Genomic DNA, 115343 nt, shown 5'->3' with positions numbered 1-115343 from the left:
GCGGGCTGCGCCGCCAGCAACACCCGTCCCATCGCCGTGGCATAGGCCGGAAACCGGGTGCCGACGTTGATGGACACGGTCATGATCCGCTTGGTGGGCACGCGCGCGACATAGACGACGTCCTCACCGTCCAGCACGGACATCGAGCACGACTCCTGCACGGAGGCGACGAGCTTCTCCATGTGCGGCTGCGCGACCTCGGGCAGGCTCAGCGAGCTGAGGTAGGCGTAGCCGAGCTCCAGTACCCGCGGCCGCAGGGAGAACAGCTTGCCGTCGAAGCGCACGTAGCCGAGCTCGACGAGGGTGTGCAGGAAACGCCGGGCCGCGGCGCGGGTGAGCCCGGTGATACGGGCGACGTCGCTCAACGTGAGTGCCGGGTGTTCCGCGGAGAACGCCTTGATCACCGCCAGGCCGCGGTCGAGGGACTGCACGAACTCCGTCATCACTCCAGCACCTCCCGGGCGATCCGGAACGCCCGGTTCGCAGTCGGCACACCCGCGTAGATCGCCACCTGCAACAGCACTTCCTTGATCTCGTCCCGGGTCAGGCCGATCCGCAACGCCGCCCGCAGGTGCATCTCGAGCTCCTCCTCGTGGTGCAGGGTCGCGAGCATCGCGATGGTGATGCAGCTGCGCACCTTGCGGTCCAGCCCCGGCCGCGACCAGATCTCACCCCACGCGTAGCGGGTGATCAGCTCCTGGAAGTCGCGCGTGAACTCGTCGCCCTGCGCCGCGTCGACGTGGGCGTCGCCCAGCACCTCGCGGCGCACTCTCATCCCGTCACCCGCCATTGCCGCCCCCGAGGTGCTCGTCCAGGATGACCTCGACGGCCGAATGCGCCTCGACGTTCGCGAGATGCGCCGCGTCGCCCACGATGTAGAGCGACGAGTCGCGGATCGCCTCGCTGATGGCCCGCAGGTGCTCCGGAGGCGTGGCGTGGTCCTGCGCCGCCGCGATCACCGCGGTCGGCGCGGTGATGCGGGGCAACGCCGGCCGCAGGTCCATGTCGCGGATCGCCTCGCAACACGCGGCGTACGCAAAAGGATCGGTCGACAGCAACATGTCGTGGAACGACCGCACCCGCATCGCGTCGAAGTGCGGCGTGAACCAGCGGCCCACGACGGCGTCCGCGATGCGTTCCAGGCCGCCCGCCCGCACGTCGAGGATCCGCTTGTCCCACAACGCCTTGTCCTCGAACCACGCCGTCGTGCACACCAGGGCGAGCCGGGAGATCCGGTCGGTGTACGCGGCCAGCCACATGCCGACCATGCCGCCGAGCGACACGCCGCAGTACTCGACGCGGCGCAGCCCCAGGTGGTCCAGCAGCTCCACCACGTCGCCGGCGAGGTCGGCCAGCGTGTACGGCCCCGGCGGAGCCGCGCTGCCGCCGTGCCCGCGGTGGTCGTAGCGCAGGATGCGCAACGGCAGGCCGAACCCGTCCCACAGCCTCGTCGTGGTGCCCAGCGAGTTGCCGAGCACGAGCACCGGCGCGTCCTCGGGGCCGGACAGCTCGAAATGCGGGATCACGACACCTCCCGGTGCTCACACATCGAAGAACACCGTCTCGTCGGGCCCCTGCAGCACGATGTCGAACCGGTACCCGTACGGCGCGGCCGACGCGACCAGCGTCTGCCGCAACGCGGGCTCCACCACTGCGAGCACGGGGTCGTCGTCGAGGTTGTCCTCGGGGAAGTAGATCCGGGTGACCAGCCGCACGAGGATGCCGCGGCAGAACACCGACACGGCGATGTGCGGCGCCTGTCCAGGCAGCGCGCCGGGTTTGAGTGTCACGAACTCGAAGCGCCCGTTGACATCCGTGGGACAGCGCCCGAACCCGCGAAACCCCGACGCGACCGCGCCGCGCGGGTCGTCGGGGTGGTCGAACCGCCCGTCCGGGTCTGCCTGCCACGTCTCGATCAACGCGTCCGGCACGGGATCACCGGCGCCGTCGAGCACGCGCCCGACGATCCGGATCGCGCCGGGGGTGTCCGGCGCGACGACGAACGGCCCGTCCTCCCACGGCAGGCCGATCGCGAAGAACGGCCCGACCGTCTGGGACGAGGTCGTCACCAGGGATTCAGTCATCGTCGTCCTCCTCTTCCACCGGCGTGGGGTTCTTGCCGCGCAGCACGATGTCCCAGCTGTACGCCAGTGCCCACTCGGGCACGGTCGCGGACAGGTCGAACGTCGCGATCATCGACTCGCGGGCGCGCGGGTCGCGGACCGAGTTGAAGATCGGGTCCTGACCGAACAACGGGTCGCCGGGGAAGTACATCTGGGTGATCAGCCGTTGCGTGAAAGCCGTGCCGAACAACGAGAAGTGGATGTGCGCCGGCCGCCACGCGTTGTGGTGGTTGCGCCACGGGTACGCGCCCGGCTGGATCGTGGTGAACGAGTACCGCCCGGCCGCGTCGGTCATGCAGCGGCCGACGCCGGAGAAGTTCGGGTCCAGCGGCGCGGGGTGCCGGTCGCCCGCGTGGTGGTAGCGGCCGGAGGCGTTGGCCTGCCAGACCTCCACGAGGGTGTCCGGGACCGGCCGCCCGTCACCGTCCAGCACGCGCCCGGTGACGATGATCCGCTGCCCGAGCGGTTCGCCGGGATGCTGGATGGTCAGGTCGTTGTCGTGCGGGCCGACCCGTTCCGCGCCCAGCAGCGGGCCGGTGACCTCGGTAAGCCGTTGCGGGATCAGCACGAGCGGCCGTTTCGGGGCGCGGCCGGGGTTCGAGACGTAGTCGGGCCAGTGCACCGGTGGTTGCGACTCCGGGTCGCGCCGGTAGGTCGGTAGCTCCAAGACAGATCTCCTCAGCGAAGGGAACGGAGCACGGCGAGTTCGGCGGCGGACGGCGGCGACGTGACGGACAACGATGGCGAGACGGCGAGCGGCCACCCGGTGGCGGCGCGGGCGTCGTCGGCGGACACCCCGGGATGCAACGAGGTCAGCACCAGTTCCCCGGTGTCATCCGGTTCGAGCACCCCGAGGTCGGTGATCACCATGCGCGGGGCGGCCGCGGAGGTGACGAAGTCCAGACCGTCCACAAAGGTCTTCAGTGACTGGCGCACCACCACGATCACCGACCGGCAACAGGACGCGATCTCCGGTGCTCCCCCGGCTCCGGGCAGGCGCACCTTCGGTGCGGAGTAGGGCCCGATCACGGTCGTGTTGATGTTGCCCCGGCGGTCGAGCTGCGCGGCACCGAGGAACCCTACGTCCACGCGCCCCGGCTGCAGCCAGTAGTTGAAGATCTCCGGCACGGACACCACGGCATCCGCGGTCGAAGCGAGCTCACCGTCCCCAATGGACAGTGGCAGGGTCGACGGCTTCGACCCGATGCACCCGGACTCGTAGATCAGCACCAGGCCGGGCGCGTGGGTGCGGCGCGCGAGGTTGGCCGCGGTGCTGGGAATGCCGATGCCGACGAAGCACACCGCGCCGTCGGCCAGCGTCCGCGCGGCGGCGACGGTCATCATCTCGTCAGCGGTGTAGGTCACGCAGCCACCCCTCGAAGGCCGAGCGGTCCCGGCTGATCGCGTCCCACCGCTGGTAGAAGTCGTTGTCCCGCACCGAATAGCCGTCCGCGTAGGACGGATGCGCCCCGCCCGGCACGTGCGCCACGCGGTCGACGACCCACGACGGCAGCACGACCGCGCCCGGCATCGGCATGAGCTCCTCGACGACCTCCTCGACGGTGACCAGCGACCGTGCCGCGGCCAGCACGGCCTCCTTCTGCACACCCGTGATGCCCCACAGCTGCACGTTCCCCGCGCGATCGGCGCGCTGTGCGTGCACGACCGCAGAGTCGAGCCGCAGCGCGGGCACCGCGGTGAGCACCTCACCGGTGAACGGACACGTGATCGGCCTGATCGACGGCGTCACGGACGGCAGGTCGGTGCCCGGCGCCCCGCGCAGCACGGCGAACGGCAGGCCCGACGCGGCGGCCACGTACCGATTCGCCATCGCGGCGTGCGAGTACTCCTCGATCTCCAGCGTGCCGTCCTGCACCGCGGCGCGGAACCGGTGCAGCGACCCGACGCCGGGGTTGCCGCCCCACGAGAACACCAGCCTGCGCGCGCACCCGGCGCCGATCAGCTGGTCGTAGAGGACGTCAGGTGTCATCCGCACGAGCGTCAGCTCACGGCGGCGCTGCCGGATCACCTCGTGCCCCGCGGCGAACGGGATGAGGTGCGTGAAGCCCTCGAACGCGACGGTGTCCCCGTCGCGCACCACCTCCGCGACCGCCTCGGCCAGCGACGTGATGACGGCCATCCAGCGGCCTCCGTTCGCTATGCGAACACGAATTCGTATTTCGAACGTACGCCGATTCGCATTGACCGGTCAATCAAAACTGGCTGCACATGGTGAATCGATAGAAACCTTACGGTTGACACCCGCGACCCCAAGGTATGTTCTTCAGTACACGTACTAATTCCGGGGAGCTCTCCGTTCCCAGGTGGAGGTAGCCGTGGACATGGACCGGCAGCCCGGACATCTGATCCGGCGCGCGCAACAGGTCCACCACCAGCTGTGGACGAGCATGGTCTCGCCGGACATCACGCCCACGCAGTTCGCGGTGCTGAGCGCGATCGCGGCCAACCCGGCCATCGACCAGAACACCCTCGCCCGCCAGACGTCGCTGGACACGTCCACCGTGGCCGACGTCGTCTACCGCCTCGACGCCCGCGGTTACCTCGCCCGCACCAAGTCCCCCGAAGACCGGCGGCGCTACCTGATCACGCTGACCGACGAGGGACGCCGGATCTTCGCGGAGATCTCGCAGGCCGCGCCGCGGATGACCGAACGGCTCGTCGGTTGCCTCACCGAGGGCGACCGGCGGGACCTCGTGCGCATCCTGCGGCGGGTGGTCGAGGCGGGTGAGTCACCCTCCGCGACAGGCCTGTCAGTTGACCTCAAACGACGGGATCTGATCTCATGAGAGCGCGACCACGGAGGAAGTCCCTTGAGAATCGTGCTCCCGTCGGGGACTGATGCCGTCCTCGAGCGGCCGGCTGAGCCCGTCGCCGGCCTCGTGCTGCTGACGGGCGAGTCCGCGCTGCGACCGCTGTTCGACGAACTATGCGCGCGGATCGCCGCCGAGTGGAACGTGACCGTGTGCGCGCCGGCGGACGAGTCCTTGACGTCGATCGAGCAGGCCGCGGACGCGGTGGGCTGCGCACGTCAGCTCGTAGTCGGGTTCGGCCGGGATCGGACCTACCTAGCCGCGGCGGACGGGCGGTTCGACCGCCTGGTGTCGTTCTACGGCCCGGTGAGCCCCGAGGCGGTGGCGGCGCTGAACGGCAACGGGCATCGCGTGCTCGCGCTCGTCGGCATGCGCGACCCGCTGATCCGGCCGGCGGACATCGTCACGCTCGACCGGCGCGGCGTGACCGTCGTGCGCTACTACGAGGCCGAGCACGGGTTCGTCCACGATCCGGAACGGCCCGCCCACCGCCCGGCCGACGCGGCGAACGCGTGGAAGCGTGCCCGCGACTGGCTTGAGGTGTAGCGCGCCGGACGCGTGGAAACGTGTCCGCACCCCGGATGCCCCGGATCGTGCCCGCGACCGGCCCAACGCACCCTGCGCCGTAAGCGTGATGGTCCGTATCCAAGGGCCAGTGATCGAAACAAGACGTCCGCGGTGCGCTCTGATGCTTCCCGAAGGGGGCGAACACGAAGGGAAGCAAGTGATGCACAGGTTGTTGCTGTCGCTGGCGGTCGCCGTGGCCGGGCTGGCGGTGCCCGTCCCGGCGTCGGCCTCCGACGTCACCCCGGCCTCGGCCGGGCTCTGCAGGTTCGGCAACCAGTGGGTGATCTCGGGTGACTGGGACGGTAACGGCGGCGACGGCATCGGCGTCGTCGACGACACAGCGGACGGGCTGGAGTGGTTCCTGCGCAACGATCCCGGCTCCGGCGCCACCGACTTCCACTTCAAGTTCGGCGCCAAGGGCGACATGCCGCTCGTCGGCGACTGGGACGGCAAGAACGGCGACGGCATCGCCGTGGCGAGGTGGGCCAACAAGAAGCTGCAGTGGCAGCTGCGCAACACGTTGAGCGCGGGCGCGCCGGACGCGTCGTTCAGCTACGGCTCCGACATCGACCTGCCGGTCGTGGGCGACTGGGACGGCAAGAACGGCGACAGCATCGGCGCCTGGCACCTGTCCGGAAACAAGATCGAGTGGTCGCTGCGCAACAGCGCGAACGCTGGTGCCCCGACGACGATCTTCTCCTTCGGCGCCAAGGGCGACCGGGCCGAGGTCGGTGACTGGGACGGCAAGAGCGGCGACGGCATCGGGACGTCGCACCGCGGCACCGGGATGGACTGGATCCTGCGCGACAAGGCCTCCGCTGGTTCTCCCGGCAAGAGCTTCACCTTCGGCGACGGCAAGACCGACTGCACGCTGACCGGCGACTGGGACGGTGACGGCGTCGACAGCGTCGGCATCGTCCGCAACCAGAGCGGCCGCGAATGGCAACTGCGCAACGCGCTGAGCGCGGGCGCCCCCGACTACACCTTCAAGTACTGACGTCCGCAGATCCCATCGGCGTCTGGGGTGTGGGTCACCGGCTCGGGTGGCCCACACCGAAACGCCGTTACGGGGAGCAGAATGACGGGGACCGAGCGTCGCCGGACCGCCCAGGGACCCCATGACGATCCAGACCTCCGACCCCTTCGTGCACGAGGCGCTGCTGTACCGGGACGAGGACGACTTCCTCGCCGGCACCGCGCCGTTCGTATCCGCCGCGGTCGACGCGGGCGAGGCGGTCCTCGTCGCCGTTCCCGAATCCGGCATCGCGCTGTTGCGCGACGAGCTCGGCCGCCGGTCGGACCGCGTCAGCTTCCTCGACATGCACGAGGCGGGCCGCAACCCCGGCCGCATCCTGCCCGGCGTCCTGCTGGCGTTCAGCGCGTCCGCGCCCACGGCGCCGGTGCGCATCATCGGCGAGCCGATCTGGCCCGGCCGCACGGAACTGGAGTACCCGGCGTGCGTGCAGCACGAGGCGATGATCAACTCGGCGTTCGCCGGGCGGCACGGCACGATCCTCTGCCCGTACGACGCGCGCGGGCTGGAGCCGTTCATGCTGCATGACGCCGAGCGCACACACCCGATCGTCGTCGAGGACCGCGTCCGCCGGCCGAGCTGCCGCTACACGAGACCCGAACAGCTGGCCGAGGAGTTCAACCTGCCGCTGCCGCCCGCGCCCGGTGAGGCCGAGCTGCACGGGTTCTCGGTCGGCAACCTCTGGTACACGCGCAAGCTAGTGGAGACGTTCGCGGGCGAGTCCGGGCTGCGCCGGCCACAGGTCGAAGATCTCGTGCTGGCGGTCAACGAGCTCGCGACCAACAGCATCCTGCACGCCACCGGTCACGGCGTGCTGCGGATGTGGCGCGACGACGCGACGGTCGTGTGCGAGGTCACCGACTCGTCGCGGACGCCGATATCGACGACGCTGACCGGGCTCGACGCGTTCGGGATGGTCATGGTGAACCTGTTGTGTGACCTGGTTCGCACTCACATGAGTCACACGGGGACCACCGTTCGGGTGTACTTGTCCCGATAGGGTGTGGCCGTCATTTCATCGCCATGCGGATGTCACACGGCTCTGGTCTCCTGGACCGCCTATGACAGACCACCTGAGCCCCCTCGACGTCGCCTTCCTCGCCATGGAAGGCGACAGCAACCCGCTGCACCTCGGTGCCGTGGCGACGTTCGCACCCCGGCAGCCGGTCCACCCCAGCCGCATCGCCGCCGTGCTCTGCGAACGCGTGCTGGAGATCCCCCGCATGCGCCAGCGCGCCCGCATGTCGTGGCTGCCGCCCGGTGGCGCGCGCTGGGTCGAGGATCCGGCGTTCGCGCCGGAGGATCACGTGTTCACGCACCACGTGCGCGGCCGCGACCGGTTCAACACGCTGGTGTCACACCTGATGGCGCAGCCGCTCGACCTCGACCGGCCGCCGTGGGAGCTGCACGTCGTCACCGGCCTGCCCGGCGGCCGGTACGCCGTCGTCGCGAAGCTGCACCACTCGCTGTGCGACGGCATGAAGGCCGTCGGGCTCGGGCTGCGGCTGTTCGACGAGTCCCGGCTGTCCATTCCGGACGCTCCCCCGCCCGCCCGGTCGTTCCCCAATCTGGAGGACATGGTGCGCGGCGTGAAGGACACGTTCGACATCGCGTCGTCGGTGTTCCTCAACACGCGCCCGCCGGCGCTGAGCTCCCCGGTGCTCACCTCGTCGTCACGCCCGCGCCGCGTCGTGACCGCCCGCATGGATCTCACGGACGTGCACCGGGTCCGCCGCGAGTACGGCGGCACCGTCAACGACGTGCTGCTCGCCCTGGTGACCGGCGCGCTGCGGCACTGGCTGCTGGCCCACGACAGCGCGCGTCCCGGTGCCGTGGTCCGCGCGTTGATCCCGGTCAACCAGCGCGGCCGTTCCGGCAACGGCAACGCGGGCAACCAGATCTCCGGCTTCCTGTGCGAGCTGCCGGTCGGTGAGACGGATCCGTTGCAGCGCCTGCGGATCATCCGCGACCAGATGGACCGCAACAAGCAGCAGGGCCCCGACCGCGGCCCCGGCGCGCTGCCACTGCTGGCCGACCGCGTGCCGCCGATCCTGCACCGCCTGGCCGCGCCGGTCGCCGCCCGCTGCGCGCCCCTGCTGTTCGACACGCTCGTGACGTCCGTGCCGCTGCCGTCGGTGCCGCTGACCCTGGACGGGGCCGAGCTGTGCGAGCTCTACCCGGTCGCGCCGGTGGCCCCCGGCCACGCCGTGGGCATCGCGCTGTCGACGTACCGCAGCGCCGTGCACTTCTGCCTGCACACCAACCAGGCGTGGATGTCCGACACGCACTGGCTGGACGGCGTGCTGCGCCGTGAGCTGGCCGCGCTGCAGCCCGCGCCGGTGGCCGCTGTTTACACGTGAGGCCTGCCGGGCACACGAAGTGACATGACGACCACGGTCATCCTCGACGTGGACGGCACGCTGGTGGACACGAACTACCACCACACGGTGGCGTGGACGCGGGCGTTCCGCCGATTCGACCGCACCGTGCCCGCGTGGCGCATCCACCGCGCCATCGGCATGGGCGGCGACAAGCTGGTCGCGGCCGTCGCGGGTGACGTGACCGAGCGGGAGATCGGCGACGACGTGCGCCAGGCGTGGATGGACGAGTTCGACGAGTTCCTCGCCGACATCCAGCCCCTCGAAGGCGCGCACCGGCTGATCACGGCGGCTTTGGAGCAGCACTCCGTGGTGCTCGCCAGCTCGGGCAAGAAGCAGCACGTGGAGCACTACCTGGAGGTCCTCGACGCGCGCGACGTGCTGTGGACGAGCGCCGACGACGTGGAGGACAGCAAGCCCGACCCCGACCTGATCCACGTGGCGCTCCGGAAGGCGTCGGCCACGCGGGCCGTGGTGATCGGTGATTCCGTCTGGGACTGCGAGGCGGCCACACACGCCGGCCTGCCGTCCATCGGGCTGCTCACCGGCGGATTCTCCCGGGCCGAGCTCACCGATCGCGGCGCCTCCGCCGTCTACGAGACGCTCGACGACCTGCGCGCCGACCTGGCGGACCTGCCGTTCGCCGAACCCGCCTGAGGCTTACCGGCGGGGGCGCTATGAGGGGAGCTTTACAAGCGCTGACCGCCATGAAGGGTCCCCTCATAGCATCCCGCGCGAGCTAAGGCTTGCCGGGGTTGGAGGGCTTGCCCGTCGTCCGCTTCGTCGTCGGCTCGGCCGTGGTCGGGTCGCTCGCCGGCGGGTTGCCGTGACTGGTCTCCGTGACGTTCGGCGGGGCGTCCCCCGAACCCGACCCCGAGCTCGGCTGGCTCCCCTGCGCGGGCGCGTCGCCGGACCGCACGACGGTCACCGTCGACGCGGTGCCGTTCACGGTCACCGACACGGTCTCGGTGATCTGCGAAGCCGAGGGCTCCTTCGACGTGGACTCGGAGTTCCCGTTCGCGGGCGGCGCCGAGCCACCGAGGTTCGTCACGATGACGGTGAGCGCCGTGACCGCGGCCGCCGCGGCGGCCACCGCGTAACCGACCTTGCGCACCCGCCGCCGGGGAAGCGGCTCGTCCACAAGGGACTCTTCGGGTTCCGGCAGCAACGCGGGCAGCCCGCGACTGGCCTCCTGCGCCGCGAGCAACGCCGAGGCGCACATCAACGCCGACGGCCGCTTGGCCGGGTCGAGCTCGGTCATCGACTTCAGGAGCGACGACCACTCCTTCGGCAGCCCCGCCGGAATCCGCGGCAACCGGGACAGCCGGGCGAGCGCCGCCTCCGCGTCGCCACCGGGGTACTCGGGCCGCCCGGTGAGGCACTCGAGCAGCACCAGGCCGAGCGCGTACACGTCCGCCTTCGGACCGACCGTCGAGCCCTTCACCTGCTCCGGCGCGAGGTAGCCGGCCGTGCCGACCAGGATCCCGGATTTCGTCACACGGGTGACGTGCGCCTGCAGCGCCAGCCCGAAGTCGGCCAGGTAGGCCTGCTTCTCGGTGTCGTCGATCAGGATGTTCGACGGCTTGATGTCCCGGTGCACGACGCCGACCTCGTGCACGTACCCGAGGATCTGCGCGATCTGCCCGCCCACGCGTGCCACGAAGGCCGGCGGCAGCGGGTCGGCCATCCGCTGGCGCAGCGTGCCGCCGGTGACCTCCTGCATCACGTAGTACGGCCGCCGGTTGTGGGCGCCGAAGTCGTACACGGTGACCACGCCGCGGCAGTGCAGCGTGCTGAGCATGCGGGCCTCGCGCTCGAGCCGCACGACGTCGTCGGGCTGTGCGGACCCGTCGAAGACCTTGATCGCGACGGACCGTGACAACTCCCGGTCATAGGCCCGGTAGACCTCTGCCATGCCGCCCGTGCCGATGACGGTGCCGACCACGTACCGACCGGCGATCACCTGCCCGGTCAGGTCCCCGTCCCACGGCTCGATCATCCCGCTTGGGCCTCCGACTTGTTCCCCGACTTCAGGGGGCAACCTAGCGGTCACCCAGTGCAGTGGGAATACAGATACCCGAACGATCTTCGGATCAAACCGCTCGGCCCAGAGCCCCCGCCCCGGTTCGGCCTAGTCCGCGCTGGTCAGACCGGCTCGACGACCAGTTCGGCCTCGATCCGGCGCACCAGTTCCTCGTCCCGGGCCAACTGGTCGGCGTCGGTGGTGGCCAGCACGACGTACCCGAGACTGGTCCACAGGTCCTCGGTCCGAGGCACCCGCGATCCCTCACGGTACGGGATCACGTCGCGGTTGAACGACGGCATCAGCGTGTCCAGCCGGTCCAGGCGCGCGGCGTTGCGCAGCACCCCGGCGGCGGGCGAGGACAGGTACACGGTCTTGACGAACTGGCGCTGCTCGTACAGGCCGACGGACCGGTCCCCATCCACCCAGTGGCGGACCATCCGGGTGATCTGTGACTCGCCGGCCCCGAGGAACGACAGCTCCTGCTGCTCCGCCCCCGCACACCGCGCGCCGATCTCGATCAGCCGCGGCCCGTCGGCGGTGATCATCACCTCGACGTGGGCGGGGCCGTTGCGCACGCCGGTGGCGTCGAGCACCTGCCGCACGTACTCGAAGAGCACGGGCACGACGGGATCGGTGGGCGACACGAAGGTGTTGGAGAGGTAGATCCCGAGCCGGTCGCCCCGGCGTTCCTTGGCGTAGCGCCACACGGCGGCCAGGCCGTGCGCCCCATCGATGGAGTAGGTGTCCACCTCGTACTCGGTGCCGATGGCGAGCTCCTGCACCAGGACGCGGTCGTTGACGATGTCCAACTTGTTCACGCTGCCGAGGATGCGGTGGAAGAGACTCCGCCAGTCGCCGCTAGCGGACGAGACGAACACGTCGTCCGTGCCGCCGCTCTCCTGTGGCTTGAGGACGATCGAGTCGAGTCCGGTGGCCGTGAGCCACTCCGCGACCTCGTCGGCGGAGTCGGACGAGATCTGGCGCAGATGCGGGACTCCGGCCGCGCGCAGCGCCAGGTACATCTCGTACTTGTCGCGGCGGGCATGCGAACGCTCCAGGACGTTGCTCCGTCCGGGGGCGATCAGCTCGGACAGGGCCTCGGCGGTCTCCACTCCGGTCTCGGTACCGGGGACCACGCACAGCGGCTCGTGGATGGACAGCTTGTCCGCCAACGGCTCCAGCGGTCCTTCGACCACGTGCACCTCGGCGAAGTTCTCGGGGAACCACGACTTCGCCAGACCGGCCGGGGGCTCCGGCGTGGTCAGGACCGCGATCGCACCCACACCTCGTTCGGCGAACGCGGGAGCGATCCCCCGCCCGGCCGAGTAGGGGTCCACTACGACGACCTTGCGATCCGCCACCGATTCCACTCCGATCTTCGCCGACTGCACTGCGCAGTGTGCCGAACTGACGAGCCGGTCAACAATCGGGGATTCGGCTGGAATTCCTGTCTCAACTGGACTCACACGAGATCATCGTCACTCGGGTCGAAACGCAGTAACCGTAACGTTTCCGGAGTTACCAGCAAGGGCGCCCATGCGCGCCAGTGCCGGCGCAGCCGCGAGGTGAAGTCGTGCTGGCCCGTCAGCGCCTGCGAGACCAGTTGCACGCCCAGGAAGTCCGCGACGATCTGCTCGGCGGCGTGCCGCAGGTTCACGTCGTCGCGCAGCTCGCCGCACGCCCGCGCCTGCGACAGCAGGTCGCGCACGACGGAGATCCAGCCGACGAACTGGCCGGCGGCGGCCAGGTCGAAGAACGCGGCCTCGCGCAACAGCCGGCTGCTGACGCGCACCATCAGGTCGGACTCCAGCCGGCGGGCGAACTCGAACGACAGGTCGACCAGCGTCTGCACCGCACCCAGTTCACGCTTCAACAGCTCGTCGACCAGTTCGTGCCACAACAGGGACTGATGCTCGATGATCGCGACGCCGAGCGCCTCCTTGGAGCGGAAGTGGCAGTACAGCGCGCCTTTCGTCACTCGGGCTCGGGCGCACACCGTGCGCAGGTTCGACCCGGCGAAGCCCTCGACGTCGAACACCTCCGCCGCCGCGCGCAGAAGGTTGCGCCGCGTCCGCGCCGCCTGGGGAGTACGACTCATCAAGAGACCTTGGCCCGTCACGCCATCTGAGCGGTGCCGAGCGCCAGCGCCACCGCGAGGGTGTCCTGAAGTTGCCAGTACTGCTCGATCTCACCGCGGTACACCGCGACCGACATCGCGAAGTCCATGTCCAGCAACGCTCCCGTCGCGATGACCCGCCAACGCGTCCAACCGAGCACGACCGCGTCCCCGCCGTCGGTCACGACCTGCCGCACGGTCAGCTGTTCCAGCTCCAGAATGTCGAACAGCGCCAGGAAGTACGACTCGACCTCCCGGCCGTTGCGAGCACCATCACTCCACCGGGTGCCGCCCAGATCGGGCACCCGCCAGTCCACACGCGGCGCGAACAGCCTGGCTATCCCGGCGGCGTCGCGCGCCGCGAGCCGGCTGAGCAGGACCTGGACCACCTCTACCGTCGACAGCACCCGGCTGGTCAACTCAGGCTCACTCCTGTCCTTGCGCGATCAACTACATCTCACCCTAGCCAGTCGCGCAACACTGCAGAACATTCGCTCGGTCACAGTGCGGCGAACGGGGGAATCAACATATAGGTGACATATCAACGACCACCGGTATCACCGTTTTGCGGCGTGCAAGCCCAGTAAAAACCGGGCACTGTGATGATGTCGATCGCGACAGCAACCGAGAAACGGAGCGGTGTGGTGCACGCCACCGAATCCATATCGATGCTCATTCCGCAGGCGAGGAGAGAACGTGGGCTGACCCAGGAGGAACTTGCGCGAAGGTTGTCTGAAATCTCCCGGAACGACAGCATAACCAGGGAAGACATCTCGCGCTGGGAGCGCGGCAAGCGGATCCCCGGCCCGTACTGGCGGAGCTGGATCAGCAAGGCGCTCGAAATGCCCTGTGACGACGTCGAACGGGCCGCGACCGTGGCCAGGACGAACCGCAGGGAACACCGGCAACTCAGGTAATGCGAGCGGTGCCGCGGCCGACCGGCAGGGGGTCGGCCGCCCGCGGGCACGGCGCACGGGGCGCCCCTCGAAGAACTGGCCCCGTGCGCCAGACCCGCCACCTGGACAAGACTGCGAAGGCGTGATGAGCAGCATTCTGCTCGCAAGCCTGGTCTCCGCGCTGATCAGCGCTCCCGCCCCCGGTACGTCCCCGATCAGGGTGAACGAGGTGGCCGCGGGCACTCAGGGCTTCGTCGAGCTAGCAAACACCGGCAACGCCGCCGTCGACATCGGCGGCTGGATCATCAGGTCATGCCAGAACGGCAAGGCCGGCCCACTCGCCACAATTCCGCTCGGCACGGAACTGCCCGCGGGTACGTTCTTCCTGATAGTTGGTCACGACTTCACGGGCACCGCCGAAAGACTCTTGTTCGTAGGGTCCATAGACCCTGGTGAAGTCTCGTTGCGCAATGCTAACGGCGCACGCATTGATGGTCTCGCATTCACCAGTAATTCACCATGCCGCGAGGGCGCCCCGACGGAGCAATGCGCTTACTCCTCCGTTGGCCGTGATTCGTTGTCTCGCGACACCGACGACAACGCGGCCGATTTCACCTGTCAACCGGTAACGCCGGACCAACCGAATGAAATGGCCCCTTTCCAGGAACGTCATCAGGCGGAAACATGAAATGTGCCCGGCAAGGCGGAAGGGAACGGAAATCCGCAGCCGGGAAATCCGTCCACATTTCTGAAAGGTTCCTACCATGCGTCGAATGGTGATCGGTGGCCTTGCGCTGGCGATGTCCGCACTGGCCGCGATGAGCGGCTCCGCCAACGCGGACCAGCCCGACGCCGGCATCGAGGCCATCTCGCCGGTTGTGATCAACGAGGTGTCCGCGATCGGCCCGAACGGTGAGCTCGACGAGGCCATCGAGATCGTGAACATGACCGCCGACGTCGTCGACCTCGAGAACTACGTCGTCAAGGTCTACAGCAGCACCAACCAGGTACTGCAGACGATCCGGCTGGAGGGCATCACGCTGCAGCCGCAGGACAACCAGGGCAGCATCCTCGTGCTGACGGGCGTCAACTTCAGCAGCACCGTGGCGCCTGGTGCGCAGGTGCAGCCGATCGCGTTCACCGGCCAGCTCGGCATCCCGACCAACGGTGGCGTGGCCCTGTTCAGCTCGCTCGAGCCGACCGCCGCGAAGGTCGACGGTGTCGCGATGTCGAACGGCGCCGTGACGCCGCGCGAAGGCACGCCCGCGATCGCCGAGAACCCGCGCACCGCGCAGCTCGAGGCTTCCAACCAGCGCAACATCCTGAGCACTGACACGAACAACAACCGCGTCGACTTCCAGCTGCACACCCGCACCTTCGGTGCGCTCAACTAACCGGTAACCACAGGTGGCGCGTTGTCGCCGTTGGCGACAACGCGCCGCCGTTTTTCATTTCACAGCAAGGCAATCGGCCTCACCCTGATCGCCATGCGCCTGCTGCCGTTGATCCTGCTGCTGCCCCTGCCAGTCGTGGCTCCACACAACGGAGCCGCGTCCCCTCTACCTCCACCATCCAGTGAGACCGCCGTCCACCACGTCACCCTCATCACGGGTGACGTGGTGCGTTATGCGGAGAACCAAGACGGCCGAAAAGCCGTTCAAGTGGAACCCGCGGCGCGACCAGACGGTCCACCGCCCGCGTTCCAGACCATCACCGACGACGACGGCTTCTACGTCTACCCCTCCGACGCCCTGCCGTACGTCGCGACCGGCAAGGTCTCCAGCGCCCTGTTCAATGTCACGAGCCTGGTCCGCCAGGGACTCGCCGACGAGGAGACCAACACCCTGCCGGTGATCGTCACGTCCGACGGTCCGATGGCGATGTCCGCCGCCGAGACGCACACTACCGTCGCGAGTCTCGGCGCCTCCGGTGTCCACGTCGACAAGGCGAACGCCGAGAAGTTCTGGGCATCCGTTCCCAACGCCCGCAAAGTGCTGCTGGACAAGCGGATCCATGTCGACCTCGACCGAAGCACCAAACAGATCGGCGCACCCGCCGCGTGGGCCGCGGGTCTCGACGGCGACGGCATCACCGTCGGTGTCGTCGACACGGGCATCGACGCCGAGCACCCGTGGCTGAAGGAGAAGGTCGTCGAGTCCGAGAACTTCACCGACGATCCGGACGTGGCCGACCAGCACGGCCACGGCACGCACGTCGCGTCGATCGTCACCGGTGTCGCGCCCGCCACGAAACTGGTGGTGGCCAAGGTGTTCGACGCCTCCGGTGAGGGTGAGACGTCCCGCATCATGGCGGGTGTCGAGTGGGCCGCCACGCACGGCGCGAAGATCGTGAACCTGAGCATGGGCGGTGAGGCGACCGACGGCACGGACGAGCTGAGCACGCTCGTCAACGACCTGTCCGAGCGCACCGGAACGCTGTTCGTCGTCGCCGCGGGCAACAACGGTCCCGGCGCCCGCACCATCACGACTCCCGGCGCGGCGACGAAGGCGCTCACCGTCGGCGCCGTCGACCGCGACAACAAGATCACCGACTTCAGCAGCCGCGGGCCACGGCTCGGTGACGCGGCGATCAAGCCGGAGATCACCGCACCCGGCGCCGGCATCGTCGCGGCACGCGCCGCCGGAACGTCAATGGGCGCACCGGTGGACGACCTGCGCACCGCCGCGTCCGGCACGTCGATGGCCACGCCGCACGTCGCCGGTGCCGCCGCGATCCTCGCGCAGCAACACCCGTCGTGGTCCGGCCAGGCGTTGAAGAGCGCGTTGGTCGACAGCGCGCACGATGCCGGGCATCAGGTGTTCCAGCAGGGCTGCGGCGTGCTGGACGTGGCCCGCGCGATCAGCCGGCCCGCCTACGCCACGCTCGACGGCGAGGTGCTCACCTACGTCAACGACGGTGACACGCCGCTCGAGCTCGACCTGAGCACGTCGTTCCAGGGCTGGGACGGTAAGAACACCAAGCTGGACACCGACAAGAAGCACCTCACCGTGCCCGCGCACGGCAAGGCCTCGACCACGTTGTCCGCCGACCTGCCCACGGCCGGCGCGTACGGCGGCGTCGTGGCGACCAAGGGCACCGCGGAGTTCCGCACCCCGGTCAGCATGTACGTCGCCCCGGAGAAGTACTCGGTGAACGTACACGTGAAGGACTCGACCGGTAAGCCGGTCAGCTCCACGGTCGGACTACTGATCGACGACTCCGGCGGCCACGACAACGCCAACGACCCGTTCGACACCGACGTCACGTTCGCCTTCAACGTGGTGGACGGCGAGGGTTCCGTGGCCGTGCCGGGCGGTTCGTACTCGGCCATGACGTGGGCGAAGGAGCCGCGCCTGGACGGCCGTCGCTGGACCGCGCTGTCCGCGCCGGAACTGAAGATCGGCGAGGAACGCGACCTCACCCTCGACGCCCGGCTGGGCGTGCCGATCGGCGTCACCGCGCCGATCCCGGTCGACCAGCGCGACCGCACGATCATGCTGCGCCGCGCCGTCACCGACCACATCGACGAGGCGGGTCTCGTGCTCGGCCAGACCACGTGGCAGCCGTACGTCACGCCGGTTCCCGCGGCCAAGCAGGGCGCGATCTCGTTGCAGGACACCGTGACGCTCCACCGCAAGGCCGTTGAGATGGGCGACCTGCACCCGGAGTACGACGCCGGCACGCTGGCCGTCAAGTACCCCGGCAAGCACACGCTGCCGGTCGTCACGTCCGGCGACGTGACCGGCAAGGCCGTGCTGGTCAAGATCGCGGCGCCGACCGGTCCGGGCGACCCGACGGCCGCCGTGTTCAAGGCCGCCACCCAGGCCGCGACCGCGAACGCCAAGGCGGCACTGGTGATCGCGTACGTCGACGCGCCGAACGCCGTGCCGATCAGCAACCTGTCCAGCGCGACCGTGCCCGTCGTGTCGGTCAGCAAGGCGGAGGCGGCCAAGATCGGCGCCCAGGTGACGATCGACGTGCGGCCGCAGCCGGACGAGGTGTTCAACCTGAGTTTCCTGGACGCCAACGGAATCCCCGCCGACCACGTGAAGAAGGTCAACCGCGACGACCTGATCCGCGTCAACACCGAGTACCACGCCGAGAAGCCCGGCCTGACCGTGCAGAAGACGTGGTACCCGTTCCCGACCGGGCTGTGGCAGACGCAGTTCCTCAGCGGCGTCACGTTCCCGGTGCCCGCGAAGTGGACCGAGTACATCGGACCGGCCAACGCGGGCATGGTGTGGAAGCGCGGTGTCACGCTCAACGGCACCGACGAGAAGGGCGTGCGGGCCGCGTTGTCCATGTACCAGCAGAACATCTACAAGCCCGGCGAACACAGCCGCCCGGACGAGGCATGGTTCTCCGCGCCGATCCACAGTGGAGCCCTGGTGCTGCAGTCCGACCACCCGGCGCGGTACCCGGACGGCGACGCGTGGAACCAGCTGTGCTCGCCGTGCCGCGTGGGCGACGTGCTCGTGCCGGTGCTCAACTGGGGTGACGGCGTGCCCGGCCACTTCACCAACCCGTACGAGAACGGCCGGTACCGCACCGCCACGACGACCCGGTTGTTCAAGGGAGACAAGGAGATCCAGCCGGACAAGAGCAACCCGTACGCGCCGTTCCCGACGTGGGTCCTCGACCCGGCGCCGACGACGTACCGGATGACGCAGGTCGACGCCTTCCCGCCGGGAGCCACCTACGGCGCGCCCAACGGCGCCCTGTTCCGGCTGGCGTCCCGGGTGGACACCACGTGGACGTTCGAGTCGCGGCAGAGCACGCAGAAACCCAGCAGGGGCTACAACTGCTACCACGGCACGACGTGCGCGGTGCAGCCGATGATCCAGCTGCACCACCGCTTCCCGCTCGACCTGTCGAACTCGGCCAAGCCGAACGTCGACTACACCTTCAGCACCGAGGCCCTCTCGACCCGTCCGGTCACGACGCTGACCATGGAGTACTCGGGTGACGGCAAGACGTGGCAGAAGGCGAGCGTCACGCCGAAGGACGGCACGTGGACCGTCACGGTCCACAACCCGGCGAGCGGTTTCGTCTGGATGCGCACCGAGGCCCGCGACGCGGGCGGCAACACGGTGAGCCAAACGATGCAGAACGCCTACGCCATCGCCGGAACGTAAGACACACGGGGCCGGAGCGTAAAACTCGCGCGAGTCTTACGCTCCGGACCCCCATGTCTTACGTTCCGGACCCCTGAGATTTACGTTCAGCTCAACGACACCCAGCCGCGGGCAGCGGCGCGGAGGCCCGCCTGGAAGCGGGTCTCCGCGCCCAGCGTCATCATCAGCCGATGCAGCCGCCGCTGGAACGTCCGATAGCTCAGCCCGAGCTGCTTCGCGATGCTGCGGTCCGGCATACCGGTCGTGAGCAACGCAAGCAGCCGCGCGTCCTGCTCCGACAGCCCGCCGGAGTCCTCCCCGGACGTCAGGCTCAGGGGCACCGCGCGTCCCCACAACGACGAGAACAACGCGCCCAAGGCGTCGAGCAACGCGGACGGATGCACGACCACCGCGCTTTCCAGCGAACTGGGCGTGGTCGACAGCGGCATGATCCCGAGATGGGCGTCGGCGAGCACCATCTTGGTCGGCACGTCGGCGAGCACGCGCGCCTCCTCCCCCAGCGACAGGCCGGCCTCGACGTCCGCGCGCAGGTCGTGCAGGTCCAGCGCCGCGCGTTCGTAGATGCCCCGGAACCGCACACCCTGTTGGAGCAGATCGCGTTCCGCCGGATGGAGTGAGCTGGGCTGGCGCGCGTACGGCGGCTTGTCGACGAACCGCACCTGGGAACGCGCGGTCCGCATCACCTGCTCGACGCGCCGCGAGATCGCGTCCGGGCCGTGTACCACCTCGACCAGTTCGGCGGCATTCCCGCCGACCGCGGCACGAAAGCGTTCCTGCAGCAACGCGGCATGCGCTCGGGCCTGCTTGAGCTCCTCCTCGCGGCGCAGGAAGAACACGCTCAGCGCGACGTCGGGCGCGACCGCGCCGTACTTCGGGCCGGACCGGGTGATGAGTCCCTTGGCGCGCAACGACCGCAGCACCGGCCGCAACTGTTGTCCGGACAGGCCCGACGCGCGTTCGAGCTCGGCCAGTGTCCTGGACGCACTCTCCACGAGGACCTCGTACACCTTCTGCTCTGCGGGACGCAGGCCGATGACGCCGAGCATCCGAACAGTATGCCGACAGCACGCACCCATTGACGCGGGGCCAAAAGCAGGTGTAGACCTGTCACCTGAAAAGGTTTTCAACCTTTTCACGCCGCCGCCGCAGCAGCTGTAACACCCGCATGCCGTTTGTGGCGAAAGGACGGCCCCGATGGCCATCTGGCACTCCCGTCGCGACTTCATCAAGCTCACGGGCGCGGCCGCGGGAGCGGCGCTGCTGTCCAGCACGATCGTCGAAACAGCACACGCGGCACCGGCCTCCCCGTGGGACCAGGTTCCCGACATCCTGGCGAAGATCAAGCCGCCGACGTTCCCGAGCGCCAAGTTCGACATCACGGCCTATGGCGCCAAGGGAGATGGAAAGACCAAGAACACCGAGGCGTTCCGCAAGGCCATCGAGGCGTGCAACAAGGCCGGTGGCGGCCAGGTCGTCGTGCCCGCCGGTAGCTTCCTCACCGGCGCGATCACCTTGCTCAGCAACGTGAACCTGGTGATCGACAAGGGTGCCACGATCAAGTTCAGCACCGACCCCAAGGACTTCCCGCTGGTGTACACGCGCTGGCAGGGAATCGAGTGCATGAACTTCTCGCCGTTCATCTACGCCCGCAAGCAGGAGAACGTCGCGATCACCGGCTCCGGCACGATCGACGGCCAGGGACCGTCCGGCCCGTGGTTCGACTACGACGGCAAGCGCGACCCGGACTGGCAGTCGCTGCAGAAGCAGGCGCTGGACAACAAGCCGGTCACCGAGCGGAAGTTCGGCATGGGGCACTACCTCAAGCCGAACATGGTGCAGCTCTACGAGTGCAAGAACATTCTCATCGAGGGCGTGAACCTCAGGAACTCGGCGATGTGGAATGTCCACCCGGTGCTCTGCACGAACGTGACGGTCCGCAACATCTTCATCTACAGCCGCGGCGGCATGGTCGACGGCTGCGACCCCGAGGCCTCGCAGTACGTCCACATCACCGGCTGCCGGTTCGACACCGGCGACGACGGCATCGCGATCAAGGCGGGCCGCGACATCGACGGCCGGCGGGTCGGCGTGGCCAGCGAGAACATCGTGATCGAGAACTGCTCGTTCGAGGGCCGCTGGGGCGCGCTCACGGCCGGCTCCGAGATGTCCGGCGGCGTGCGCAACGTGTTCTTCCAGGACTGCACGGTGAAGAAGGGCTCGTCCTACAAGCCGTTCCACGTGCTGTACATCAAGACGAACAAGCGGCGCGGCGGCACGGTCGAGAACATCCACGCGCGGCGGATCAAGGCGAGCGACGTCGACCGCGAGGCGATCATGGTGACGCTGAACTACAGCCTCACCGGTCCCGGCTACGGCCCGATCGTGAACCCCAAGGTGCAGAACATCACCGCGGAGAACTTCACCGTCAACGGGGTGAAGAAGACCGCGGTCACGCTGGACGGCCTGTCCGAGTCCCACATCAAGAACGTGACCATCGCGAACAGCGCCTTCACCAACGTCACCACCGCGAAGCCCTCGGTGAAGAACGCCGACGGCACCCAGTTCACGAACGTCACCATCAACGGCAAGCCCGCCTGAGGAGCGTCCCGTGCCCCTGTCTCGAAGAGACTTCGCCCGCGTGTCCGGTCTGGTCGCGGCCGGTGTCCTGCTGACGCCGGGAATCGGCGAGGCCGCACCGGATCCGTGGCGTGAGGTGCCGCGGATCCTGGCGCACATCCGGCCGCCGAAGTTCCGCAAACGCGACTTCGACATCACGGCGTACGGCGCCAAAGGGGACGGGACCACCAAGAACACCGAGGCCATCTACCACGCCATCACGGCGTGTCACCGGGCCGGTGGGGGACGTGTTGTCGTGCCCGCGGGCACGTTCCTCACCGGCGGCATCCGGCTGCTGTCCAATGTGGAGCTCCATGTCGCCGCAGGGGCGACGCTGAAGTTCAGCACCGACCCGAACGACTACCTGCCGCTCGTGCTGACGCGGTGGGAGGGCACGCTCTGCTACAACTACCAGGCGTTCATCTACGCGTTCGAGCAGTGCGACATCGCGGTCACCGGGCCCGGCACGATCGACGGTGACGGGCCCAACGGCCCCTGGCCCGAGTGGCGGGCCGGCGCGACGCCCGAGCTGCGCAAGATGGGCGAGGACGGCGTCCCGGTCGAGCAACGGATCATGGGTCCGGGCAAGAACCTGCGGCCCAACCTCATCCAGTTCTTCCGGTGCCGCAACATCCTCATCGAGAACCTGCTCGTCAAGAACCCGGCCATGTGGTCGTGCCACATGGTGTTCTCGCAGAACATCACCATCCGCAACCTCGAGGTGTACAGCACGAACTCGCAGGGCGACGGCGTCGACCTCGACTCGTGCAGCTACGCCTACGTGGCCGACTCTCGCTTCAACACGAACGACGACTGTGTTGTGGCGAAGTCAGGTCGGGATGCCGACGGACGGCGGGTCGGCATCCCGACCACCCACGTGGTGGTGGAGCGCTGCAGGTTCTCCGGGCGCTGGGGTGGAATCACCGTGGGCAGCGAGATGTCCGGCGGCATCGAGAAGATCTTCGCGCGCGACTGCCTGATCAACTCGCCGGACTTCCCCGGCCGCTACCCGATCAAGCACGCGCTGTACGTCAAGACGAACCAGGACCGCGGCGGCTACGTGCGGGACATCCACCTGAAGAACTTCAAGGGCTGGGGCGTCGAACGGGAGATCCTGTTCGTGTCGATGTTCTACCAGAACGGCGGCACCAAGGGCTTCTTCCCGAAGATCGACGACATCACCGTCGACGGCATGGTCATCGACGGCGGCCGGATCGCCGCGTCCTTCACCGGGTTCGAACAGAGCCACATCCGGGACGTGCAGATCACCAACAGCACGTTCGCGAACATCACCCAGCCCAACGTCATCTCCAACACCGACGGCCTGGTGTTCCGGAACACCACGATCAACGGGCAGCCCGCATGAGGATCGTGCTGGCACTGCTGTTGCTGTGCGCCGGTCTCGCCGCCGCGCCCCCGGTCGCTTCGGCGGGCCGCGGCTGGGACGTCCGGCCCTCGCCGTTCCAGCTGGACCTCGGCAAGACCGGCCAGCGCGAGTCGGGCTTCCGGACGGCCGACGGGACCGAGCACCGGCTGACGGATCTCGTGTCGCAGCACCGGGTTCCGCACGGCTTCAAGTACGTCGTCGCCACCAGCGACCCCGGTCGCGTCGCCGACGTCGTGGTGACGCGCACCCCGCGCGGGCTGCGGGTCGGCACGACGTTCCGGCCGGACACCGGTGTGGCGCAGGTGTTCACCTCGCTCCCGGGCTCGCTCGACGAGCACTACCTCGGCGGCGGCGCGCACACGATGTTCGTCGACCTGCGCGGCAAGGTGCTGCTGAACAAGGCGGTCTTCGTCGGCGCCTCGACCTTCGGCAAGTGCAACAAGAACGGCGCGCCCAGCACGTTCTTCATCAGCAGCGCCGGGTACGGCGTCTACGCCGACACCAAGGCGATCGGCCGCACCGCGTTTCCCGGTGCCGTGGAAGACAACCACTGCAACGACAAGCCGGCTCCGTGTCCGGTGAAGTACGGCGTGCCGGATCGGATCCAGCTGTGCTTCAAGACCGGGAGAATCGACTACGAGGTCTACTCGGGTTCACCGGCGCAGGTGAACTCGGCGTACTTCAAGCGAGTCGGACTACCGACCTTGCCGCCACCGCGCCAGCTGGCGTTGACGAAGTGGCGCGACAAGTACAACCACTCCGACGAGATCGTCGAGGACGTCACGCAGTTCCAGCAGCGGGGCGTGCCGCTGGACACGCTGTGGGTCGACAACCCGTGGGAGCAGGGGCCGGTCGGGGCGCGGCCGACTTACGCGTGCATCGGCGCGTTGAAGTTCGACAAGACGATGTACCCGGACGCGCAGGGCACGATCGACTGGATGAGGTCCCGTGGCGTGAACCTCGGCGTGTGGGTGGCGCCGTTCCTGTCGAAGATGTCGGACGGCAAGGAGTGCCCGCACGACTACCCGGCCGGCTCCTTCGTGCAGTCGGACCGCACCAACGTGTGGGACATCGATCTCACGAACCCGGTGGCGCGGGCGCACTACGAGGCCAAGCTCGAAGCCGTGTTCCGCATGGGCGTGAACATGGTCAAGGGCGACCGCGGCGAGGAGCACAACTTCGAGGAGTCGACGTTCCAGGGCGGGCCCGGGACGTTGATCCACAACCAGTACCCGTTGCTGTACGCGGAATCCGTCGTTCGCATGTTGCGCAAGGTGCACGGCGACAACTACACGACGCTGTTCCGCGCGGGCGGCGACGGGATGCCGACGCAGCTGCGCGGGTTCTGGCAGGCCGACGCGGACATGAGCTTCGACGGGCTGCGTCTCTCGGTGCGGCGCGGGATCAACTCGTGGATCTCCGGGCACCCCGTGCAGGGCTCGGACACCGGCGGGTACCGCAATCTCGGCGGCGGACCGTCGGAGTCGCTCTTCGTGCGGTGGTCGCAGATGTCGGCGGTATCGCCGGTGTTCCAGGTCGGCAGCTCGGGCCGCAACTCGACGCCGTGGGTGTACGACCCGGCGACGTTCGAGCGGTTCCGGCGGGCCGCCGTGCTGCACTACGAGCTGTTCCCCTACCTGTATCGGGCGGCCCGGCAAGCTTCGCGCGACGGCACACCGATCACGCAGCCGATGGCGTTCCAGTACCCGTCGGACGCGGAAGCGTGGAAGGCCGACCAGCAGTTCATGGTCGGTCCCGACCTGCTGGCCGCGCCGGTGACCGCGGACCGCGCGGAGGCCGACGGCGCGGCGGGTCAGCCGACCCCGGTGGACGTTTACTTGCCGCCCGGTAAGTGGGTCGATCTGTTCGCCGGCACGGTCGTCGAGGGCGGACGGCACGTCACCCGGCTGTCCACTCTGGACGAGTTCCCGCTCTACCTACGGGCCGGGTCGGTGGCACCCCTGAACTTCCGCACACCGGACGTGTGGGCGAAGCCGTGGGGTGTCAACGACCTGGACCGCACGGATCGCGCCGGGTGGGTCGTCTCCCCCGACGCGACCGGAACGTTCAGCGCGCTGCGCACCGCGCGGTTCGGCGACCACCTGGTCGTCATGCTGCACGGCGCCCCGGACGAGTCACAGCTCCTCATCCCGGCGAACGTCAAGCGGGTGCTGATCGACGGCAAGCCTCTTCCGTCGTCGTCGATCGAGCAGCTGCGCGGTCAGGACACGGGCTGGACGACGCACAGCGCGCCCGGCTCGTTCGGCGGCACGGTGCTGAAGCTCAAACCCCGACACGGGCACAGCACCGTGCTGCTCACCCTGACCTGACAGCCGCTCCACAGGCGGCTCACAGGAACCGGCCGCACGCTGGTTCCCATGACACCCATCCATAACAGGGGTCTGCAGTTCGACCTGCGCACTCTCCTCGACCGCCGCCGGGCACTCACCCTGCTCGGCGGCGCCGGGCTGACCACCCTGGTCGCCTGCGGCACCCCCGCGACGACCACCTCGACCACGACCGCCGCGGGAACGTGCTCGAACGCAATCCCCCAGGAGACCGCGGGCCCCTACCCCGGCGACGGCTCGAACGGGCCGAACATCCTGACGCGGAGCGGGATCGTGCGCAGCGACATCCGCAGCAGCTTCGGCACCGGCTCCGCCACCGCCGAGGGCGTGCCACTGAAGATCGAGCTGACCGTCCAGAACACGTCCGACGGCTGCAAGCCGTACGCGGGCGCGGCCGTCTACCTGTGGCACTGCGACATCGACGGCCGGTACTCGATGTACTCGCAGGGCATCACGAACGAGAACTACCTGCGCGGCGTCCAGGAGGCCGATTCGTCGGGCAAGGTCACCTTCACCAGCATCTTCCCGGCCGCCTACTCCGGCCGCTGGCCGCATGTCCACTTCGAGGTGTACCCGTCGCTGGCCGAGGCGACCAAGGCGGGCAACAAGATCACCACCTCGCAACTCGCGTTCCCCGAGAACGTCTGCAAGACCGTCTATGGCACCACCGGGTACACGCAGAGCGTGCGCAACCTCGCGCGGACCAGCCTGGACACCGACATGGTGTTCCGCAACGGCCACGACCAGCAGCTCGCCGTGATCACCGGTGACGTCAACTCCGGTTACACCGCAACGCTTTCAGTACCGGTCTAGATAACGTTCGAGCGCGGCCGCCCCGCCGAGCATGGCGAGCCCCCGCGCGGTGAGCCTGCGCTGCCATTCGTCCAGCGCGTTCGACAACGTGTCCGTGCCACCGGCCGTCCGGATCTGCTCGACCACGGTGGCGATGCGGCCCAGCGGATAGCCGCCGCGCCGCAGCAGGTGGGCCAGCTCGGCGTCGCGGACGTCGTCCGCGCGGTAGACGCGATATCCGGTGCGCCGGTCCCGTTCCGGGGTGAGGATGCCGGCCTCCTCCCACTTGCGCAGGGTCGCCGGGGTGACGCGGAGCAGGTGGGCGAGCTCGCCGATGGTCCGCGGGATCGCGGAGTGCTCCGGTGTGTCGCCGGTCAGGTGCCCCACCGCTTTCCGCACCGTGTCAAGGGTTTCGCGGTCGCGGAGCAACTGCAGGTGGCTTCGGTCGATGATCGTCAACGCGGTGTCGGGCTCGTCTTCGTGCAGCGCGATCATGATCTGCCCGGCGGCCGAGTGGCCGTGCGCGGGAATCAGCGCCAGGAACGCGCGCAGCGCCGCCGCGTGCACCTCGGTGTAGACGCGGTAACCGCTGGGCGTGCGCTCGGCGGGCGGGAGGAAGCCGTCGCGCTCGTAGTTGCGGACGGCCTGCGTCGAGAGGCCATGTTCACGGGCCAGGTCGGCTGGTCGCATCGGTTGAGACTTTAACGCAGTTGTACCCGAGCAACGCTGTGAAAGTCTCAACCGAAATTTCAACGATACGGTTGAGACCTATGAGTCAGGACATCACAGCCTTCGCCACAAGTGACCTGCTGGCGTTCGGGGAGCCGGCCCATTGGCAGCCGGCGCACGCCCGCCTGCGCAACGACCTGTTCGCCCAGCTCGTAGACCGGGGCTTCCGGTCGATCGCGCTGGAGACCGATCGCGTGGCCGCCCTCGCGGTGAACGACTTCGTCCAGGAGGGCATCGGCACCCTCGACGCGGTGATGAAGGAAGGCTTCACGCACAACTTCGGCGACTTCGACGCCAACCGGGAACTGGTCGCCTGGATGCGTTCCCACAACGAGAACCGGCCCGCGGACCAGCGGGTGGCCTTCCACGGCTTCGACGGCCCCATGGAGATGATGAACGCCCCGAGCCCGCGGCGTTTCCTCGAACACGCCCGCGACTACCTCGGGCTCGATGTCGATATCGCGGGCCTCGCCGGTGACGACGAACTGTGGTGGCGCACGGAAGCGGTCATGGATCCGGACGTCTCGCTCGGCGACTCCGCGGAGGCGGACCGGCTGCGCGTGATCGCCGACGACATGCTCACCAAGCTGTACGCCCGCGCACCGGAACGGATCGCGGCGACGTCCCGCGCCGAGTGGCAGCGGGCGAAAACACACCTCAGCGCCGGTATCGGCATGCTGCGCTACCACAAGCAGGCCGCTGAGCAGATCGAGGACCGGGTGCGGTGGTCGCTCCTGTCCGCCGTCCGGGACGCGATCATGGCCGAGAACCTCCTCGACATCCGGGACATCGAGGCCGGGCGGGGCACGACGCTGGTGTTCGCGCACAACCGCCATCTGCAGCGCGGCACGAGCACGCTCGAGCTGGGCCCCATGCACATCGACTGGTTCAGCGCGGGCGCCATCGTGTCCGCTCTGGTCGGCGAGCGCTACACGTTCATCGCGGGCAGCCTGGGGAGCAGCGAGACCCTCGGGATCGGCGAGCCCGAGGCGGACACCTACGAAGGCGACCTGCAGAGCCGGATCCCGACGTGGGGCCTGACCACCGAGCTGCCCTCCGGTCGCACGCGCACCGGCATCGACCCGATGACGGGCTACATCCCACTCGACGCGGAGACGCTCGACCGGGCCGACGCGGTCCTGCACATCAGCGGGCGTTAAGCGCCAGCCACAACTCCGCACGCACACCCGGTGAGTCGAGCGAGCGGCCGAGCTGCTCCTCGGCTCGCCGGATGCGGTTCTTCAGCGTGTGCCGGTGCACGCCGAGGCGGGTCGCGGCCGGGTCCCACTGCCCGTGGTGCGCGAGCCACACCCGCAGTGCCTCGCGGGACGTCTCGTCCAGCGGGCGCAGCAACGCCTCCGCGAAACCGTCGGGCACGAAGGACATCACGCTGTCCTCGAACCTGCGGACGCCGGCGTGCTGCGCCCGTTGGGCCTCCAGATACCCCTGCTCGACATCGTGGGTGGGTGACGAGGCGGCCGTGTAGTCGTCAAGGTCGTTTGCCAGCACCACGATCTGTCCGTCCACCTCGGCCCAGAACACGTCGTCCTCGGGCGGTCGCGCGGTGAGGAAGACACGGAACGGTCCGGGTGGCGCGGGGTGAAGTCCGTTGCGCATCAAGCGGAACTGGGCCGCGCGCAGCTCGCGCTGGGCGGCGTCGACGGCGTCGCTCTGCGCGAGCGCCAGCGCCAGCAGCGACGCCGCGGTGTTCACGATGCTGCGGTCCGCGGCGTCCAGCGCGTCCGGCGTGCCGACCGCGAGGAAGCCGCGGGCCTTCGCGCCCAGCAATTGCAGGAACACGTGCTGTCCGTCGATCTCGAACGCCGCGCTGGCCAGCCCTCCCGCCGCCTTGAGCCGGACGATCTCGCGGGAGATGTCCGGTCCGCGTGAAAAACCGTGGACGACCGTGCCGTGGGCGTCGAGCAGCATCACCCAGCCGTCGATCCACTGCCCCAGCCTGCGGACGGTCGCGGCGACGCCGTCCGTGCGCACCGCCGCCCTGGTCAACGCGCGTTGCGCCTCGCTGGTGCGGGTCAGCGCGGCGTACTCGTCCTTCGCGACCGCGCGCGACACGGCCTTGCTGATCGCGATGAACGGCACCTTGCGCGGTACCTCGAGCAACGCGAGGTTCTGTTTCTCCGCGGCCCTGATGAGCTCGGGCGGCACGGTGTCATGGCTCAGCCCGGTGCCGAACCCGAGCCCCACCACGCCCGCGCGCACCAGCCGGTCCACATAGGACTCGAAGTCGGTGAGCGTCAGCCCGGTGGTGAGCAGCAGCTCGCCACCCTCCAGGAACGGCGTCGGGTCGGCCAGCTCGGTGCCGTGCACCCAGCCAACACGACGGTCGGTGTCGCCGGCGAGCACCCGCAGGCGCAGGTCGCGGGCCAGCTCGCCGATGGTCAGAGGCATGTGCCAGTTTGTACATCTTGCACGTACAGATTCGCCACTTCCGATACTGCGCCCGGCTGTGACCAGGAGCATTCTGGGGACATGACCCGCCTGCGCACCGCCATCCCCGGTCCCCGCTCGCTCGAGCTGTCCGCGCGCCGCAAGGCCGCCGTGGCCGCCGGTGTCGGCTCGACGCTGCCCGTGTTCATCGAGTCGGCCGACGACGGCGTGCTGTTCGACGTCGACGGCAACCAGCTCATCGACCTCGGCTCCGGCATCGCCGTGACGAACGTCGGCAACCCGGCGCCCGCGGTCGCCGAGGCCGTGCACACGCAGATCGACAAGTTCAGCCACACCTGCTTCATGATCACGCCGTACGAGGGCTACCTGGAGGTGTGCGAGCAGCTCAACGAGCTGACGCCGGGCGACCACGAGAAGCGGTCGGTGCTGTTCAACTCGGGCGCGGAGGCGGTCGAGAACGCGGTGAAGATCGCGCGGCACGTCACCGGCAGGCAGGCGGTCGTCGTGTTCGACCACGGCTACCACGGCCGCACGAACCTCACGATGGCGCTGACCGCCAAGAACATGCCGTACAAGCACCGCTTCGGCCCGTTCGCGCCCGAGGTGTACCGGGTGCCGCTGTCGTACCCGCTGCACGACGGCCTGTCCGGCGCCGAGGCCGCGGCGAGGGCGATCGGCGCGATCGAGAAGCAGGTCGGCGCGTCCAACGTGGCTGCCGTCGTGATCGAGCCCATCCAGGGCGAGGGCGGCTTCATCGTCCCCGCGCAGGGCTTCCTGGCCGCGCTGGCTTCGTGGTGCCGCGACGCCGGCGCGCTGTTCGTCGCCGACGAGATCCAGACGGGGTTCTGCCGCACCGGCTCGTGGTTCGCGAGCGACCACGAGGGCGTCGTGCCGGACCTCATCACCACGGCGAAGGGCATCGCGGGCGGCCTGCCGCTGGCGGCGGTGACCGGCCGCGCCGACATCCTGGACGCCGTGCACACCGGCGGCCTGGGCGGCACCTACGGCGGCAACCCGGTGGCGTGCGCCGCGGCGCTCGGCGCGATCCGCACCATGCGCGAACGCGACCTCAACGCGGCCGCCCGCCGGATTGAAAACACCGTGTTGCCGCGGCTTCAGGCGGTGGCTTCGCGCAGCTCAGCGATCGCCGAGGTGCGCGGCCGGGGCGCGATGCTCGCGATCGAGTTCACCGAACGGACGCCGGACGTTGCCACGCGCGTAGCCAAGGCTTGCCACGAACAGGGTGTGGTGGTTCTGACCTGCGGAACCTACGGCAACGTGATCCGATTGCTGCCGCCGCTCGTAATCCCGGATGACGTCCTGGCCGAGGGCCTGGACATCCTGGAAGGAGCCCTGTTGTGACCGCTGCCGACATCCCCCACTACATCGACCCGGCCCCGATCGCCGAGCTGCCCCCGATCTGCGGCACCGCCCGCCTCGCCATGGAGCGCCTGCGCGCCGAGGCGGCCGAGCACGCCACCACCCGCCGCCGCGAGGCCGAACAGGCCGAAGGCATCGACTTCTTCCCAGGAGCCCGCGAGTGACCACCCCGTTCCACACCGCCGAAGACGTCGAACGCACCGTGGCCGCCGCACACGCGGTGGCCCCGGACTTCGCGGCCTCCCCCGCCCACGTCCGGGCCACCGCCCTGGACCACGTGTCGCGCCGGCTGGCCGAACGGGCCGAGGAGTTCGCCCAGCTCATCAACGACGAATCCGGCAAACCCCTGAAGTGGGCCCGCCTCGAGGTGAGCCGCGCGGTGTCGACGTTCCGCTGGGCCGCCGAGGAGGCCCGCCGCTTCTCCGGCGAGCTCCAGCGCCTGGACACCGACCCCGCCGCCGAGGGCCGCATCGCCCTCGTCCGGCGGGTCGCGAAGGGCCCGGTCCTGGGCATCGCACCGTTCAACTTCCCGCTGAACCTGGTCGCGCACAAGGTCGCCCCGGCCATCGCCGTCGGCGCCCCGATTGTCCTGAAGCCGGCGCCCGCCACACCACGCATCGCGTTCCTGCTCGCGGAACTGATCGCCGAGACCGACCTCCCCGAGGGCGCGTTCGACGTGCTGCACCTGTCCAATGAGGACACCGCGAAGCTGGTCGAGGACCCGCGCCTGCCCGTCGTGTCGTTCACCGGCAGCGGCCCGGTCGGCTGGGGCATCAAGGACCGCGTGCCGCGCAAGCACGTCACCCTGGAGCTCGGCGGCAACGCGGCCGTCGTCGTCTGCCCGGACTGGACGGACATCGACTGGGCGGCGCAGCGGATCGCGACCTTCGCGATGTACCAGGGCGGCCAGTCGTGCATCTCGGTGCAGCGCGTCTACGCGCACCGCGACGTGTTCGCGCAGCTCAAGGACGCCGTCGTGGCGCACGTCGGCAAGATGGACGCCGCCGCCGAGGTCGGACCGCTGATCAACGAGGCCGCCGCGGAGCGCGTCGAGGCCTGGGTCGACGAGGCCAAGCAGCGCGGCGCCACCGTGCTCACCGGCGGCACGCGCGAGCAACGGGACTACGCCCCGACCGTGCTGACCGACGTGCCCGAGGACGCGAAGGTCAGTGCCGAGGAGGTCTTCGGGCCGGTCGTGGTTCTGTCCGCTGTGGACAGTGTGGAAGAGGCCTACGACAAGGTGAACTCCTCCCGCTACGGCCTGCAGGCCGGCGTGTTCACGACGGACGTGCGCGAGGCGTTCCGCGCCGGACGCCGGCTCGCGGTCGGCGGCGTGATCGTCGGTGACGTGCCGAGCTACCGCGCCGACCAGATGCCGTACGGCGGCGTGAAGGAGTCCGGCGTGGGACGGGAAGGTCTGCGAGCGGCCATGGACGACCTCACCGAGGCTCGGGTGCTGGTGCTGACCGGGCTGGAGCTGTAACGCGAAGCTCCATGCGGAGCCCCAGGGGCCGGCGGACCAGGCAGCCCCAACCCGGTCCGCCGGCGTTACGTTCGCCGTGCGAGGGCAACGGCGAAACGAATCACACCCCGCTCACCTCCCGGATCCAGTCGCGGTGCGCGGGCACGCTGGCGTACTGCTGGTTCGTGTAGTCCCCGGTCGAGCAGACGCCGACCTGAACCCCGTTGTAGAGCTGCGGACCGCCGGAGTCGCCGTACCCGGCCGTGCCACCGTTGGCCGCGTCGGCCCACCGCGACCCGACGGCGCGTCCGCCGTACGCGTCCTTGGCGCGGCCGGTCACCGTGACGGCGCCGCGCTTGAGCGCGGGCGACAACGGTTTGCCCTCACCGACCTCGTAGGTGCCCCACCCGTAGATGTAGTTCCTCGAGTCCCGGGGCGGTTCGGTGTCGGCGAGCCGCACGTAGGTCGTCTGGATCGGGGTGGCCAGGTACAGCAGCGACATGTCGCCGTTGTCCACATTGGTCCCCGAGACGACGTCCGCGCGCTTGCCGCGGCCCCTGTTGACGTTGCCGACGAGCACGTAGTCCGGGATTCCGTCGGCGACGCAATGCTTCGCGGTCAGCACCCACTGCGGCGCGATGATGGAGGCGGAACAGCCGAACCAGTCGTCGCTCCAGTACAGCTGGGTGGCCCACGGCGCGCTGCGCACCGTCTCGCCACCGATGACGTTCACCCCGATCGGATCCGCGCCGGCGGACGGGGTGAACCCCGCACAGAGCAGCACACCGAGAACAAGTGATCTGACCTTCATCAGAACTCCTCCTGGCCTGCCGCGACGGCGGATGAACGTGAGCGTCGCACGCGTCTCGACACGCCCGGCACCGCCAGAAGTCGGTCAATTGACTGATGAATCAATCAGCCACATTCATCGGATGAATCTTTCGATCTTGACCTTGACTGTCATCATTTCGATGTGGCGGTCACGATCCGGGATGTCGCCCGGCAGGCGCGGGTGTCCGTGTCCACGGTGTCGCGCGCCCTCAGCGCGCCGGGCCTGGTCAAGGAAGCGACGCGGCAACGTGTGCTCGACGTGGTGCAGGGGCTGGGTTATCAGCCGAACCGCGCCGCGCGCAGCCTGATCACCGGGCGCACCGGGAACCTCGGCATCGTCGTGCCGGACCTGGAGAACCCCTTCTACCCCGCAGTGCTCCGCGGGGTGCAGGCGCGGGCCCGCGAGGCCGGGTGCGCGGTGTTCTTCTGCGACAGCCGCGAGGCCGACGAGGCGTCACTGGTCCAGGCCATGGCCGCGCAGGTCGACGGCGTGGTGCTGTGCGCGTCGCTGCTCGCCGACGACCTGATCGCCGAGCTCGCGGGCACGACGCCGCTCGTGCTGCTCAACCGCACGGTCACGGGCGTTTCCAGCGTGCTCATGGACAGCGCGGACGGCATGGCGCAGATCGAGCGGCACCTGCAGGAACTCGGGCACACGCAACGCGTCTACCTCGGCGGGCCGGAGCAGTCGTGGTCGCACAACCGCCGCCTCCTCGGTCTCGACGAACGAACCCAACGGCTGGGGTCGTTCGAGCCGAACTTCGAAGGCGGCCGGGAGGCCGCCGAGCGGGCGTTGCGGACCGACGCGACGGCGATCATCGCGTACAACGACCTGATGGCGCTCGGTGTGCTGAGCTACCTGTCGGAACGCGACATCCAGGTGCCGGGCCAGATCAGCGTCACCGGGTTCGACAACATTCTTTATGCAGCGATGTGCCACCCGACGCTCACCACGGTCGCGATGCCGACCGAGGAGGCCGGCCGCGTCGCCGTCGACCTGCTCGTGGAACGGCTCGCCGGCGGCGCGCCCGAGTGCCGCGAACTGCCGACCAAGCTCATCGCGCGGGCCAGCACGGGAAAGCTCCGATGTTCTATTGACTAGACCACTCCGACCGGGAAAGCTTCACCTCGTCTGACGTCCCTCCGCCGCCGTTCGGGCAACTATGGGAGGAACACGTCGTGAGGACAGCACGATTCCTCGGCGTTCTCGTCACCACGCTGGCTCTGCTCGCCCCGACGACGACCGCGAGCGCCGCTCCGCCGGCGGACTGGTCGAAAGCCGTGATCGACTCGACCATGAAGCGGTTCACGCCGGACAAGCTGGGCGGCTGGGGCTACACGCGCGGCCTGTACCTGTACGGCCAGTACCTGGTGTACAAGCGCACCGGCGACAAGAAGTACCTGGACTACATCAAGGCGTGGGTGGACCGCTTCGTCAAGCCGGACGGCAGCACCTCGCAGGGGTACACCAACCTCGACGCGATGCGCTCCGCGACGCTCTTCATCATCCTGCACCAGGAAACGGGACAGGATAAGTACAAGAAGGCCGCGGACAAGGTCCGCGCGAAGTTCAACAGCTACCCGCGCACGTCCGACGGCGGCATGTTCCACGCCACCAGCAAGGTCGGCCAGCTGTGGGCGGACGGCGTCTACATGGCACAGCCGTTCATCGCCATGTACGCCAAGGCCTACAACCAGACCTACGGCTACGACGAGGCCGTGCGCAACATGAAGACGTACTTCGCGCACCTCAAGTCCGACGACGGCCTGCTGTGGCACGCCTACGACGCGGACGGCTCCGAGTCGTGGGCCAAGAACCCCGGCAAGCACTCGGCCGAGCACTGGGCGCGCGCCATCGGCTGGTTCGGCATGACGGCGATCGACCTGCTGGACATCCTGCCGGCCAACCACCCCGGCCGTGCGGACCTCATCGCGATCGTGCAGCACCTGGCGAAGGGCTACACGAAGTACCAGGACGCGGCGACCGGTCGCTGGTGCCAGATCGTCGACAAGTGCTCGAACCCGAAGAACTGGACCGAGACCTCGGCGTCCTCGATGTACACGTTCATGCTGTCGCGCGGGGTCGAGAAGGGCTACATCGGCCAGGAGTACAAGGCCGTCGCGGCCAAGGGCTACCAGGGCGTGCTGGCCAAGGCGTCGGTCAACTCCAGCGGGCTGACCGACATCAAGGACATCTCCGAGGGCACGAACGTCGGTGACGCGAACTACTACTACGCACGTCCGCGCAACACCAACGACTTCCACGGCCTCGGCGCGTTCCTCATCATGAACGAGCAGCTCGCGAAGTGAAGTGAAGTGAAGTGAAGTGCGCTATGGGGGGGAGCTTTCCAAGCGCTGACCGCTGGGAAAGCTCCCCCCATGGCATTTATCCGCGTCGCTCAGGCCAGTGCGACCAGGTGCCGCGCCGCGACCTCGGCACCATCGGCGCGCGTCCATCCGGCGACCGCGCGCGCCTGCTCCGCGACCTCCGGCTCCAGCACGCGCTTCAACGCGTCGAGCAACGACTCGGAGCCGATGGCGCCGACCTCGAGAGCGGTCACCCGCTGCCCCCAGTAGTACTGGTCGTAGCTCTGCGGCAGCACGACCTGCGGCACACCGGCCCGCGTCGTCGTGTGCGTGGTGCCCGCGCCGCCGTGGTGCACGACCGCGGCGACCCGCGGGAACAGCGCCTGCTGGTTGACCTCACCGATGGAGATCAGGTCCGGCGCGTCGTCCACAAGGGACAGATCAGCCCATCCGCGGTGCAGGATCGCGCGGCGGCCCAGCGCGCGGGCGGTCTCGATCATCACCTCGTCGAGGTTCGGCCCGACGCCCTGGCTGCTGCCCAGCCCGAAGTAGATCGGCGGCTCGCCGGCGGAGAGGAACGCCTCCAGTTCGCGGGACAGCGGCCGGTCGTCCGGCCGGATCCACGCGCCGGTCTGCAGCACGTCCTCCTCACCCGGCCACGGCCCGAGCAGCGGATCGGTGGCCAGCCATGGCCGGTCGGTGAAGACGTGGTCGCGCACGTTCTCCACCGGGGCCAGGCCGGCCACCGACCGGTGCTCGTTGAGGTGCGGGCCCCACAGCTGGTTCCAGAATCCCGCGTCCTCGTGCCACCGCGTGAGGTTGTCACCGGTGGCCGTGCGTCCCGGCAACGCGGGCGGCGCGTGGTGCCGGGACGGCAATGTGATGGGGCAGTAGGCCGCGAAAACGTACGGCTTGCCCTGGCTCTCGGCGATCGAGCGCAATGCGATCTGCAGCGCTCCGGCCCCCACGAGAACGTCGCAGTCCGCCGCGACGTCCGTGATGGTGCCGAACTGGGCGGCCACGGTGTCGGCCACCGACTGTCGAAGCTGCTCGGGCGTGGGTTTCGCCTGAGCGGCCGCAGGTCTGCGCACCTCGGGTCCAACGGGCGTGAAAGGGACCCCGAACCCTTCCACCCAGTCCCGGAAATCAGGGGGCGCACACACCCTGACCTCCTGGCCAAGCTTTCGCAGCGCCGTCGCGAGCCCGAGCACAGGCTCGACGTCGCCGCGTGTTCCGATCGTGGACAGCAAGACACGCAAGGGAATTCCCCCATCCCGGATTCGTTGCCGAGCCGGAATTCTGGGGTATCACCGGGGTCTTGCCACAAGTCCCCCATCGAGCTATACGTTGAGGTGGGGGACGAAGCGGTTTAGTCGTAACCGCGAACCCACGAGCCGTCGGCGTCGTCTTCGAGCGTTCCCATCTGACATCACCTCCTCTCTTGGTGACCTGGATCACACCGTAGCGCCGTTTGGGGCCATCGAAACCCAGTTGAGACAAATGGGACGGGTGAATCGACACATCGTTGTGGCCTTAGTCACAGCCAGGCACGAAACGATCACCGTCTGCCAGTTGAGACACCCGAAAGTGTTGCTCCGCTTAGCCCAATCGTGGACAAACGGGTTATGCGCCAACTCCTCCCTGTAATCGCCGCGGTACTTGCCCTCGTCGTTCCGGGCACCGCGCAGGCCGTCACCGCCGATCCCGTAGCCGTCACAGTCGACTTGCTGAACTCCTACCGCGCGAAGCACGGCGCGGCCCCGCTCGCCCTCGACCCCGAGGTGACCCGGACCGCCCAGGAGTGGGCCGACTACCTGCAGGCGACGGACAAGTTCGAGCACCGGCCGAACAACATCTACGGCGAGAACCTCTACGCCGTCGGCAGCAGCACACGGACGCTGGACAGCGTTGCCACCAGGGCGCTTCAGACCTGGTACTCCGAGAGCCGCGGCTACGATTACAGCAGGGAATACACGGCCGAGAACGTCGACTACAGCAAGCTGCACTTCACCGCGATGGTGTGGCAGTCGTCCACTTTGGTCGGTGTAGGGCTCGCCCAGGGCAGGAACGGCACGTTCGTCGTGCTGAACTTCGCCAAGCGCGGCAACACCCTCGGCAAGTTCGTGGAGAACGTCCGCCCGCCCGTCTAACCGAATTTCGCGACGCAGTGCCAGACCTTCTTCAGGTCCTGCGGATCGTGCTTCCCGACGGCCTCGCCGATGATCCGGGCGTCCAGGAAACCGTTGCGCGCCAATGAACACGCCAGCTCGGCGATGTGCGCACCGCGGTACTCCGGGTCGATGTCGCCGACATGCGCACGGAAACCGTGATGCCACTCCACCGGGCACGGCAGCTCGCCTGCGAGCCGTTCGACCGGCGTGCCTTTGTAGCAGGGGTCGAGCACCAGGGCCTCGACGTCGGTTTTCAGGGTGACCGGCCCGTGCACGTGCGCCTCGACGTAGTCGTCCAGCACGTCCTTCTCGTCCGCCTGGGCCTTCTCGATGAGGGACATCCGCTCGGCGGTGCCGAAGTCGGCCGGTTCGAACACGCTGTCCGGGTAGCAGAACGTGGTGCGGCGCAAGGTTTCGCTCGTCAGCCGGAAGTGCGCCGAGCCGAACCGCGGCGCACCGCCCGCAGGCCGGCGCCGGAAGTTGAGCGCGCCGTACTTGGGCCGCGCGCTCGGCGGCGCGTCGTCGTAGACCCCGCCGAACAGCCTGCTCTCCCAGTCCTTCCGGCGACCGCCGAGGCCGCCGTTGCTGGTGCCGGTCTCGAACTGCGAGCGGTAGACGCCTTGGTCGCGCAGTGACTCCAGAATGGCCCCTCGGTCGGGATGGAAATTGAGCGTGACACGCAGATCCTGGTCGACGGGCTCCCCCGCCGACAACTGCGTCACGTGCTCGATCGCCCGTTCCCACACGGATCCTTTCTAGCCGATGCCCGCCGACTCCGTGACGGCCCGCACCGACGCCACGACCGCGCTGAACGGCGGCAGGAACGGGTTCTCGTCGGGCGCGTGCCCCAGCCAGGTGACCTCACCGCGCTCGAGCCGGCTGGGCGGCAACGGAACGAGCGTGCCGCGCCGGTGCGTCAACGCCCCGCGCGCCCGCAGCCGGATGAGGTTGACCTGTGACGCGTCGTCGGCGGACTCGGTGAGGATGAGCCACCGGGCCGGTGCTCCGGGGAGAACGAGCACCGGCCCGGCGAGCATGCGGACCGCGAGGTAGTGCTGCACCTCGCCGCCGATGCCACTGGGGAGTTCGACCGCGCTGACGTGGTGGTCGGTGTTGAGCAGCAGCCGCGAGCCCGAACGCAGCACCAGCCATTCCCAGCTGTGGAAGCGTTCCGCGGCGACCGAGAGATCGTCGAGCCCTCCGTCCGAGACCACTGTCATGACCACCAGCCCCTTGTAACTCAGGTCACATCAGTGGACTCCCGTCCGCCATGGAATTGCTCGCAGCTCACTCGAAAGCCGCGTTCAGCCGCGTAAGAACCCCCGCCGCCGCGAACGCCAGCGCGCCCGGCACCCCGCCGCACCGAGCCACGATCTCCTCCACCCCATAGGGCTCCGCGCCCACCCGGTTGGCGAGCAACTGCCGCGCCTCGGCACCGGTCAGCGGCCCGACCCCGACCGGCCGCGCGCCCGCGGTGACCAGCCCGAGCAACGGGTCCCGGCTGGTGACCAGCACGAGACAACCCGGCGCACCGGGCAGCAGCGGCCGGACCTGCGCGGCGTCGCAGACGTTGTCGAGCACGATGAGCGCGCGCTTGCCCGCCATGGTGCTGCGGAACAACGCGGGCGAGGCGTTCGGCGCCCCGTCGAGGAACCCACGCAACGCCTCCGCCGGGGTGGTCTCCCGCAGGTCGGCGTAGAGCTGCCCGTCCGGAAAGCGGCCGCGGACGCCGTGCGCCCAGTGCACGGCCAGCGCGCTCTTGCCGACACCCTCGGCGCCCGTGATCGTCGCGGTGCCGCCGGTCAGCAGCGCCGCGTCCAGCGCCGCGAGCTGACGACGCCGGCCGACGAACCCCGGCACGTCCGCGGGCAGCTGCGCGGGCACGACCGACACGGTTCCGGCCAGGACGGCCTGGTGCGCGCGGCGCAGGGCGGTGCCCGGATCGACGCCGAACTCGTCGGCGAGCCGGCGCCGGATGCGTTCGTAACACCGCAGCGCCTCGCACGACCGGCCCGACGCCTGCAGGGCCCGCATGAGCTCCGCGGCGAGCGACTCGACGAGCGGGTACGCGCCGACGAGCTCGGTCAGCTTGCCGACCGCGGCCGACGGCGTGCCCGCGGCCCACGCCACCACGGCGTCGAGGTAGTCCTGCTCCCAGGCGGCACGCATCGCGGCCGCCCACGCGCCCGGCATGGTCGCCAACGGCTCACCACGCCACAGCTCGATGGCCTCCTCGTGGTCGCCTCGGTCGCGCAGCCGCCGGAACCGGTGCACGTCAACGACTTCCGGGTCGACGTCGAGCACGTACCCACCGGAGCGCCGCGGGATCGGCAGCACGTGCCGCAATCGGCTGACGTACACGTGCAGCGTGCGCCGCGCCCCGTGCGGCGCGGAGTCCCACACGCGGTCGATGAGCGTCTCCGCCGGCACCACCCGTCCGGCGTGCGTCGCCAGCACGGCGAGCACCAGGCGTTGCTGCGGCGGGCCGAGCCGCACCGGCCGGCCGTCCGCGAACGCCTCCACGGTCCCCAGGAGCCGAATCTCCACCGGCACTCCCCCCACCGGTTAACAATTCGCTAGGAAACCAGCTCACCACCGCGGCGCAGCATGGGGCAAGAATTTTCCAATTCCGAGGGGGAACCGATGCTCATCGCCGCAACGATGGCCGCCCTTGCCCTGGTCGCACCGACCGACAAGGTGGCCGTGCCCGAGGGACCCGTGGTGCAGGACGCCACGGAGACGTACCAGAACCAGGAGACGCTGCGCTGCATCACCGAGCACCTCGGTCTGCACAGCGACAACTGCGACCCGTCCGACGCCTACCAGTACTGGAACGTGCACGTGTGGGCCGACAACACCCGTCAGATCAAGGGCCTGGTGAGCGGGCTGTGCTTCGACGACAGCGGCCCGACGTTCGTGACGCGGCCCTGCTGGGCGCCGTCGGATCCGCGGTCGCGCTACCAGAGTTGGTACGTGACCAGGTGGAATGACGGCACCATCCAGCTGCGCAACCAGGCAACGGGCCGGTGCATCGACGACATGAACTCGTTGCACACAGCCGCCTGCTACCCCGGCTCCGACGCCAGATCCCGTCTCCAGTCCTGGTTCTGACCGTTAAGGCCACCTTGACTGCGCTCAACGCAGTGAAGGTGGCCTTAACGGCAACTCAGCAGGTGAGGGTGGGAACCGCGAAGTCGCCGCGGTCGTACCGGACGCCGTCGCCGCCGTCGGTTTCCACCAGCCGCAGGAACTTCGCGCCCTTCAGCGACCCGGACAGCGCCACGGCGTCGTCCCGCCACGTCCGCAGCCCGGAGTCCGCGACCTTCGTGCCGTCGGCCCACACCTCGAACGTCGCCGAGCCCATCATCACAGCGTCGCGCTCGTCGTCGATGCCGACCTCGGCCGAGAACGCCGAGCACTTCCCGCCGACGTAGAGGATGACCTCGGACGGAGCATGCATGCCGAGCCCGGTGGCGTACTTCTTCCCGTTGATGCTCAACGGTTTCCCGTCGCCGCCCTTGGGCCCGCCGTTGGACATGTTGCGCTCGATCGGCCCGTACCCGCCTCGTTCCTTGGTCGTCTTGACCGTGCTCAGGTCCACGACACCGGACGGCGGCGCCGCGGGCACGAGCAACGCCGACGTGCCGCCGCGCGACAACCGGCCGTGCCCGACCCAGGTCAGGTTGAGCAGCCCGGACATCGAGTAGTCACCCGGAGAGACACCGGCGGGCGGCGTGACCCGCCACGTTCCGGTCACCGCCCGGCCCTGCAACAACACGTGCTCGCGGCCGGCCTGGACCCGTTCGACCTTCCAGCCTGGCGGCGGGGACAGCGACACGGAGGCGTCCAGCACCGGGATCGGCGCCTGGTTGGTGGCCTTCACGTCGACGGTGAACGCCTCCCCCGCGGGCACGATCGTGCTCGGGATGCCCTGGAACGAGGTGCGCACGTCCACGGCCGCGTCGATCGACGGCTCGTGGCGGAACCAGTCACGCGAGGCCTTGATCCGGAACATCGCCGAACCGTGCGGCGGCAGGGAGGCCGAGATGGTGCCCGCGGACTGGAAGTCCTTGTGCTGCCACAGATCCCGCAGGGTGTAGCCGACGCTCTTCGGCAACCCGATGGCCGATGCGGTGGTGGAGATGGTGGCGTTGACCTCGGTCTCGTTGAACAACGTCACGGCCTTGTCGCCGTTGGCCAGCGGCTTCACGAAGATCCAGTGTCCGCCGGCGTTGGACAGCACGGTGCCCTGGGCACCGAGCTTGTCCTGGTTGACCGCGATGACGTCCTTGTTCAGCAGGATGTCGAAGTCGGCCTTGGAGACCTTACGGAGGTCGGAGCCGATCAGCAGCGGCGCCGCCATCACGGCCCACAGGTTGAAGTGGCTGCGGTACTCCACATTGGACATTCCGCCGTTGCCGACCTCCAGCATGTCCGGGTCGTTCCAGTGACCCGGCCCGGCGTACGAGGCGAGCGGCGCGTTCTGCTTCAGGATGTCGATCATCTTGGTGTAGGTGTCGTTGATGTCACCCGTGGTGCGCCACAGCTGGCCGACGCCCTTGCCCCACTCCCAGGGCTTGTTCTGGCCCCACTCGCAGATCGAGAACACGATGGGACGGCCGGTCTTGCGCAGCGCGTCGCGCATCTTCGTGTAGCGCTCGAGGAACGGCCGGTTCTCGTTGTTGCAGTTGTCGTACTTCAGGTAGTCGACGCCCCAGTCCGCGAACGTCTGCGCGTCGATCTCCTCGTGGTCCAGGCCGCCCGGCATCGTCCTGGCGCACGTCATGGTGCCGGCGCTGGTGTAGATGCCGAACTTCAGGCCCTTCGAGTGGATGTAGTCCGCGAGGGCCTTGATGCCGCTGGGGAACTTGGTCGGATGATTGCGCAGCCGGCCGGTCGCCGGGTCACGGGTCGCGTCCGCCCAGCAGTCGTCGACGTTGACGTACTCGTACCCCGCGTCCTTCAGACCCGAGGACACGAAGATGTCCGCCATGTCGCGGATGAGCTTCTCGTCGACCTCGCACCCGGTGGCGTTCCAGTTGTTGAACCCCATCGGCGGCGTCATGGCGAGCTGCGGTTCGTCGGCTGCCAAGACTGAGGCTGCAGCGGCCGGAGCCGGCACGGCCAGGGTTGCCCCGGCCAGTGCCAGCACCGCCACAAGCGATCTCACTCCCACTTGTACCCCTTGTAGTTGCGGATGAGTTGGTAACAGTCGCGCAGTCCCGAACTGCCGAGACTGCGGTAGATGCCCCACTTGGGTCGCAGGTAGTTCTTGTCCCGCCACAGGTCGACGGCGGTGGTCCGACCGTCGACGACGACCTTGCCCGCGTCCTTGATCACCCAGTGCAGGTGGCCACCGCTGTTGGACGCCTTGAAGTCGAGCTCGATGTCGATCCACTTGTTCTGCAGCGCCGAGTAGCTGCCGAGCGTGTGCTCGGTGTTGGCGTCGTTGTCCCGCAGGGTCAGGATGGTCAGGGTCGGCGTGCCGCCCTTCATCCGCGGTGTGATGGTCCACAACGGACCGCCGACGTCCTGGACCTTCATCTGGTGGATGTGGGTGAACTTCGTCGTGGCCGTCAGCGCCGACGGCCAGAACGCCTGCCAGGTGATCTTCCAGGTCTCATCCTTGTTGATCTTGTGAACCGAGCCGCCCGAGCGCATGCCCTTCGACTCGTTGCGCTGGCGGTCCGAACCATCGCGGTCACGGGTGTGCATGTCGAAGCGCCAGTGGTCGCCCTCGACGTAGATGTGCTTGACGCCCTTGTGCGAGCCGGCGCGGTCGTCCTCGAGCCCCTCGAACGCCTGCAGCCCGTCCTTCGCCGGGTCCGGACTCCACTTCAACGCCCAGCCCGCCTGGATCACCGGGTCCGCGTACGCGGGTCGAGCGGTCGAGGCCAGACCCCCCAGAAGCACTGCCCCGGCGCCCATCTTCACGGCGTCGCGGCGTGACAGCACTGACATCTCTTTGCCTCCTTAGGGATTTCTCCTTCGGCGGCGGCTTTGATCATTGAGCCTTGGTTTTCTCCAGCGTTATCCCAAAGATGTGCAGCCTCGGACCGGTCGTCTTCGGGAGCTGCACGGATGCGAGCTCCTTCGTGGAATCGATCCCCACAACCTGGTGGAATACGGCAACTTTCACCTGCTGCGGCCCGGACGGCGTGTGCATCAACGTCGTCGCGACCGGTTCGGTCTCGCCGAACTGCGGCCCGGAACGCCACCCCGTGACGCGGAACCGGACCGCGGTGGTCGAACCATCCACATAGGACACGAGACCGTCCGCGTCGACGTTGCCCGTGTCGGCGGCGGCCAGCAGATGCAGCTTCACGTACCTGCCAGCGGGTACCGGAACGACCTGCCCGGCGGCGATCACGTTGTTCTTGGACGCCTCGTCGCCGTTGGTGAACTCGAACGGGATCCCGTCGTCGGTCAGTCCCCCGGTCTGCGGCACCTGCGCGGCCGGATAGGTGTTGCCCGCGCCGTCGAAGTCGCCGTCCTTGCTGGTGAACTCGTTGCTGAGGCCGTCGTTGTCGAACAGCGCGGTGATGTCGACCGGGGTGGCGACACCGCCGGGCGGCAACGCGGGCAGGCCCCACGCCCGCGCTGGTTCGGTGACGCGCACGGGCGCGATCGTGAAGTCGGGCCGCGTGCCGTCGGCGTGGACGACAGCCTCCTCGCCGCGCCGCAGGAACAGCTCGACCACGTCGCCGTCGACCCGCCAGCGCGCGCAGCCGTGCACGCGGAGCTTCCCGGAGATGCCCGTCCGGACGCGGCACGGCGCCCCGGCCTCGCTGAACACGCGGACGAACTGCGTCACGCCGCCCTTGCGCACGGCGCTGACGAGGAACGCGCCCTCGGTCCGGAAGTCGTGCAGCACCACGTCCTTCCAGGCCGCCGGCACCGCGGGGAAGATCCGGATCTTGTCGCCCCAGCTCTGGCACAGCATGTCCTGCAACGACTTCGCCGCGGAGAGCGGTGTCTCGATCACCGGGCCGGCCTCGAAGTACATGGTGTTCGGCTGCGCGAACCGCGCCACGAACTCACGCAGGTACCGCAGAGCGTCGTCGCCGCGCGTCATCTGCGCCGCGATCGAGGCGGCGCCGGTGAACGTGAAGCCGCGCAGGGACCCCTCGAAGGACAGCCAGTGCCGCAACGACTTCTCGATCAGCTCCCGGCTCCCGGGCTGCTCCCAGTTCACCTGCGCCAGCGGATAGACGGCGAGCATGTGCGAGTAGTGCCGGTGCGACTTGTTGAACGGCACCCCGGCGCCGATCATGAACCCGTTCGCGTCGGCCGGATAGTCGACGAGCGTGTCCAGAACCTCTTGCCACTTCGGTGCGAGCGGGTCGTCGATCTTCAGGATCCTCGCCGAGTCGAGCAGCGTGCGGCAGCTCCACCGCAGCAGGCCGAGGTCGAAGTTGCAGTCCGGCGCGATCCCGTACTCCGGCGAGTAGGTGGGCAGCAGGTGCAGCCGGCCGTCGTTGCCCTTGCGCAGGAAGTGCAGGTAGTAGTTGGTGGACCGGCGCAGCACGGGGAAGACGGTGTCGCGCAGGATCCGCTCGTCCATCGTGTGCCGGTACGACAGCCACGCGTTGTGCAGCAGCCACGGCAGGTTCCCGATCTCCGGGTCCGGCGACGGGAAGCCGGGCGCGCCGACGAACCCCGCGTCGAGGAACCTCGGGTCGGTGCTGCGCCGCAGGCCCATCGAGTCGGCGCGGAAGTCCGGGCGCAGCGCGTCCACGAGGATCTGCTGGTTCTCCGAGATGGTCCGCGGGATCGGATCGAGCTCCAGGTGGTTGGAGCCGTACACCGGCCAGTACTCGAGCTGCGCGTTGAGGTTGAACCAGACCGACGGCCACGGCGTCGGCTCCAGCCACGGCCCGGTGGTCGGCATGATCGGCGCTTCCCGGCGTGCCGCCGACGCGAGCTTGTACAGCTGGATCCAGTAGAAGCTCTGCATCAGCGCGTCCGGCACCGACACGAAGCTCTTGCGGTAGAAGCGGTGCCACCACTTCTGGTGCTGGTGGCGCAACACCTCTGCCGGAGTGTTAGAGGCTCTGACAACCGCGTCACGCACTAACGCTTCCGCGGTCTTGTCGGGGTAAGTGTGTGTCACCGAGAGCAAGAGGTCCGTGCGACCGTGACGCCCTCTAACCCGGTAGGCGGTGGCGGTCTGCCCGCCCGCGACCATCTCCTGCGTGACGAGCGTCAGCCCGTTCTCGGTCCTGGTCACCGGCTTGGGGTTGAGCGGGAACGTCTTGGGCGGTGGTTCGCGGATGGTGCGGGGACTCAACGCGTCCAGGGCCTGGAAGGCCAGCTGGAACTCGCGTTCCCCCGAGGTGGGCCGGACGTCCAGCAGCAGCAACGACTTCTCGGCGTGGATGAACGCGCGGATCGCCAGCTCGCCCTTGTCGGTCACGACGGTGCCGCGAAGCTCGGCGTTCCACAGGTCGAGCCGCAGGTCGACCCCGGTGATCTTGCCGACCGGGGTGAGCAGCAGCCGCCCGACGGGCAGGCGCGCAACGCCCCACTCGTTGCCGAACTCGGGTCTGTGGTCCTGCACGAGCGCGTGGTCGACCGTGAATCTCAGCGCGTTCGCGCCGGGCTCGCGGTAGACCTGGGTGGCCAGGAAACCGTTGCCCAGGTAGGGACCCTCGTACCAGGCGCGTGGCACGCGTTGCCAGACGAGATCCTGCTGGCGGAGGAAGGCGGACCACTCCTCGTCGGTGCGCATCCGGTTGCGGATCAGCGCGCTGTCCGCGTGAGCGGTCACCGGGAGCGCGGTGAGCGCCGCACCAGCCATGACGCCACCGAGCAGCCCTCGCCGCGAGAGGTCCACAGCCCAACCCCTTCGTCATCGCGGCGGCGGTGCACGAAAGATCCGATGTGTACTAGTTGCGAAGCGTATGACCTAGCACACACCAGGGTCAAGCAAGGGTAACGGTCGGATGAATACGTTTTCCCCAGAGCTCGAAAAACCCGTTGCGACGGCTGGAGATCAACGCATAGGTTCGCGGTACACAAGAGAGGAGGTGGTCCGAAGTTGTATAGCTACGGGACTCGTGAGGTGGCTGTCCGCTAGGACCACCAACCGGTGACCCCCTGGTGAATACCAGGCAGCCACCCGGCCCCCGGACTCCGAGCACTTGGTCCCGCTCGGCCCCGCTTCTCCTAGCGCGGGGAAGCGGTCCGGGGGTCGTCCTATTTCATCGCCTCGCGCACGCTGACCAAGTCGTCAACGAACTCGCGATACGCGGCGTCACGATCCGGCGCCCGCAGCACCGCCGACGGATGCACGGTCACGATCAACCGGTAGTCCTCCCGCAGCAGAACCTCACCGCGATGCTCGGTCAACTTGAACGACGAGCCCATCAGCGCCTTCGCCGCCACAGCGCCCAGGCACACGACGAGATCGGGCTTCACCCGAGAGAGCTCCGCCTCCAGCCACGGCAGACACGCGAGCACCTCGGTCCGCTTCGGCGTCTGGTGAATTCGCCGCTTGCCGCGTTCGGTGAACTTGAAGTGCTTCACCGCGTTCGTCACGTACACCTGGCCGCGGTCGATGTTCGCCTCGGCCAGGGCCTTGTCGAGCAGCCGGCCCGCAGGTCCCACGAACGGGTGACCTTTGCGATCCTCCTGGTCACCGGGCTGCTCCCCCACCATCATCACCCGCGCGTCCGGGGAGCCTTCACCGAACACGGTCTGGATGGCGCCCTGGTAGAGGTCGCAGCCGCGGCACCCGCAGGCGGCGGAACGCAGCGCCGCCAAGTCCGCCCCGGCGGGGACGAACTCGGCGGCGCTGCGCGCAGTTGAGGTCACTTGTCGTCGCGGAAGGCGTCCTTGACCTTCTCACCGGCCTGCTTGAGGGCACCCTTGGCCTTCTCGGCCTTGCCCTCGGCCTGCCACTGCTCGTTGTCGGTGGCGTCACCCATGGTCTCCTTGGCGCGCCCCTTGAGTTCCTCTGCCTTGTTCTCGAACTTGTCATCGGTACCCATGGCTAGTGGTTACCCCTGGGTTCAGGTCCAAAACGACGGGCTAAAGTGATCGCCTGCGGTTGAGAACCCAGCCGCAAGCCGGCACCGGCTTGCTCTGGGTTCTCCCGAAGCCTGTCGCGTTGCTGGCGTGCCCTACGACCAGTGACGCGAAAGGAGCCCGGCGGTGACAGAGGCCGAGGTGGCGGGGCTGCGCAAGGCACTGCAAACCCGGACGGTCATCGGGCAGGCGACCGGCTTGATCGCCGCACGTAAACCGTGCACGCCACAGCAGGCGTTCGGCCTGCTCGTGCACGTGTCGCAGCATCAGAACATCAAGCTGTACGTCGCGGCGCGCCGACTGGTCACCGCGTTCGTCGACGAGCTCCTGGGCCGGCCCGTCGCCGAGGCCGACCGGATGCTCTGGGATCACATCGACCTGACGACCGCGAACGCGTCCGACGGCACCGTCACGGTCGACCCCGACACCGACACGGACGGGGACGCCAGCAGGACCTCGATGTCCTCGTGAACGGACGACGAGGCGCCGAGGTTCGCGATCACCCGCAACGCGCCGCGGTGCAGCACGAAGCACGACGCGTGCTCCGAGACCACGAAGGAGTCCAGCCTGGGGTCGGCGAGTTCGGGATGCGTCCGCCGCAACGCGATCAGCGCTTTGTAGGTCTCGAGGTAGCTCGCGTGTGCGGCCGGCTCGGCCCAGTCCAGGCGTGACCGTTCGAAAGTGGCCGGATCCATCGGGTCCGGCACCTCGGACTCGCCCCAGCCGTGCCGGGCGAACTCGCGGCGCCGGCCGGTCCGAACCGCCTCGGCCAGCTCGGGGTCTGGGAACGAGGCGAAGAACTGCCAAGGCGTGGTGGCCGCCCACTCCTCCCCCATGAAGATCATCGGCGTGTACGGACTGGCGAACACGATGGCCGCCGCCACCAGCAGGCGTTCGTGCGACACCGAGGCGGTCAGCCGGTCGCCGGTCGCGCGGTTGCCGATCTGGTCGTGGTTCTGCAGGTAGCCGAGGAACCGATGGCCGGGCAGCCGCCGGTCCACGGGCTTGCCGTGGTGCTTGCCCCGGAACGACGACCACGTGCCCGCGTGGAAGAAGACGTCCTCCAACGTGCCCCGCAACGCGTCCGGAGCGGCGAAGTCCGCGTAGTACCCGAAGGTCTCGCCGGTCAGCGCCACGTGCAGGCAGTGGTGCAGGTCGTCGGACCACTGCGCGTGCAGCCCGAACCCGCCGCCCTCGCGCGCGGTCACGAGCCGGTCGTCGTTGAGGTCGGACTCGGCGATCAGCGTCAACGGCCGCCGCACGTGTGCGGACAGCGCCTCCACCTCGACGGCCAGTTCCTCCAGCAGGTGCACGGCCCGCCGGTCCACGAGCGCGTGCACGGCGTCCAGTCGCAGGCCGTCCACGTGGAAGTCGCGCAACCACTGCAGCGCGTTGTCGATCACGTACCGGCGGACCTCGTCGGAGTCCGGGCCGTCGAGGTTGAGTCCCGGTCCCCAGTCGTTGCGCCCGGCGAAGTACGGGCCGAACCGGTCGAGGTGGGCGCCGGACGGACCGAGGTGGTTGTAGACGACGTCCAGCAGCACGGCGAGGCCGCGGACGTGGCAGGCGTTCACGAACCGCTTGAACCCGTCCGGACCGCCGTAGGGCTCATGCACCGCACCCCACAGCACGCCGTCGTAGCCCCAGCCGTGGGTGCCGTCGAACGAGTTGACCGGCATCACCTCGACGTGCGTGACGCCCAGGTCGACCAGGTGGTCCAGCTTCTCGATCGCCGCGTCGAACGTGCCGCCCGCGGTGAACGTGCCGATGTGCAGCTCGTAGATCACGCCACCGGGCAACGCCCGGCCGGTCCACGCGTGATCGGACCATTCGAAGTCGTGTGAGTACACCCGAGAGGCTTCGTGCACGCCGTTGGGCTGCCACAGCGACCGCGGGTCCGGGTAGGCCTTGCCCTCGATCACGAACGCGTAGTCGGTGCCGGTCACGTCTGAGCGCCACCAGTCGCCGTCACGCGTCATGTCGTGGTCGTGGCCGTCCACGCGGACCTGGACCTTTTCGGGCGCCGGCGCCCACACCGAGAACGTCACACGGCCGAGGTTAGTGCCTCGGCCGTGTGCCCCGCCCCGTCAGTGGGCTCCCCTCACCAGAGGGTGCCGCCGGCAGGGATTTCGGCGCCGACCGCGAAGAAGTCGTGCCACTTCACGGCCGTACCCACGAAGGACGAGCCGTTCGACAATGCCGAATAGACGTCGGCATTGTCGCCACGGGTGAAGGTGACGATGTCGTCGCGACCGTCGCCGTTCCAGTCACCGGTGCCGGGGATCTCGCTGCCGAAGGCGAAGGCGTCGTGCCACTTCACCCCGTTGCCGACGAACGACGAGCCGTTCGACAGTGCGACGTAGGCGTCGCCCGCGCCGCCACGGGTGAACGTGGCGATGTCGTCGCGGCCGTCGGCGTTGAAGTCACCGACCGCCGGGAACTCAGCGCCGAACGCGAACGAGTCGTGCCATTTCACCGAGGTGCCGACGAACGACGACCCGTTCGACAGCGCCACATAGGCGTCGCCGGCGCCACCCCGCGTGAAGGTGACGATGTCGTCGCGGCGGTCGCCGTTGAAGTCGCCGACGAGCGGAACCTCGTTGCCCACGGCGAAGAAGTCGTGCCACTTCACCGCGGTGCCCACAAAGGACGATCCGTTGGACAGCGCCACGTAGACGTCGGCGGCCGGGCCGCGGGTGAAGGTCGCGATGTCGTCGCGGCCGTCGCCGTTGAAGTCACCGACCAGCGGCACCTCCGTGCCGAACGCGAAGGCGTCGTGCCACTTGATGCCGTTGCCGACGAACGAGGAGCCGTTCGACAACGCGACATACACGTCCCCGGCACCGCCACGCGTGAACGTCACGATGTCATCCCGGTTGTCGCCGTTGAAGTCGCCCACCATCGGGACCTCGTTGCCGAACGCGAAGGCGTCGTGCCACTTCACCGCGGTGCCGACGAACGACGAACCGTTCGACAACGCCACGTAGACATCCCCGGCACCGCCGCGCGTGAACGTCACGATGTCGTCGCGGCCGTCACCGTTGAAGTCGCCGCTCGGGCCCGCGAAGCCGTCGGTGACGGAGCCGGGCACGTTCTGGCGGACGAAGTCGTTCAGCACCTGCTCGCCGATCCGGCTGTACACGCCGGGCTTGTTCGGGCGGGCGCAGCCGTCGCCCCACGAGACGATGCCGACCTGCCTCCAGCCCCGCGGCGAGGCGCTGAGCAGCGGGCCACCCGAGTCGCCCTGGCAGCTGTCGCGGCCGCCGGCGAGCGGTCCGGCGCCGACCATGGTGGCCGGCTTGAACCGGGTGCCGTAGACGCCAGCGCCGGTCATGGTCGCGTCGGGCTGGACGGGCACGTCGACCTCGAGGAGGTCGTTGCTGCCCGCGCCGCCTTCCGAGGTGGCGCCCCAGCCCATCGTGCGCACGGTGGTGCTGGGCATCCACAGGTCGCGTTCCGCGGAGGAGGCGAACTGGATGGGCGCCTTGGTCGACGCCGAGCTGAGCCGCATCAGGGCGACGTCGAAACCGTTGGTGACGCTGCCGTTCCACTGCGGGTGGAGGCGGATCTCGGCGACCGCGCGGGTCTCACCGCCAGACCCGCCGGACAGCCGGGTCTGGCCGATCAGCGTGCTGAACTCCGACGCGGTGTGCCCCTGCATGCAGTGCGCCGCCGTCAGGATCCAGTTCGGGTCGATCAGCGTGCCGCCACACCAGTGGCTGAACACACCGGGTCTGGAGATGGAGACCATCCAGGGGTATGCGTTCGTAGGAGCGGGGCTACCGCCGATGATGCGAGGCTCGTCCGCCTGTGCTTGTGCGGTGAGCCCGGTACTCACCGCGGCCATCGCCGCCAGCACCGCCAGCGATCTCTTGAGCAGTCTCACTTGCCGACTCCCCCTTGCGTTGTTGAGCGAATCCTTCGGTTCGGACCGTGCCGTCCGGCGGAATCGGTGTCGCCGATCTCGACCAACTTCGACCAGAACCCGGTGACAGCAAGGGGCCGGTCCCCCTAGCGTTCTGCGCGACAACCGAATGAGGGGGCGGCGCGTGGCCCGAGGGGTTCTCGTCCGGCCGGTCGGTGATCCGCCGAGTCCGCAGGGGGCGCGGACGTTCGAGGATCTCGCCGGGCGGCTGCGGGCGTTGAAGTCGTGGTCGGGGTTGAGCTATCACGAGATCCACCGGCGGGTGGTGGCTTTCCGGCGCGGCCGGGGAATCGCGGAAATTCCCGCCTACAACACGGTTTTCCGCTGTTTCCAGCCTGGGCGCACTCGCCTGGACGTGGAGCTGGTCGTCCAGATCGCGTTGGTGCTACTGGGTGACGACTCCGCCAGTGCCGCCGAGTGGCGGCTGGCGCACCAGGTGATCACCGGAGTCGCGACCGAGGCCGAGATCGTGCGCGTCACCGGCACGCTGCCCGACGACATCCACGTGTTCACCGGGCGGGACAAGGAAATCCGAGCGATCCTCGACGCGCCGGGCGTGGTCGTGATCGAGGGCATGGCGGGGGTCGGAAAAACGAAACTCGCCGTGCACGCGGCACATCGGCATCCCGCCGAGCTGCGGCTCGTGGTCAACCTGCGGGGTTACGACCGCGATCGGCCGCCCGCCGATCCGGCCGCGGTGCTGGACGGGTTCCTGCGCCACCTCGGCGTGCCCGGCGACCGCATCCACGGCCTGGACCTCGCCGGTCGCACCCGCGAGTACCGCAAGCTGCTCGCGGGCCGCAAGGCGTTGGTACTGCTGGACAACGCGGTGACCGAGGACCAGGTCCGGCCGTTGCTGCCGGAGCACCCGTCGAGCCTGGTGCTGGTGACCACGCGGCGCACCCTGCCGGGTCTGCCCGACGCGCGCCGCGTCGCGCTGAGCGTGTTCCCGCCTGCCGAGGCACTGGAGTTGTTGCGCCGCACGGCGGGCGCGGGCCGTGTGGACGCCGACCCGGCGACCGCGGACGTGATCGGCGAGCTGGTCGGTCGCCTGCCGCTGGCGCTGGGCCTGGTGGCCGGCATGATCGCCGAACGCCCCGGCTGGTCGTTGTCCGATCACCTGGACCGGCTGCTGGAACGGCATCAACATCAGCATCTGGACAGCGGTGTCGAGGTCGCGCTGGACCTGTCCTACCGCGCTCTTTCGGCTCCTCATCAGCGAACGTTCCGGCTCGCCGCACTGCACCCCGGCCCCGACCTCGACTGTCACGCCGCGGCGGCGCTGGCGGGCATCTCCTCCGATGTCGCGCGGCGCCACCTCGACGATCTGCTGGCCGACCACCTGTTGCAGCTGAAGGCGCCCGGCCGGTACGAACTGCACGACCTCGTGCGCGTGTATGCGAGCGCCCGCGTGGTCGACGAGGAGCCGACGTCGGCGCAGCGGGAAGCGCTTACCCGCCTGTTCGACCACTACCTGCACACCGCGGCGGCGACCCGTGCCGTGCTGAATCCCGCCGAGCAGCGCCGAAGACCCGCGCTCGCTTCGCGTGCGGAGTTCACCGTCGCCTCGGCCACGGCGTGGCTCGAGGCCGAGCACACCAACCTGGTCGCGGTCACCGACTGCACCGCGCGCCGCGGCTGGCACACCCACACGTTGCAACTGATGGCGGTGCTGGCCAAGTACCTCGACTCCACCGGCAGGCACAGCGACGCGATCACCATCTACCACCACGCCGCGCGGGCCGCTTCGCTTCTGGGCGACCGCATCGGTGAAGGCACGGCGCTGCACAACCTGGGTCGCGTCCACTGGCGGCTCGGCCGGCACCACACCGCGCTCTCCTACTTCGAGCAGGCCCTGGTCATCCACCGAGAGGTCGGCAACCTGACGGGCGAGGCCGACGCGATCAACAACATGGGCAACGTCAACCAGCGGCTCGGCCACTACCCGCTGGCCCTTCGCCTGTACGAGGAGGCCCTCGCTTTGCGGTGCGCCGCGGGCGACCGGGTCGGTGAGGGCGCCACGCGCGGCAACATCGGCATCATCCACCACCGCACGGGCCGTTTCGCTCTCGCGCTGGACCACTACCGGCAGGCGCTCGTGATCCGCCGCGAGGTCGGCGACCGCGAGGGCGAGGGCGCGTTGCTCGCCAACATCGCCGAGACCCACCAGTGCACCGGGCACTTCACGCAGGCCCGTGCGTACTACGAGGAGGCGCTCGAAATCTTCCGCTCGCTGCAGGACCGCTCCAACCAGTCCTACGCCCTGGCCTACCTAGCCCAGGTGGAGCACGAGCTGGGTCTCTCCACTCTGTCTCTGGAGCACCACGAGTCGGCCCTGGCTCTGGCGCGCGAGGTAGGCGAACGCAGCGTAGAAACGGAGGCCCTGAACCGCTACGCCGAAACCCTGACGGCCTTGGGTCGCCCTGCCGAGGCACTCCCCCTGCACACCGCGGCACTGGACCTGGCCGACCAAACAGGCATCCGCTTCGAAAAGGCCCGAGCCCTGGAGGGCCTAGCCAATGCCTTACGCCAAACCGGCCGCCCAGACCAGGCCCGCAGACACCAACAACGAGCCCTAACCCTATACACAGAACTAAACGTCCCCCGCCGCCCGAACTAAGCAGCCCCCAATTCCAGCCTACCGACGCGCTCTGACAATCCCGCTGGTCACGCGGCCGCGCGACCTGAGCAGCCCCCGAATCAAGCCTAGCGGCGACCCCTGACAATCCCGCGAGTCCCACGTTCCCGACCCGCGAGTCCCACCTTCCGGACCCCCGAGTTTGACGCTCCGGCCGTCCACGAACTCCACGTTTCCGCGCGAGTCCTCAACTCAACCCCGGCGAGTCCACAGTTCAGCCCGCGTGTTGCCCAGCCAACCCCGCCGTGTCGCCCACTCAGCCCCAGCGGGTTGACCGGTCAACCCTCCAGCGAGGGCCACGGGTCAGGGCGCCGGCCGTCCACGAACGCTCGGGCGGCCCCGGCCGTCCGGCAGATCTCCATCATGAAGTCGACCAGCGCGTCCCGCCGCGTCGCGTCCTCCTGCTCGTTCAGCTCCATGATGAGCAGGTCGACCATCGTGTCGAGCACGCACGCGGTGTTCGACACGGCGTCGCGCATCGCGGCGACGGCGGCGCTGCGCGACAGCCAGCGGTCCATCGCCCGCACCCGCTCCTCGGGTGTCAGCGTGTCGAGCTCGGCCCGGTGCTCGTCACTCAGCACCTCGTAGTGGTCCCACAAACCCATACCGCCGCCACGTCCCGCGCCCCCGGCGCGGTTCAACGGGACAGCAGAGCTATTGGATACACATCCAGCAAGCGACCCAATTCCGCCTGAGCCGGGCGCCCGGTGAGCACGTCTGTCCAGGACCCAGGAGGCAGCGGCAGCACGGTGTCCTGCCACCCCGTGCGTGCCAGGGTCAGCGGCAGCCGCGTCGCTACCGTGATCACGTCACCCCGCTGGAACGCCACCAGATGAGACGCGGCCGGACCTGAAGCCTGCAGCGGGCGGTACCCGCGCATAAGAGACCGCAGCTGCAGCGCGCGGTGCACGGCCAGCAGCTTCGCGGCACCCGTCGAGTCCACGGGCGGCACCCAGCCGGACTCGATGCGTTCCAGCAACGACGACCGCACAGCGAAGTCCACCGGACGGCGGTTGTCCGGGTCCACCAGCGAGAAGTCCCACAGCTCGGTGCCCTGGTAGACGTCCGGCACACCGGGCGCGGTCAGCTGGACCAGCTTCTGCCCCAACGAGTTCGACCACCCGTCCGGTGTGATCCGCTCGGCGAACGCGGCGACCTCGTCACCCACCGATGCCAGCATCCGCGAAGGCCACTCCTTCACGAGAGCGTCGAACTCGGCGTTGCGGTCCACCCACGACGTCGCGATCTTGGCTTCACGGGACGCCTTCTCCAGGTACTGCTGCAGCCGCTCAACGGAGATCGGCCACGCCCCGAGCACCGTCTGCCACGCCAGTGCGTTCAACGACGGCTCGGGCAGGCCGCACACCGACGTCCAGCGCGACACAGATTCCAGGTACTCGGCCGGGATCTCCGACAGCACGGCCAGCCGCGCGCGGACGTCCTCGGAGCGCTTGGTGTCGTGCGTCGACAGCGTCGTCATCGACCGCGGCCACGCGGCCTCGCGGTGGGCCGCGCGCTGGTGGAACTCCTCGACCGACATCCCGAAGCGGTCCGGCGAGCCGCCTACCTCGTTCAACGCCACGAAGTTGGTGTAGCGGTAGAACGTCGTGTCCTCGGTGCCCTTCGCGACGACCATGCCGGACGTCTGCTGGATCCGGGTCGCCAGCTCGCCGTGCGGATCGGCGCGCACCTGCTCGTCGAGTGAGCGCACGGCCGGACCGTCCGACAGCGCGACGGCCAGCTCCCAGTTCGCGAGGCCCTCCGGCAGGTACGAGCGGTAGACCGGGAAGTTGACCATCACGTCGGCGACGGCCGCGCAGGCGTCCTCGAACGGGACACCCTTCACCAGGGCGGCGATCCGGCGCACCTCGGCGACCAGCATCGTGTCCGTCACCAGGCGCCGCGCCTCGTGCTCGACGGCGTGGAAGTCGCCGTCGAAATGCGGCGCCGCCAGCGGGTCGATGAACAGGCCGCAGACCTCGCGCAACGCGTCGTAGCCGGTGGTGCCGTCCACCGGCCACGACTGCGGCAGGTCCTCGTCCGGCCCGAGGATCTTCTCGACGACGATCCAGCCGTCGGTACGGGAACGCAACGCGCGGAAGTACGCACCGGGATCGGCCAGCCCGTCCGGGTGGTCGACGCGCAGGCCGGAAACACCCCACCGCAGCACCTCGTCGTGCGTCGCGGCGAACACCTCCGGGTCCTCGACGCGCACAGCCGCCAGTTCGGTGATGTCGAAGAACCGCCGGTAGTTCAGCTCGGTGTTGCCACGCCGCCAGTCGACCTTGCGGTGGTGGTCGTACTCCTCCTCCGCCGCGCCCTCGGCCAGCACGGGCAGCAGCACTCGGCCGGACGACCAGTCGATGTCGAAGTACTTGGCGTAGGCCGACTTCTCGCCGTGCTCCAGCACGTCGTCCCACCACGGGTTGGGCACCGCCATGTGGTTGGGCACGATGTCGACGACCAGCCCCATTCCCCGCGAGGCCAAGGCTTCCTGCAACGCGACGCGCCCCGCGTCACCGCCGAGCTCGGGCCGCGCACGCGTCGGGTCGACCACGTCATAGCCGTGCGTCGAACCGGGCCGCGCGTCGAGCATCGGCGAGGCGTACAACGCGCCGATCCCCAGGCGCCGCAGGTAGTCGACCACCGATACCGCGGCCTGAAAGGTGAACGAAGGGGTGAACTGGATCCGATACGTCGACGAAGGCGTCATCCGACGCGCTCCAGCACGACGAGCGAACGCGCGGGCACGGTCAGGTGGCCGGAACAGGGGATCAACTCACCGCCGTCGCCGACCTTGCCGGTAGCCGTGTCGACCACGACCGTCCACTCCGGACCGTAGTCGGCGTCCGGCAGCGTGACCCGGATGTCCTCGTGGTGGGCGTTGAACGCCAGCAGGAACGAGTCGTCGATCACCCGCATGCCGCGCTGGTCCAGGTCCGGGATGCCCTCGCCGTTGAGGAACACGACGATCGAGCGGCCGAAGTCGTTGCCCCAGTCCTGCTCGGTCATCTCCTCGCCCTCGGGCGTGAACCACGCGATGTCGCGCAGTTCCTCGCCCTTGCGGATGGGCTTGCCCTGGAAGAACCTCCGCCGCCGGAACACCGGGTGCGCCTTGCGGAACGCGGCGAGCGCGCTGGTGAACTCGAGGAGGTCCTTGTTCGTCTCGGCCAGCGACCAGTCGACCCAGGAGACCTCGTTGTCCTGGCAGTAGGCGTTGTTGTTGCCCTGCTGCGAACGCGCGAACTCGTCGCCGTGCAACAGCATCGGCACACCCTGCGACAGCAACAGCGTCGCGAGCATGTTGCGCCGCTGCCGGGCCCGCAGCTCCAGCACTTCAGGGTCGTTGGTCGGCCCCTCGGCGCCGCAGTTCCACGACCGGTTGTCGTCGTGGCCGTCCCGGCCGTCCTCGCCGTTGGCCTCGTTGTGCTTCTCGTTGTACGACACCAGGTCGTTGAGCGTGAATCCGTCGTGCGCGGTGACGAAGTTGATCGACGCGTACGGCCGCCGCCCGTCCTGCTGGTAGAGGTCCGACGAGCCGGTGATGCGCGACGCGAACTCACCGAGGGTCGCCGGCTCACCACGCCAGAAGTCACGCACTGTGTCGCGGTACTTGCCGTTCCACTCCGTCCACAGTGGAGGGAAGTTGCCGACCTGGTAACCACCGGGGCCGACGTCCCACGGCTCCGCGATCAGCTTCACCTGCGACACCGTCGGGTCCTGCTGCACCAGGTCGAAGAACGTGGCCAGCTTGTCGACGTCGTAGAACTCGCGGGCGAGCGCCGCGGCGAGGTCGAACCGGAAGCCGTCGACGTGCATCTCGCTGACCCAGTAGCGCAGCGAGTCCATGATCAGCTGCAGGGTGTGCGGGCTGCGCACGTTCAACGAGTTACCGGTGCCCGTGTAGTCCATGTAGAACTTGGGCTCGTCGTCGACGAGCCGGTAGTACGCCTCGTTGTCGATGCCGCGCATGGACAACGTCGGCCCGAGGTGGTTGCCCTCGGCGGTGTGGTTGTAGACCACGTCGAGGATGACCTCGATGTTCGCCTCGTGCAGGGCCCGGACCATGCCCTTGAACTCCTGCACCTGGTTCGCCTGCTCGGGCATGGCGGCGTACGCGTCGTGCGGCGCGAAGAACCCGATCGTGTTGTAGCCCCAGTAGTTGCTGAGCCGGCGCTGTGACAGCGCGTGGTCGGTGACGAACTGGTGCACCGGCATCAGCTCGACGGCCGTGACACCGAGCTGCTGGAAGTGCTCGATCATCACCGGGTGCGCGAGGCCCGCGTAGGTGCCGCGCAGCCGCGGCGGGATCTCCGGGTGGTCGATCGTGAGGCCCTTCACGTGCGCCTCGTAGATCACCGACTCGTTGTACGGCGTCCGCGGCGGACGGTCGGTCGACCAGTCGAAGAAGGGGCTCACGACGACCGAGAGCGGCACGTGGCCGGCGGAGTCGGTGTCGTTGCGCTCGTCGGGGTCGCCGAACGTGTAGCCGAACAGCGACTCGTTCCAGGCGATGCCGTTGCTGATCGCCTTGGCGTACGGGTCGATGAGCAACTTGTTGGGGTTGCAACGCTTTCCGCGATCGGGGTCGTACGGTCCGTGCACGCGGTAGCCGTACTTCTGACCGGGTCCCACGCCCAGCAGGTAGCCGTGGTGGACGAAGCCGTCCACCTCCGGCAGCCTGATCCGTGTCTCGGTCCCGTCGTCGTCGAAGAGACAGAGCTCGACGTAGTCCGCGACCTCGGAGAACAGGGTGAAGTTGGTGCCGACGCCGTCGTACGTGGCGCCCAGCGGATAGGGCGTTCCGGGCCAGGGCCGCACAATGCTCCTCACAAGCTGCGTGGGTTCTCCAGACCCTAGTACCCGGTCACCCGCCTGACATCACGCCCTTTCGTGCGCCAGTGCCAGCTGTCCGCGCGCGGCCGTGAGCAGCGTGCGGGCTTCTTGGATCTCGCAGTACCTCAAGTGCTCACACGCCGCCTCGGCGCACGCCAGCGCCTGCAGCAGCGCGAGGTTGTCCACGTCGGAACGCGCGTTCTGCAGCGCGTCGCGGAGCGACTCCTCCGCGCGCCGTGCCCCGACCACCGGGTCGCCGAGCGCCGCGGGACGAACCGCGGCCAGCACTCGCTCGACGGCCAGTTCCAGCACCGCAGTGGGAGTCTGCGTGCTCACGGCTGAACTCATTGAAAACGCCACCTCCAATGTCTCCGCCGGGTGACGGAATTACAGTACTCCGCGGACCCCTCGCCCGCAGTAACGTGCATGTTTCGTCTCATCGGTCCCTCACCCGCAACGGCCGGACAACGGACCTGACTCGCGAGAAGAACTCGTCCAGCGGTACCGGGAGTGGAATTCTCCAGTTCGGGTACTCGTCGATCGTGCCCGGCAGGTTCGGCTGGCGGGTCTCACCCAGCGCGTCCTGCGGTGAGGTCAGCACGAGCGCGCACGGCGCCTGCGCCAGCAGGGCGTGCGCCCCCTCGACCGGGTCGGCGGGGTCGAGCCCCTCGGCGGCCATGAGCTCGCCGAAGTCCGGGTGCTCGCTCAGATAGGTGGCGGCGGTCGGCAGGTCATGCGTGGAGATGCTGGCCATCGCGTGCTGGTTCCACTGCCTCGGCGGGACGATCGGGTGGCCGGGCGCGTCCCAGTCACGCTGGAACCACAGCACCGCCGAGGTCAGCATCCCGTTCTCCTGCAACGTCTTCGTGACGACCGGTTCGACGGTGCCCAAATCCTCGCCGACGACCACGGCACCCGCCCGGTGCGCCTCGAGCGCGAGGACGCCGAGCATCGCGTCCGCGTCGTAGTACACGTAGGTGCCGCGGCTCGGCGGCTCGCCCTCGGGGATCCACCAGAGGCGCCACAGCCCGGCCACGTGGTCGATGCGGATGCCGTCGCCGTGCCTGAGCACGCTGCGCAGCACCTGGACGAACGGCGCATAGCCGGTCTCGGCGAGCTTGTCCGGCCGCCACGGCGGCAGGTTCCAGTCCTGGCCGTCCTTCGCGAACGCGTCCGGTGGCGCGCCGACCGTGGCCCTGGCGTAGACGCTTCGCTGCGCCCACGTGTCCGCGCCGCCGGGGTGCACGCCGACCGGCAGGTCGTGGATGACGCCGACCGCCATGCCCGCCTCGTGCGCGGCCAGCCGCACCTCGTCGAGCTGCGCGATGCACAGGTGCTGCAGCCAGGCGTGGAAACGGATTCTCTCGCTACTCGCCGTGGCCGTTTCCGGGTTTTGTTGCCGAGCCGGCCATTGCCGCCAGTCGGGGCCTTCCGTTTCCGCGATCGCGCAAAAAGTCGCGAAAGTTCGGAGGTCTTCGTCCATCTCCTGCGGTTCGTCGCGCCACAACAGTTCGAGCGCTTTTCGTTTCGCGTCCCAGATCTCGTCGTAGTCGATCAGCTCGCGGTTCGGCGGTTTCAGCGCGTCGACTTTCCGGCGTGTTTCCTCGTCGGCCGTCAGATAGGCGGACGTGTCCGATATGCGCAGGTACAACGGGTTGGCGTAGCGGCGGCTGCTGGGCGAGTACGGCGAGCGCTCGACGGGGTGCGTGGGGCTGATCGCCTGCACCGGGTTGACCAGCAGGACGCCCGCGTCGAGCTCCAGGCTCGACCTCCGGGCGATCGTCGCGAGGTCGCAGAAGTCGCCCATGCCCCACGATTCATCGGATCTCGCGGCGTAGAGCTGGAGCATCCAGCCCCACGCCCGCGGCACGTCGGGCAGCCTGCGCGGCGCGACGGCGAGCGTGATCTCCTGGTCTTTCGTCACGATCCGGTGCCAGCCGAGCGGCAGGTCCTCCGGCAGGTGCCGCCCGGTCCGGCGTTCGGTGCCGTCCTCCAGATGGACGACGGCCGGGCCCTTCAGGTCCGCGGTCTCCCCTTCGCGCAACACGATCGTCGGCGGCAACTCGGGTTTCGGCGCGTCCGCGCGGAGCTCTCGCAAGATCGCTTCGACGACGTCGGAGTCGACTTCGACGCGACGCTGCTCGGCGTTCTCGTAATGGGTTGCCACGCCGTGTGCCTCGGCCAGGCGGCGCAGCTGTTCATCCACGGGATAAAGCTATGTCACAGGTGACGTCGCATAGCCAGAGTAAATGGTCCCTGGTCACCCGGATGGGGCAGGTTCTAAGTGAGTGCGACCACAGCGTCGACCTCGACGAGGAATTCCGGCTGCACGAGCGCGGAGACCTCCACGAGCGTGCTCGCCGGGGTGTGGTCGCCCATCAGCTCGCGGCGGATGTCGCGGATCGTCTGCACCTCGGAGGCGTCCAGCACGTACCAGCCGAGCTTCACGACGTCGCCCCAGCCGGCGCCCAGCTCGGTGATCACGTGGTGCAGGTTGGTCAGCACCTGGCGGGTCTGCGCGGCGAGGTCGTCCACCCCGACGACCTTGCCCTCGTCGTCGACCGAGATCTGGCCGGACACGAACGCGAGCCGCCCGGACGCGACGACGGCGTGGGAGTACCTGGTGGACGCGGCGAGGCCGGGCACGTCGGTCAGACGATCTTCGATGGGCATGGTCAGACCCTAGCGGTCGAGTTGCGGACGACGAGCCGGATCGGCTGGTCGGCCGGTTCGATCTCACCGCCGCGGATCAACGTCAGCAGGTCCGCGACCGCGTGCTCGCCCTGTTCGCGGTGCGCACCCTCGACGGCGGTCAGCCCGACCACGCGCGTGATCTCCTGCCCGTCCAGGCTGACGATCGACATGTCATCCGGGATCACCCGCCCGTCCCGTTGCATGCGCAGGAAGATCCCGACCGCCGCCGCACCGCTGGAACTGATCACCGCGGTCGGCAGGCGCGGGCCGTCGAGCAGCACGTCGACCACCTGCTCGCCGCCGTCGACCGTCGGCGAGCACCAGACCGTCCACTCTGGAGGGACGTCGAGCCCGGCCTTCGTCAGGATCTCGTCGTACTCCTCGTCGATCCCGTCGGCGAGGACGAGCGCGACGTCGCGATGCCCGAGCTGCATCAGGTGGTCGACGGCGACCTTGACCGAGTCGCGCAGGTCCGTGTCGTCCACGGTCACCGTCGGCACGCCGAGGTCGTCGATGCTCGCTTGCTCGGACTCGGTGAGGGTGAGCTTCAGCAGCAGCACACCGTCGACGCGACGCCCGAGCGGGTTGGCGTTGAAGAAGTGGCTCCTGGAACTTTCGTCGCCCAACACGTAGAGCAGCACGTCGTAGCCCGCCTGCCGCAACGCGCCCTCGGCACCCGCCAAGAGGGGACTCACCGTCGAGGTGAGCACGGCGATGGCGTACCGTCGGCCGCCGGCAAGGCTGGACGCGTCCCGCGCGATCGCGTACTTCATCCGCTTCGCGACTTCGCTGACGTGCCGGCGGGTCGCCTCGGAGACCCCCGGCTCACCGCGCAGAGCGCGCGATACCGTCGCAGCCGACACCCCCGCGGCCTTCGCCACATCGGACATGCTGGTCACGGGACCGAGCGTATTGGAGTTCCATGAAGGCCGGCGACCTCGCCCCCGACTTCACCCTGCCCGACCAGCACAACCAGCTGTGCTCCCTCTCGGAACTGCTCAGCGGCGGACCCGTGGTGTTGTTCTTCTACCCGGCCGCGATGACCTCCGGCTGCACCGCAGAGACGTGCCACTTCCGCGATCTCGCCGCGGACTTCCGCGCGGTCGGCGCGCAGCGCGTCGGCATCAGCCGCGACACGGTCGGGCGCCAGCACCGCTTCTCCGACGCGCACGAGGTCGGCTTCCCGCTGCTGTCCGACTCCGACGGTCTGGTCGCCGAGCAGTTCGGCGTGAAGCGGCGGTTCGGGCCGCTGCCGGTGAAGCGGCACACCTTCGTGATCGACCGCGACCGGACCGTTCTCGAGGTCATCAAGTCGGAGTTCAACATGCACGCTCACGCCGACAAGGCGTTGCAGGTGTTGCACGCGCGCGCCGCGCGGTAGCCGGTCTAGTCGGAGAGCGGTTGACCACGCTTCCGGCGGCGACGCTCTGCGCTGTGGTCCGCCAGTTGAGGTCGTTGATCAGGAGCCGGCCCTGACCGGACCTCCAGGAGCAGTTACAGCCCGGCTGCCTGCATGGTGTCCTGCGCCTCCTGGTGAATCTTGCCGACGACGTCCGGCACTGTGCACGTCATCCTTGCCGGACCTCCCGGTGGCGAACTGCCAGAAAATGATCGCGGTTATTACTGGGCGTGTCCCAGCATGTTCGATCCCACGGTTTCCGGTCCGACGCTCGTGAAAGCACCCTGAACGGCCGCACGCCATTCATCGGTACTGATCTTTCCATCTCCGTCGGAATCGATCTGATCGAACGCGTCGGCCGCCATGTCCTCCGGCAGTCCGATACCGCCGTAGATGCGCACGACCTCGACCTTGCTCAGGGTCCCGTCGCCGTTGACGTCCGCCGCGGCGAACAACGCGTCGGCCGCACGCGACACGGCGTCCAGGTAGGAGGGGTCGGACAGCAGCCCCTGCTCGACCGAGGCGATGTACTCGTCCCTGGTCACCATGCCGTCGCCATCGGCGTCGGCCTGCTTCCTGATCTGCTCCCACCAGCCGACGTAGGCCTCGACAACGTGGCCACGATGCGGCGAATCGGCGGCGAGATCGATTCCACTGATCGCTTCGAGCCCGATCGCCTCGAAGTCCTCCCGCTCGAAGAAACCGTCTTTGTCGTGGTCCAGCGTGTCGAAAATGGTGCCAACGTTCTTGATTTGCAGTTCGCTCAGCATGTATTCGAAGCTAGCACTTCGAACGGAGCCAAACGCTCCTACTTTCGTGTGAGAGCGGCCAACACGAAATCGGCTATTTCTTCACCCAGTTGTGTAGGTGACTTGAGGCCGTCCGGGCGATACCACGTCGGCAACTGGTTGACGACGCCGAGCGCGATCAGCACCGCGGTCTCCGCCGGGACGATGTCGCTGAACTCGCCGGAGAGCTGAGCCTTCTCCACGACCGAGCGGAACGTCTCGTGGTAGCGCCGCCGCTCCGCCCGGAACTCCGCCCGGCGCTCGGAATCCAGCCGGTGCATCTCGCGCACGAACACGGCGGTCTCGTCGACGTGTGCGGCCGTCGTCTCGACGAGCGACACGATGATCGCCCGGACCGTCGCGGCCGGGTCGTCACCGGCCGCGATGATCGAGTCGAGGTCGCGCATCTGTTCGGCGATCAGCGAACGGTAGATCTCGAACAGCAGGTCGTCCTTGGCGCCGAAGTAGTGGTACAGCGCGCCTTTCGTGACCTCGGCCGCCTCGACGATCTCCTGCACGGTCGTGGCGTCGTAGCCCTGGGCCGCGAACAGCCGGACCGCCGCGTCCATGATCCGCTGCTCGGTCGCGCTGAGCGCGCCCACTCCCCCACGGCGTGCCATTACGGTGCCAACGCCCGTACGAGGTCGAACTGGTCCGCGCCCGTCGGCAGCAGCGCGATGATGGGCGTGTCGACGCCGTTCGCCTGATAGCGCGCGACCTGCGCACGACAATGATCGACGCTTCCGTGCACGATCAGCTGATCGACGACCTCGTCGGGCACGGCCTTGTTGGCGGCCTTGCGGTCGCCCGCGGCCCACGCCTCCTGCATCGGGCGCAGCGCCTCGCCCCGGCCGAGCCACTCGTGGAACGCCGCGTAGGCGGGCACGGTCAGGTAGCTGCTGATCAGCATGCGTCCCAACGCCCGCGCCGCGTCGACGTCCTCGGTCGGGCACACGAAGATCCGCGCGGCGAGCTCGGCGTCACCGAGCTCCTCGCGCACCCGCGGCACGTCGTCGGCGCCGAGCCAGTTCGTGATCGCGCCGTCGGCCTCCTTGGCCGCGAGGCGCAGCATGTTCGGCCGCAGCGCCGCCAGCATGATCGGCAGGTGCTCGGCGGGCGGCCGTTCCAGCTTGAAGCCCTTCACGGTGAAGGTGTCGAACTCCCGTGAGACCTTCTCACCGTTGAGAGCCATCTTCAGGAACCGGAGGGTGTCTCGCGTCCGCTTGAAGGGCTCATCGAACGACATGGCGTTCCACGCCTGCACGATCGCGGGCGAGGAGGATCCGATGCCGAGCACGAACCGGTTCTGCGACACCTCGGCGAGCGTCGCGGCCTGCATGGCGAGCGTGGCCGGCCCACGGGTGTAGACGGGCGCGATGGCCGTGCCGAGCCGCACCTCTGGCGACCACTGCGCGGCGAGCGCGAGCGGCGTGAACGCGTCGTGGCCCGTGGTCTCGGCCGACCAGATGTCGGTGTAGCCGAGCCCGGCCAGTTCGGTGACCAGCTCGCGGTGCTCGAGCACCGAGGTCCCGACCAACGGCATCGTGATGCCCCAACGACCCATGTCCACGCCTCCCAGCGTCCGGCTGGGACTCACCATACCCTGGGTACCGACCAGTCGGTATGCCGAGCGGCCGAGGTGACGGTGCCGGGCAGGCGCCCGGCACCGTCAGGCGGTCAGAACGTCGCGACGTTCAGCAGTCGCTCGTGCGTCCCGTCCGGATCGGTGGAGGTGTTCCAGTTGGTCGTGCCGGCCGCCTGCAGGGCCGACTTCACGGCCGCCGGAGACGCACTCGGATGCGTCGCCTTGTACAGCGCGGCCGCGCCCGCCACGTGCGGGCTGGCCATCGACGTACCCGAGATCGTGTTGTAGCCGTTGCCCTTCCAGGTCGACAGGATGCAGACACCGGGCGCGATGATGTCCACGTCCGCCCCGAAGTTGGAGAAGTCGGCGAACGTGTCGTCCACGTCCGCGCGGCAAGTCGACGCCGCGCCACCACCGGGCTGACCGTTGAAGTCGGCCAGCGCGCTGACCGTGATCACCTCGTCGTACGCGGAGGGCACGGACTTCGCCGCGTCCGCCGAACTGTTGCCCGCGGCCACGGCGTACGTCACGCCGGCCGCCACGGAACGGCAGATCGCCTCGTGCATCGCGTCCTTGTTGGACCCGCACGCGCTGTCGCTGCCGGATCCGCCGAGGCTCATGTTCGCGACCTCGATCTCACTCGCGTGCGCGGTGACGTAGTCGATGCCGCAGATGATGGCCGAGAACGAGCCGCTGCCCTGGTTGTTGAGCACGCGAACCGGCCAGATGCGCGCGCCGGGCGCGACGCCGACGACGCCGATCCCGTTGTCGAGCGCGCCGATGGTGCCCGACACGTGCGTGCCGTGCCCGTTGCCGTCCTCGGCGCTACGGCCAGTGGAGCAGTTCTTGGCACCCGCGGTGTAGACGTTGAGGTCGGGGTGGTCGAGGTCGACGCCGGTGTCGATCACGGCGACGTCGACGTTCACACGCTCGTCCGTGCCGTTGATCCGGGCCGTCGGGCTGAGCTCGGCGTCGATCCGGTCGATCCCGGTCGGCAGCGACTGAGCGGCGATGGACACCTCGCCGTCCGGCTGTACTAGCGCGACCCTCGAGTCACGCGCGAGTCGTGCCGCGGTGGCGGCGGTCATGTGTGCCGAATATCCGCGCACGGCGGACGAATACAACTGGTCGACGGTGACGCCGAGTGTGCCGGTGAGTGTGTCGGTCACCGACGACACGCCAACGCCGTCCTTCAACAGCACGATGTACCCGTTGGTCTGGGTATCGGCGTTGGCGGGGGCGGCGGACACGGCGGCGGCGAGCAGGACAGCGGCGAGCAGTGCTTGAAGTCGTCGCATGGCTCTCCTCGAAGGGGCGTGAGCAGGGTTACTGGATGCTCACACCCGATCGAGCCGCCATGATCGGCCGTTTGGAGTAATTGATTGATGACCGATGGTTCTTACCCGGACTATGTGCTGGTCAAACAGGAGGTCTCGTTGCGCATCGATCACATCATCTACGCGGCGCCGGACCTCGACGCCGCCGTCGACGCCTTGGAGGAGCGCTTCGGCGTCCGGGCCGCGGGCGGCGGGCAGCACACCGGGCAGGGCACCCACAACAGGCTGCTCGCCCTGGGTCCGCACACCTATCTGGAGATCGTCGCGCCGGATCCCGGCCAACCGGAGCCGCCCGCACCACGCCCGTACGGCGTCGACGGTGTCACGGAAGCCGGGCTGGTCGGCTGGGCCCTCGCGACCGACGACATCGAGCGTGCCCGTTCGGTGGCCAAAGCGAACGGCTTCGCCCCCGGCGACGTGATCGAAGGCCACCGGCTGACCGCACAAGGCGATGTGCTGCGGTGGCGGCTCACCGGCAACGCGCTGACCGCCGGAGTGGTGCCGTTCCTCATCAGCTGGGGCGACACACCACTTCCGGCGGCATCAGCGCCGCGGGGCCTCACCCTCGACGCCTTGCACGTCGAACATCCGGACCCCGGCATCGAGAAGTCGCTTCGAGCTCTCGGGGCCGACGTGCCGGTGCGACGAGCACCGAAACCGGCGCTCGTCGCCCGCATCACGGGCCCGAACGGGAGCGATGTGCTCCGCTGAGAATCAGATCTGCACGCCGCGCTCGGCCAGCCAGCCGAGGGGGTTGATCTTCGTGGAACCGCCGGCCCACACCTCGAAGTGCAGGTGCGGTCCCGTGGACTGGCCGCGGTTGCCCATGGTGGCGATCTGCTGACCGGCCTTCACCTTGGTGCCGGCGAAAGCCACGATCGTGTCGACGTGGCCGTACACGGTGATGGTGCCGTCCTCGTGCTGCACGCGCACCCACAGCCCGAAGCCGGACGCGGGGCCGGCCTCGACGACGACGCCGTCCATGGCGGACAGGATCGGCGTGCCGATGGCGTTGGCGATGTCGATGCCGTTGTGCGAGGTGCCCCAGCGGGCGCCGAAGCCGGACGTGAACGTGCCCTGCGCGGGCCGCACGCACTTGGGGCGGCGGGCCTCGGCCTCGGCGGCGAGCCGGGCCTGCTCCTGGCGGATGGACTCCTGCTTCACGTTGTAGGCGTCCTGCGCGACCTTCAGCGCCTGGCCGAAGTTGTACTGGGCCTGCAGCTGCTCGGCCTGCAGCAGCTTGACGGTTTCGCCGCCGGGGTTCACGGCGTGGACGGTGCGGATGCCGTCAGCCTGGACGCCGGTCGTGGCGACGAGCGCGGCAGCGAGGTCGCTGCTGCCCGCCAGCGGGACGATGTCGCGGTCGACGGGTGCGACCTTCGCGAGGCCGGCGACTCCTGCGAGCGCGCCTGCCGCGACCACCACGGCCGCCGCCCTGCGGCGAACGACCTGTCTTTCATCCTCCATGCGGTGCCGAGCCAAAGTAGTGCCTCCATGCATCGGGGAGCCCGGTCAGGACACCGGCGGGGGAACCGGCTGGAGCCGCTTCGGGACGCAGCTCCGTGTCCTCTTCGAGACCGAACCGTGACATGCGGCGAAGAACGTAACCCGACGTGACAGCTGAAGGCAAAGCGATCAGGGCATTTAGGTGATGAAGACCACCTTCAGTTACACAACGTAATAAGACGTGCTGGGCCGAAAATAACAACGGCCGAACCCCGAAAGGTTCGGCCGTTGTTGCTGGTCAGTAGCTTTATCGTGAAAGTTTCACTTGTACTTGTTGCTCGCCGGCGGCAGCGGCGCGACGGGCAGGCCCTCGTGGATCACCTTCATGGCGTTGAACCACGTGGGCGCCGCCACCATGCCGCCGTAGACGCCGGTGGCCGCGTTGCCGCAGAGGCGGATCGGGTTCGGGCAGATCACCTGCGGCTGGTTGCCGTCCGTGTAGGTCATCACGGCGCCCGCGTACTGCGGGGTGGCACCCATGAATGCGACCGACCAGTGGTTCTCGGTGGTGCCGGTCTTGCCGAGCGTCGGGCGGTTCCAGCCGGACGACGACGCCGCCTGTGCCGCGGTGCCGCCGGCGGCGATGTCCCGGCTCAGGCCCTGCACGAGGGTGTTCGCGAGCTCGGTGTTGACGGCCTGGTCGCAGGGGGCTTCCTTGAGCGGAATCTCCTTGCCGTTGCGGTCGAGCACCTTCTCGACGGGCGTGGGCGGGCACCACTTGCCGCCCGACATCAGGGTCGCCGCGACGTTCGACAGCTCCAGGATGCTGGTCGCGCCCGGTCCGAGGGTGAACGAACCGCTGTTGTCCTGCTTGAACTGCTCGCCCTGCGACGGTCCGTTGGAGCCGTCCGGCTTGAGCTGCTCGCCCTGGATGTTGACGCCCTGCATGGTCTCGCGCATGCCCAGCCGATAGGACATGTCGACCACGTTGTTCAGGCCCGCCTTCTCCTCCAGGATCACGAACCCCGTGTTCGGGGACGTCGCGAGCGCCTCCGTGAGGGTCATCTTGTCCTTGTAGCCGTCGCCCGCGTTCTTGACCGTGTACGGCTTGCTGCCGTCCTTGTAGACCTTCGACGTGTAGAGCTTCGGCACGTCGATGGTCTTGTCGATGCCGGTGACGCCCTTCTCCAGCGCGGCCGCCGCGGTGAACACCTTGGCGATCGAGCCGGCGCCGAACGGCGTCACCTCGGCCGGGATCGGGCGGGCGGTCTGCCCCTTCGCGGCGTCGTTGCCGAAGTCGCGGTTCGCCACGAGCGCGCGCACCCGGTGCTTGTCGGTGCCGGGCTGGACGACCGACATCGCGTTCGCCACGCCGTTGGTCATCTTCGGCACCTGCTGCTCGGCGGACTCCTTGGCGGCCTTGGTGGCCTTCGGGTCCATAGTGGTCTGGATGGTCAGGCCACCGCGCTGCAGCTGCTTCTTGGTGATGCCGGACTTCTGCAGGTACTGGAGCAGGTACTCGCAGAAGAAGCCGTACACCGGGCCGTCACCGGCGCCGACGCAGCCCTTCGGCAGGATCTGCAGGTCCTCGACGACGCCCAGCGGCGCGGCCTTGTACTCCTCGGCCTTCTTCTTCGCCTCCTCGGCGTCGGTGCCGAACGCGCCGTTGTCGCGCATGCGGTCGATCACGAGGTTGCGGCGCTCCAGCGCCTTCTCGGGGTTCGCGCCGGGGTTGAGCGAGCTCGGCCGGTTCGCGATGGCGGCGAGCAGCGCGGCCTGCGGCACGGTCAGCTTGTCGGCCGTGGTGCCGAAGTACGCCTTGGCGGCGGCGCCCACGCCGTAGGTCTGGTTGCCCAGCGGCACGATGTTGAGGTAGCCGGCGAGGATCTCGTCCTTGCTCATCTGCTGCTCGAGCTGCAACGCGATCCGGGCCTCGGTCATCTTGCGGCCCAGCGTCGCCTCGGTCGCCTTCTCCCACGCGGCGGCCTCGTCGTCCGCGCCGAGCACGAACGCCTTGTAGTTCTTGACGTACTGCTGCGTCAGCGTCGAGGCGCCCTGGCTGGTCTCGCCCTCGACACCGGCCTTGGCGGCGGCACGCATGATGCCCTGCCAGTCGACGCCCTTGTGGTCGAAGAACCGCTTGTCCTCGATCGCGATGATCGCCGCCTTCATCGTGTCGGCGATCTGGTTGGGCTCCAGCGGGATCCGGTACTGGTCGTACAGATACGCGATCGGCGCGCCGTTCATGTCCTGGATGGTGGTGACGAGCGGCAGTTCGCCCTTGGCCATGTCACCGGACGTCTTGTCGACGGTGTCCGCGGCCCGGTTGGACGCGAGCCCGAGCCCGCCGACGACCGGGAACATCATGGCGGCGAGGAGGACGCCGGCCGTCAGGCACAACCCCACCAACTTGACCAGACCTGACGCGCGCGCGGCGAACACGTGAGACCGCCACTCCTTCCAGCCTTGCTTTCGAATCCCCTGCTGATTAAGTCGCGCGGGCCCCCTGGGAGGTTGCTTCCGCTGATCGACTGATTTCAACCTACCGGAGTATCCGCAGGCCGATCGTCGGGCTGGCCCTCCGGACCTCGCCCGCCGCGTGGTGCGGCAGAAGGTCGTCCAGGAACCCGTACTTCCTCAGTTCGTCGTCGTCCCGCCGGCTCACCGTGCGCCACCACACGGCGATGTCGCCCCACCCCGGCGCGGACAGCGACCCGCCGAAGTGCTGGACGGACAACGCCGCGCAGAGGTTCGCGAACCGCACCCGGTGTTCCAGTGGCCACCCGGCGAGAGTGCCCATGACGAACCCGGCGCCAAACACGTCACCCGCGCCGGTCGCGTCGAGCTGCGCGACGTTCAGACCCGGCACGTCCACAACCTCGCCGGTCGCGCTGTCCACGGCCACCGCGCCGCGTCCGCCGCGCGTGACGACCACCACAGGCACGTGCTCGGCGAGTTTGCGCGCCGCGCGCTCCGGGGTGTCGGTGCGCGTGTAGAGCTGCGCCTCGGCGTGATTGGGCAGGAACGCGTCGTAACACTCGAGCCGCTTGAGCAGCTCGGGCGCCCACGCGCCGGTCCGGTCCCAGCCGATGTCGGCGAACAGCAGCGCCCCGTCGCGTTTCGCCGTCCGCACCCACTCGGCCTCCTCGGGCTCGACGTGGACGAAACACGCCCGTGTCTTGGGCGGCGGGACGAGCAGGTCGTCCGCCCCGACCGGCGCGCGATGCCCGTGGGTGACCATGCTGCGGTCGCGGTCCATCGCCATCGACACGGTCACGGGCGAGTGCCAGCCGTAGAACCGGCGGCAGTAGCTGAGGTCGACGCCCTCCTGGTCGGCGAGCACGTCCCAGCAGAAGTCGCCGTACGCGTCCTCCCCGAACGCGGCGGCGAGCGCGGTGCGCAGCTCCAGGCGGCGCAGGGCCACGGCGAGGTTGGCGATGCCGCCGGGACAACTGCCCAGCCCCTCCGCCCACACCTCGGTGCCTGCCTCCGGTGGCCGGGGCAGGCCGGTGAAGATGATGTCCAGGAACACCGTCCCGGACAGCAGCACGTCGAAGTCTGGGTCCGCCATGCTGGAATCTTGCCTTCTCGGGACCCGATCGGCCGGACTCACCCGCGCGGCCGCCGAGGGTGGTCGTCCTGCCCCCGGCGGCCGTGCCCGGCTCAGCAGTGGTTGATGTGTGCCTTCAGGTCCGCCTGCGAGCCGGTGCCGACGTAGTAGTCGGTGACGTACTGGGCGGATTCGTTGACCTGGATCCAGAGGTTGTCACCGTTGATCGACTGACCCTCGGTGTAGCAGATCAACTGGACATCGCTGCCCTTCGGGATGACGAAGGCCGTCGGGTAGCTGGTGCTCGGCCCGCCCGCGCGGACGTTGAGGTCCGCCAGCGCGGGCGAGCACCAGATGCCCCAGTAGCCGGAGTTGCAGTGGTAGTAGGCGCCGGCGGCGCTGGCGGTGCCGGCCGTGCCCAACGTGATCGCCGCCGCCATGGCGGTCGCCAGCATGAGCTTCGTACGCATATTGCCCCCAGTGAGATGTGCCTGATTCAGCAGTCGGGCACATGAGGGCAGCGTGAACACGCGGCGATGCCGAAGATGCGTTCCGTCGTCCCCCAGTGTCCGACGAGATGATCGATTCTTCAGACCACGCGACCTGAGGTCAAGCGACTACGCCTCCTCGGCCAGCATCTCCCGCATCTTCGTCAACGCCCGGTGCTGGGCGACGCGGACGGCGCCCGGCGTGGAGTGCACGGCCAGCGCCGTCTCCTCCGCCGACAGCCCGACGGCCACGCGCAGCACGAGGATCTCCCGCTGCCGGTTGGGCAGCTTGTGCAGCAGCCGCACGACCTGCTCCATCAGCTCGCCGTTCATCGCGCGCTGCTCGGGCCCGTCGTCGGGCGCCGGGCAGTCGGGCAGCTCCGGCATGACCTCGCTGCGCGACCGGACGGCCCGGCGGCGCGCGTCGGCGACCTTGTGCGCGGCGATGCCGTAGACGAACGCCAGGAACGAGCCGGGCTCGTAGCGGTACTTGGCCAGCGCGCCGAGCACGGCCAGGCACACCTCCTGCGCGATGTCCTCGGCCGAGACGAGGGTGCGCTCGCGCGTCCCCACGCGAGCGCGGCAGTAGCGGACTATGAGCGGCTGGATGCGGGCCAAAAGGTGATCGACCGCCCGTCTGTCTCCGCCGAGCGCGGCGTCGACGAGATCCGTGAACTCGGCTTCGGCGAGCCACTGGTTGGAGACGGCCGGCCGAACCCGGCGGCGCATGGGAACCGTTGGAACGTCGAGGACACCGACACCGCCACCAGTTCGCACGGCTGTGGGTTGGACCATCCCGGCGACCTCCTCACCTACAGCGACACACTTGGGCTTCACTGGAGAAGAGGTCGCAGTGAGCCATCTGATACCGCTCACTCACAAGAGGACCACGAACGACCCTCACTTGGGGCCTCCAGCACCCCTTCGGGGTAAAACATGGGCCTAACGGCCTAGTCGTTGGTCTATAGCGAACTGGCGCACGCCGAGGTACCCGACCCTGAACCCGGCCTCGGAATATGCGAGGTAGAACTCCCACATCCGGCGGAACGTGTCGTCGAAACCCAGTGACCGGATCTCGTCCCACCGATGGACGAACGTTTCACGCCAACGGCGCAGTGTCTCCGCGTAGTCATGCCCGAACTCGCGCCACGAGGTGATCTTCAACGAGGTGTGCGCCGCCAGGGTCTGCTCGATCGCCTTGACCGACGGGATCAGGCCGCCGGGGAAGATGTACTTGTGGATCCAGGTGTAGCTGTCGGCGCTGGCCAGCATCCGGTCGTGCGGCATCGTGATCGCCTGCAGCCCGATCCGGCCGCCGGGGACCAGCACCCGGTCGAGCATCGAGAAGTACGCCGGCCAGTACTCGCGGCCCACCGCCTCGATCATCTCGACGCTGACGACCGCGTCGTACGAGCCGGTCTCCTCGCGGTAGTCGCGCAACGCGACGGTGACGCGGTCGGCGACGCCGGCCTGGGCGATCCGCTGTTCGGCCAGCTTCTTCTGCTCGGCGGAGATCGTCAGTGACGTGACGGTGGCGCCGCGCTGGGCGGCCCGGATCGCCAGCGCGCCCCAGCCCGTGCCGATCTCCAGGACGTTCGACCCGGCCCGCACGCCCGCGTAGTCCAGCACGCCGTCGATCTTGCGCAGCTGGGCCTCCCGCAGGTCGTTCGTGCCGTCGAACCAGGCCGACGAGTAGGTCATCGTCTCGTCGAGGAACGCCGCGAACAGCTCGTTCGACAGGTCGTAGTGCCGGTGGATGTTGGACCGCGCGCCCGTGACGTCGTTGGCGTCCGTCGACGGGTGTCCGCGGTCGACCCACCGCCGCAGCCGCTGCAGCTTCGGTGGCACCAGCGTGGTCAGCCGGGCGGCGAACGCGGACAGCACGTCCGCGAGCTCGTTGGACGACCAGTCGCCGACCATGTAGGCCTCGCCGAACCCGATCTTCGCGTCGGCCCCGAGCCGGTGGAAGAACGCGGCCGGCCGGTGCAGCCGCATGATCGGGCCACCGGCCCCGAGTGTTCGGCCGCCGGGCAGCACGATGGTCACAGGAAGCGTGCGCACGGCGTTGCGGAACAGCGACTCGGCGATCCGGGCGCGCAGCGGTGACCGCGGGGTGGCGTGCAGGCCTGGCCAGATTCCCTGGTTCGGGCGCGGCAGCGAAAGCGTGCTCATCGGCTACTCCTCGGGGTGATCGGCAGACGCCGCAGGAACAACGCGACGCCGTGGCGGCGGATCAGGGCGGAGACCCGGTGGGGCATGAGCGGTCTGCGCAGCAGCGTGCGCACCAGCTGACGTGGTGTGGCGGGGAACGCGGTCCCTCGCATGCTCGCACTGAACGGCGTCATCCCGTTCTGCCGCAACGCGATGGTCACGGAAAGTTGGCTTGCCGGTTTCGGCAGCCTCATCACGTACTCACCGCCCATGCCGAGGAACGGCGACACGTAGAAGTCCTTGTCCACCTTGGCCCGGCCGTCCGCGTCGGTGCGCAACAGGTACGCGTGCCGCCCGCCGTAGGTGTTGTGCACCTCCGCGACCACGCAGACGAGCTCGCCTTGTGGACTGTGGCACCAGTAGACGGTCAGCGGGTTGAAGACGTACCCGAGCACGCGGGCGTTCGCGAGCATCAGCACCTGCCCGCCACTTAGGTCTACGCCGCGACCGCGCAACCATTCCTCGAGGTTCGCCCTGATGGACCGGTCCGGCGAGCCGAGGTGGTCGCGCGCCTCGAACCGCGCGAACGGCCGCAGCCACCACGGCAGCTCCGGTAACCGATCGAGGTCGACCAGCCACAGGTAGGCGCGATGGGTGAACGAGCGGTCGATGCGTTCCCTTCTGGTGTGGCTGATCTCCACGTCATAGATCACCACTGGACTCCGAAGTGCTCGGCGGCCCGGACGCCGGACGCGCAACCGTCCTCGTGGAACCCCCAGCCGTGATACGCCCCCGCGAACGCCGTTCCCGTCGTGTTGATTGTGGGCAGACGTCGTTGCGCGGCAACAGATTCGGGCGTGTAGATCGGGTGCTCGTAGACCATGGTCGCGAGCGTCTGGTTCGCTGGGATCTGTTTCGCGTTCAGCGTCACGACGTAGTCGACCGGCTCGACGAGGCGCATGAGCCGGTTCATGTGATAGCTGACGAGCACCGGCCCGGTGTCGCGGCAGTCGCGCTTGAGCAGGTTCCACGAGGCCCGCGCGTTCGGCGCCTTCGGCAGGATCGACGGGTCGGTGTGCAGCCTCGTCTCGTTCCGCGAGTACTCGAATTTCGAGAGCACGTCCTTTTCCGCGGGCGTCGGATCCTGCAGCAGTCGCAGCGCCTGGTCCGGGTGCGTCGCGATGACGACCTTGTCCGCGGTGTGCACCTGGTCGGCGTCGTCCCGCAGCTCGACTCCGTGTCCTGTTCGGCTCACGGCCCGGATCGGGGTGGACACCTGCACGGCGGTCAGGTTCTTCACGGCCCGTTCGACGTACGTGCGGCTGCCGCCGACGACCGTCTTCCACCGCGGCGTGCCACCGATCGACAGCATCCCGTGGTTGGCGAGGAACTCGAAGAGATACCGGGCCGGATACCGCGTGGACAGTGCGGCGCCCGACGACCACACGGCGCTCACGACCGGCAGGATGAAGTGGTCGACGAAGTACCGCGAGTACCCGCCGATCGCGAGGAACGCGCCGAGCGTGACGTCGTGCGCCTCCTCGTGTTCCAGGACCCGCCTTGCGTGCCGGTGAAACCGCGTGACCTCGGCGAGCATGACGAGGTACTTGGCGTTTCTCAGGTTGGCGGGCTGTGCGAACAGCCCCGGCAGCTTTCTGGCTCCGGCGTACTCGAGCCCGCACCCGTCGCACCGGACGCTCATCGACATCTCGGAGTCCTGAGTGGACACCTTCAGTTCCCTGAACAGCCTGATCAGGTTCGGGTACGTCCGTTCGTTGTGGACGATGAACCCGCTGTCGACGTTGACCAGGCCACCGTCCGGCGTGGGCAGCTCGTGCGTGTGCGCGTGGCCGCCGAGCCTGTCATCGGCCTCGAAGAGCGTCACGTCGTACCGACGTTGCAGCAGGTAGGCGGCGGTGAGTCCGGCAACCCCGCTGCCGACGACGGCGACCTTCCTCCGGTCAGGCACGCGCACCTCCGAGTGGGACGTCGAGTCCGTGAGGCGAGGCCTCACGCATGGCGTTCGCGATGTCCCGCGCGATCGGTTCGAGCCCCAGTTCGCCGTGGACGAAGTCCTTCACCAGCCGCGTCCAGTCCCCGGCCCTCCGGAGCATCGCGTGCCCGTCGCCCTGGACGGAGAACCGCGCCGTCCTCTGGGTGATCTGTTTGGCCTGTTGGGCGTACCAGTAGGACAGTCGCGGATCCGTCATCCGCTCCTGGTCGCCGTGCGCGATCAGGAGGGACTTGTTCCGGAGCTGTTCGTACGGCTCGCCGCGTTCGATCCACGGAGCCAGGGCGCAGACGGCGGTCACCTGCGGGTGCCCGGCGACTCGCAGCGCCGTCCGGGCGCCCATCGAGTGGCCGACGAGGACGATCGGCACATCCGGGTGCTGGTCGTGGATTTGGTTGAGGGCCCACTCGGCGTCTCTGACCGGGTCCAGGTGCGGGGCGTTCCAGCCGCGTTTGCGGTACCGCATGACCCAGACCTCGACGCCGGGCGCCTTCAGCGCCTTGGCCAGCGGAACCATGCGCAGGTAGGCGAGGTTCGTGCGGCGCACGGGCGCGTGGCCGTGCTGCCGTCCGCCGTGGAGCACGAGCACGACAGCCTTCGTAGTGCCCTGGGGTTTCAGCACGTCGACGCGTGGATGCACACCAGATATTCGGTTGGCGGCGACTACGGGATCAACGTTGCGACCCAGATCACACCCGGCGCGGCAGCTTCGCAATCGCAGCCTTGATCGACTCCCGGACGTCAGGCACCTTCAACCCGATGTTCCGGAACCGCTTCGCCACCTCGAGCACCGGCAGGTGGAACGTCTCGCTCACCTTCAGCAGCTCACCGAGGCTCACCGGCTCCCTGGGATCGATCTCGCAGTGGGTAAGCATCCCAGGCTCGACCAGCGCAACGGCCTCCCCCGGCGGGAGGTCCTCGACCTCGTACCCGAACGCCTCGAGCCGCTCCTTGGCGCGGGCGGGCGTGATGCCGAACTTCGCGTACGCCTCGATCAGATGCACCACCGGCACGATGTCGCCCACGGGCAACCACGGGCTCGTTCCATCCAAGCCGTTGCTCAGCAAGAACGCGTCGTTCGTGCCTAGCACCACCGGGACGTCGTCGGTCTTGGGTCGAACACCGTACTGGGCGACGCGATCAATCACATCGCCCACGGAGATTCCCAGTTGCTGACCCGTGAAGATCAGCACTCCGATCGACGCCAGGTGATCGAAATCGGGGCTCACCTGGCGGAGCAACTCCCCGTCGCCCGCACACACCCGCTCGGGAAGGTGCACCGGTACCCGAATCCCGAAGGCCACCAGTCGCTCACCCACCTCACTCGGCGACCTGCCAAGCCGCTCCGCAGACTCCGCGATCTGCCACGCGGCCGCGCGGTCGGCCAGCCAGCCGGGCCGGACGCGACCGTTGGTCAGCAGTTGCAGGTCCTCAGAGCCCACATCATCGGGCCATCGCAACAAGGCAGTGTCGAACCCGAGGCAAGTCAGTCTCCGGCTGACCTCCTCGACAGGTATCCCCAGAAGTATCGCCTTGCTGACGACTTGACCGACCAGTGGAACATTCTCGGGGTCGAGAAATCCTCGTCCATCCCTGAGCAACTGAAGATCAATCGAGTCGAGTTCAACATTCAACAGGGGCTGTGCCGCGTGAGCGTCGAACCCTCGACTGGCAAGCCATCGCGCCGTGTCCGCCACCGGCCTGCCTTGCCTGAGGAGAGCATTGAGGAAGTGGCTGTATGGCACGGGTTCCTCATGCTCGAGCCACGGCGGCTCACCGTTTAGATCAACGCTCAGCAGGATTCGGTCCGATTGCGGGAGCCTATAGGTGTCGAACACGTGCGAGGAACAGCCAAGCAGGTTGAGCTCGGCTGCCCGGCGGGCGACCGTGCGGATACCGAGATCCGATTCGTTTGCAGCATCCCGGACATCATGCTGCGTCATGCCACCGTCTTCGACGACCGAGTACGGGGCAGCCCTCAGCAGATAAGAACCGTCTGTCGGAACGGCGGGCAGCATCGGCCTGTCCGGAAAGTCGATGCCGGGCGCCGCAGCCCGAACCAGGGCGAGTCTCTCGTTCGGGGCGTGTGCTAGCAGCCGCCACAAAAGAATGTGATCGGCGGGCCGCGGGGTGTAGGTGCGTGCATCCCGGCCCGGCGGAAAGAACGGCGCGGCCCGATCGTTGACGATCTCGGCGTCCTCCGCCATCCAGCCCACCGCGCCGACGTCCACGGAGCAGCGGAAGCCACGCACGACGGTGCCGTCCTCGATCAGGGCCTTGGTGACAAGATCGCCCAGCATCGGGCTCCCCCCAGCAACCTCAGTGAGCCAGTCGAGGTCGAGCAGAGCATCGCCGCCCGCCAGCAAAGCGGGAAGCGCCGCGGTCACCAGTCGTTCGACGGAGTCGGACACGTCGCCGAGCGTGCGGCTGCGATCAACGGAAAGCCGGGGCGCCACGGTCCCGGTCAGGTTCACGACCACACCGCGCATCGGACCGTAGGAGAGCGACTGCTGCACGACGCCTCGCTGGACACCTGGGCTTGTCAGCAGTCCGTCCACCAGCAGAGCGCCGCCGTGCTCGCACCACGCCACCGGGACGTTGTCCGGCTGGATGACCTCGCCACCAGCATCCAACTCAGTGGTGTACCTGTTGCCCCGCTTGGGGCGCAGGACACCCGGCTGCCACTCCATCGGCTCATCTCCCGCGTGCGTCGCGGTCGTGTGGAAGTCGGCGATGCCGAGCAGCTTCTCCAGCCAGGAGATCACGGTTCCTTGTGGGTCCGGCTCCTTCAGGTACAGCCGCACGCTCGTGCCGGGCTCGGGGCTCTCGTCGATCTCCTGGATCTGGAACAGGTGTCCCGGGCCGGAGATCGTGACGCGCAGCTGCGGCCCGTGGGCCTTGCCGTCGCGCCCCATCCGGCGGGTCTTCACCTCGATCTCGTCGGCCAGCATGAAGTAGCTGAGCACGCCGATCCCGAAGCGGCTGTTGGGATAGAGCTCGACGGGCGGGTCGACGCCGCGCCAGTCGAGGCGTTCCTCGCGGAACTCGGTCAGGTCGGCGAACCGGACGCCCGCCTGGGCGAAGACGCCCTTGAGCTCGTCCTCGCCCATGCCGATCCCGTTGTCGACGCAGTCCAGGTAGTGGCGGCCGTGCTCGTCGACGTCCTGCCGGAACGCGATCTCGCCGGCCCACCCCGACGGCGGCAGGTTCCAGCGGCGCTGCCGGTACAGCTCGCGGGCCTGCCGGTAGCGGCACGCGTCGAGCGCGTTCTGGTACAGCTCCCGGATGGCCATGTGCCGGTCCTGGTAGAGCTGCTCGCCCATCAGGAGATCCCGCACGCGTTCCTCGTCGAGGCGGAACTTGCTCCACCCGCTGAACTTCGGCTTCCCCTCCTCGTCCCGGCACGGCACCACCTGGTCGCCTGAGGCCCACGCGGGCAACCCGGCCAGCGGCTCCACCGAAGGAAAAGCCGTCACCAGACGTGTGGACCGCAGCAGCTCGCCCAAGCGCTTCGCGTGCTCGCGCAACACCTCCACGACCGCTTCGTGCTCGCACTCGGCGTTCAGCACGACGCCGTCAGCGAGGCCCGGCCAGGTCGCCTTGCGCACGGTGTCGAGAAGCGAGTCCACCCGCGCCGGTCGGGGAATGCCCATGTGCCAGACGAGGTCGCGCGACAGGTCGGTCACCTCGACGGCGGCCAGATGTGCGGCCCGCGCCAGGACCAGCACCATCGGGCGGCGCAGCAGCTCCTTGTCCGGGGTGCCGCCGAACATCGGGAGGACGGCGTCGGCGTCGGCCACTCGTGCCGGGGTGGCGATTCCCTGCGGCGCCTCTCGCAAGCCTTTCAGCAGTTCACGGACGTTAGAAGGTCTAACAACAGTGAGCGCCTCTTCGTCGCACACGTCGGCGAGCAAGGCGGCGATGGACTTCTCCTGCAGCACCTCCATGCGCTGCCGCAGCCAGCGGTGGAACAGCCACCATCCGATCTCCTCGGCGGCGTTGTCGCGCTCGGGCAGCTTCGGCAGTCCGGCCCGTTTGATCAGGTCGCCGTGGTCACGGAGGAACAGCTCGTAGGAGGCGCGCGGCTCGTCCGTCGTGCCGGTGAGCTCGAAGTCGGTCGGACCGACGCGCCGGTGTTCTGCCACGGCCCGCGACCACAGGGCCTGGTGCAGCAGCGGGGCGAGCGCCAACAGCAGCGCCTCCACCGGGTAGAGGCCGGGCCGGCACTCCCCCACCAGCCATGCGATCCGCACGCCGAACCGCCGCACGAGGTCGTCGTCGCGCCACGGGTCGTCGGCCGGCTCCACTTCGTCGCGCAACCGCGCGAGGCCGTGCGCGATCTTGATCGCGAGCGCGCGCATCCGGTCGGGCCGGTGCGAATCCCGGACGTGCTGCCACACGGCGGATTCCGCAACCATGCGGATCCAGTGATCGGTGTGCTGCTCCGGCGGAGCCTCAGGCGGCGTGCCGTAGAAGTTCACGGTGTCGATCCGGCCTGCTTGTACGGCATTGCCGTACACCGTTCCGGGTATGGAGTTCCGCTCATCACCGTCGCCGGGCATCCGGCCAATGTAGGCGACTATCGTTCGGCGGGTGATCGAGCAGCTCAGCATTCCCACGGACGCCGGAACGTTCGACGCCATCGCGAGCGGCCCCGAGGACGGCCGGCCCGTCCTGCTGCTGCACGGGTTCCCGGAGGCGGCGATCGCGTTCGAACACCAGGTGGGCGTGCTGGGCGCCAACGGCTACCGGGCCGTCGCGTTCGACCAGCGCGGCTACTCCCCCGGCGTGCGCCCCGAGCACCCGTCCGAGTACGCCGTCTCCGAGCTGGTGGACGATGTGCTCCGGGTCGCCGATCAGCTGGGCTTCACGACGTTCGACATTGTCGGACACGACTGGGGTGGCGCGGTCGCTTGGTGGACGGCGATCGACCATTCCGAACGGCTTTCGACATTGACGGCTATTTCCACGCCGCACCCCGGCGCGTTGAAGACCGCCCTCCAGACCGACGAGGACCAGCAGCTGCGCAGCCGCTACATGACCGAGTGGCGCGAGAAGAGCACCGAGCGCCGCATGCTCGAGAACAACGCGCACGCCATCCGGCAGATGTTCGAGTGGCGGGTCCGGCCGTCGCACGTCGAGGAGTACGTGCAGCGGCTGCAGGAGCCGGGCGCGCTGACCGCGGCGCTGAACTGGTACCGCGGCGGGAAACCGAGCGGCGTCGCGGACAAGGTCACCGTCAAGACGATGTACATCTGGAGCACCGAGGACGTCGCGTTCGGGTCGACGGCGGCGTTCGAGACCGAGAAGTGGGTCGTGGGGCCGTACCGGTTCGAGATGCTCGAAGACGTCACACATTGGATCCCTGAAGAGGTTCCGGAAGCCTGCAGCGCCCTGATCCTGGAGAACTTGGCCTAGACATCGGAGCTTTCAGCCGGTAGGCCTATGCGTGCCGCCGCCTTGGGACATTCCCGAGAGGAGCACCATGGCCACGTCCAGGCGGGACTTCGTCAAGCTCGGAGCCGTCGCCGCCGGCGCGCTGAGCCTCACACCTGGGGTTGCGCACGCCCAGGACGGCTTCGAAGCCAAGATCGCGGCGAAGGCGGGCACCGACTGGTCCGTCGCGGTGGTCGAGTCGACCATGAAGCGGTACACGCCGGAGACGTTCGGCGGCTGGGGGTATACGAGAGGCCTGTTCCTCTACGGGCAGTACCTCGTCTACAAGCGCACGGGCGACCGGCGGTACTTCGACTACATCAAGGCCTGGTACGACCGGTTCGTCGGGCCGGACGGCACGATGAACCGCACGTTCACCAACCTCGACGCGATGCGGTCGGGCCAGATGCTGCCGATCCTGTACTCGGAGACGGGTGACGTCCGGTACCGCAAGGCGAGCCAGCAGATCCGCGCGAAGCTCGACACCTACAAGCGGACCAAGGAAGGCGGCTTCTGGCACGCCGAGTCCGGCACCCGCGACTGGCAGCTGTGGTCCGACGGCGTCTACATGGTCGTGCCGTTCATCATGAAGCACGCCATCGCGTTCGGTGAGCAGGACTGGGGCTACAAGGAGGCCACCCGGCAGCTGCTCGTCTACGCGAAGAACCTGCAGCACGCCGACGGGCTCTTCCACCACGCGTTCGACGAGTCGCGCAAGGAGCCGTGGTCCAATCCGGCCACCGGCGTGTCGCCGGAGTTCTGGGGCCGCGCGATGGGCTGGTACGCGATGACGCTCATCGACGTCCTCGAGGACCTGCCCAAGGCACACCCCGACCGGCCGGCGCTGCTGCAGGTCTTCAAGCGGCTGGCCACGGCGCTGACGCGCTACCAGGACAAGGCGACCGGCCGCTGGTTCCAGGTCGTCGACAAGGGCGAGGACCCGAACAACTGGACCGAGACGTCGTGCACGTCGATGTACGCGTTCGCGCTCTCCCGCGGCGTCGAACGGGGCTACCTCTCACCGTCGAACAAGAGGTTCGCGCGCAACGGCTACGCCGGCGTGCTCGACCGGATCTCACTCGACGGCGACGGCCTGACCAGCCTCAGCGAGATCTGCATCGGCACCAACGTCGGTGACCTGGCGTTCTACTACGCCCGGCCGCGAGCCGTGAACGACTTCCACGGGCTCGGCGCGTTCCTCATCATGAACGAACAGCTCCAGAGGCGGTAACTTTCGAACATGCGCGTGGCCGGCCTCCTGCTCGCCGCGGGGGCCGGCCGCAGGTTCGGCACCCCGAAGGCTCTGGTGTCCCACAACGGATCGCTGTTCGTGGAGTCCTCCGCGGACAGACTCCGTGCGGCGGGCTGCGATCCCGTCGTCGTGGTGCTCGGCGCCTCGGCAGAGGAAGTCCGTTCTCGCGCACGCCTTGAGGGCGTGACGCTGGTCGACAACCCGCACTGGGACTCCGGCATGGGCTCGTCGCTGCGCGTCGGCCTCAAGGCGGTCGGCCAGGCGGACGCCGTGGTCGTGCTGCCGGTCGACACTCCGGGCGTCACCGTCGTGGCGCTCCAGCGGCTGATTTCCCTTGCCGCGCCGGAAGTTCTGGCGCGGGCGACCTATCACGGCGAAGCCGGTCACCCGGTGCTGATCGGCAGCGCGCACTTCGCGGGTGTGATGGCGTCGGCGGCGGGCGACCAGGGCGCGCGGGAGTACCTGAAACGAAGCACCGTCCGCCACGTCCCGTGTGAGGACGTGGCGGACGGTGCCGATGTGGACAGACCTGAAGACCTCGGTGGCCTGGACGATCAGGCGACGTAACGACGGAGCTTGATGCCCGAGGCGACGTTCGCCGCGGACAGCCACGCGAGGCGGCCCCCGGCGTAGGCCGGGTCGGCGACGGCGAACTCGTTGCCGCCCGCGCGGTAGCCGACGATGGTCGCGTAGTGGCCACCGGAGTAGTTCCGGCCGTTGAGGCGGATCACGTTGATCACGACGGCGTGACCGCGGTCGGCGTTGTAGACGACGTCGTACTTGAGCTTCTGCAGCAGCTGGGCGTCGTTGGCCCACTGCTTCACCTGGTAGTACGTGGTGCCCTCGAAGTGGTCGAGCGCGCTCTCGAGGTTCTTGATGTTCGGCAGGCCGTTCTGGTCGACGTGCATGTAGCTGGCGAGCGTGGACTGCTCCACGTGCTTGCCCTTGGCCGTCAACGCGATGCGGGCCGCGGCGGCGGAGCACCAGTAGCCGGTCTTCTGCACCTGGAACTCGTAAGGCAGGACACCTTCGCCCTGGACGTTCATCTCGGCCGCGGCGGGAATGACCGTCTCACCGGGAGCTGCGATGGCGCTGACCGGAGCGGCCAGGCCGAGCGCCACGGCGCCCGCGACGACGGTGCCCACGAACTTTCCGAGCTTCATCTGTTGCTTCCCCTCAGTTGGCGCGCCGCCCCCTGCGGCACGCCAGAAAGCCTGGCGGCAGCGGTGCGACCCTCGCCACCACGTTCGGGCTACACCTAAAGACCCTGCTCAGGCGGGTGATTGCCTGTGCTACGGGGTTGCTGCCAATCTGTGGCTCGTGCTTCGGGTCCACTTCACCGCGGAGGACTTGGCGCGGGTCAGGGTGTCCGCAGGGCCGGACCCGATGTGGGAGATCCTGCTGAGCCTCCACGTACTGCGGCAGCGCGACGGCGCGCCCGTCTTCGGTCGCTGGCGCAAGGACGTGCGCGGCAAGTTGAGCGAGGAAGCCCGTTGGCTGATGCAGTTGGCACCGCCCGTCGGGTATTCGCCGGACTTTCTGACGCCGACCGCGGGGTGCGACGTCGACGACGGGATCCACGCGGTGATGTCCACGCCGGTGCACCAGTTGCAGCTCGACCTGCGGCAACTCGGCTCCGAACGCCGGCTCGACGCACGCACCCACCAGCTCGCGTCGGGCGACGCCGCGGCACTGGACTCCTTGGGCGCGGCCTTACGCCACTACTACGAGTCCGCGCTGGCGCCGGTGTGGGACGAGGTGCGCGGCGTGTGCGACGCCGACCGCGCGGTGCGGGCGCGGCAGTTCCTCGACGGCGGCTGCGAACAGCTGCTGAGCTCGTTGCACTCGACGATCACGTGGCAGGCGCCCGTGCTGCACGTCGGCTACCGCTTCCCGGAGCGCGATGTGCACCTGGGCGGTCAGGGGCTGGTGCTGGTGCCGTCGTACTTCTGCTGGGGCAGACCGATCATGCTGCGCGACGCCGAACGCCCACCCGTGCTCGTCTACCCGATCGAACGCGACCTCGTGGTCGGCGCCGGAGCCCGCTCGCTGGAGGCCCTGCTCGGCCGCACGCGCGCCGCCGCGCTGGAGGTCATCGCCGGCGGCTGCACGACCACCGAGCTGGCGCGCCGCCTGAACATCTCGCCCGCTTCGGCGTCCGCGCACGCCACGGTGCTGCGGGAGGCGGGTCTCGCCGTGACACAACGGCATCGCAACACCGTCCTGCACACGGCGAGCCGGTTGGGGTTCGAGCTGCTCGCCTGAGCCGTAACGGCCAAGCGGACGATCGGCCCCGCACAGCCGTCACAAACTCGACCTGCAACGTCTGACGCCTACCCTGGGGTGATGGCCGAGCAGACGGTCCGCTTCACCCGCGTGCGCGGCCGGACGGTCGCGTGGGCGGCGGTCGGGTCGGGCCCGCCGCTGGTGCTGGGCGGCTGGTGGTGCGGCCACCTGGAACTCGACTGGCGTTCGCCCCTCTTCCGCGCGTTCTGCGAGGGTTTCGCCGACCGCTTCACCGTGATCCGCTACGACCGGCCGGGCACCGGACTGTCCAACCGCGACGATCCGGTTCCCGCCTCGCTCGACGAGGAGGTCGAGGTGCTCGCCGCGGTCGTCGCCGCCGCCGGGCCGCCGGTGTCGCTGTTCGGCGGCTCGTCGGGCTCGTGCATCGCGACCGCTTACGCGGCAACGCATCCCGTCACGCGACTCGTGCTGTACGGCGCCTACGCCCGCGGCGCGGACATCCCCGGCGGGGACGCGGTGCTCGCCGCCGTCCGGACACATTGGGGCGTCGGGTCGCGGCTGCTCGCCGAGGTGTTCGTGCCGGACGGGACCGCCGCCGACCGGGCCGAGCTCGTCCGGTTCCAGCGGGAGGCGGCGTCCCCCGCGGCCGCCACCGAGGCGCTGGCCGCGGTGTACCGGTTCGACGTCCAGGCCCGGTTGCCTCTGGTCACCGCACCGACGCTGGTGTTGCACCGGCGCGACGACCGGGCCATTCCGTTCGCGCTCGGACGGGATGTGGCGAGCCGGATTCCCGGCGCCCGGTTCGTGTCACTGGCCGGAACGGACCATTTCCCTTGGCGCGGCGACGCTTCGGCCATTGTCGAAGCGTCGCTCGGGTTCCTGGGCGACGCGCCGGCGTTGACCGATCGCGAGGTCGAGATCCTGCGGCTGGTCGCCCAGGGACTCAGCGACCACGAGATCGCCGCCCGCCTCTTCCTGAGCCCGCACACCGTGCACCGGCACGTCGCCAACATCCGCACGAAGCTCGGGCTGCCTTCGCGCACCGCGGCGGCAGCGCACGCCGTGAAAGCGGGTCTCATCTGAACAAATCGCTCACGTCCGTGACGCGCTCACAACCGTGAGGACATCTAACAAGTGTGAAGGCATCTAATACTCCAGCCGCAGTTCGTGATCAGTAACTGACGGCGCGATCTTGGTGTGTCGGTCCAGGATGTTGATCACAGCCAGCCGGAAATGGTCCCGGTGGCGTCGTCGGCACCAAGCCCGTGCCCAGGCCGGCCACCACCGACGGCAGGCAGCCGCCATCAGTCACGGATCACGGACAACGGCTGAAGTACTAGCGTTACCTCGGTGGACCGATCGGAGATCTTCGACATCGCGCACCTGCGCCATCCCATCGCGGCGCCGGTCGCGCCCGACCGGTTGCGCGAGTTGGTCGGGTGGTTGAGCCCCGCCGCCGGCGCTCGCGTGGTCGACCTCGGCTGCGGTGAGGGCGAATGGCTGCAGCAGGTGCTGCTGGACCATCCCGCGACGACAGGCGTCGGGATCGACCACATGCTGCCGGCCTCGGCCGCCCGGCGCACCGGCGAGCGCGGGCTGACGGACCGGGTGCGATGGATCGAGACCGACGCCGCCACCTGGAACGACGGGCTCTTCGACGTGGTGCTCTGCGTCGGCGCCCGGCACGCCTTCGGCGGGTTGGAGGACATGCTGGTCGCCGTCCGGCGGCACCTGCGCCCCGGCGGTCAGGCGCTGATCGGCGAGATGATCTGGGAAGGGACCCCGTCCGCGGCAGCCCTGGCCGCGCTCGGACTCCCGGCCGACTCCGTCCCCGACCTCGCCGGCCTGGTGCAGGCCTTCCACCGGCACGGCCTCGAGCCGTCCTTCGGGCATGTCAGCACACTGACCGAATGGGACGACTACGAGTTCAGCTGGACCGGCTCGCTCGTCGACTGGGCCGTGCGGTCGGCCCCGACCGTCGAGGACCGCAACCAGGCGCTCACCGCCGCCCGCGAGCATCGTGACACCTGGCTCGGCGGCTTGCGGGGTGAGCTCGGGTTCGCAACCTTCGTCTTGCACGATGTCGCGCCCAGGCCGGTCTGAGGGGCCATCAGCTACTGATCACGAACTACGGCTGTAGTACCAACAGGCGCGAAGAGCCCTCACCGGATCGGCACCGCCGACCCCATCACCAACGGCCGCACCAGCGACGGCATCCCGCTCCAGCGCGCGTGATCGACCTTCTCGAGAGTGAAGCGGTCTAACAGCAGTGAGAGGGTGTCACGGTTGCAACGGCAGCCCTGCGCGAACGCGGCCCACAAGCCGGCGAACCGGTCCTGCCGGCGCGCCAGCCGCGCGTCGGTGGCACGCACGTGCTCGCAGAACAGCAGCCGCCCACCGGGTTTCAGGACGCGGGCGATCTCGGCGAGCACGGGCTCGACCGACGGCACGGTGCACAGCACGAGCGTGCTCACCACGGTGTCGACGCTGGAGTCCTCGACCTGCAACTCACTGCCGAGAACGGACATGGTGCGCACCCGCGGGTCGCGCGTCGTGCGTCTGCCGAGACGCCGGAGCATTGCGGGCACCGGCTCGGTCAGGATCAGCTCCTCCGCGGTGGACGGGTAGAGCGAGGCGTTCAGTCCCGTCCCCGCACCGATCTCCAGTACTCGCCCGCGCGCCTGCCGCAGCAACCGCGCACGGTGCCCGTGCATCCCCCGCCGTTCGCCAAGCCACAAGAAGGGGTCATATACCGCGGCTGCCAGCCGCTCACCAGGATTTCCCATGACGGCAAGAGAAGCAGCCAGCGAGAACACCCGGCATCGCGAAAACCGGCCATTCACACGAGCCGGACCTCGACCCCTTCGGCGCGCAGCGCGTCGACCTCGTCCTCGGGCGCGTCCTCGTCGGTCACCAGCACGTCGATCACCGAAGCCGGGCACACGCGACCGAACGCGGCCCGGCCGAACTTGGTGCTGTCGACGGCGGCGATCACCCGCCGCGAGGCGAGCACGGCGGCCTTCTTGACCGCGCTCTCGGCCAGGTCGTGCGCCGACACGCCGTCGCGCGCGGAAAGGCCGCAGCTGCTCAGGATCATGGTGTCGAACCGCATGAGGTCGAACGCGGCGAGCGCCAGCGGTCCGACGAACGACAGCTCTCCCGGCCGGACTTCGCCGCCGGGCAGGACGAGGCGAATCTCGTGCGCACCACGCAGCACGTCGACCCCGTGCAGTGACAACGGCAGCACGGTCAACCGCCGCGACGCCAGCAGGCGGCCGGCTTCCAGCGTGGTGCTGCCTCCGTCGAGCACGACGGTCTCGCCGTCGTCGACCAGCGACGCGACCTCGAGCCCGATCCGGCGTTTGACGTCGAGACGTTGTCTGCTGCGGGCCGCGAACGGCGTCTCCTCGCCGGTCAGCATGCTGACCGCCGCCCCCCGGACCCGCCGGAGCAGTCCCTCGCGCTCCAACTGGTCCAGGTCACGGCGAACAGTCATCTCCGAACACCCGGTCAGCTCCGCCAGTTCCCCCACGCCGACCCGGTTCCCCCGGCGCAAAGACCGCAGGATGAGCTCATGCCGTTTCGCAACATCCACATTGTGCATACGAACACAGAGAGTGTTCAGATAGCAACTACGAGCGCGAGCGCACCGCCGCCACTGCACAGGCTCCGCCGAGCACGAGCACGAACGCGGCCACTCCGAACGCCCACATCTCCGAATAGGTGATGGCCAAAGCGATGTGGACTGCTCCCGCAGCCGCGAACACCGCTGTCAGGAACACCCAGATCGTGAAGTGTGGAATCCCGAAGTAGTCGTGCATGCGCTGCCTGATCCGGTGGCTCCCCATTCCACCTCCTTCCGCCTTGTACCGCGCCTATCGGGGAAGGTCCTGGCGAGGTTACTCATAGTCGGGTACTACTTGCCGCATGACGACCGACACGGTGACCGGATCCGATTACGGCAACCTCGTGCGCACGCACTTGACCAGGGTCGAACAGCACAACGCGGCCGCTCTGGACGACGTAGCGGAACTCGTGCTGGCGGCGGTACAGGCGGACGGGACGATCCTCACCGCGGGCGCGGGGCACTCGCTCGCCGCGGTCGCCGAGACGTTCTACCGCGCCGGCGGACTCGCCTGTGTGCGGCCGATCTACCACCCCGAGCTGCTGCCGATGCACGGCGCGATCAGCAGCACGGCCGCGGAACGCCGCACCGGCCTGGCCAACGAGGTCCTGCGCGACGCCGGGCTCGCCCCGCACGACGTCCTGTTCGTCTTCTCCACCAGTGGCGTCAATCCCTACCCGGTCGAGCTCGCGATCGAGGCCGCCGACGCGGGCTGCCCGGTCGTCGCCGTCACGTCCGTCACCGCGAGCGCCTCCGCACCGCGCCGCGCGGGCACGACGCTCGCCGAGGTGGCCACCGTCGTACTGGACAACCTGGTCCCGCCCGGCGACTCCACCTACCCGGCCGACGCGCCGGTCACCGCTGCGGTGTCGACGCTCGCGACGACGTTCCTGTGGAACCTGCTGATGGTCCGGCTAGTCGACAAGGCCGCGGACCAGGGCGTCGACCTGCCGTTGTGGCGCAGCGCGAACGTCGAGGGCGGCGACGCGGCCAACGCGGACCTGTTGCGCCGCTACCAGAACCGCATCCCACAGCTCGGCTGAGTAGAGATACTCACGAAAGCTCCGCGGTACTTCGTTAAAGTCCCCCATAGTTCGTTCATGGGGGGAACATGAAGAGCAAAACCCGGAGATGGGTGCTCATCACGGGCGGGGTCACCACGTCCGCGATCATCGGAGTCGCCGCCGCGGTCGTGTTCGGCAGCGGCAGCGACCCCAACAAGACGCCCTACAAGCCGCCACCGACGTCGCCGAACATCGTGGCGCAGGCGTTCCTGACGGCGATCACCAACGGCGACGGCGCCAAGGCCGCGAACCAGACCGACAACCCGCCGGCCGCGGGCGCGGCGCTGTCCGCGCAGTCCACGGGCATGGGCAAGGCCGTGTTCTCGGCCGTGCTCAAGGGCGGTTCCGGGGCGAGCCTGCCTGCCGACGTGACGTGGAAACTGCCGAACGGCACGCCGTTCACCTACACCGTCGAGATCGGCATGCAGCAGGTCAACGACCAGTGGAAGGTTCACTGGGCACCGACCGTGCTGCACCCGAAGCTCGCCGAGGGCCAGCACCTCGAGTTCCGCAAGGCCATCGCCGACGACGCCATGCTCGGCCCGGACGGCACCAAGCTCAACCCCGACGTCGTGCCGCCCGCGTTGATGAACGCGATCACCGCGTCGTTCGGCGGGGGCACTGGCACCGACGGCTGGGAGGTCGGCATCACCTCCGCCTCGGGCTTCGTGCCGCTGGCGGGTGAGAAGCCCGCCGTCCCCGACAAGATCACCGTCACGATCGACGCGGCGGCCCAGAAGTCCGCCCAGGCCGCCGTGGACGCGCTTCCGCAGGGCGCCGCGATCGTCGCCATCGACCCGCGCACCACGGAGATCCGCGCGGTGGCGTCGAACAAGGCCCTGGACAGCAACCCGTTCGGCGGCCAGTACCCGCCGGGGTCGACGTTGAAGGTCGTCACGGGCGCGGCGGCGTTGCAGAACAACCTGGTCTCCGCCGCCTCAACCCCGGTGGACTGCCCGGAAGTCGCGACGGTCGGCACGCGCCGGGTACCCAACGACGGTTTCGGGCACGGCTCGCAGAAGATCCCGTTCAGCCAGGCGTTCGCCGAGTCGTGCAACACGACGTTCGCGATGCTCGGCCACCAGCTGTCCCGGGACGCGCTGGGCAAGACCGCGCTGCAGTTCGGGCTCGGCACCGACTACGTCATGGCGGGCACCGACTCCAACACCGGCCGCGTGCCTCCGGCGGACAGCGACAACCTGCAGGTGGAGGACAGCTTCGGGCAGGGCAACGTGACCGCAAGCCCGTTCGGCATGGCGCTCGTCGCGGCGACCGTGGCGTCCGGCCGGCAGCCGACGCCGACCCTGGTGCGCGGCAAGGCCGCCGAGATCACCTCCGGTGCCGCCACGCCGCCTTCGGAGGCTGTGCTTCGCGTGCTGCGGACGGGGATGCGCGAGTGCATCACTTACGGGACCGGGAAGTCGCTCGCTCGCTTCGGTGGTCTGTATGGGAAGACCGGTACGGCGGAGTCGGCCGAGGGGGCGCACGGCTGGTTCATCGGGTATCGCGGCAACATCGCCTTCGCGGTGTTCGTCAAGGGCGCGGGCTCTTCGACGCCGGCGCTGAGCGCCGCCGGGCAGTTCCTGTCTGCTTTGAGCTGAAACTTCGGCCGCCCTGTGGACAACTGCCCCAGGACGGCCGGAACTGTCGGTGCCTCATGGCAGGCTTAAAGCAAGGGGTCCCCCTTCGCGGGGGACACCCGCGCGAGCCCACCATCAGCCGACCCGCGTGGCCACCGTCAACCGACGCGACGGTTCACCGTCAGCCGACGCGCGAACTCTCCCTCAGCCCGCCGCGCGAGCCCATCCTCAAGCCGACGTGCGAGCTCACCCCTCAGCCGACACCGTGCACCCGGTCCGCGAGACCGTCCCGCGTCTCGGCCGAGAAGTCCGGCGTCGGGTACACGGTCACGACTGGCGACTCGTCGAACTGCGTGCGGTGCAGCTCGGCGTACCGCCCGTCCAGCTCCATCAGCGCGGCATGCGTGCCCCGCTCGACGATCCGCCCGTCCTCGACCACGAGGATCTGGTCGGCGTTGCGGATCGTCGACAGCCGGTGCGCGATCACCAGCGCCGTCCGCCCCTTCAGGGCCTCCGTCAGCGCGGCCTGCACTGCCACCTCCGACTCGGAGTCGAGGTGCGCGGTCGCCTCGTCGAGGATCACGACACGCGGCTTCGCCAGCAGCAGCCGCGCGATCGTCAACCGCTGCCGCTCGCCACCGCTGAGCCGGTAACCCCGTTCACCCACCACGGTCTCGAGCTGGTCGGGCAGCGAGGCGACGAGCGTCGCGAGGCGGGCGCGTTCCAGCGCGTCCCACAGTTCCTCGTCGGAGGCGTCGGGATCGGCGTACGCGAGGTTGGCGCGGATCGTGTCGTGGAACAGGTGGCCGTCCTGCGTCACGACGCCGACGGTCTGGCGCATCGAGTCGAACGACACGTCGCGGACGTCCACATCGGACAGCCGGATCGAGCCGGAGTCCACGTCGTACAACCGGGGAACGAGCGATGCCAGCGTCGACTTGCCCGCACCGGACGAGCCGACGATCGCGACCACCTGACCGGCCTCGGCCAGGAAACTGATGCCGTGCAGCACTTCCTCGCCACCGCGAGTGTCCAAAGTGGCCACGGATTCCAGCGAGGCGAGCGACACCTTGTCCGCGCTGGGATACGCGAACCGGACGTCGTCGAACCGCACCGACACCGGCCCCTGCGGCACGCTCACCGCACGAGGCGATTCCTTGATCATCGGGTCCAGGTCGAGCACCTCGAAGACGCGCTCGAACGACACCAGCGCGGTCATCACGTCCACGCGCGCGTTGGCCAGCGCAGTCAGCGGCGAGTACAGGCGCGTCAGCAGAAGGGCAAGGGAGACAACGGTTCCCGGTGCGAGGTGGCCGGTCAGCGCGAGGTAGCCGCCGAGTCCGTAGACCAGCGCCTGCGCCAGTGCGGACACGAGAGTGAGGCCGGTGAAGAACCAGCGGGTGGCCATCGCGGTCTTGACGCCGATATCGCGCACTCGCGCGGCACGCAGCGCGAACTCCTGCTCCTCGGCCTTCGGCCGTCCGAACAGCTTCACGAGCGTGGCGCCGGGCGCGGAGAATCGTTCCGTGGTCTGCGTGACCATCGCGGCGTTGAGGCCGGACGCCTCGCGCTGCAGGTCCGCCATCCGCTTGCCCACGCGCCGCGTCGGCAGGACGAACACCGGAAGCAGCAGCAATGCCAGGGCCGTGACCTGCCACGACAGCGTGAACATCACGCCCAGCGACAGCGCCAGCTGGATGACGTTCGTGACCACACCGGACAGCGTCGACGTGAACGCGCGCTGCGCGCCGATCACGTCGTTGTTCAGGCGCGACACGAGCGCGCCGGTGCGGGTTCGGGTGAAGAACGCGATCGGCATCCGCTGCACGTGCCCGAACACCGCGCGCCGCAGGTCGTAGATCAGCCCTTCACCGATGCGCGACGACTGCCACCGCTCGACGAGCCCGAGCCCGGAGTCGACGATCGCGATACCCGCGATCACCAGCGCCAGCACCACGACGTACGAAGGGGCCTTGCCCTGCACGATGCCGTCGACGACACGACCCGCCAGAACCGGCGTCGTCACCGCCAGGATCGACGAGATCACGGTGAGCAACAGGAACACTAAAAGCTTGGAGCGATGGGGTTTCGCGAACCGCAGCACGCGTCGCGTGGTGCCGCGCCGCACCGACTTCGGTGCTTCCTCGCGCCCCATCGCGCCCATCATCAGTCGCCAGGTGCCGTCCACGCCTTCCACAACACCACAGACCTCCGACAACTTCCCATTTGGGCCATCCGGATGAACTCGGATGAGGGCCGTTAACGCGCTTCGCCGAGAGCGCGATCGGCGTCATAAGGAACCGAACGTCGACAGGGCAAGGTGACGCGTTGCGAGCCGACAAGCTTCTGAAGGTGCTCGCAGAAGCCGAGCGCCGGCAGGTGAAAGAGCTCAACCTCGGCAGCCAGAACATCGACGTCCTGCCACCCGAGATCGGCAGACTCAGGAGCCTCCAGAGCCTCAACCTGGTATGGAACAACCTGACCCGCCTACCGGTGGAGCTGAGCGAGTGCGAAAACCTCACCGTCCTCCGCCTCGAAGGCAATCCCCTCCTGTTCCCCTCACCTTCCATAATGGAGCAGGGCACGAAGGCCATTCTTGCGTTCCTGCGCGCCGGTCGGTCCGAACGCACCAGACAGTGGGTATCGAAGCTGCTCATCGTCGGCGAAGGCGGGGTCGGGAAGACTCAGCTGCTCCGGCACCTACGACACCAGGCCTTCGACCCGAGCATCGAGACCACGCACGGCATCGAAATCCATACCTGCTCCCTGCCCCATCCGACCGAGCAGGCCATCATGTCGCTGAATGCCTGGGATTTCGGCGGTCAGCAGATCTACCACGCGACACACCAGTTCTTCCTCACCGACCGATCTCTCTTCCTGCTTGCGTGGAACGCCCGTACAGGCTACGAGCAGGGCAAACTGCGGTACTGGTTGGAGACGATCAGTGCGTTGGCGCCGGACGCTCCGATCCTGCTTGTCGCAACCCACACCGACCAACGTGAGGCCGACGTCCCGCTTGCCGAACTCCGCAGCCGGTTCCCTCAGCTCGCAGGCCAGGTCGAGATCAGCAATGCAACGGGCGAAGGCGTCGCCGAACTGCGAGCGCGAGTCGCTCGACTGGCGGCCACGTTGCCGCTCATGGGTGAGGAGTGGCCGACGCACTGGCTGCGAGCGGCCGAACACCTCAGACGGCTCCCAGACAAGTACCTCAAGCCGGCCCAGCTCGCCGAGATCTTCGCGCGCTACAACGTCACCGGCCACGACCTCCAGGTCTTGGTGCAATGGCTGCACGATCTCGGCGACATCCTCCAGTACTCGGACGACGAACTGCGCGACATCATCATCGTCAAGCCCCAGTGGGTCGCCGAGCACATCGGACGCGTACTCGTCCACCCTCCGGTGATCGACAACGCCGGCATCTTCAAGCATCAGGACATGGAAGCCGTCTGGCACGACCTCGACGACGGCATGCGCCAGCACTTCCTCCGGCTGATGGAGCGGTTCGATCTCTCCTACCGCACATTGGAGAATCGCGAGCTGAGCCTGGTGGTGGAACGGTTGCCACTCGAAGCAGCCGATTACCGGCGATCGTGGGACGAAGTCCTCGGCTCGAACTTGCGGGAGCTCGCGATGATCTACCGGATGTCCGCGGTACCCGCGGGCATCCCGACCTGGTTCATCGCTCGCCAGCACCGGTTCACCACCTACACGCATTGGCGCAGTGGCGCGCTGTTCGCCGACGGGAACCGGTCTCACAAGGCCCTCATCACGGTCGACAGCCATGAACGCGTGGCCGAACTGCGGGTACGCGGCAGCCACCCACACGACTTCTTCGCCCTGCTGCGCGACGGATTCGAGCTGACGCTGAGCCGCTTCCCGGGACTGCAGGTGAAGCGGCTCGTACCGTGTCCAGGTCACGACGGCGCTCGCTGCTCACATCTTTTCGACTACGCGAACCTCCTGCACGCGATCGACCGCACTCCTCCGGTGATGAGCCTGCAGTGCCCCGTCTCGTTCGAGAGCGTGTCGGTGGCAGGCCTGCTCTTCGGCATCCACTGGGAGACCAGGGACGTCGTGATCGAGAAGATCGAGGCTGCGAAGACAGCGCTGACCACAGAGCTTCAGGACGCCACCGCCAAAGTGATCAACGAGGTGTCTTCGGGCCTCGAACGCAACATCACCCTGATCCAGCGCGAGTTCCTCAAGATGTTCCATCGTGAACAACGGCTCGTGGAGACGCATTGCCCCAACGTCTTCTCCATCACACCGACGACGCGCGGCGGGTGGCGGAAGGTTGTCGGCGATCGAGTGTTGCTCAAGCTGTACTGTCAGGCGCCCGGTGCCTGGCATCCGACAGAGCAGGGCGGCGAGTACGTATTCACCGTGCAGCACCAGTGGCTGCGGGCAGCGATGCCCTATTTGACCGGGTTGATCGGTGTGCTGAAGCTCGCTGTGCCTCTCGTCGGGCCTGCGATCGGCGTCGTGGACGCCTCGCAGGCCAAACGCCTCGAGTACGACACCAAACTGATGGAGAAGCTCGTCGAGGCCCTGCCCGCTGACTTCAAGTCCGTCGTCACCGCACACGAGATCACCGCGCAGGGCGCATCGGCCGGGCAACTCAGCGGAGCGTCACTGCGCCCACTGCGTCAGCTACTCGAAGAGCTGGACCCGCGTCAGACCTGGGGCGGCCTGACCCCGGTACTCACCCCGGAAGGGCACCTGTTGTGGTTGTGCGACAACCACAACAGGGCCTACCAGGTCTAGCTGCTACCGACCCGCCAGTGCCGCCAGCTCCTGCAGCCGGCGCAGCTGCGCGGCGCGTTCCAGCGCAAGCTGCTCGGAGTCCGACACACCCGAAGCGGCGGAAGCGATCAGCGCCAGCGTCTCGGAGACGGCGCCGGGCAACGGCTTGAGCACCTGGTCGACCAGGGCGTCGACCGCGGACGACAGCTCCTCGACGGGCACGACGGAGTTCGCGAGCCCGATCCGCAACGCCTCGTCGGCGGGCACGCGGCGCGTGGTCACGCAGATCTCGGCCGCACGCGAGTAGCCGACGAGCCGCACCAGCGGCAGAGTCCCGCCGAGGTCGGGCACCAGCCCGAGCGACGGCTCGGCCATGCAGAGCAGCGCGTCGGTGGCGAGCACGCGGAAGTCGCACGCGAGCGCGAGCTGGAAACCGGCGCCGATGGCATGCCCCTGCACCGCCGCGATGGTGACCCGCGACGGGTCGCGCAGCCAGCGGAAGCCCTCCTGGTACGAGGCGATCATCGCGTCGGCCTCGTCCGGCGAGGACTGCAGCAGCGCGATCACTCCGGACGAGTCGGTGAACATGGACTTGTCCAGTCCCGCCGAGAAGGCACGACCCGAACCCCGGACGACCACCACTCGGACGTCCGGGCCCAGGTTTTCACCGATCGCCCGCAACGCTTCCCACGTAGAAGGCGTCTGCGCGTTGAGCACATCGGGGCGATCGAGCGTGATCGTCGCGCGCGGCCCGTCGACGACGAGCCGCACACCTCCGCGCTCGAGCACGCCAGCGTCGATCTCCTGACCTGGCACGTGTACCTCCGGCAACTAGAAGCTAGTTACCGGAGGGTAGCTTAGTTTTACTTCTTCTTAGTCCGGGTGGCGCCACCGCGACCGCGCAGCGTGACGCCGGATTCCGACAGAACCCGGTGCACGAAGCCATAGGAACGCCCGGTGCTCTCGGCCAGAGCCCGGATGCTCGCGCCCTTCTCGTACTTCTTCTTCAGGTCAGCGGCCAGCTTGTCCCGCGTGGCGCCGGTGATCCGGGCACCCTTCTTCAGGTCAGCCACCTTGTCCCGCCTTCCGTCCGAGCAGGTCGGGCCGTCTGACGGCCCCTGTCGTCGCAATGATCGAACAGGAAAGGTCAGAACGCCAGGTGATCAAGCAAAGAGATCGCCGAACGGTCGATTCGATCACCCTCAGTTGATCAGTGGCTGCGGGCTGTATTCCTTTGAGGAGTGGAGATCACGCCAGCTGCACGAGTTCGAGGTAGTCCTCCGACCAATGATCCTCGGTGCCGTCGGGCAGGAGGATCACTCGTTCGGGCTCCAGCGCCTCGACCGCGCCCGGATCGTGCGTCACGAGCACGACCGCGCCCTCGTACCGGCGCAACGCGTCGAGCACCTGCTCGCGGGAGGCGGGGTCGAGGTTGTTGGTCGGCTCGTCGAGCAGCAGCACGTTCGCCGCGCTGGACACGAGACCGGCCAGCGCCAGCCGCGTCTTCTCGCCACCGGACAGCGTTCCCGCCGGCTGGTCGAGCTGCTCGCCGCTGAACAGGAACGTGCCGAGCAGCGACCGCAACCGCTGCTCCTGCTCGTCCGGCGCGGCGTGCCGGATGTTCTGCCACACCGACGCCTCGTGGTCGAGCGTCTCGTGTTCCTGCGCGAAGTACCCGAGCTTGAGGCCGTGCCCGGCGACGACCGAACCGGAGTCCGGCTTCTCGTTGCCGCAGAGCAAACGCAGCAGCGTCGTCTTGCCGGCACCGTTGAGCCCCAGCACCACGACGCGCGAACCCTTGTCGATCGCCAGGTCCACGCCGGTGAAGATCTCCAGCGAGCCGTACGACTTGCTGAGCGACTCGGCGGTCAGCGGAGTCTTGCCACACGGTGCGGGCGACGGGAAGCGGATCTTCGCGACCTTGTCGTGCTGACGTTCCTCGTCCAGGCCCGCGAGGAGCTTCTCCGCGCGCTTGGCCATGTTCTGCGCCGCGACGGCCTTCGTCGCCTTGGCCCGCATCTTGTCGGCCTGCGCCATGAGGGCGCCCGCCTTCTTCTCCGCGTTGGCCCGCTCGCGCCGCCGCCGCTTCTCGTCCGCCGCGCGCGCCTCGAGGTACTTCTTCCAGCCGAGGTTGTAGATGTCGACCTCGCCGCGCGTCGCGTCGAGGAACCACACCTTGTTCACGACGTCGTCGAGCAGCTCCACGTCGTGGGAGATCACGACAAGCCCGCCGTCGTGCGACTTGAGGAACCCTCGCAGCCACATGATGGAGTCGGCGTCGAGGTGGTTGGTCGGCTCGTCGATGAGCAGGATCGTGCTCGACTTCGCGCCGACGCCTGCCTCGGACGCGGCGAACAGGATGCGCGCCAGCTCGACGCGCCGGCGCTGACCGCCGGACAACGTCCGCAGCGGCTGCGCCAGGACCCGGTCCGGCAGCCCGAGGTTCGAGCAGATGCGCGCGGCCTCGGACTCGGCCGCGTACCCGCCGAGCGCGGCGAAGCGCTCTTCCAGGCGGCCGTACTTGCGCACGGCGGCGTCCTGCTCATCCGGGTCGACCAGCTCCGCCATCGCGGTCTGGGTCTTCTCCATGTCGCGCAGCAACTGGTCCAGCCCGCGCGCGGACAGCACGCGGTCCTTCGCGATGACGGACAGGTCGCCTTCGCGCGGGTCCTGCGGCAGGTAGCCGAGTTCGCCCTTGCGCTGGACGCTGCCGCCGTACGGCTGGCCTTCGCCCGCGAGGACTTTGAGTGAGGTGGTCTTGCCGGCGCCGTTGCGGCCCACGAGGCCGATACGGTCGCCAGGCTGGACGCGCAGGGTCGCACCGGAAACCAGGATGCGTGAGCCCGCGCGCAACTCCATGTCAGTTGCGGTGATCAAGAGAATGCTCCGTGAAGTGGGTACGGCTGATGGACGACACGTACCGGCGCTACTCCAGGAGGATGATCACGTTTCCCATTCTACGTGGCGGCCGCCATCGGATTTCCCGGATGTGTCCATCGGCATAGATTGCGGACCATGAGTCAAGACTTCTCGGGCAAGGCGGCGCTGGTCACGGGCGCCTCACGCGGCATCGGCTACGGCATCGCCCGCGAACTGCTGTCCCGCGGCGCCGCCGTGACCATCACCGGCCGCAAGCCCGAAGCCTGCGCTTCGGCGGCCGCCTCGCTGGCGGAAGAGACCGGTTCGGACCGGGTGCTGGCCGTTCCCGGCAACGCGGGCGACGACGCCGCGCGCGAGGAGGCCGTGACCCGCACCGTGGAGACGTTCGGCAGCCTCGACGTCCTCGTCAACAACACCGGCATCAACCCGCAGTTCGGCTTCCTGATGGAGGCCGACCTCAACGCCGTGCGCAAGATCTTCGACGTCAACGTGGTCGCCGCACTGGGTTTCGCGCAGCTGGCGTGGAAGGCGTGGCTGTCCGAGCACGGTGGCGCCATCGTCAACGTCGCCTCCGTCGGCGGCCTGCGCTCCACGGGCGTGATCGGCGCCTACGGGGCGTCCAAGGCGGCGCTGATCCGCCTCACCGAGGAACTGGCGTGGCAGCTGGGCCCTCGCGTCCGTGTCAACGCCGTGGCCCCCGCCGTGGTGAAGACGAAGTTCGCCGAGGCCCTCTGGTCGGGCCGCGAGGAGGAGGCGACCCAGCAGTACCCGATGAAGCGACTCGGCACCCCGCAGGACGTCGCTTCCCTGGTCGCGTTCCTCGCTTCGGACGCCGCTTCGTGGATCACCGGCGAAACCGTCCGGGTCGACGGCGGCATCCTCGCCACCGGCACGGCCGGCTAGGCGTCCCTGACGATCACCTCGACGGCGCGCGCTCGCTGAGCCGCGTCGTCGAGGACGGCGCGGCGCGGCTCGGCCACGTCCAGCACGCGCGCTTCCGCCTTCGCGAACACGACGCCGAGGCGAGGGTCGGCTTTCAGCGCGTCCAGCGCCGCCCGATCTCCGCCGAGCACCACGGCCTCGAGGTCGCTCAGCCGTGGAACGAGCACCCTGGCGACGTCGTCGGCGGCGGCCTTGAGCGCCACCCGCGCCTGGCCCTCCCGCCGCCGCGCGAAGCGCTGCTGCGACCACCCGCCGGCCGCGCTGCGCCCGTGCACCTGCCGACTGTCGGTAGTGGACACTTCAACGACGCCGCCATACGCGATCCCAATGCTGTGTCCGCCGAGGCGCACGAGCACCAGACCCACGCGCCGGGGCCGCTGGAGCGCTTCCACGGCTCCTTTCAGGCCGTTCCCTTCGGGGAGGTCCACCGGGGTGCTGAACTCGGCTGTGGCGCCGTCCAGCGCCGTGACGACGACCTGCCGTCTACGCACCACGGTCTCCGCGACACCGCCGTGCCGCTCGCCGAACCGCTGGAACCACCCTTCGAGCCGCTCCGGCTCGACCTCGACCGCGCGCCCGCCGCCGGGCACCGACCGCACCTTGGCCACCGTGCCCCTCCCCGACCGCCGCGCTCACGCGGGCGTCCCCCCGCCAGGGGGACCCCCTGCTTTCATTCTTCCAGGAAGGACCGACAATTCGGGCCGCTCAGCTGTCGGGCTGTGGACAAGTTGCCCCGGCTGCGGGCGAGCTGCGGGGGGGAAGTCGCCGCGGCGTGCAAGTCGCCGCGGCTGTGAGCAAGCTGCCGGCCGTGGGCAAGCCGCCGGCCGTGGGCAAGCCGCCGGCCGTGGGCAAGCCGCCGGCCGTGGGCAAGCCGCCGGCCGTGGGCAAGCCGCCGGCCGTGGGCAAGCCGCCGGCCGTGGGCAAGCCGCCGGCCGTGGAGCAACCGCGGTTCAGGCGACGGCGACCCACACGGGCAGCGGATGCCCGCTCTCCGCCGGCGCCAGCCGTTGCACCGCCGAGAACCCGGCCGCCTGCAACGCCGCCGACACGGTCGCCGCACTCAACACGCGATGCCGCGTGGCCACAGCTCCGGACACCGACCACCCGTCGGATCCTCGGACCAGGGACACGACCTCGAGCCCGTAGGACTGGCCGTCGGGCGCCCAGTCCCACAACTGGACGGTGACGCGGTCGCCGGATACGCGAGGCGGCGGTGCGGCCGGTCGCAGGGCGCCCAACCGGTCCAGTTCCGGTACGGCAGCCACCAGCAGTCCACCGGGCCGGAGGGCGGAGAACGCGCGGAACAGGGTGGACTCGAGGGTGTCCTCGTGGGCGAGCCTGGGGAGCAGGTCATCGCAGGCCCGCACGACGTCCACGGAGCTGCCCGGAACGACATCCAGCAGGTCAACGACCTCGTGCGGTCCGGGCCCGAGCACAGCACCTGCGACCGAGGTGAGGGCGTCCATTGCGCACACACTAGAGCCAGGCGATCACGCCCCGCCAATGGCACACAAATGTTACTGATCGGTTCGAATCGCTTGACAGCTGAGCCTCGAAAGCGTGAACCTGTCAACCGTATGGATTAACCATTGACTCCATCCGGCGTCCTCATGGGGTGTTCACGGACGGGTAGGGTCACTGGGGCGTGATCTTATGACAGCGGGGAGTCACCATGACCATCGCTGCCGGTCGACCAACACAGCCCGTTGAAGACACTGAAACGGGTCACGGCAGCCTGACACAGCTTCTCACCACCGGGCCATTCCCGGAGGCCTTGAGGGCTGCTATCAAGGCGAGCCGGCTCAGCCTCGACCGCATCCAGCACCGGTTGGCACTACGCGGAGTCACCATCAGCGTGGCTACGCTCAGCTACTGGCAGTCCGGCCGGCGAAGGCCCGAGCGACCCGAGTCGCTCGAGGCTCTCCGACACCTCGAGTCCGTGCTGGGTGTCCCCCAGTCCGGGTTGAGCGCGTTGCTGGGCCCACCCCGGCCGCGCGGCCGGCGCTGCCGTCCGACGACGATGATGCCGATCGACGCGCTGTGGGCGCGGCGGGAGCGGGTCGCGAACCTGCTCTCGAAGGTCGACACGTCCTCGGACCTCAAGCTCGGGCGGATCAGCCAGCACGACCGCATCGAGGTTTCTGCTGACGGCGGGCAGAAATCCGTGTGGGTGCGGCAGATCCTGCGCGCGGAGCAGGACGGCCCGGACCGCTGGACCCTCGTGTTCGAGACCGAGGAGTCCGATCTGCTTCCGGACGTCACGAACGTGCGCAACTGCCACCTCGGCCGGGTCGCCAAGGACCAGGAAGCCAACATCATGGTGGCCGAGATGATGTTCGAACGCCCGCTCGCGCGCGGCGAGACGATCATCATGGAGTACCAGCTGGAGTTCCCCGAGGGGCACTACCCCAAGGGCAACAACACCTTCGCACGCAAGTTCCGGCTGCCGGTCCGCGAGTACGTCATCGAGGTTCGGTTCGACGCCGAGCAGCCTCCGGCGCGCGTCCAGCAGTACAGCGTGCCCGCCGGCGACGAGACGCCTTCGCGGCGCCGCAACCTCACGCTCGACAGTGAAAGCGGCGTGCACGCGGTCGCCCTGGGCTTTGGGCCCGGTGTGTTCGGCGTCCGCTGGGAGTGGCCTAACAACCGTTAGAGCTTCTAAGCGTTAGAGGCCGCCTACATCCGTTAGACCTTCTAACGGTTGGGGGCGGCCTTCACGCGTGTTAGGGCATCTAACGGCTGGGACGACGACGAGTGCGTCAGGCTTTCACGCCTGTTAGAGGCTCTAACGGCTGGACGGACGACAGGCGCGTCGGACCTACACGCCTGTTAGACCCTCTAACGGTTAGAGGCATGCCACAACTGTTAGACCCTCTAACAGCTAGAGGCGCCCTATAACCGCTAGACCCTCTAACGGAACGGGCGGCTTCCAACTCTCGGAAACCGCCCGTCCATCAGTTGGAACCGATCACACGTACCCGGCGACGTGGAACGACACCGAACGCAGCGAACCGCGGTCGGCGGAAGCGCTGTCCACGACCTTGAACGTCCAGGTCCCGTCGGCGGTCGCACCGATCAGACCGCTCAACGGAGTCACGGACCGCCAAGAGCCGGTGAACGGCGCATCGGTGCTGGACACCGAGGAGAAGGCCCGCGCGGCGTTGTCGTCGAACACGACCTTGCACAGGTTGTTGCCCGTGCTGCCGGCCCGCTGGAACAGCGTCACGGTCTGACCGGTCGGCGATGTGAGGGTGCCGACCAGGTCACCGACGAAGGTGTGGTCGATGCCCACGGTCGTGGCGCCGTCGGCGGTCGAGCACGTCTCGCCGTCGATCGAGAACGTCAGGCGGGACGCCCGGCCGATGCCGGACACCGGGAACTGCAGCGACACACCGGTCGGGTCGTTGTCCGGGATCGCCAGCGCAGGCCCGTTGTAGACGAAGTGCTTGGTGTCCCGCGACGGCTCACCGATCGCGACGGTAAAGGATGCCGCAGTCGGCGACGTCGAACCCGAGAACGTCACGCGGGCGTCCAGCCGCACCGCGTCACCGAGCTGCGCGGTCGCCGGGATCGACACCTTGAAGGTGTTGCTGACGGTCTGACCGACGTCGATGTTGCCGTAGTACTTCGAACGCGGCGCGATCGTCACGCCCGCGGTCGGCGTGGTGAGCACCAGCGAAGTCGACGACGCGGTGCCGTCACCGCCGTTGAACACCGGCACGGTCACGGTCGCCGTGGTGCCCGGCTTGAGGTACGCGCTGCCGTCGTTGTCGTTCAGGATCGTCGGCTTCTGCGCCTTGGCCAGCGCCTGCGGCGAAGCCCCCGTGTACGCCAGAGCCCGGTCCGCCATCACGAGGCCGGCACCGGCACGAGTGTCCACACCGGACTCGGCGATGTCGAGTGCCGTGGTGGTCAACGCCTCGCGCACCTCGGCCGGCTTCAGCGTCGGGTTGCCGGACAGGATCAGGCCGGCGATGGCCGCCGCGTTCGGCGCGGACGCCGAAGTGCCGAAGAACGGCGCGAACCCGGACACCGAGGTCGTCACACCGTCGGCCGCGGTGAGGTCCGGCTTGGCGCGCACCGACTCCTCGGGCGTGCCGTCGGCCTTGAAGAACACCTTGCGCGGGCCGTCGGACGTGAAGCGCTCGAGCTTCTGCGTGGCGTCGTACGAACCGGGGAACGGTCCCTTCGGGTTCGCCGGGTCACCGGGCTCCAGGTCGAACGGCAGCGCTCCCGCGGCCGGGGCCGCGGCGACGGCGATCGCGCCCTTGGCGGCCGCGTGACCGGTGATCACACCGGGCGTCACGAACTTCTTGTAGCCGTCGGAAGTGTTGGCGAACCGGCCGCCCAGCGCCGACAGCGAGATGTACTTGTCGTCACCGCGGAACTTCACGACGGCCAGGCGCGTGCCGGACGAACCGGCGGGCGTGCGCAGCAGTTCGTACGGGTTCTGCGTGCCGTCCTGGGTGTTCTGGCTGAACGCGACGACGCTGCCCTGCGTGTTGATCAGGTAGAGGTCGTAGTCGTTGAACGACTGGCCCGCCGGGTCGTTCCAGAACAGCGTCACGGGGGTGTTGCCCGAGTAGTTCGACAGCGGGTTGAACACCTGCTTCTGCGCGGGGTTCGAGTCGAAGTCGTGGGCGCTGCCCGCGAACTTGCCGATGCCGACACCGGAGTCGACGAACTGGCCCTCCCAGTGGCCCGAGGTGCCGTCGGCGACGTTGCCCTCGTTGCCCGCGGAGGAGAAGAACAGCGCGCCGTCCGCGGCTACCGCGTCGACGGCCTGCGCGATGATGCCGTCCTGGAACGGCGACTCGTTGAAGTACAGGACGTCGTCGACGATGACGTCGCAGCCCAGCTGGAAGCGGAGCTTCTTGATGTTGTCGGCGAACGACGCGTCGCCGTTGAACGCCGTGGCGAAGCCGAGCTCGGCGTTGGGCGCGATGTCGTGCAGGATCTCGAGCATCGCGGTGCCCTCGTCGCCCGAACCCTCCTGGCCGGGCACGACGTCGACCGGGGGCAACTCGCCGGAGGCCTGCGAGACGGCGAGTGAGGCGATGCCGTCGGAGAGCGCGCAGAGCTTCGTGCCGACACCCGTGACGTGGTGGGTGTTGCGCGCGGTGTCCGCGGCGTGAGCGCGGTCGCTCTCGGCGGTCTTGGCCGCCGCGACCGACATCTGGCGCTCGGCGATCTTCTTCTCGATCTGGCGCGCCTTGTCCTCCTTGGACGGCTGCTGCGCGCGCTTCACGGTGCGGTTGAGCGGTTTCTCGACCTTCGAGGTCTTCGCTTCGCTGCCGGCCTCGACCCGCAGGACGTCGGCACGCCCCGCGATCGTCGTCACGGCGTCGAGCGGAACCTCGGCGCGAACCGTGCGGTGCTCCGGCGACAACGCGCGAATCTGCCCACCCGCCGTGCGGACAGCGTTCACGAGGTCTTCGGAGTACTCCTTGGCCCGGATGTCGACGAGCGTGGTCCCCTGCCCCGAGACCTGCACGCCGGTCTGCACCGACGGCAACGCGCTCGTCGCGCCCACCTGCGTCCGCTTGCGCCGCTCGACCACGAGCGCGCTGTCCACTTTGGACTCAGCGGGCGAGAGGGACTTCTTGACGTCCTGCAGGGCCTTGATCTGGGCCCCGGTCTTGTCGGTGATGGTCTTCGGAGACTTGGCCGGATCCGCGGAAGCCGGCGTCACCGAACCCAGTACGGCCAGTAGCAGCGCTGTGCCCGCTGCGACGAGAGTCGTGCCTCTTCGAGATCTGCGCACAGGGATTCCCCCGAACGTTCATGCGTGCCCCCGAGCACGCGGCCGACGGCCGGCGATAACCGGCCGAGGCGCCAACGTATGGTGCACGACTGACCACCGTCAGCAGCCTTTCGGGGTAGTTCCCACATCCCAGACACGATCACAGTTCACAGAACAAACGCGTCCGTCCACAACTGACCAGTACGACCGGAAAGCGCTTCCAGCAGCGCGGCAGCCTGGTTGTCGGTCAACGACGCGACGAAGTCCACGACCGCCCGTCCCCGCGCCAGAGCCCTGACTTCATCAGTACCAATCGGCATCTCAACGGTCGCACCGACCAAAGTGGACGGCTCCGTCCGGGCGAGCCCCGCGTACTCCGTTTCGGCCAGCTCGACGAGGTCGTGCAGCCGACGCGGCAACCGATTGGCCTCGTGCCGATCGGTCACCCACTGCTCGAGCGCCTCGACCAGCGCGGTGATCAACCTGGCCTGACCCCGTTGGTGCAGCGCGAGATCCGGCCGCAGCAGGACGAATCGCTGATGCACGAACTTCAGCACCTGCACCTCGTGCCACTGCGGCACCGCCAGCACGACGTGCCCGGACCGCGGCGTCGGTTCCTCCAGCACCCGCACCGCGTCGACGAGCCGCCGCGTCCAGCGCGCGGAGAACGACGCGAGCGCCTGCTCGGACTCCACCGACCCGTCGAACGGCACGGCGAGCAACCCGTCGACCAGCTCCGCGCTCACCTTCACCACGGCGGCCGCGAACGCCTCGTCGTCCATCACCCAGGAGTCCTTGGCGTGCAGGCGCCTGCGCAACGTCTCCAGCGACCGCCCCGGCCGGCGGATCTGCGCCTGCAGCTCCGGCCTGGTCAGGCCGGCGAGCTCCAGCGCCTTCGTGCGCCACTCGCCCAGCTCGGCCGACACGGTCGCGTGCTGCAGCACCCCGACGCGGTGGAAGTCCTCCAGGTCGTGGATCGCGTACGCGATGTCGTCCGCGGTGTCCATGACCGACGCCTCGACGGTCTGCTGCCAGCTCTCGATCCGCCCGTGGAACGGCGCCCGCGCCTGCACCACGTCGTCCAACTCGGTGACATACGCCGAGAACTTCACGCTGCCCGTGCCCGGCATGTCGGCCGGTTCGGCCGCACCGCGCGGCGGCACCGGCAGGTCCTTGGGATGCGGCTGGGGGTACGACCGGCGCGTCCACGGGTACTTGAGCAGCGCCGCGCGCACGGCCGCGGTCAGGTCGAGCCCCAGACCACTCGGTCCGCGCACGTCCGTCGTCGTGATGATGCGGAACGACTGCGCGTTGCCCTCGAACCCGTCGGGCAGCCCGAACCGGTTGCGCGCCAGCCGGTCGAGCACCTGCTCGCCCAGGTGCCCGAACGGCGGGTGCCCGAGGTCGTGCGCGAGCGCCGCGGCCTCCGCCACGTCCGGCTCGCACCCGCCGAGCTTGTCCAGCACCGTCTCCAGCTCGGGCCGGCTACCCAGCCGCTCGGCGATCGCGCGTGCCGCCTGCGCGACCTTCAGGCTGTGCGTGAGGCGGTTGTGCACCAGCAGGCCCGACCCGGTCGAGCTGACGACCTGGGTGACGCCGCCGAGCCGCGCGAAGAACGGCGAGCTGGCGACGCGGTCGCGGTCGACGCGGAACGGGCTCGTCGCCAGGTCGGCCGCACTCTCCGCGGCTCCGGACCGGCGTACCTCTCGTTGATCGTGGTGCATGCGGCAACGGTAGTCGCAGCGGCCTAGCGCGGCGTGAAATGAAACCGGCAGATCAGATCGGTCCAGTCCCGCAGCCCGTCCATGTGGGGGGCGGCGCGGCGCGGCTGGGCCTGAAGCCACCGCGTGAACACCGGCTCGTCGGAGCCGACCTTGTCCAACCGGCCGACCTCCAGGGCCTGCCGGAACGCGCGAGGCACGCCGACAGACAGCGCGAGCAGCAGCACGAGCTGCCCTTGCTCGGGCACCTTCCAGCCGCGGGCCGTGCCGATAGAGCGAAGCAGCAGGTAGATGTTGATGAACCGCTTCACGGCGCGAGGTGTGGTCCCGATGAACTCCGCGACGTCCTCGATCTGGGTCATCTCCTCGGCGGTAACCGTCAGGTCGACGGTGTCCGCACCGGCGATCGGACGGCGCTCGTCCTCCCCCAGCCAGTCGACGACCTGGTGGAACGCCCGGAGATCGGCCTCGCTGAACCGCTGACCGATGTCGCCCGTGGTCTGCGTCGAGGTCGCGTCGGACGGCCGCAGGCTGGGCGTGAGCAGGCCACGCAGCATCCGGTCCCGTGCCTCGTCGTCCAGCGGCAGCAACCGGAACGGCACCTGGAAGATCTTCTCCAGGTAGTCCTCCGGTCGCGCGTCCGCCCCGCCCAGCTGCCCGTAGTGCTCCCGCAGCGAACTCTCCAGCCACCGGGCGTCGACGGCGACGACCACGACGAACAACGGGAAGGCCAACAGCAGGTGCACGGCCTCCAGCACCTTGATCACCAGCGGCGTCGGGCAGCGGTCGAGGTCGTCGATGTACAGCACGATGCGGTCGATCGCGTACTCGTCGCGCACCGCCTCGCTCGCGGTGTGGTCCTGCTGGGCCGCGACCAGCCTGGACAGCCGTTCGAGGTCGCGACGGACCAGCGCGGGCACCCCGAGGTGACGCCGGTAGTCGTCGCTGCCGAGCCGTTCGTTGATGAACTCCGTCAACACGCGGCGCGGCGTGCTCGCGGCCTGCGACTCGGTGACCTCGGCGAGCTTCGCCGCGACCCCCTCCTCCCGTTCCTTCGCCGCGTCGAGATCCTTCTGCGCCTGCGCAAGCGCTTCCTCGGCGTCTTGCACCTTCTGGTCCAGCTCGTCGCGCTGCTCCTGCTCGGCGGCGGCGAGCTCGGCCTGCGCCTTGGCGATCTTGTCCGTCGCCGACCGCACGTAGCGGCCCGCGATCGCCAGGTATCCGGTCAGCGTGGTGAGCAGTCCGCCGACCGTGCCGGCCACGGCCGCGATCGCCGAGGTATCCACCTTGCCGCTCACATAGGCGATCGCGGGTCCGAGCACGATCACGAGCACGACCGCGGCGACATACTTAGGCCCGCCGGACCGCAACGGCCCGAGCATCGCGCCCAGGCCCTGCAGGTCCTCACGCGCCCTGCCGAGCTCGTCGCGCAACGCCTGGCCGTTCTCGCTCAGCTCGGTGAGGCCGAGGCTGTCGGTGATCTGCTTGCGCAGCTCCGCGGACGGTTTCCAGCCCGCCAGCGGCCGCGCGCGCCGCGCGTTCTCGAGCTCCGCGACCTTCTGCTCGCGTTCCTCCTCCCGTTGCGCGACCTGCGCTTCGGCGGCGGCTTTCTTCTGCTCCAGCTTGAGTTGCTCGTCGAGCGCTTCCTGATGTTCCTCGGACACGCCCCGCACCTGCTCGACCCAGAACCGCTGGCGCTGCGCCAGCAGGTCGTCGCTGTCGTCACCGGAGATCCGCAGGTTGCGGAACAGGTGTTCCACCAGCCCCGCCCAGAGATCTCCCCCGACGTACTGCCAGGCGTTGAACTCGATCTGCACGATCGACCGGTGGAACGGCGCCTCCGGTGCGGCGGTGGCGGCCAGTCCGTCGATCCGGCGCTGCAGGTTGCGAAGGAAGTAGCTCTTCCCCGATCCCCAGTCACCGAACAGTCCCACCGCGAGCGGCGGGATGAGCCGCTTCGACGCGATGAGGTGCGCGAACGCGTCCACCTCGGTACCGATGCCGACCATGTCCTCCGCGTCGTCCACACGGGACCGAGGCTGGTCGGCGAAGTAGTGGGGCAGCTCCACTCGCGGCGCCTGGTACGGCAACCGATCCCTCAGGAACTCCGCATAGGGCTGCCGTCCCCGCAGATACTCGCGATAGGTGGACACGACCGCGGCGTAGTCGACTCCCCTGCGTTCCAACGCCTCCCGCACCGCCGATATGCGCGCGCCCAGCAGCACGCCGAACAGCGCACGCAGGCTGACTTGCCCGTCGGTGTCGACGGCCTCGCTGGTCGCGGTGCCCAGCAGCGCCTCGACGTCGGTTTCGAGCGGCGGCATCCCGGTGAGCAAAGGCGTGTCGTAGAACGAGAGCAACGTATGTGCGGCGGCCACCCTGCCGGTGACTTCGCCTGGCGGAATGTGGAAGTGCTCGAAGAGGCGTCGTAGCTCGCTGTCCGCCGGATCGGCGAGCATGATCCCGACGAGCAGGTCGACCGCTTTCACGCGCACCAGGTCCGGCCCCTCGTCTGCGGTGGCGAGCGCGTTGGCGAACGCCCAGCGCAGCGCGGCCTTGGCGGGCGCGGCGAGCATCGACCACACCCCGTCATTCGCCGAGGCCAAGGGGTTCCTCCTTGCTCATCCGCCGCACGTTCGGCAGATACGGGGCGAGCTCGTCGAGGTCGGCGGCGTCGAACCGGCACAGCCCCGCGGACCACCACACGTTCTCGGGCTTGCCGCCCACCAGGTAACGACCGTCGGCCAACAGGATCGCCCAACCGTTGTCCGACTTCGTGAACGTCGCCATCAGGTCCCCGGTCGTCGGGTTCCACAACCTGAGCAGGCCGTCGTTGCCACCCGACGCCAGCCAGCGGCCGGTCGGGCTCACTGCGAGCGCGTTCACCGCTTTCGAGTCGGCCTGCATCGAACGCAAGAGCTGCCAGGATTCGGTGTCCCACAACCGAATACGGCCGTCTTCACCGGCGGACGCCAGCCACCTCCCACCCGGATCGACCGCGAGAGCGTTGATCCAACGCCCTCCGGGTTCCAGGGACTTGAGGACGGACTTCCGGCGACGGCTCCAGATCATCACCCGGCCGCCGACTCCGGCCGCGGCCAGCCAGCGACCATCCGGGTGGAACGCGAGCGCACCCACGGCGGTCAGGCCACGCAGGCTCGTCCTCCGACGCCAGAACCTGAACCAGCCGGGATCCGTCAGTGCGAACAGCTGTACCTTCCCATCGAAGCCGCCGGCGGCCAGCCACTGCCCCTGCGGATCGAAGGCGAATGCGTTCACCCCTGGACTCGTGGCTTCGAAGTGGCGGACGACCTCTCCGCTCGAGCGGTCGGCCAGGATCACCTTCGTCACGCCCGCCGAACCGTGCGCGACCCATTTTCCGTCCGCACTCACCGCCACTGTGGGTATGCCGCTGACGTCTTCCAACGGCGGAAGTTCACGCTCCAAGAGGGGGCCGGCCGTCCCCACACCACGGACCCGTGACACCCTCACCATGCCCGGTGCAGAGTCAGTTATCACACCTCGGGTGACCGGATCGACGGCGATTGCGAACACGCCGGCCTTCAGCTTGTCGGGCTGGCCACCGGTGGTGAGCCGCCACACCTGCGTGTCCTGTCGCACCCCGGCGACGACCAGCCATTCATCGAGCGGATCGACTCCGATGGCTTCGATCGTCCCGCGGGTCGGTGCGATCTGTCCGATCACCTTTCCGGTCTGCGGGTTCCACAGCGCGATGGTGCCGTTGTGGTGCCCGGACAACAACCAACGGCCCGTGCGCTCTGCGAGCAACGTGCGACATCGCCCCATCGGTCCTTCCAGCACTCGCTGAACGTCCGACTGAACGACGATCTGCGTCTTGTCCGTATAAGCGAACCAACTCCGACTGAACGCGATGTCAGTCGACTTACCCGCACGCGCGCCATCAGGGATGCTTATCCCCCACCCCCGGACGCCACCGGTGCCTACCGCGACGACCACCTCACCGACCCGATTGATGCGGAGACCGGTGATCACTCCTTTGTAGCCTGTTAGCGAAGGTTGTTCTTTGTGGGCCCTCAGGTTCCAGACCTTGACGACACCGTCGGCGGCGATCGCGAGCCATCGTCCGGTGACGTCCATGGCGATGCTGGAGACCGATTTCTCGCTGGTCAGGAGGATCGGTTGGCTCCCTGAGACGGAGTGAACGTAAACGCCATCGCCGGTGGCGGCGGCAATGCGTCTGCCACCAACCGCCACCAGCCGCACGGCGGCACCGAGCTCGGACAGCATCGGGGTACTGGTCCACGTTGTCATGTCCCACAGCAACACGCTGTTGTCGGCGCCGACCGAGAGCAACAACTCTCCCCGCCAACTCGCGGCGAGACTCTTCACTGGGGTGTCATGAGCGAAGTCCGTTCGCATCGTGCGGAAGTCGTTGACGTCGTGCACGCGGATGCTGCCGTCTTCGTGTCCGGTGACCACCATGCCTCGTGCAAGCGAGGCGGCACAGCACACCGCCGATTCTCCCGCCACCTGAGGAACGACCTCGGCGCCCGGCAGCGCGGCACCCGCGACGTCGGCCGTCCTCAACGCATCAGCGTCCACCCGTGCGCCGATCAGGACGGCGCGTTCCAGCGTCGCCTTGTCGAGCTTGGCCCCGGTCAGGACGGCTCCGACGAGCTGTGCCCGCTGCAGGTCGGCGTTCGTCAGGTCGGCGCCCGTCAGGTTCGCCCCGGACAGCTTCGCGCCGACCAGCTTGGCATGGCGGAGGTTCGCCTCGCGCATCTCCGTGGGCAGTACCGCACCGGACAGGTCGGCATTCTCGAGGTTCGCCTGATTCAGGCTCTGCCCCGAAAGGTCACGACCGCGCAGGTCCTGGCCCGCGTAGTTCACCTGCCCGGCCTGAACCTGGCGGCGTTGCAGCACGAGCGCCGCGTTCGCCTTCGCGGCCGGCCCCGGCGTCGCGGAGCGCGCAACGACATCGCGCGCCCACGCCACGACGCGGTTCGCACCCGCGAGATCGCACAGGAAGTCGACCATGGGGGTGGTCAGCTCGTGGTCCGCCAGCACCTTGTCGACTCCGGGAGTCCCCTCCCTGTCGAAGGCTCGTCTTGCGGTGTCCGCGACGAACCACTCCATGACGGACTGATGGATGAACGCGAACTCGTCCTCACCGCGGCGCACCAGCACCGTGCTGGAACCGACGGCCTGGACCGCCTCGCGTGGACGCATCTCCAGCCGAGCCAGGTCGGTGATGCGATCGGCCACCTCGCCGAGGTCCTCGAGCGCGATGCTCCGTTGTCCCGTGCGCCACATGCGGGTCGCCGTCTCGCGCAGCGCGTCCATTCGCTGCACCACCGACAACGGCGTCAGCCCGCCGCTCGCCGTCTGCCTGGCCACCTCGTGCTTGAGCCACGTCACCAGCAGCAGCTCATAGAGCGCCCCGGCGGTCATGTCCCGGTTCTCCGCCGACTTCGCCAGCGTCGCGGCGGTGAGGATGCCCTCCCGGTACCACCGGATCATGAACGTGAGCATCCGCGGGTTCGCGGCGAGATCGAGCAGGTTGGGCACCCGGTCGAGGGTGGTCAGGAACTCGTCGGCCGCGGTTTCGTTGTCCTCGAACGCCTTCACCACCAGCGTTCGTCTTTGGTCTTTCTCCAGCGGGAACAGCCGGATGATCTGCGAGCCCGGCAGGCGGTTGACGTCCTCACCCAGCGCGTTGCGGACCGCGCGGTCGGTCGCGAAGTACTGGTGGCGGCTCGTGACGACGACCTTCGCGGCACCCGCCGCCGCCTCGCGCAGAGTCTCGAAATGCTGCGGCACCCGCTCGTAGCTGGTGCGCAGCGCCAGTTCGTCGAAGCCGTCGAACAGCAACGCGATCCTGCCCTCACGGAGCAGGTAGCGAAACGCCGTGCTGTGGAACGGATCCACGCCCGCACGGGCCATGTGCTGCGCGAGCAGCTCGTCGAGCGTGCGGCCCTTCTCCAGGTCGCGCATGGTCACCAGGACGGGGACGAGCCCGTCGCCCACGGCCAGCTCGTATGCGACCTTGTGCAACAGGAAGGTCTTGCCCGTACCGAAGTCGCCCAGCACCAACACGAACCGGGGACCGCCGGCGGCCAACGTCTCCAGCAGATGCGGGACCACAGTGGACTCGGCCGGTGTGCCGACGCCGAGCGGAGCCCACCGTTTGTCCACGTGCAGGTTCAACGGGTACTCGATGTCGGCCGCGAGGCCTTCGGCTTGTTTGCTCACATAGTAAGACGAGTGGTCCCACAGCGCGCCGACGTACTCGTCGAACGGCCGCAACCAGACCCGAAACCGCTTGGCCGTCTCGGCAACCGAGTCGACCGGCGGCTCACCGGTATACACGATCTCGAGCGGGGAACGAGTTCCGACAGCGGTCGCCAGTGCATGGAACTCGGCGACCACCGGACCCGTGATCTGGCCGTCGTGCACCCCGACCACGCTGTGCTCGGCCCATGGCCCGCGCGTGTACGACACCTTCACATAGCCGAGCCCACGGCTCTCCAGGGGAACGATCTGCGCGTCCGGCACGTGGCTGAACCGCCAGTGCAGCTTGCACACGTCACGCACACGACTGAGGAGGTCGTCCGGCGGACGCTTCTCAGCGCCTTCCATCCGGACATCATGCGGAGCCGAACGGGGGAACAAAAGCGGCCAAACGAGTTGTCGTGCCGATCACCACTCGTAGAGCGTCCAGTCGCACACCTCGCGGTAGCCGATGCGCTGGTAGATCGAGTTCGACACCGGGTTGAGCAGGTCGGCGAACAACACGACGTGCTCGGCGCCCTGGTCGAGTGCCCATTGGCTGGCGGCGGCCGACACCGCGGCGCCGTAGCCGTGCCTGCGGTGTTCTCGAGGGGTGTAGACCGGGCCGATGCGCGACATGCCCGCGTTCGGTTTGCCGGCCGTCGCCCACGCCACCGGCTTGCCGTCGACCTCCCAGAGCGTGACGCCGGAGCCGAGCGCCAGCATTCGTCGCACTTGTTCCTCGGCCGACACCGGCTTTGGCTCGGTGGGGAGGGCTTCGGCGAAGAAGTCGTCGCGCCATTGCGCTAGCAGCGGCACGTCGGACTCATCGGCCAGGCGCGCGGTGCCTTGGACGGTCGGCGGATCCAGTTCGCCCAGGCGGTAGAGCCGTTCGTGGAGCGTCACTCGCGCGTTGTCGGTCCACTTGGCGGCGAACGCGTCCGCTTGGGCGGAAGGGGCGATCACGCCTGGCAGGTCGGGGTTGATCTGTTTGAACGTGCTGACTACCAGGTCGATCGCTGCCAGCGGGACGTCGGCCAGTTGGGCTGGCCACGGCGGGGTGCGGAGCACTGAGCCGATCAGCTGGGCGCCTTCGTGCAGCGTCACCATGATCGGTTTGTCGTCCGGCTGCGGGAGCGTCAGCAGGCGGTGCAGGACGCCGATCGCGACCGTGTGCAGGACCGGGTCCTGCTCGTAGCGAGGTCGGGTGAGCTCGGCGAACTCGCCGACGTCGGTGTGGATGATCGCTTCCATCGCGGCCCCCGGAACGACAAAAAACCTTGAGGGGTCCAGCGTAGCCGGACCCCTCAAGGGAATAATTGTTCGGCGGCGACCTACTCTCCCACACCGTCACCAGTGCAGTACCATCGGCGCAGAAGGGCTTAACTACCGGGTTCGGAATGGGACCGGGTGTTTCCCCAACGCTATAACCACCGAAACACTA

At 68.6% G+C, this 115343-nt stretch carries 99 protein-coding genes and 1 rRNA gene (1 of these 100 running past the window's edge); 37 read left to right on the top strand and 63 right to left on the bottom strand.

Annotated elements, in window-relative coordinates; translation table 11 throughout:
- The 7 genes in view from QSK35_RS29075 to QSK35_RS29045 are tightly spaced (at most 15 nt apart) and all read right to left on the bottom strand, a layout consistent with a single transcriptional unit that may run on beyond the window.
- Window positions 1–443: the 5' portion of an IclR family transcriptional regulator domain-containing protein gene (locus QSK35_RS29075; protein ID WP_285750729.1), read on the bottom strand. Its footprint begins 310 nt before the window's first position; 443 of the gene's 753 nt are visible here — the first part of the coding sequence; it begins with the start codon at window positions 441–443; the stop codon falls past the left edge of the window.
- Entirely contained in the window at window positions 443–775 is a 333-nt protein-coding gene (gene pcaC, locus QSK35_RS29070; protein ID WP_502881732.1) for a 4-carboxymuconolactone decarboxylase, read from the bottom strand. The genes QSK35_RS29075 and pcaC overlap by 1 nt, the downstream gene beginning before the upstream one ends.
- Before the next feature lie 4 nt (window positions 776–779).
- A complete protein-coding gene (gene pcaD, locus QSK35_RS29065) occupies window positions 780–1526 on the bottom strand; it encodes a 3-oxoadipate enol-lactonase (RefSeq protein WP_285750727.1) in 747 nt (248 codons plus the stop codon).
- Between the two features lie 15 nt (window positions 1527–1541).
- Window positions 1542–2084, bottom strand: coding sequence for a protocatechuate 3,4-dioxygenase subunit alpha (pcaG, locus tag QSK35_RS29060; RefSeq protein WP_285750726.1), 543 nt, complete (start codon window positions 2082–2084; stop codon window positions 1542–1544).
- Window positions 2077–2790, bottom strand: coding sequence for a protocatechuate 3,4-dioxygenase subunit beta (pcaH, locus tag QSK35_RS29055; protein WP_285750725.1), 714 nt, complete (start codon window positions 2788–2790; stop codon window positions 2077–2079). The genes pcaG and pcaH overlap by 8 nt, the downstream gene beginning before the upstream one ends.
- 11 nt (window positions 2791–2801) lie before the next feature.
- Complete coding sequence (locus QSK35_RS29050) at window positions 2802–3467, bottom strand: CoA-transferase subunit beta (RefSeq protein ID WP_285750880.1); 666 nt, start codon at window positions 3465–3467, stop codon at window positions 2802–2804.
- A 4-nt stretch (window positions 3468–3471) separates the two neighbouring features.
- Entirely contained in the window at window positions 3472–4263 is a 792-nt protein-coding gene (locus QSK35_RS29045; RefSeq protein WP_285750724.1) for a CoA transferase subunit A, read from the bottom strand.
- A gap of 184 nt (window positions 4264–4447) precedes the next feature.
- Here QSK35_RS29045 and QSK35_RS29040 point away from each other — a divergent pair, with 184 nt between their 5' ends.
- The 6 genes from QSK35_RS29040 to QSK35_RS29015 all read left to right on the top strand — a co-directional run bounded on the left by QSK35_RS29040 (window position 4448) and on the right by QSK35_RS29015 (window position 9589).
- Window positions 4448–4930 carry a MarR family winged helix-turn-helix transcriptional regulator gene (locus QSK35_RS29040; RefSeq protein WP_285750723.1) on the top strand — a complete coding sequence of 161 codons (483 nt, stop codon included), beginning with the start codon at window positions 4448–4450 and terminating at the stop codon, window positions 4928–4930.
- 33 nt (window positions 4931–4963) lie between these two features.
- Window positions 4964–5500: a dienelactone hydrolase family protein gene (locus tag QSK35_RS29035; RefSeq protein WP_285750879.1), complete on the top strand. Its 537-nt coding sequence runs from the start codon at window positions 4964–4966 to the stop codon at window positions 5498–5500.
- 181 nt (window positions 5501–5681) lie between these two features.
- Window positions 5682–6518: a hypothetical protein gene (locus tag QSK35_RS29030; protein ID WP_285750722.1), complete on the top strand. Its 837-nt coding sequence runs from the start codon at window positions 5682–5684 to the stop codon at window positions 6516–6518.
- 121 nt (window positions 6519–6639) lie between these two features.
- Window positions 6640–7554, top strand: coding sequence for an anti-sigma factor RsbA family regulatory protein (locus QSK35_RS29025; protein ID WP_285750721.1), 915 nt, complete (start codon window positions 6640–6642; stop codon window positions 7552–7554).
- A 61-nt stretch (window positions 7555–7615) separates the two neighbouring features.
- Window positions 7616–8914, top strand: coding sequence for a wax ester/triacylglycerol synthase family O-acyltransferase (locus QSK35_RS29020; protein ID WP_285750720.1), 1299 nt, complete (start codon window positions 7616–7618; stop codon window positions 8912–8914).
- A 24-nt stretch (window positions 8915–8938) separates the two neighbouring features.
- Entirely contained in the window at window positions 8939–9589 is a 651-nt protein-coding gene (locus QSK35_RS29015; protein WP_285750719.1) for an HAD family hydrolase, read from the top strand.
- Between the two features lie 82 nt (window positions 9590–9671).
- On the opposite strand, the gene QSK35_RS29010 is transcribed toward QSK35_RS29015, so the two are convergent.
- The 4 genes from QSK35_RS29010 to QSK35_RS28995 form a co-directional block, all read right to left on the bottom strand.
- Window positions 9672–10931 (bottom strand): serine/threonine-protein kinase, encoded by a 1260-nt coding sequence (locus tag QSK35_RS29010; RefSeq protein WP_285750718.1) that lies wholly within the window; start codon window positions 10929–10931, stop codon window positions 9672–9674.
- 146 nt (window positions 10932–11077) lie between these two features.
- Entirely contained in the window at window positions 11078–12319 is a 1242-nt protein-coding gene (locus tag QSK35_RS29005) for an ATP-grasp domain-containing protein (RefSeq protein WP_285750717.1), read from the bottom strand.
- Between the two features lie 101 nt (window positions 12320–12420).
- Window positions 12421–13056, bottom strand: a complete 636-nt coding sequence (locus tag QSK35_RS29000) for a ScbR family autoregulator-binding transcription factor (protein ID WP_285750716.1) — start codon at window positions 13054–13056, stop codon at window positions 12421–12423.
- Window positions 13057–13073: 17 nt separating this feature from the next.
- A complete protein-coding gene (locus QSK35_RS28995; protein ID WP_285750715.1) occupies window positions 13074–13493 on the bottom strand; it encodes a nuclear transport factor 2 family protein in 420 nt (139 codons plus the stop codon).
- A 183-nt stretch (window positions 13494–13676) separates the two neighbouring features.
- On the opposite strand from QSK35_RS28995, the gene QSK35_RS28990 reads away from it, so the two are divergent.
- From QSK35_RS28990 to QSK35_RS28975, 4 genes are all read left to right on the top strand, one after another.
- Complete coding sequence (locus tag QSK35_RS28990; protein ID WP_352244159.1) at window positions 13677–13991, top strand: helix-turn-helix transcriptional regulator; 315 nt, start codon at window positions 13677–13679, stop codon at window positions 13989–13991.
- Between the two features lie 124 nt (window positions 13992–14115).
- Window positions 14116–14658, top strand: coding sequence for a lamin tail domain-containing protein (locus tag QSK35_RS28985; RefSeq protein ID WP_285750714.1), 543 nt, complete (start codon window positions 14116–14118; stop codon window positions 14656–14658).
- A gap of 76 nt (window positions 14659–14734) precedes the next feature.
- Window positions 14735–15364 carry a lamin tail domain-containing protein gene (locus QSK35_RS28980; RefSeq protein ID WP_285750713.1) on the top strand — a complete coding sequence of 210 codons (630 nt, stop codon included), beginning with the start codon at window positions 14735–14737 and terminating at the stop codon, window positions 15362–15364.
- A gap of 93 nt (window positions 15365–15457) precedes the next feature.
- Window positions 15458–19105: a S8 family peptidase gene (locus tag QSK35_RS28975; RefSeq protein ID WP_285750712.1), complete on the top strand. Its 3648-nt coding sequence runs from the start codon at window positions 15458–15460 to the stop codon at window positions 19103–19105.
- A gap of 86 nt (window positions 19106–19191) precedes the next feature.
- On the opposite strand, the gene QSK35_RS28970 is transcribed toward QSK35_RS28975, so the two are convergent.
- Window positions 19192–20151, bottom strand: a complete 960-nt coding sequence (locus QSK35_RS28970) for a helix-turn-helix domain-containing protein (protein WP_285750711.1) — start codon at window positions 20149–20151, stop codon at window positions 19192–19194.
- Window positions 20152–20299: 148 nt separating this feature from the next.
- On the opposite strand from QSK35_RS28970, the gene QSK35_RS28965 reads away from it, so the two are divergent.
- Genes QSK35_RS28965 through QSK35_RS28950 form a run of 4 tightly spaced genes read left to right on the top strand, consistent with a single transcriptional unit; the run spans window position 20300 to window position 26269 of the window.
- Window positions 20300–21703: a glycoside hydrolase family 28 protein gene (locus tag QSK35_RS28965; RefSeq protein WP_285750710.1), complete on the top strand. Its 1404-nt coding sequence runs from the start codon at window positions 20300–20302 to the stop codon at window positions 21701–21703.
- Between the two features lie 10 nt (window positions 21704–21713).
- Window positions 21714–23087: a glycoside hydrolase family 28 protein gene (locus tag QSK35_RS28960; protein WP_285750709.1), complete on the top strand. Its 1374-nt coding sequence runs from the start codon at window positions 21714–21716 to the stop codon at window positions 23085–23087.
- A complete protein-coding gene (locus QSK35_RS28955; protein ID WP_285750708.1) occupies window positions 23084–25438 on the top strand; it encodes a TIM-barrel domain-containing protein in 2355 nt (784 codons plus the stop codon). The genes QSK35_RS28960 and QSK35_RS28955 overlap by 4 nt, the downstream gene beginning before the upstream one ends.
- Window positions 25439–25486: 48 nt before the next feature.
- Entirely contained in the window at window positions 25487–26269 is a 783-nt protein-coding gene (locus QSK35_RS28950; RefSeq protein WP_285750707.1) for an intradiol ring-cleavage dioxygenase, read from the top strand.
- Here the strand turns inward: QSK35_RS28950 and QSK35_RS28945 are convergent.
- Window positions 26255–26938 (bottom strand): TioE family transcriptional regulator, encoded by a 684-nt coding sequence (locus tag QSK35_RS28945; protein ID WP_285750706.1) that lies wholly within the window; start codon window positions 26936–26938, stop codon window positions 26255–26257. The genes QSK35_RS28950 and QSK35_RS28945 overlap by 15 nt on opposite strands.
- Window positions 26939–27018: 80 nt before the next feature.
- Between QSK35_RS28945 and QSK35_RS28940 the strand changes: the two genes are divergently transcribed.
- Window positions 27019–28137: an erythromycin esterase family protein gene (locus QSK35_RS28940; protein WP_285750705.1), complete on the top strand. Its 1119-nt coding sequence runs from the start codon at window positions 27019–27021 to the stop codon at window positions 28135–28137.
- Here the strand turns inward: QSK35_RS28940 and QSK35_RS28935 are convergent.
- The gene (locus tag QSK35_RS28935) at window positions 28124–29386 is read right to left on the bottom strand and encodes a PucR family transcriptional regulator (protein WP_285750704.1); all 1263 of its coding nucleotides are present in this window, start codon (window positions 29384–29386) and stop codon (window positions 28124–28126) included. The two genes, QSK35_RS28940 and QSK35_RS28935, sit on opposite strands and share 14 nt — an antisense overlap.
- Before the next feature lie 81 nt (window positions 29387–29467).
- Between QSK35_RS28935 and gabT the strand changes: the two genes are divergently transcribed.
- The 3 genes from gabT to QSK35_RS28920 are packed head-to-tail and all read left to right on the top strand — an operon-like array spanning window position 29468 to window position 32249.
- Window positions 29468–30748, top strand: a complete 1281-nt coding sequence (gene gabT / locus QSK35_RS28930; RefSeq protein WP_285750703.1) for a 4-aminobutyrate--2-oxoglutarate transaminase — start codon at window positions 29468–29470, stop codon at window positions 30746–30748.
- Window positions 30745–30930 (top strand): hypothetical protein, encoded by a 186-nt coding sequence (locus QSK35_RS28925; RefSeq protein WP_285750702.1) that lies wholly within the window; start codon window positions 30745–30747, stop codon window positions 30928–30930. The genes gabT and QSK35_RS28925 overlap by 4 nt, the downstream gene beginning before the upstream one ends.
- Window positions 30927–32249, top strand: a complete 1323-nt coding sequence (locus QSK35_RS28920; protein WP_285750701.1) for an aldehyde dehydrogenase family protein — start codon at window positions 30927–30929, stop codon at window positions 32247–32249. The genes QSK35_RS28925 and QSK35_RS28920 overlap by 4 nt, the downstream gene beginning before the upstream one ends.
- 100 nt (window positions 32250–32349) lie before the next feature.
- Here the strand turns inward: QSK35_RS28920 and QSK35_RS28915 are convergent, their stop codons facing one another.
- Window positions 32350–33039, bottom strand: coding sequence for a S1 family peptidase (locus QSK35_RS28915; protein WP_285750700.1), 690 nt, complete (start codon window positions 33037–33039; stop codon window positions 32350–32352).
- A 162-nt stretch (window positions 33040–33201) separates the two neighbouring features.
- On the opposite strand from QSK35_RS28915, the gene QSK35_RS28910 reads away from it, so the two are divergent.
- Window positions 33202–34161 carry a LacI family DNA-binding transcriptional regulator gene (locus QSK35_RS28910; protein WP_285750699.1) on the top strand — a complete coding sequence of 320 codons (960 nt, stop codon included), beginning with the start codon at window positions 33202–33204 and terminating at the stop codon, window positions 34159–34161.
- A 77-nt stretch (window positions 34162–34238) separates the two neighbouring features.
- Entirely contained in the window at window positions 34239–35369 is a 1131-nt protein-coding gene (locus QSK35_RS28905) for a glycoside hydrolase family 88/105 protein (protein WP_502881731.1), read from the top strand.
- 89 nt (window positions 35370–35458) lie between these two features.
- Here the strand turns inward: QSK35_RS28905 and QSK35_RS28900 are convergent, their stop codons facing one another.
- Entirely contained in the window at window positions 35459–36616 is a 1158-nt protein-coding gene (locus QSK35_RS28900) for a glycosyltransferase (RefSeq protein WP_352244158.1), read from the bottom strand.
- A 375-nt stretch (window positions 36617–36991) separates the two neighbouring features.
- Between QSK35_RS28900 and QSK35_RS28895 the strand changes: the two genes are divergently transcribed.
- Window positions 36992–37516: a CAP family protein gene (locus QSK35_RS28895; protein ID WP_285750697.1), complete on the top strand. Its 525-nt coding sequence runs from the start codon at window positions 36992–36994 to the stop codon at window positions 37514–37516.
- Here QSK35_RS28895 and QSK35_RS28890 read toward each other — a convergent pair.
- The 3 genes from QSK35_RS28890 to QSK35_RS28880 all read right to left on the bottom strand — a co-directional run bounded on the left by QSK35_RS28890 (window position 37513) and on the right by QSK35_RS28880 (window position 40084).
- The gene (locus QSK35_RS28890; RefSeq protein ID WP_285750696.1) at window positions 37513–38283 is read right to left on the bottom strand and encodes a DUF3626 domain-containing protein; all 771 of its coding nucleotides are present in this window, start codon (window positions 38281–38283) and stop codon (window positions 37513–37515) included. The two genes, QSK35_RS28895 and QSK35_RS28890, sit on opposite strands and share 4 nt — an antisense overlap.
- A gap of 9 nt (window positions 38284–38292) precedes the next feature.
- The gene (locus QSK35_RS28885; protein WP_285750695.1) at window positions 38293–38757 is read right to left on the bottom strand and encodes a hypothetical protein; all 465 of its coding nucleotides are present in this window, start codon (window positions 38755–38757) and stop codon (window positions 38293–38295) included.
- A gap of 67 nt (window positions 38758–38824) precedes the next feature.
- On the bottom strand, window positions 38825–40084 hold the full coding sequence (locus tag QSK35_RS28880; protein WP_285750694.1) for an AfsR/SARP family transcriptional regulator: 1260 nt from the start codon (window positions 40082–40084) through the stop codon (window positions 38825–38827).
- Window positions 40085–40180: 96 nt separating this feature from the next.
- On the opposite strand from QSK35_RS28880, the gene QSK35_RS28875 reads away from it, so the two are divergent.
- On the top strand, window positions 40181–40648 hold the full coding sequence (locus QSK35_RS28875; protein WP_285750693.1) for an RICIN domain-containing protein: 468 nt from the start codon (window positions 40181–40183) through the stop codon (window positions 40646–40648).
- A gap of 55 nt (window positions 40649–40703) precedes the next feature.
- Here QSK35_RS28875 and QSK35_RS28870 read toward each other — a convergent pair whose 3' ends face one another.
- The 5 genes from QSK35_RS28870 to QSK35_RS28850 all read right to left on the bottom strand — a co-directional run bounded on the left by QSK35_RS28870 (window position 40704) and on the right by QSK35_RS28850 (window position 47529).
- Complete coding sequence (locus QSK35_RS28870) at window positions 40704–42707, bottom strand: NPCBM/NEW2 domain-containing protein (protein WP_285750692.1); 2004 nt, start codon at window positions 42705–42707, stop codon at window positions 40704–40706.
- Window positions 42704–43498, bottom strand: coding sequence for a Tat pathway signal sequence domain protein (locus QSK35_RS28865; protein WP_285750691.1), 795 nt, complete (start codon window positions 43496–43498; stop codon window positions 42704–42706). The genes QSK35_RS28870 and QSK35_RS28865 overlap by 4 nt, the downstream gene beginning before the upstream one ends.
- A 43-nt stretch (window positions 43499–43541) precedes the next feature.
- Window positions 43542–46373 carry a glycosyl hydrolase family 95 catalytic domain-containing protein gene (locus tag QSK35_RS28860; protein ID WP_285750690.1) on the bottom strand — a complete coding sequence of 944 codons (2832 nt, stop codon included), beginning with the start codon at window positions 46371–46373 and terminating at the stop codon, window positions 43542–43544.
- 362 nt (window positions 46374–46735) lie between these two features.
- Window positions 46736–47353 (bottom strand): UdgX family uracil-DNA binding protein, encoded by a 618-nt coding sequence (locus QSK35_RS28855; protein WP_285750689.1) that lies wholly within the window; start codon window positions 47351–47353, stop codon window positions 46736–46738.
- On the bottom strand, window positions 47350–47529 hold the full coding sequence (locus QSK35_RS28850; protein ID WP_285750688.1) for a CsbD family protein: 180 nt from the start codon (window positions 47527–47529) through the stop codon (window positions 47350–47352). The genes QSK35_RS28855 and QSK35_RS28850 overlap by 4 nt, the downstream gene beginning before the upstream one ends.
- A 163-nt stretch (window positions 47530–47692) precedes the next feature.
- Here QSK35_RS28850 and QSK35_RS28845 point away from each other — a divergent pair, with 163 nt between their 5' ends.
- Window positions 47693–48037 (top strand): ANTAR domain-containing protein, encoded by a 345-nt coding sequence (locus QSK35_RS28845; protein ID WP_285750687.1) that lies wholly within the window; start codon window positions 47693–47695, stop codon window positions 48035–48037.
- Here the strand turns inward: QSK35_RS28845 and treZ are convergent.
- Window positions 47935–49614, bottom strand: coding sequence for a malto-oligosyltrehalose trehalohydrolase (gene treZ / locus QSK35_RS28840; protein WP_285750686.1), 1680 nt, complete (start codon window positions 49612–49614; stop codon window positions 47935–47937). The two genes, QSK35_RS28845 and treZ, sit on opposite strands and share 103 nt — an antisense overlap.
- Window positions 49615–49667: 53 nt before the next feature.
- A complete protein-coding gene (locus tag QSK35_RS28835; protein ID WP_285750685.1) occupies window positions 49668–51452 on the bottom strand; it encodes a trypsin-like serine protease in 1785 nt (594 codons plus the stop codon).
- A 163-nt stretch (window positions 51453–51615) separates the two neighbouring features.
- Between QSK35_RS28835 and QSK35_RS28830 the strand changes: the two genes are divergently transcribed.
- Window positions 51616–54111, top strand: a complete 2496-nt coding sequence (locus QSK35_RS28830) for a tetratricopeptide repeat protein (protein ID WP_285750684.1) — start codon at window positions 51616–51618, stop codon at window positions 54109–54111.
- A gap of 296 nt (window positions 54112–54407) precedes the next feature.
- Here the strand turns inward: QSK35_RS28830 and QSK35_RS28825 are convergent, their stop codons facing one another.
- From QSK35_RS28825 to QSK35_RS28795, 7 genes are all read right to left on the bottom strand, one after another.
- Window positions 54408–54734, bottom strand: a complete 327-nt coding sequence (locus tag QSK35_RS28825; protein WP_285750683.1) for a hypothetical protein — start codon at window positions 54732–54734, stop codon at window positions 54408–54410.
- Window positions 54735–54766: 32 nt separating this feature from the next.
- Window positions 54767–56842 carry a malto-oligosyltrehalose synthase gene (gene treY / locus QSK35_RS28820; RefSeq protein WP_285750682.1) on the bottom strand — a complete coding sequence of 692 codons (2076 nt, stop codon included), beginning with the start codon at window positions 56840–56842 and terminating at the stop codon, window positions 54767–54769.
- On the bottom strand, window positions 56839–58950 hold the full coding sequence (gene glgX / locus QSK35_RS28815; protein WP_285750681.1) for a glycogen debranching protein GlgX: 2112 nt from the start codon (window positions 58948–58950) through the stop codon (window positions 56839–56841). The genes treY and glgX overlap by 4 nt, the downstream gene beginning before the upstream one ends.
- 60 nt (window positions 58951–59010) lie before the next feature.
- Entirely contained in the window at window positions 59011–59301 is a 291-nt protein-coding gene (locus QSK35_RS28810) for a hypothetical protein (RefSeq protein WP_285750680.1), read from the bottom strand.
- Window positions 59302–59401: 100 nt separating this feature from the next.
- A complete protein-coding gene (locus QSK35_RS28805; RefSeq protein WP_285750679.1) occupies window positions 59402–61171 on the bottom strand; it encodes a 4-alpha-glucanotransferase in 1770 nt (589 codons plus the stop codon).
- Between the two features lie 74 nt (window positions 61172–61245).
- Window positions 61246–61638, bottom strand: a complete 393-nt coding sequence (locus QSK35_RS28800; RefSeq protein WP_285750678.1) for a RidA family protein — start codon at window positions 61636–61638, stop codon at window positions 61246–61248.
- 2 nt (window positions 61639–61640) lie between these two features.
- The gene (locus QSK35_RS28795) at window positions 61641–62549 is read right to left on the bottom strand and encodes a LacI family DNA-binding transcriptional regulator (protein ID WP_285750876.1); all 909 of its coding nucleotides are present in this window, start codon (window positions 62547–62549) and stop codon (window positions 61641–61643) included.
- 32 nt (window positions 62550–62581) lie between these two features.
- Here QSK35_RS28795 and QSK35_RS28790 point away from each other — a divergent pair, with 32 nt between their 5' ends.
- Window positions 62582–63040: a peroxiredoxin gene (locus QSK35_RS28790; protein ID WP_285750677.1), complete on the top strand. Its 459-nt coding sequence runs from the start codon at window positions 62582–62584 to the stop codon at window positions 63038–63040.
- 239 nt (window positions 63041–63279) lie between these two features.
- Here QSK35_RS28790 and QSK35_RS28785 read toward each other — a convergent pair whose 3' ends face one another.
- From QSK35_RS28785 to QSK35_RS28770, 4 genes are all read right to left on the bottom strand, one after another.
- The gene (locus tag QSK35_RS28785) at window positions 63280–63828 is read right to left on the bottom strand and encodes an EF-hand domain-containing protein (protein ID WP_285750676.1); all 549 of its coding nucleotides are present in this window, start codon (window positions 63826–63828) and stop codon (window positions 63280–63282) included.
- Window positions 63829–63866: 38 nt separating this feature from the next.
- Complete coding sequence (locus QSK35_RS28780; RefSeq protein ID WP_285750675.1) at window positions 63867–64448, bottom strand: TetR/AcrR family transcriptional regulator; 582 nt, start codon at window positions 64446–64448, stop codon at window positions 63867–63869.
- A 17-nt stretch (window positions 64449–64465) separates the two neighbouring features.
- The gene (locus QSK35_RS28775; RefSeq protein ID WP_285750875.1) at window positions 64466–65410 is read right to left on the bottom strand and encodes an LLM class F420-dependent oxidoreductase; all 945 of its coding nucleotides are present in this window, start codon (window positions 65408–65410) and stop codon (window positions 64466–64468) included.
- 113 nt (window positions 65411–65523) lie between these two features.
- Window positions 65524–66729, bottom strand: a complete 1206-nt coding sequence (locus QSK35_RS28770; protein WP_285750674.1) for a S8 family peptidase — start codon at window positions 66727–66729, stop codon at window positions 65524–65526.
- An 87-nt stretch (window positions 66730–66816) separates the two neighbouring features.
- Here QSK35_RS28770 and QSK35_RS28765 point away from each other — a divergent pair, with 87 nt between their 5' ends.
- Window positions 66817–67479, top strand: coding sequence for a VOC family protein (locus tag QSK35_RS28765; RefSeq protein WP_285750673.1), 663 nt, complete (start codon window positions 66817–66819; stop codon window positions 67477–67479).
- Window positions 67480–67482: 3 nt separating this feature from the next.
- Here the strand turns inward: QSK35_RS28765 and QSK35_RS28760 are convergent, their stop codons facing one another.
- The 10 genes from QSK35_RS28760 to QSK35_RS28715 form a co-directional block, all read right to left on the bottom strand.
- Entirely contained in the window at window positions 67483–68235 is a 753-nt protein-coding gene (locus QSK35_RS28760; RefSeq protein ID WP_285750672.1) for a M23 family metallopeptidase, read from the bottom strand.
- 300 nt (window positions 68236–68535) lie between these two features.
- A complete protein-coding gene (locus QSK35_RS28755; RefSeq protein WP_285750671.1) occupies window positions 68536–70656 on the bottom strand; it encodes a transglycosylase domain-containing protein in 2121 nt (706 codons plus the stop codon).
- Window positions 70657–70756: 100 nt separating this feature from the next.
- On the bottom strand, window positions 70757–71785 hold the full coding sequence (locus tag QSK35_RS28750) for a carbohydrate kinase family protein (protein ID WP_285750670.1): 1029 nt from the start codon (window positions 71783–71785) through the stop codon (window positions 70757–70759).
- A gap of 92 nt (window positions 71786–71877) precedes the next feature.
- Window positions 71878–72234, bottom strand: coding sequence for an SH3 domain-containing protein (locus QSK35_RS28745; RefSeq protein ID WP_285750669.1), 357 nt, complete (start codon window positions 72232–72234; stop codon window positions 71878–71880).
- 147 nt (window positions 72235–72381) lie between these two features.
- Window positions 72382–72981 (bottom strand): RNA polymerase sigma factor ShbA, encoded by a 600-nt coding sequence (gene shbA, locus QSK35_RS28740; protein WP_285750668.1) that lies wholly within the window; start codon window positions 72979–72981, stop codon window positions 72382–72384.
- A 213-nt stretch (window positions 72982–73194) separates the two neighbouring features.
- The gene (locus tag QSK35_RS28735; protein ID WP_285750667.1) at window positions 73195–74424 is read right to left on the bottom strand and encodes an SAM-dependent methyltransferase; all 1230 of its coding nucleotides are present in this window, start codon (window positions 74422–74424) and stop codon (window positions 73195–73197) included.
- The gene (locus QSK35_RS28730) at window positions 74421–75116 is read right to left on the bottom strand and encodes a DUF1365 domain-containing protein (RefSeq protein WP_285750666.1); all 696 of its coding nucleotides are present in this window, start codon (window positions 75114–75116) and stop codon (window positions 74421–74423) included. Before QSK35_RS28730 ends, QSK35_RS28735 begins: the two co-directional genes overlap by 4 nt.
- The gene (locus tag QSK35_RS28725; RefSeq protein WP_502881730.1) at window positions 75113–76372 is read right to left on the bottom strand and encodes an NAD(P)/FAD-dependent oxidoreductase; all 1260 of its coding nucleotides are present in this window, start codon (window positions 76370–76372) and stop codon (window positions 75113–75115) included. Before QSK35_RS28725 ends, QSK35_RS28730 begins: the two co-directional genes overlap by 4 nt.
- Window positions 76365–77003, bottom strand: coding sequence for an alpha/beta hydrolase (locus tag QSK35_RS28720; protein ID WP_285750664.1), 639 nt, complete (start codon window positions 77001–77003; stop codon window positions 76365–76367). Before QSK35_RS28720 ends, QSK35_RS28725 begins: the two co-directional genes overlap by 8 nt.
- Window positions 77004–77103: 100 nt before the next feature.
- Window positions 77104–80976, bottom strand: a complete 3873-nt coding sequence (locus QSK35_RS28715) for a wHTH domain-containing protein (protein WP_285750663.1) — start codon at window positions 80974–80976, stop codon at window positions 77104–77106.
- 31 nt (window positions 80977–81007) lie between these two features.
- Between QSK35_RS28715 and QSK35_RS28710 the strand changes: the two genes are divergently transcribed.
- The 3 genes from QSK35_RS28710 to QSK35_RS28700 all read left to right on the top strand — a co-directional run bounded on the left by QSK35_RS28710 (window position 81008) and on the right by QSK35_RS28700 (window position 83669).
- Window positions 81008–81832: an alpha/beta fold hydrolase gene (locus QSK35_RS28710; RefSeq protein ID WP_285750662.1), complete on the top strand. Its 825-nt coding sequence runs from the start codon at window positions 81008–81010 to the stop codon at window positions 81830–81832.
- A 67-nt stretch (window positions 81833–81899) separates the two neighbouring features.
- Window positions 81900–83081 carry a glycoside hydrolase family 88/105 protein gene (locus QSK35_RS28705; RefSeq protein ID WP_285750661.1) on the top strand — a complete coding sequence of 394 codons (1182 nt, stop codon included), beginning with the start codon at window positions 81900–81902 and terminating at the stop codon, window positions 83079–83081.
- A gap of 9 nt (window positions 83082–83090) precedes the next feature.
- Window positions 83091–83669 carry a nucleotidyltransferase family protein gene (locus QSK35_RS28700; RefSeq protein ID WP_285750660.1) on the top strand — a complete coding sequence of 193 codons (579 nt, stop codon included), beginning with the start codon at window positions 83091–83093 and terminating at the stop codon, window positions 83667–83669.
- On the opposite strand, the gene QSK35_RS28695 is transcribed toward QSK35_RS28700, so the two are convergent.
- Window positions 83657–84265 carry a C39 family peptidase gene (locus tag QSK35_RS28695; protein ID WP_285750659.1) on the bottom strand — a complete coding sequence of 203 codons (609 nt, stop codon included), beginning with the start codon at window positions 84263–84265 and terminating at the stop codon, window positions 83657–83659. The two genes, QSK35_RS28700 and QSK35_RS28695, sit on opposite strands and share 13 nt — an antisense overlap.
- Window positions 84266–84422: 157 nt before the next feature.
- On the opposite strand from QSK35_RS28695, the gene QSK35_RS28690 reads away from it, so the two are divergent.
- The 3 genes from QSK35_RS28690 to QSK35_RS28680 all read left to right on the top strand — a co-directional run bounded on the left by QSK35_RS28690 (window position 84423) and on the right by QSK35_RS28680 (window position 87452).
- Window positions 84423–85367, top strand: coding sequence for a winged helix-turn-helix domain-containing protein (locus QSK35_RS28690; RefSeq protein WP_285750658.1), 945 nt, complete (start codon window positions 84423–84425; stop codon window positions 85365–85367).
- Window positions 85368–85448: 81 nt separating this feature from the next.
- The gene (locus QSK35_RS28685) at window positions 85449–86432 is read left to right on the top strand and encodes an alpha/beta fold hydrolase (RefSeq protein ID WP_285750657.1); all 984 of its coding nucleotides are present in this window, start codon (window positions 85449–85451) and stop codon (window positions 86430–86432) included.
- A gap of 267 nt (window positions 86433–86699) precedes the next feature.
- Window positions 86700–87452, top strand: a complete 753-nt coding sequence (locus tag QSK35_RS28680; RefSeq protein ID WP_285750656.1) for a class I SAM-dependent methyltransferase — start codon at window positions 86700–86702, stop codon at window positions 87450–87452.
- 59 nt (window positions 87453–87511) lie between these two features.
- Here QSK35_RS28680 and QSK35_RS28675 read toward each other — a convergent pair whose 3' ends face one another.
- The 3 genes from QSK35_RS28675 to QSK35_RS28665 all read right to left on the bottom strand — a co-directional run bounded on the left by QSK35_RS28675 (window position 87512) and on the right by QSK35_RS28665 (window position 89197).
- Entirely contained in the window at window positions 87512–88042 is a 531-nt protein-coding gene (locus QSK35_RS28675) for a class I SAM-dependent methyltransferase (protein WP_285750655.1), read from the bottom strand.
- Between the two features lie 146 nt (window positions 88043–88188).
- A complete protein-coding gene (locus QSK35_RS28670; protein ID WP_285750654.1) occupies window positions 88189–88953 on the bottom strand; it encodes a DeoR/GlpR family DNA-binding transcription regulator in 765 nt (254 codons plus the stop codon).
- Window positions 88954–88981: 28 nt separating this feature from the next.
- Entirely contained in the window at window positions 88982–89197 is a 216-nt protein-coding gene (locus QSK35_RS28665; RefSeq protein ID WP_285750653.1) for a hypothetical protein, read from the bottom strand.
- 79 nt (window positions 89198–89276) lie between these two features.
- On the opposite strand from QSK35_RS28665, the gene QSK35_RS28660 reads away from it, so the two are divergent.
- Window positions 89277–90017 (top strand): SIS domain-containing protein, encoded by a 741-nt coding sequence (locus QSK35_RS28660; RefSeq protein ID WP_285750652.1) that lies wholly within the window; start codon window positions 89277–89279, stop codon window positions 90015–90017.
- Between the two features lie 68 nt (window positions 90018–90085).
- On the top strand, window positions 90086–91639 hold the full coding sequence (locus tag QSK35_RS28655; protein ID WP_285750651.1) for a penicillin-binding transpeptidase domain-containing protein: 1554 nt from the start codon (window positions 90086–90088) through the stop codon (window positions 91637–91639).
- Window positions 91640–91871: 232 nt separating this feature from the next.
- On the opposite strand, the gene QSK35_RS28650 is transcribed toward QSK35_RS28655, so the two are convergent.
- Window positions 91872–93806, bottom strand: a complete 1935-nt coding sequence (locus QSK35_RS28650; RefSeq protein WP_285750650.1) for an ABC transporter ATP-binding protein — start codon at window positions 93804–93806, stop codon at window positions 91872–91874.
- 140 nt (window positions 93807–93946) lie between these two features.
- On the opposite strand from QSK35_RS28650, the gene QSK35_RS28645 reads away from it, so the two are divergent.
- Entirely contained in the window at window positions 93947–96382 is a 2436-nt protein-coding gene (locus QSK35_RS28645) for a COR domain-containing protein (protein WP_285750648.1), read from the top strand.
- 3 nt (window positions 96383–96385) lie between these two features.
- On the opposite strand, the gene QSK35_RS28640 is transcribed toward QSK35_RS28645, so the two are convergent.
- From QSK35_RS28640 to QSK35_RS28630, 3 genes are all read right to left on the bottom strand, one after another.
- Window positions 96386–97177 (bottom strand): enoyl-CoA hydratase/isomerase family protein, encoded by a 792-nt coding sequence (locus QSK35_RS28640; RefSeq protein ID WP_285750647.1) that lies wholly within the window; start codon window positions 97175–97177, stop codon window positions 96386–96388.
- Window positions 97178–97224: 47 nt separating this feature from the next.
- The gene (locus tag QSK35_RS28635) at window positions 97225–97434 is read right to left on the bottom strand and encodes a helix-turn-helix domain-containing protein (RefSeq protein ID WP_030473247.1); all 210 of its coding nucleotides are present in this window, start codon (window positions 97432–97434) and stop codon (window positions 97225–97227) included.
- Window positions 97435–97609: 175 nt separating this feature from the next.
- Entirely contained in the window at window positions 97610–99238 is a 1629-nt protein-coding gene (locus tag QSK35_RS28630) for an ABC-F family ATP-binding cassette domain-containing protein (RefSeq protein WP_285750645.1), read from the bottom strand.
- A gap of 138 nt (window positions 99239–99376) precedes the next feature.
- Between QSK35_RS28630 and QSK35_RS28625 the strand changes: the two genes are divergently transcribed.
- Window positions 99377–100144: an SDR family oxidoreductase gene (locus QSK35_RS28625; RefSeq protein WP_285750644.1), complete on the top strand. Its 768-nt coding sequence runs from the start codon at window positions 99377–99379 to the stop codon at window positions 100142–100144.
- On the opposite strand, the gene QSK35_RS28620 is transcribed toward QSK35_RS28625, so the two are convergent.
- Window positions 100141–100791, bottom strand: coding sequence for an acVLRF1 family peptidyl-tRNA hydrolase (locus QSK35_RS28620; RefSeq protein ID WP_285750643.1), 651 nt, complete (start codon window positions 100789–100791; stop codon window positions 100141–100143). The genes QSK35_RS28625 and QSK35_RS28620 overlap by 4 nt on opposite strands.
- Window positions 100792–101133: 342 nt before the next feature.
- Window positions 101134–101649 carry a hypothetical protein gene (locus tag QSK35_RS28615; RefSeq protein ID WP_285750642.1) on the bottom strand — a complete coding sequence of 172 codons (516 nt, stop codon included), beginning with the start codon at window positions 101647–101649 and terminating at the stop codon, window positions 101134–101136.
- A 308-nt stretch (window positions 101650–101957) separates the two neighbouring features.
- On the opposite strand from QSK35_RS28615, the gene QSK35_RS28610 reads away from it, so the two are divergent.
- On the top strand, window positions 101958–102836 hold the full coding sequence (locus QSK35_RS28610; RefSeq protein ID WP_285750641.1) for a hypothetical protein: 879 nt from the start codon (window positions 101958–101960) through the stop codon (window positions 102834–102836).
- Between the two features lie 315 nt (window positions 102837–103151).
- Here QSK35_RS28610 and QSK35_RS28605 read toward each other — a convergent pair whose 3' ends face one another.
- From QSK35_RS28605 to rrf, 6 genes are all read right to left on the bottom strand, one after another.
- A complete protein-coding gene (locus QSK35_RS28605) occupies window positions 103152–105947 on the bottom strand; it encodes a S8 family serine peptidase (protein WP_285750640.1) in 2796 nt (931 codons plus the stop codon).
- A gap of 146 nt (window positions 105948–106093) precedes the next feature.
- Window positions 106094–107650 carry a deoxyguanosinetriphosphate triphosphohydrolase family protein gene (locus tag QSK35_RS28600; protein ID WP_285750639.1) on the bottom strand — a complete coding sequence of 519 codons (1557 nt, stop codon included), beginning with the start codon at window positions 107648–107650 and terminating at the stop codon, window positions 106094–106096.
- A gap of 23 nt (window positions 107651–107673) precedes the next feature.
- A complete protein-coding gene (locus tag QSK35_RS28595) occupies window positions 107674–110253 on the bottom strand; it encodes a P-loop NTPase fold protein (RefSeq protein WP_285750638.1) in 2580 nt (859 codons plus the stop codon).
- A complete protein-coding gene (locus tag QSK35_RS28590) occupies window positions 110237–114268 on the bottom strand; it encodes an NACHT and WD40 repeat domain-containing protein (RefSeq protein WP_285750637.1) in 4032 nt (1343 codons plus the stop codon). The genes QSK35_RS28595 and QSK35_RS28590 overlap by 17 nt, the downstream gene beginning before the upstream one ends.
- A 60-nt stretch (window positions 114269–114328) precedes the next feature.
- Window positions 114329–115153, bottom strand: a complete 825-nt coding sequence (locus QSK35_RS28585) for a GNAT family N-acetyltransferase (RefSeq protein WP_285750636.1) — start codon at window positions 115151–115153, stop codon at window positions 114329–114331.
- A 67-nt stretch (window positions 115154–115220) separates the two neighbouring features.
- Window positions 115221–115337: ribosomal RNA gene (gene rrf, locus QSK35_RS28580) — 5S ribosomal RNA — on the bottom strand.
- Between the last annotated feature and the right edge of the window lie 6 nt (window positions 115338–115343).

Source organism: Lentzea sp. NBRC 105346 (assembly GCF_030269605.1).
Lineage (GTDB): Bacteria > Actinomycetota > Actinomycetes > Mycobacteriales > Pseudonocardiaceae > Lentzea.
Note: the sequence above shows the minus strand (reverse complement) of the source record. Positions and strands in the feature narration are given on the sequence as shown.

What these genes read in the sequence shown, in the direction of transcription:
- treY (WP_285750682.1), bottom strand. Translation starts at nt 56,842, where the DNA reads ATGACGCCTTCGTCGACGTATCGGATCCAGTTCACCCCTTCGTTCACC.
- QSK35_RS28600 (WP_285750639.1), bottom strand. Translation starts at nt 107,650, where the DNA reads ATGCACCACGATCAACGAGAGGTACGCCGGTCCGGAGCCGCGGAGAGT.
- QSK35_RS29020 (WP_285750720.1), top strand. Translation starts at nt 7,616, where the DNA reads ATGACAGACCACCTGAGCCCCCTCGACGTCGCCTTCCTCGCCATGGAA.
- QSK35_RS28665 (WP_285750653.1), bottom strand. Translation starts at nt 89,197, where the DNA reads ATGGGGAGCCACCGGATCAGGCAGCGCATGCACGACTACTTCGGGATT.
- QSK35_RS28660 (WP_285750652.1), top strand. Translation starts at nt 89,277, where the DNA reads ATGACGACCGACACGGTGACCGGATCCGATTACGGCAACCTCGTGCGC.
- QSK35_RS28625 (WP_285750644.1), top strand. Translation starts at nt 99,377, where the DNA reads ATGAGTCAAGACTTCTCGGGCAAGGCGGCGCTGGTCACGGGCGCCTCA.
- QSK35_RS29030 (WP_285750722.1), top strand. Translation starts at nt 5,682, where the DNA reads ATGCACAGGTTGTTGCTGTCGCTGGCGGTCGCCGTGGCCGGGCTGGCG.
- QSK35_RS28685 (WP_285750657.1), top strand. Translation starts at nt 85,449, where the DNA reads ATGGCCGAGCAGACGGTCCGCTTCACCCGCGTGCGCGGCCGGACGGTC.
- QSK35_RS28875 (WP_285750693.1), top strand. Translation starts at nt 40,181, where the DNA reads ATGCTCATCGCCGCAACGATGGCCGCCCTTGCCCTGGTCGCACCGACC.
- QSK35_RS28955 (WP_285750708.1), top strand. Translation starts at nt 23,084, where the DNA reads ATGAGGATCGTGCTGGCACTGCTGTTGCTGTGCGCCGGTCTCGCCGCC.
- QSK35_RS28715 (WP_285750663.1), bottom strand. Translation starts at nt 80,976, where the DNA reads ATGCCCGGCGACGGTGATGAGCGGAACTCCATACCCGGAACGGTGTAC.
- QSK35_RS28765 (WP_285750673.1), top strand. Translation starts at nt 66,817, where the DNA reads ATGACCGATGGTTCTTACCCGGACTATGTGCTGGTCAAACAGGAGGTC.
- QSK35_RS29015 (WP_285750719.1), top strand. Translation starts at nt 8,939, where the DNA reads ATGACGACCACGGTCATCCTCGACGTGGACGGCACGCTGGTGGACACG.
- QSK35_RS28655 (WP_285750651.1), top strand. Translation starts at nt 90,086, where the DNA reads ATGAAGAGCAAAACCCGGAGATGGGTGCTCATCACGGGCGGGGTCACC.
- pcaC (WP_502881732.1), bottom strand. Translation starts at nt 775, where the DNA reads ATGAGAGTGCGCCGCGAGGTGCTGGGCGACGCCCACGTCGACGCGGCG.
- gabT (WP_285750703.1), top strand. Translation starts at nt 29,468, where the DNA reads ATGACCCGCCTGCGCACCGCCATCCCCGGTCCCCGCTCGCTCGAGCTG.
- QSK35_RS29025 (WP_285750721.1), top strand. Translation starts at nt 6,640, where the DNA reads ATGACGATCCAGACCTCCGACCCCTTCGTGCACGAGGCGCTGCTGTAC.
- QSK35_RS28585 (WP_285750636.1), bottom strand. Translation starts at nt 115,153, where the DNA reads ATGGAAGCGATCATCCACACCGACGTCGGCGAGTTCGCCGAGCTCACC.
- QSK35_RS29000 (WP_285750716.1), bottom strand. Translation starts at nt 13,056, where the DNA reads ATGAGTCGTACTCCCCAGGCGGCGCGGACGCGGCGCAACCTTCTGCGC.
- QSK35_RS28980 (WP_285750713.1), top strand. Translation starts at nt 14,735, where the DNA reads ATGCGTCGAATGGTGATCGGTGGCCTTGCGCTGGCGATGTCCGCACTG.
- QSK35_RS28965 (WP_285750710.1), top strand. Translation starts at nt 20,300, where the DNA reads ATGGCCATCTGGCACTCCCGTCGCGACTTCATCAAGCTCACGGGCGCG.
- QSK35_RS28770 (WP_285750674.1), bottom strand. Translation starts at nt 66,729, where the DNA reads ATGCGACGACTTCAAGCACTGCTCGCCGCTGTCCTGCTCGCCGCCGCC.
- QSK35_RS28615 (WP_285750642.1), bottom strand. Translation starts at nt 101,649, where the DNA reads ATGGACGCCCTCACCTCGGTCGCAGGTGCTGTGCTCGGGCCCGGACCG.
- QSK35_RS28795 (WP_285750876.1), bottom strand. Translation starts at nt 62,549, where the DNA reads ATGTCCGATGTGGCGAAGGCCGCGGGGGTGTCGGCTGCGACGGTATCG.
- QSK35_RS28915 (WP_285750700.1), bottom strand. Translation starts at nt 33,039, where the DNA reads ATGAAGGTCAGATCACTTGTTCTCGGTGTGCTGCTCTGTGCGGGGTTC.
- QSK35_RS28695 (WP_285750659.1), bottom strand. Translation starts at nt 84,265, where the DNA reads ATGAAGCTCGGAAAGTTCGTGGGCACCGTCGTCGCGGGCGCCGTGGCG.
- QSK35_RS28775 (WP_285750875.1), bottom strand. Translation starts at nt 65,410, where the DNA reads ATGGGTCGTTGGGGCATCACGATGCCGTTGGTCGGGACCTCGGTGCTC.
- QSK35_RS28990 (WP_352244159.1), top strand. Translation starts at nt 13,677, where the DNA reads ATGATGTCGATCGCGACAGCAACCGAGAAACGGAGCGGTGTGGTGCAC.
- QSK35_RS28985 (WP_285750714.1), top strand. Translation starts at nt 14,116, where the DNA reads ATGAGCAGCATTCTGCTCGCAAGCCTGGTCTCCGCGCTGATCAGCGCT.
- QSK35_RS28945 (WP_285750706.1), bottom strand. Translation starts at nt 26,938, where the DNA reads ATGCGACCAGCCGACCTGGCCCGTGAACATGGCCTCTCGACGCAGGCC.
- QSK35_RS28940 (WP_285750705.1), top strand. Translation starts at nt 27,019, where the DNA reads ATGAGTCAGGACATCACAGCCTTCGCCACAAGTGACCTGCTGGCGTTC.
- QSK35_RS28885 (WP_285750695.1), bottom strand. Translation starts at nt 38,757, where the DNA reads ATGACAGTGGTCTCGGACGGAGGGCTCGACGATCTCTCGGTCGCCGCG.
- QSK35_RS28745 (WP_285750669.1), bottom strand. Translation starts at nt 72,234, where the DNA reads ATGCGTACGAAGCTCATGCTGGCGACCGCCATGGCGGCGGCGATCACG.
- QSK35_RS28975 (WP_285750712.1), top strand. Translation starts at nt 15,458, where the DNA reads ATGCGCCTGCTGCCGTTGATCCTGCTGCTGCCCCTGCCAGTCGTGGCT.
- QSK35_RS28970 (WP_285750711.1), bottom strand. Translation starts at nt 20,151, where the DNA reads ATGCTCGGCGTCATCGGCCTGCGTCCCGCAGAGCAGAAGGTGTACGAG.
- QSK35_RS28800 (WP_285750678.1), bottom strand. Translation starts at nt 61,638, where the DNA reads ATGCCCATCGAAGATCGTCTGACCGACGTGCCCGGCCTCGCCGCGTCC.
- shbA (WP_285750668.1), bottom strand. Translation starts at nt 72,981, where the DNA reads ATGCGCCGCCGGGTTCGGCCGGCCGTCTCCAACCAGTGGCTCGCCGAA.
- QSK35_RS28785 (WP_285750676.1), bottom strand. Translation starts at nt 63,828, where the DNA reads ATGCTGAGCGAACTGCAAATCAAGAACGTTGGCACCATTTTCGACACG.
- pcaG (WP_285750726.1), bottom strand. Translation starts at nt 2,084, where the DNA reads ATGACTGAATCCCTGGTGACGACCTCGTCCCAGACGGTCGGGCCGTTC.
- QSK35_RS28705 (WP_285750661.1), top strand. Translation starts at nt 81,900, where the DNA reads ATGGCCACGTCCAGGCGGGACTTCGTCAAGCTCGGAGCCGTCGCCGCC.
- QSK35_RS28850 (WP_285750688.1), bottom strand. Translation starts at nt 47,529, where the DNA reads ATGGGTACCGATGACAAGTTCGAGAACAAGGCAGAGGAACTCAAGGGG.
- QSK35_RS28790 (WP_285750677.1), top strand. Translation starts at nt 62,582, where the DNA reads ATGAAGGCCGGCGACCTCGCCCCCGACTTCACCCTGCCCGACCAGCAC.
- QSK35_RS28825 (WP_285750683.1), bottom strand. Translation starts at nt 54,734, where the DNA reads ATGGGTTTGTGGGACCACTACGAGGTGCTGAGTGACGAGCACCGGGCC.
- QSK35_RS28750 (WP_285750670.1), bottom strand. Translation starts at nt 71,785, where the DNA reads ATGGCGGACCCAGACTTCGACGTGCTGCTGTCCGGGACGGTGTTCCTG.
- QSK35_RS28700 (WP_285750660.1), top strand. Translation starts at nt 83,091, where the DNA reads ATGCGCGTGGCCGGCCTCCTGCTCGCCGCGGGGGCCGGCCGCAGGTTC.
- QSK35_RS28865 (WP_285750691.1), bottom strand. Translation starts at nt 43,498, where the DNA reads ATGTCAGTGCTGTCACGCCGCGACGCCGTGAAGATGGGCGCCGGGGCA.
- QSK35_RS28760 (WP_285750672.1), bottom strand. Translation starts at nt 68,235, where the DNA reads ATGGAGGATGAAAGACAGGTCGTTCGCCGCAGGGCGGCGGCCGTGGTG.
- QSK35_RS28590 (WP_285750637.1), bottom strand. Translation starts at nt 114,268, where the DNA reads ATGGAAGGCGCTGAGAAGCGTCCGCCGGACGACCTCCTCAGTCGTGTG.
- QSK35_RS28935 (WP_285750704.1), bottom strand. Translation starts at nt 29,386, where the DNA reads ATGCCTCTGACCATCGGCGAGCTGGCCCGCGACCTGCGCCTGCGGGTG.
- QSK35_RS28735 (WP_285750667.1), bottom strand. Translation starts at nt 74,424, where the DNA reads ATGAGCACGCTTTCGCTGCCGCGCCCGAACCAGGGAATCTGGCCAGGC.
- QSK35_RS29050 (WP_285750880.1), bottom strand. Translation starts at nt 3,467, where the DNA reads ATGATGACCGTCGCCGCCGCGCGGACGCTGGCCGACGGCGCGGTGTGC.
- QSK35_RS28895 (WP_285750697.1), top strand. Translation starts at nt 36,992, where the DNA reads ATGCGCCAACTCCTCCCTGTAATCGCCGCGGTACTTGCCCTCGTCGTT.
- QSK35_RS28950 (WP_285750707.1), top strand. Translation starts at nt 25,487, where the DNA reads ATGACACCCATCCATAACAGGGGTCTGCAGTTCGACCTGCGCACTCTC.
- QSK35_RS29045 (WP_285750724.1), bottom strand. Translation starts at nt 4,263, where the DNA reads ATGGCCGTCATCACGTCGCTGGCCGAGGCGGTCGCGGAGGTGGTGCGC.
- QSK35_RS29010 (WP_285750718.1), bottom strand. Translation starts at nt 10,931, where the DNA reads ATGATCGAGCCGTGGGACGGGGACCTGACCGGGCAGGTGATCGCCGGT.
- QSK35_RS28670 (WP_285750654.1), bottom strand. Translation starts at nt 88,953, where the DNA reads ATGCACAATGTGGATGTTGCGAAACGGCATGAGCTCATCCTGCGGTCT.